Below are 113323 nucleotides of genomic sequence, written 5' to 3'. Positions count from 1 at the left end.
CGCCGAGCGCTGGGCGGCGCCCGTCGACGAGCTGTACGCGATGGCGCTGCACGACGAGCGCGGGCCGATGGTCGTGGACGACGTACGGGCCCTGCCGCCGCGGCCCCGCACGATCGCCGAGGGCACGGTGGTCACCCCGCGCGTGGCCCGGGCGCTCCCCGGCCGGGCCGCCCTGTGGCTGCTGCCGGCGCCTGACCTGCTGGAGCGGCGGCTGGCGGAGCGGGGACTCGCCCCGGGGCCGCTGTCCCTCTACCGGCGGCTCGCGGCGGTGATCGAGGCCGAGGTGCGCGCGTCGGGAGCGCCCCACCTCGTGCTCGACGACGGGGTGGACGCCGTGCGGGCCGTCGAGGAGCACTGGGCGCGGCACCTGGCCGAGGGGCCGCGCGCGGCGGGCCCCGCGGAACGGCGCGCCCTGCTGCGCGAGGCGAACGAGGCGGTCGTCGCCCAGTACACCGGCTTCTTCGCCCGCCCCTGGGCACCGGACGGCCGGGACACGGCGGTCGCCGTCTTCTCCTGCGAGTGCGGGGACCCCGCGTGCGCGGAGCGGGTGGCGCACCGGGTCGCCGCGTTCCCCCGGGCGCCGCTGACGGCGCCGGGGCACACCGTGCGGCCCCCGGGCAGCGGGTCCCGCCGCCGGTCCGGGCCCTCCTAGACTGCGAACGGCACGCCGGACGGTGGCGGCAGGCAGGCAGGAGAGGCGCACGTGACGGATGAGCTGTGGCCGGTGGCGGACGTGCGGGCGTTCCTCGCCGGGAGCTGGCACGTGGAGCGGACGGTGCGGGATCTCGCCGACGACGTCACCGGTGTGTTCACCGGCACGGCCGACTTCACCGCGGACCCCGCGACGGCGGGCGCGCTGCGGCACCTGGAGTCGGGGAGCTTCACCTGGCGAGGTATCGCACGGCCCGCCCGGCGGACGCTGCTCTACCTGCCGGGCGAGCCGCCGGGCACGGCCGAGGTGCGCTTCGCGGACGGCCGCTTCTTCCACGGCCTCGACCTGCGCACCGGCCGTCACGTCGCGGACCACCCGTGCTCGGCGGACCTCTACCGGGGCGAGTTCACGGTGTACGACGCCGGGCGCTGGCGGACCGTGTGGCGGGTGCGGGGCCCGGCGAAGGACCTGGTGCTCACCACCGACCACCGGCGCGGCTGAACCCCGGCGGCCCGGCGCCCCGGCGCCCGTCGGGCGGTGCGGTCAGGAGCGTACGGCCGGGTCGTAGTAGTGCACCATCCACTGGTCCGGGACCGGCAGCGGCTGGAAGCCGGCCTGTGCGTACACGCCGTGCGCGTCGCTGGTGGCGAGCAGGATGCGGCGCACGCCGAGCGGCCGCAGGTGCTCGCGGGCTGCGCTGACGAGGGCGGCACCGAGTCCCCTGCCGCGGGCCGGCCGGTCCACGTAGACGTCGCAGAGCCAGGCGAAGGTGGCGTGGTCCGTCACGACGCGCGCGTAGGCGGCCTGCTGCCCCGTGGCGCTGTCGTACGCACCGAAGTTGAGCGAGCCGGAGATCGCGCCGTCCTGCGTCCGGCGCGTGCGGCCCAGGGCCCAGTACGCGTCGGTGGACAGCCAGTGGTGGACGCGGGCGGCGTCGATGCGCGCGGGATCGCTGGAGATCTCGTACCCGTCGGGAGTCGGTGCCGTCGGTGGGGAAGTCGTGGACATGGGCGGGATCGTCGCACGTCATGCGGGTGCCGGTCGATCGGATTCGTACGCCTCCCAGGCGGTCGCGAGCCGCCGCACCCCTTCCGTGATCTCGGCGGTGCCCGCCACGGCCACGAAGCCGAACCGCAGGTGGGGGGCGGGTGGTTCGGCCGCGAAATAGGGCCGCCCCGGCGCGACGGCGACGCCCGCCCGCAGCGCGGCCGCGACCAGCCCGCGCTCGTCGGTGCCGTCGGGCAGCCGCGCCCACAGGTGGTAGCCGCCGGCCGGGACGTGCGGCAGCGCGAACCGGGGCAGCCGCTCGGCGACGGCGGCGGCCATCAGGTCGCGGCGGCGCCGCAACGCGACGGCCACCGTGCGCAGATGGCGGGGCCAGGCCGGCGAGCCGACGAGTTCGAGGGTGGCCTCCTGGAGCGGGCGCGGCACGAAGAGGTGGTCGACGATCTGGATGGCGCGCAGCCGCTCCAGGACCGGGCCGCGCGCGGCGAGCGCCCCGACGCGCAGGCTCGGGGACGTCGCCTTGGTGAGGGAGGAGACGTGCACGACGACCCCGTCCGCGTCGTCGGCGGCGAGCGGCCCCGGCAGCGGTCCGGCGTCCTCGTGGGCGAGGCGGCGCACGAAGTCGTCCTCGACGACGAAGGCCCCGGCCGCGCGGGCGATCCGCAGCACCTCGGGGCGGCGGTCCGGGGCGAGCACGGCGCCGGTCGGGTTCTGGAAGAGCGGCTGGCAGACGAAGAGCCGGGCGCCGGACGCCGCGAACGCCTGCGCCAGGAGGTCCGGGCGGACCCCGTCGCGATCGACCGGGACCGGCACCGGCCGCAGCCCCGCCGCCCGGGCGATCGCCAGCATGCCGGGGTACGTGGGCGATTCCACCAGCACCGGCGCGCCGGGCGGGGCCAGCGCGCGCAACGCGGTGACCAGGGCCGCCTGCCCGCCGGACGTGATCAGGACCTCGGCGTCGGTGACGGCTCCGCCGATGCCGCGCGCGAACCACTCGCGCAGTTCGGGCAGTCCGTCGACGGGCGGGCGGGACCAGGCGCCGGGGCGGCGGCCCGCGCGGGCGAGCGCGGCGGACAGCGCGGCGCCCGGTTGCAGCACCTCGTGCAGGTAGCCGCCGTTGAACTCGATCACGCCGGGCGGTGGCGCGGCCAGCGTGACCAGGACGCCGGACGCGTCGACGGTGCGCGGGACGCCCTCGGCGGCGCCCTCGGCGCTGAGCGCGACCTCCTGCCAGGAGGTGTCCCCGGCGGGCGCGGCGGCGCGGGCGGCGGCCTTGAAGGCGCCGGCGCCGGGCCGGGTCACGACGAGCCCTTCGGCGGCGAGCTGGGCGAGGGCCCGGGACACCGTCACCGGACTGACCCGGAACCGCTCCACGAGGGCCCTGCTCGACGGCAGCTTCTCGCCCTGCGAGTAGCGGTTCAGCTCGCTCCGCAACCGTTTCGCCAACTCTTCGACACTGCTACCGTGTTGCATGAGAGCTGAGAATAGCGCTACTGACCAGAGGGCGATAGCGGTCGGCGCCCCGCAGGACTCCGCCGCCGCAAATCCCCCGACCCCGTCGCCCGCCGGTCCGGGCCGGGCGCGGGGCACGCTCCTCGCCGTGCTCGGCGTCGTCACGTTCTCGCTCACCTTCCCCTCCACCGCGTGGGGCCTCGAAGGCTTCGGCCCGTGGTCGCTGGTGGCCCTGCGCAGTGTGCTCGCGGCCGCGATCGCGGGCGCGGGGCTGCTCGCGCTGCGCGTGCGGATGCCCGAGCGCCGCCACCGGGCCGGGCTCGCGGTCGTCGCGGGCGGTGTCGTGCTCGGCTTCCCGCTGCTCACGACGCTCGCCCTGCGCACGGCGACGACCGCGCACTCCGCCGTGGTGGTCGGCCTGCTGCCGCTGACCACGGCCGTGTACGCGGCGCTGCGCACCGGGGCCCGGCCGCCGCGCGCCTTCTGGGTGGCGGCCTGCGCGGGCGCGGCGGCGGTGGTCGCGTTCACCGTGCAGCAGAGCGGCGGCGCCCTGACCCGGGCGGACGGCTATCTGTTCGCCGCCCTGCTGGTCTGCGCGGCCGGGTACACCGAGGGCGGCCGGCTCGCCGCGGTGATGCCGGGCTGGCAGGTCATCGCCTGGGCGCTGGTGCTCTGCCTGCCGGTCACCGCGGCCGGGGCGGGGATCGCCCTGGCGGCCGAGCCGGTGCGCCTCACCGCGCACTCCGTCACCGGCCTGGTCTGGGTGGCGGCCGTCTCGACCTTCCTCGGCCTGCTTCTCTGGTACCGGGGCATGAGCCTCATCGGCATCCCCCGGGCCAGTCAGCTCCAGCTCGCCCAGCCGCTGCTGACGCTCGTGTGGTCGGTGCTGCTGCTCGGCGAGACGCTGCCGGTCGCGGCGCCGGTCACCGCCGCGGCGGTCCTGGTGTGCATCGCCGTCACCCAGCGGGCGCGCTCCCGGTGACCACGCTCCGCGGCGGGGCCGACTCCCGTGCCCCGCCGTAGACTTGCCTCCACTCACGGGCGTCGAGGGGGGCACTTCCGATGTACGCATCCGCAGGCGACCAGCTCCTGGTGCACGGCCGGGTCGTCGGACAGCGCGACCGGGTCGCCCGGATCGTGGAGGTGCTCGGGGCGGACGGCTCGCCGCCCTTCCGGGTCCGCTTCGAGGACGGCCACGAGGCCGTCCTGTCGCCGGGCCCGGACGCGGTGGTGCGGCGCGCGCTCACGAATCCGGACTGACCCGGCGGGGGTAGTGGTCGGCGACGACCCGGGCCATCGCCCCGATCCGGTCCTCCCGGACCTCCGTGGCGGAGAAGAAGACGTGCCCGCGCACCTCGCGGTGGGCGTCGGCGAAGGTGAGGTGGCGGGACAGCTCGGCCGGGTCCTGCCAGGCGGCGGGCTGGGCGGGATCGCCCGCCTTGTACAGCGCCTCGCCGATGTAGAGGCGCACGTCGCTCCCGCGCACCACGTCGGCCCACCACGGCACGACCTTCGCGTAGTCCGCGGCGGCGAAGCCGATGTTCCAGTACACCTGCGGCACCACGTAGTCGATCCACCCCTCGCGCACCCATCTGCGGGTGTCGGCGTGCAGGTCGTCGTAGGTCTGCACGCCCGCCGTGGTGTCCGAGCCGCGCGGGTCCGTCGACCGGTTGCGCCACACCGCGAACGGGCTGATCCCGAAGCGCACCCCGGGCCGCGCCCGCGCGACGCGGCGCGCCGTCTCCCGGACGAGCCGGTCGATGTTGTCGCGGCGCCAGGCCGCCCGGTCGGCGAAGCCGCCGCCGTGCGCGGCGAACGCGGCGTCGTCGTCGAAGGTCTGCCCGGCCACCGGATAGGGGTAGAAGTAGTCGTCGAAGTGCACGGCGTCGACGGCGTACTTCTCGACCGCGTCGATCATCGCGTCCTGCACGAACCGGCGGACCTCGGGCAGCCCGGGGTTGTAGTAGAGCTTCCCGCCGTACGCCACGGTCCAGTCCGGGTGGCGCCGCGCCGGGTGCGTGGGCACCAGTCGGGACGGGTCGGTGTGGTTGGCGACGCGGTACGGGTTGAACCAGGCGTGCAGCTCCAGGCCGCGCCGGTGCGCCTCCGTCACGGCGGTGCCCAGCGGGTCCCAGCCCGGATCCTCGCCCTGGGTGCCGGTGAGCACCTCCGACCACGGCTCGTACGGGGACGGCCACAGCGCGTCGGCGGCCGGGCGCACCTGGAAGATCACCGCGTTCAGCCGGCGGGCGACGGCGGTGTCGAGGTGGGCGAGGAGCTCGGCCCGCTGGTCGGCGGCGGAGAGGCCCGGCTTCGAGGGCCAGTCCCGGCCCGCGACGGTGGCCAGCCACATCCCCCGCAGGGCGGGCCCGCGGCGCGGCACGGGGACCCCGCCCACGGGGTCCCCGGCCACCGCGTCCCCGGCCGTCGTGCCCGCCAGCGCGAGGGCGGCGCCCAGCGTGAAGACTCGGCGTGACATACGTCCCATGGATCCCCCCGAATTCCCGTGCAACTGTGAGTCCCTATATAAACAGCCGTTAACTCGGACTCCACCCCTCACGTGACCACGGGGTAACGTGCGGAGCCGGAATCCCGGGAACGGGTCCGGATCACTGCCCCGGCAACCCCGGGCGAACCCGGACGAATCATCGAAAGGCACGAGGTGACGGACGCCTTGACTGACATCACACGCGTCGGAGTGGTGGGCTGTGGCCAGATGGGCGCCGGCATCGCTGAGGTCTGCGCCCGCAGCGGCCTCGACGTGATGGTCGCGGAGACCACCGGCGAGGCCCTGGAGATCGGCCGCACCCGGCTGCTCAACTCCCTCGCGAAGGCGGCCGAGCGCGGCAAGATCACCGAGACGGAGCTGGCGGAGACGCAGGCCCGGCTGACCTTCACCACGGATCTGGGCGAGTTCGCCGACCGCGACCTCACCATCGAGGCCGTCGTGGAGAACGAGCAGGTCAAGACGGAGATCTTCCAGGTCCTCGACCAGGTCGTGACGCGCCCCGACGCGATCCTCGCCTCGAACACCTCCTCCATCCCGCTGGTGAAGCTGGCCGTCGCGACGTCCCGTCCGGACCACGTCATCGGCATCCACTTCTTCAACCCGGCCCCGGTGCAGAAGCTCGTCGAGCTGATCCCGGCGCTGACCACCTCCGAGGGCACGATCAGCCGCGCCCAGTCGCTGGTCGAGAAGATCCTCGGCAAGCACGCGATCCGCGCCCAGGACCGCTCGGGCTTCGTGGTGAACGCGCTGCTCGTGCCGTACCTGCTCTCCTCCATCCGGATGTTCGAGTCCGGCATCGCCAGCCGCGAGGACATCGACAACGGCATGGAGCTGGGCTGCGCCCACCCGATGGGCCCGCTCAAGCTGTCGGACCTGATCGGCCTCGACACCATCGCCTCGATCGCGGACTCGATGTACGCCGAGTACAAGGAGCCGCTGTACGCCGCTCCCCCGCTGCTCCAGCGGATGGTCGACGCGGGCCGGCTGGGCCGCAAGTCCGGCTCCGGCTTCTACACCTACGTGTAGCTCCGCCGCGCCGGAATCACTCAGCGTATTCGAACAGCGGGCCCGGTGTTCTTCGGAACACCGGGCCCGTTGGTTTCGCACGGGGTGTGTGCGCCCTACTCGCATATGCCCATCGCACACGCTCCCGCCGCGTCCACCAGGCGAGTTGACTTCCGTTGCGCACAAAAAGGGATGTGACGACTACGGAAAGGAGTGGACCCGTGACCACCGACCCGGAGCATCCCGTGGTCTCCGAAGAATTCGCAGAGTTACGCCGCGTCTTCGAAGTCGGACTGACCCGCGTCGACGGTGAACTGGCCCTGCTGGCCCACCGCGACGATCAGAACGTCAAGGATCAGGACGACCTCAACGCGCGGATCACCGCGTTGGAGCACACACGCTGGCCCCTGCCCACGGTCGCCGCGCTGACGGCGGTCGGAGCCCTCGCCATCGCGGTGTGGCAGGCGCTCGGGCATTAAGGCCTGCCGTAGTAGCGGGAGATCTCAGCCGAGCCTGAGTTGATGGAGGAACAACAGGGCGGCCGCCATGTTGGCGGCCGGGACCTCTCCTCGGGCGAGCATGTCGGGGACGAGTTTGAGCGGGACCCATTCCCTGCGGTCCGACTCGAAGTCGTCCTGGGGGTGGCCGATGTACGTAGCCTCGTCGGTCCAGTAGATGTGGTGCCGGGCGTCCGTCAGACCGTTGCACGGTTCGACGCTCATCAGGTGCCGCAGCGGTCCCGGCCGCCAGCCGGTCTCCTCCTCCAGTTCCCGGGCGGCCGCGTACGCGATGTCCTCGCCGTCCTCCACGACGCCCGCGGCCAGTTCCCAGCCCCAGCTGTCGGTGATGAAGCGGTGCCTCCAGAGCAGGAGGACCTCGTCCGCGTCGTTGACCACCGTCGCCACCGCCACCGGGCGCAGCCGGATCAGGAAGTGGTCGAGGTGCGCGCCGTTCGGTAGTTCGACATCCGCCAGGTTGACGCTGAACCACCGGTTTTCATACACAGTTTGTTCGTTCTGTTTCGTCCACTGCACGGTTCTGCCACCTTCCGTCGAGTTGATGGCAATATCGCAGCAGTGGCGTGGTCGAGCGCCCCGCGAAAGGGGCTCAGAGCGGCACGCGCAGCGCGCCGTCGATGAGTTCGGCGGCCTCCGCCGTGCCGGCGCAGCCGCTGCGCACCAGGTGTTCGCGGACCGCCCGGAGCCTGTCGCGCAGCCGCTGGGACTCCATGCCCCGGGCGGCCTCGGCCATCTGCACGGCGGTCTCGACGGCCTGTTCCGTGTTCCCCTGCCGGAGCTGGATCTGGCTGAGGACGGCGAGCCGGTGGACCCGGCCGCGGTCGTGCGCGGGCGTGTGCACGGCCTCGGTGGCGTGCTCCTTCGCGCCGGCGTAGTCACCGAGGCTCAACAGTGCTTCCGCCACCTGCACGTTGACGAACCCCGGCTGGACGTACCCCGTCTCGTCCGGTTCGTGGCCGCGCCGGATCCGGTCGGCGGCGGACTCGGCACGCCGGATGCATTCCAGGGCGCTGGTGCCGTCTCCGAGGTGGGCGTACGCCTTGGCCTGCATCGCGTAGAGGTCCGAGGCGAGGGCGGGGGTGATGTGCCGCCCCGCCGCGCGCAGCGCGGCCTCCGCGAAGGCGACCGCCTGCCGGTACTCGCGCATGTGCAGCGACTGGTTGACCAGCAGCGCTATCACGTACGCGCCGAGCCCGCGGTCGCCGCTGGCCTTGGCGAGCCGCAGGGCCTGGTGGAAGTAGCGCTGGGCGAGGCCGTGCGCGTCGGAGTCGTACGCGCAGATGCCGGCGATGGCCACCAGGCCGCCGGTGGCCCGGTGCAGGTCGCGCCCCGTCTCGTCGCCGTAGCCGCCGCGCAGCAGCGGGGCCGCCTCGGTGTTGAGGAAGCCGACGATGCGGATGCGCGTCGCGACGCCGCCCGCCTTGCGGTACATCTGCTCGTAGTGCGTGCGGGCCGAGCGCATCAGCTCCAGGTCGGCGGGGCTGACCTGGTGGCGGCCGCCGCGCGAGACGTCGGTGTCCTCCGGCGGGTTCTCCCACTCCCACACCGGCATCACGGCCGGGGTGCCGGTGACGGCGGGGGCGTCCAGGATGTGCCGTCGCTGCTGCTGGTCCGAGCGCCACAGCGCCGTGGCCCGCTCCACGAACCCGGAGAGGGTGCCGTTGTGCGGGACCGACGGGCGGCCCGGGATGCCGAGGCCGATGTCGTCGAGGGTGACGTGCCGCTGGAGGCGGGCGGCCAGCACCTCGCAGATCAGATCGGGCACCTGACCGCGCGGCCGCTGCCCCTTCAACCACCGTGCCACGGCGGTGTGTTCGTACCTCAGGGCGAGCCCGCGGGCCTTGCCCGCCTGGTTCACATGGGCGGCGAGTCCCGCGTGGGAGACCCCGGCCTCGTCGAGGATCGCGTCGAGCAGGGTGTTGGGCTGCATGGATGCCCTCCGTTGGCTCGGTACCTCCAGATTAAGGCAGTCCGCTTCACACGGGGTGTGATCGGAACGCCCAACTCCGGCCCCGATGCACTCTGTTGCGACCGTTTTCCGCCCGCTTGACTGAACTGCCTCGCAAGAGGCCGGCCGGGCCGCCGGCTCCCCCTCGTACAGCGCGGTGGCCCGAATCCGTGCCGGCCGCCCGCCGTCTGCCCGACCGTCCACGGCGGGCGGCCGGCGTGCCCGGGAGGCGGTGGTGTCACAGGACCGTGTGCACGGTGCGCCCCAGGGGGTCCCCGTGCTGGACCGGCACGCGCCCGCGGTCGTTGCGCAGCACCAGCAGCGCCGCGTCGTCGCCGGGCGGGCCCCCGATGTGCCGCAGCAGGCGGGCGTACACGGCCCGCACCACGGCGGCCGGCGCGACGGTGCGGTCCCGCAGCGCCGCGGTGAGCGCCTCCTGGAACGGGAAGAACCGGCCCCGCGCGTCGCGGGCGTCCTCGATGCCGTCGGTGTACAGCAGCAGGCCCTCCCCCGGCAGCATCCGCCCGCACCGCACCGGCACCGGCTCGGACGGCAGCGGCAGGACCCCGAGCGGCGGCAGCGGATCGCCGCCGGCCAGCTGCTCGGCCCGGCGCACCGCGCCCGGGCGCAGCAGGTACGGCCACGGGTGGCCGCAGTTGAGCGCGTGCACGGCGCCGTCCCGCGCGATCTCCAGGAGCAGGACGGTCACGAACTCCTCGGCGACCGGGTGCTCGGGCGCGACGCCCCCGGCGGCCGGATGCTCCGCGCGCGAGCGCAGCCGCAGGTGCCGGGCGTGGGCGCGCTCCAGCCTGCGCAGCACGCCGCCGAGTGCGGCCTCGTCGTGGGCGGCCTCGCGGAAGCTGCCGAGGACGGCGGCGACGGTGGCGAGCGCGGCGAGCCCGTGCCCGCGGACGTCGCCCATGACGATCCGCACGCCGTGGTCGGTGGCCACGACGTCGTACAGGTCACCGCCGACGGTGGCCCCCCGGTCCGCGGAGAGCCGGCCGGCGGCGAGTGCGAGCCCGTCGATCCGCGGCGGCAGCGGGGGCAGCAGCACGGACTGGGCGGCGCCGGCGACCGCCCGGGTCCGGCGCAGCTCGCGCAGCAGGCCGTGGCGGGCGTGGAGTATCAGCCCGGTGCCCACGGCGAAGAAGACCGCGCTGGTCACGATCCGGGCGCCGAGGCCGGGCTGCTGGGCGAGCGGGCAGGTGAGCTTGTACGTGACGGCGACGGCGCCCCAGACGGTGGGCAGCCCGAGACGCAGGACGCGGCGGAACCGTCGGGGCTGGTCGGTGGCGGGGAAGACTCGGACGGGCGCTCTGGTCTCGGAACGGATCATGCCGACGGCCCCTTAGGTCGTGTCCGCGAAGTCCCGTCTGCCGAGTGACGCCCGGCCCGCCCTCCGGGTGGACGACGGGACTTTGTGGACACGACCCCGGCCCTGTGCAGCGGGCTCACCGGTCGGACCGGCGGCCGCAACGATTCTTGCGACCCGCCGCCGCGCCCGGGCGGGATCGCCGCGAATCCTCACCCGAACGAGTGAGGGGCCCACCCGGTGTCCCGGGTGGGCCCCTCGCGCGTACCGCCGGTCCGGCCTAGGCGCCGCGCAGCACCGCGCCCGTGTTCTCGGCGGCCCGGGCGACCGCGGCGTCGCGGGCGGCGCTGGCCTCCTCGACCGTCAGGGTGCGGTCGCCGGCGCGGAAGCGCAGCGCGTACGCGAGGGACTTCTTGCCCTCGCCGAGCTGCTCCGCGTTCTCGTACACGTCGAACAGGCGGATGCCCTCCAGGAGGTCACCGGCGCCGCCGCGCAGGTGGTGCTCCACGGCGGCGGCCGGGACGTCCTTGTCGACGACGAGCGCGACGTCCTGGGTGGCCACCGGGAAGGTGGAGATGCGCGGCGCCTCGACGGCTCCGTCGCTCGCCCGCTCCAGCAGGTCCAGGTCCAGCTCCATCGCGCTGGTGCGGGCCGGCAGGCCGAGCGCCTTCACGGCGCGCGGGTGCAGCTCACCGGCGTGGCCCACGAGGGTCTTCACCCCGTCGATGACCACGTAAAGCCCGGCGCAGCGGCCCGGGTGCCACGGCTCGTGCTGGTCCTGGTCGACGGCGAGCGCGACGTTCGCCTCCCGCGCGACGATCCGGGCGGCCTCGACGGCGTCGGCCCAGGTCGACGGGTGGCCCTTGCCCCACCAGCCGGCCTGCTCGCGGGCGCCCGCGAGGACGACGGCGACGCGGCGCGGCTGGGCCGGCAGGGCGCTGGTCAGCTCGGCGACCTCCGCGGCCGTGGGACGGCGGTCGACGGGCAGCCGGTCGGCCTTGTGCTCGTCGCCGGTCGGCCGGAAGACCAGGCCGGTCTCGAAGAGCGCCAGGTCGTGGCTGCCGCGGCCGTCGTTGCGGCGCAGCGCGCCGAGCAGGCCCGGCAGCAGCGTCGTCCGGAGCGAGGGCTCCTCGTCGGAGAGCGGGTTGACCAGCTCGACGGTGGTGCGGCGCGGGTCGTCGGCGGCCAGGCCCAGCTGGTCGAGGACGGCCTGCCCGATGAACGGGTAGTTCAGGGCCTCGACATAGCCGGCGCCGGCGAGCGCGCGGCCGACGCGGCGGTGCACCCGCTGGCGCTCGGTCAGGCCCTGGCCGGCCGGGGGCTTGGGCAGGGTCGAGGGCAGGTTCTCGTAGCCCTCGAGCCGGATGACCTCCTCGGCGAGGTCGTTGGGGTCGGTCAGGTCGGGGCGCCAGGACGGCACCGACACGACCAGCTCGTCCTGCCCGTAGACGTCGCAGCCGACCTGCTGGAGGCGGCGCACGACGGTCTCCCGGCCGTAGGCCACCCCCGCGACCTTGTCCGGGTGGTCGGCCGGGATCGTGAGGGTGTGCGGGGCGCCCGGGGAGATGACCTCGGTGACGCCCTCCTCGGCCGTGCCGCCGGCGAGCAGCACCAGCAGGTCGACGACGCGCTGGGCCGCGGCCGAGGCCGCCTGCGGGTCGACGCCGCGCTCGAAGCGCTTGGCCGCCTCGGAGGACAGCCGGTGCCGGCGCGCGGCGCGGGCGATGGTGATGGCGTCGAAGTGCGCGGCCTCGATGACGACGTCGGTGGTCCCGGCGCTCTCGGCGTGGTCGGCGATCTCCGTGTTGGCGCCGCCCATGACACCGGCGAGGCCGATGGGGCCGCGGTCGTCGGTGATGACCAGGTCCTCGGCGTCCAGCGTGCGCTTGACGCCGTCGAGGGTGGTGAGCTTCTCGCCCTGCTCCGCGCGGCGCACGCCGATCGCGCCCTGGACGAGGGAACGGTCGTACGCGTGCAGCGGCTGGCCGAGCTCCAGCATCACGTAGTTCGTGACGTCGACGGCGAGCGAGATCGGGCGCATGCCGGCCTTCTGGAGGCGGCGCTGGAGCCAGATCGGCGAGCGGGCCTCGGGGCTCAGGCCGGTCACGGTGCGCGCGGTGAAGCGGTCGCAGGCGATCGGGTCGGCGACCTGGACGGGGTAGCCGTGCGCGTTGGGCGCGGGCACGTCGAGGAGGGCCGGGTCGCGCAGCGGCAGGCCGTACGCGGTGGCGACCTCGCGGGCGATGCCGCGCATCGACAGGCAGTAGCCGCGGTCGGGCGTGACGGCGATGTCCAGGACCTCGTCCACCAGCTCCAGGAGCTGGACGGCGTCGGTGCCGGCCTCGTGCTCCGGCGGCAGCACGATGATGCCGTGCGTGCCGTCGTCGCCCATGCCCAGCTCGTCGGTGGAGCAGATCATGCCGTGCGAGGTCTTGCCGTACGTCTTGCGCGCGGCGATCGCGAAGCCGCCGGGCAGCTCGGCGCCGGGCAGCACGACGACGACCTTGTCGCCGACCGCGAAGTTCCGGGCGCCGCAGACGATCTCCTGCGGCTCGCCCGTGCCGTTGGCCGTGCCGACGTCGACGGTGCAGAACCGGATCGGCTTCTTGAAGCCCTCCAACTCCTCGATGGTCAGCACCCGGCCGACGACGAGGGGGCCCTTGAGGTCGGCGCCGAGCTGCTCGACGGTCTCGACCTCGAGCCCGACGCCGACCAGCTTGGCCTGCACGTCACGGCCGGTCTCGGTGGCGGGGAGATCGACGTACTCCCGCAGCCAGGAAAGCGGGACCCGCATCAGATCTCCATCCCGAACGGCCGGGTGAACCGGATGTCACCCTCGACCATGTCTCGCATGTCTTCGACGTTGTGGCGGAACATCAGCATTCGCTCGATGCCGAACCCGAAGGCGAATCCGCTGTACTTCTCGGGGTCGACGCCGCACGCGGTCAGCACGCGCGGGTTGACCATGCCGCAGCCGCCCAGCTCGATCCAGCCCTCGCTGCCGCAGGTGCGGCACGGCCGGTCCGGGTTGCCGACGGACTCACCGCGGCACACGTAGCAGACCATGTCCATCTCGGCGGACGGCTCGGTGAACGGGAAGTAGTTCGGCCGCAGCCGGGTCTTCATGCCGTCACCGAAGAGCGCCTGGACCATGTGGTCCAGGGTGCCCTTGAGGTCGGCCATGGTGAGGCCCTCGTCCACGGCGAGCAGCTCGATCTGGTGGAAGACCGGGGTGTGCGTGGCGTCCAGCTCGTCGGTGCGGTAGACGCGGCCGGGGCAGACGACGTAGACGGGCGGCTCCCGGTCGAGCAGCGAGCGGGCCTGCACCGGGGAGGTGTGGGTGCGCAGCACGACGCCGGACTCGTCGCCGACGGTCGCCTCGCGGCCCTCGGGCCCGGCGACGAAGAAGGTGTCCTGCATCTGCCGCGCCGGGTGGTCCGGCGTGAAGTTCAGGGCGTCGAAGTTGAACCACTCGGCCTCGACCTCGGGGCCCTCGGCGATCTCGTACCCCATGGAGACGAAGACGTCCGCGACGCGCTCCATCATGGTCGTCAGCGGGTGGCGGGCACCGGCGGGCGTGCGGTCGTAGGGCAGCGTGACGTCCACGGCCTCCTCGACCAGGACGCGCGCGTCGCGCTCGGCCTCCAGCTCCTCCTGACGGGCGGCGAGGCCCCGGCCGACGGCGGCGCGGGCCTGGCCGACGAGCTTTCCGGCCGCGGCCTTGGCCTGCGGGGGCAGCGCGCCGATCTCCCGGTTCGCGAGCGACAGCGGCGACGTGCCGCCGGCGTGCGCGACCTTGGCCTCCTGGAGCGCTTCGAGCGAGTCCGCGGCGGCGAAGGCGGCGAGCGCCTCGTCGCGGACGCGCTCGATCTCCTCCGGTTTCAGTGCCTCTACCTCGACAGGGTCGTACGACTTGTTCGGTGCCGACATCTCTTCCCGTGCTTCCGATCGGATGGCTGATGGGTCCCGCAGACGCGTTCGACGGCCGTCTCGTGGCAGGGACGCAAACGTGCCAAAGGACGAGTCTAACGGGGGTGAGGTGCACGCATGCGCCCGTGGTGGCCCGGTGCTCAGCTGGTGAGATACGCGGGGGTCGCCACGGGCAGCGTAAATCGGAACCGGGCGCCGCCACCGGGCGCCCGGCCCACGGTGATGGTCCCGCCGTGGACCTCGACGATGCCCTTGACGATGTAGAGCCCGAGGCCGGTGCCGCCGCGCTTGCTGCCCCGCCAGAAGCGGGTGAAGACGCGGTTCATGGATTCCTCCGGGATGCCGGGGCCCTCGTCGCTCACGGTGACCGAGGTGCCCGCGGGGGCGGGCTCGATGTCGATGGTGACGGTTCCCTCGCCGTGCCGCACCGCATTTTCCAGCAGGTTGCTCAGCACCTGGTCGACCTTGTCCGGGTCCGCCCACAGGGCGGGCAGCGGCTGGGTGACCCGCAGCAGGAACCGGTCGGCCGCCTGACCGGCGGCGACGTGGGCCTGGATGTGCCGGGAGACGGCGGCGGCGATGTCGACGGGCTGGCGGCGCACCTCCAGCCGCCCGGAGTCGATGCGGGAGATGTCGAGGAGTTCGGCGATCAGCCGCGTCACCCGGTTCGCGTCGGCGTCGACGGTCTCCAGCATCAGCCGCTTCTGCTCGTCGGTGAACCGCTCCCACTTCGCGAGGAGGGTGGCGGTGAATCCCTTGACGGAGGTCAGCGGCGAGCGCAGCTCGTGCGCGACGGTGGCGATCAGCTCGGCGTGGCTGCGCTCGGTGCGGCGCCGGGCCTCGGTGTCCCGGAGGGAGACGACGACGCGGCGCACGGGTCCGGTGGGCGCGCTGCGTACGTAGCGCGCGGTGACCAGGACCTCCCGGCCGCCGGGGAGCAGCAGATTGCGCTCGGGCTGGCCGATCCGGGTGGCGAGGCCGCCGTAGGGGTCGGTCAGCTGCCACCAGCGCCGGCCCTCCAGGTCCTCCAGGGGCAGCGCGCGCTCCAGCGGGACGCCGATCGCCTGGTCCCGGGAGACGGCGGTGATCCGCTCCGCCGCGGCGTTGAAGCAGACGACGTGGCCGCTCTCGTCGGCGACGACGAGTCCGTCGGGCAGGTCGTCGGGGTGCGCGCCGAGTCCGCCGGGACCGGCGGAGTCGTCCGGGCCGCTCCGGGGCGCGGCCGGACCCCACCGTCCCCGTGCTGCTGGCGAGCCGCTCGTGCCGACGACGCTCATCTCCCCGTATCCCACCTCTCGGCCCGTGGACCCGAGGTGGTCACCCTACTAGCTGACCGTGACGGAACGGCACCCTCCGGAGGCGCGCTGTGCACGGGCGGAGGCGTACAGGCACACGGCGGCGGCCGTCGCGAGGTTGAGGCTCTCGGCCTTGCCGTGGATGGGGACGCGCACGACGGCGTCGGCGAGCGCCCGGGTCTCCTCGGGCAGCCCCCACGCCTCGTTGCCGAAGACCCACGCGGTCGGGGTGCCCATGGTGCCCCGGTCCAGCTCGTCGTCGAGGTCGTCCCCGCCCGCGCCGTCGGCGGCGAGGATGCGCACGCCGGCGGCCTTGAGCCCGGCGACGGCCTGCTCGACGGGGACGCCCACGGCGACCGGCAGATGGAACAGGGAGCCCACGGAGGCCCGGACGGCCTTGGGGTTGTACAGGTCGACGGAGGCGTCGGTGAGGACGACGGCCTCGGCGCCCGCCGCGTCGGCGCAGCGCAGCACGGTGCCGGCGTTGCCGGGGTCGCGCACGTGGGCCAGTACGGCGACCAGCCGGGGCCGGGCCGCGAGGATCTCCTCGAAGGGGGTGTCCAGGAAGCGGCAGACGCCGACGAGGCCCTGGGGGGTGACGGTCGTCGAGATGTCGGCGATGACGCTCTCGTCGGCGAGGTGCACCCGGGCGCCGGTCCGCCGGGCCTCCCCCACGAGGTCGGCGTAGCGCTCCGCGGCCTCGACGGTCGCGAACATCTCCACGAGTCCGCCGTGCGCGGCCGCCTCCCGTACGGCCTGCGGCCCCTCGGCGAGGAACAGCCGCTCCTTGCCCCGGAAGTTGCGCCTGCCGAGCCGTCGCGCGGCGACGACCCGGGACGACTTGGGGGAGATCAGCTCGGGGGCAGCAACCATGGGACTCACCTGGGGAGGAGGCGCCCCTTCAGGGGCGCGGGGAACTGCGCGACCAGCCACAGCCGACTCGCACACGGCACACGGGGGACGACGGTGAACGCAAGCGGACCCGCAGGCCGACCGGCCTGCGGGTCCGAAGCACGGCTCGACCCGGACGTCAGGCAGCAGCCTTGGGCGCGTTGACGTCGGCCGGGAGGGCCTTCTGCGCGACCTCGACCAGCGCGGCGAACGCGTTGCTGTCGTTGACGGCCAGCTCGGCGAGGATCTTGCGGTCCACCTCGATGTTGGCGGCCTTCAGACCCTGGATGAGGCGGTTGTACGTCATGCCGTTCTGGCGGGCAGCGGCGTTGATGCGCTGGATCCACAGCTGACGGAAGTCGCCCTTGCGCTTCTTGCGGTCGTTGTAGTTGTAGACCAGGGAGTGGGTGACCTGCTCCTTGGCCTTGCGGTACAGACGCGAACGCTGACCGCGGTAGCCGCTGGCCTGCTCGAGGATCGCCCGACGCTTCTTGTGCGCGTTTACCGCGCGCTTGACGCGTGCCACTTTGTAACTCCTTGTAGCGGGGCCGGGGTTGTCGTCACCCGGCCCGAATTCGAATAGGTCCCGGTCGGTCGATGCTCAGGGTGCGGGGCACCCCGGCATCACTTGCCGAGAAGCTTCTTGATCTTCTTGGCGTCGCCCGGGGCCATCTCGGCGTTGCCGGTGAGGCGGCGCGTCAGGCGCGACGACTTGTGCTCGAGCAGGTGGCGCTTGCCGGCACGCTCACGGAGCACCTTGCCGGAGCCGGTGATCTTGAAGCGCTTGCTGGCACCGCTGTGCGACTTGTTCTTCGGCATAGCGCCGTTCTCTCCTCGTCAGTGGCGTTCCCGGCCGGTCCGTGCCATGGGCGCGGACCGGCCGCGAGGGAACGTCAGTTGTGTCGGTTCGGTATCCACGGCACACAGGCTGTGTGCCGGCGGATCATGCCTCGGCCGGAGCCTCGGCGGGGGCCTCGGCCTCGGCCTCGACCACGTCCACTTCCTCGGAAGCCTGGTCCTCGGCAGCGTTCTGCGACTTGCCGGGGTTGGCCTTCGCGTCGGCCTTGCGGGCGGCCTGCGCCTCGCGGGCCTCGGCCATGGCCTCGGTCTTCTTCTTGTGCGGACCGAGAACCATGATCATGTTCCGGCCGTCCTGCTTCGGGTTCGACTCGACGAAACCGAGGTCCTCGACGTCGTTCGCAAGGCGCTGGAGCAGTCGGTAGCCGAGCTCCGGCCGGGACTGCTCACGACCACGGAACATGATCGTGATCTTGACCTTGTCACCCTGCTTGAGGAACCGGACGACGTGACCCTTCTTGGTGTCATAGTCGTGCGGGTCGATCTTCGGCCGGAGCTTCATCTCCTTGATGACCGTGTGCGCCTGGTTCTTGCGCGCCTCACGGGCCTTCATGGCCGACTCGTACTTGAACTTCCCGTAGTCCATGAGCTTGCAGACGGGCGGACGGGCTGTCGCCGCCACCTCGACCAGGTCGAGGTCGTACTCCTGAGCAAGCTCAAGGGCCTTGGCAAGCGGAACAATCCCGACCTGCTCGCCGCTGGGACCGACAAGTCGCACTTCGGGAACGCGAATCCGGTCGTTGATGCGGGGCTCGGCGCTGATGGATCCTCCTCGGTAGCACCACACGACGGCCTGGCGGACCGCCGCGTAACGTCTGTTACGTAGTACCAACCGCGCCGAAGCACAAAAAATGCCCCGGACGGTACACACGGGGGGCTCCAAGAACTACCGGAGCACCGCCACGGTGAACCGCGGGGCGCGCTGTCCGACGGTTCCATCGTCCGTACGGAACGATGGGGACCGCCTGACCGGTGACCCGCCGCCCTGTACGGGCAGCCAGGTGGGAGATCGGAGCCTCCACTTGTGGGCCGGAGCACGCAGGTGTCCGGCCGGTCGTTACACAAGGTTAGCAGCTCTTGGGGGGTGCGCCCAACCGAGTGGGCGGCGGCTTATCGTGGGGCCCATGAGTGACGCCATCCCCGCGGCCCTTCCGGCCGATTCCCCCGAGACCCCCGACTACGACGCGCTGACCCGCGACATCGCCGAGGTGCCCGCCGTCGAGGTCATCGTGACGGTGGCGGTCAACCTGATGAGCGCCGCGGCGGTGAAGCTGGGCCTCACCGAGGAGGGCGACGCCCACAAGGACCTGGACGAGGCGCGCAAGCTGATCCACGCCCTCGCCGGGCTCCTCGACGGCAGCGCGACCGAGATCTCGTCCTTCCACGCGGCACCGCTGCGGGACGGCCTGAAGTCGCTCCAGCTGGCGTTCCGCGAGGCGTCGATCGTGCCGGACGAGCCCGGTCAGGGCCCCGGCGAGAAGTACACGGGCGCCGTCTACGGCTAGGGCCCGGCTCCGTCACGCACGTACGTACAAGGGCTCGCCCGCGAGGGACGCCCCGGCCGGCAGCAGTGCCAGGTCGAGGCCCTTCGTGAGGCGGGCCCGCAGCGTCTCGTCGGCGGCGAGCGCGCCGGCCACCGCCCGCGCCGCGTCCTGCACGTCGACGTCCGGGTCCAGGACCAGGGCCAGCGTGCCGTCCGCCGGCCCGGGGCCGAGGTGGGCGCGGGCCACCTCCGGCCGCGCTGCGACCACCGCGCGCACCGCGTCCCGGACGGCCGGGTCGGCCAGCGGATCCACGCTCGTGCGGCCCTCGGCGAGCGCGTACAGGGCGGCGCCGGTCAGCTCGTAGGGCACCGGGCCCGCGAGGTCGAGGACGACCGTGTCGGCCTTCTCGTGGGCGGCGGCCTGGAGCGCCTGGTGCAGGGGCACGGCGACCGGCCGGGCCGCGGGGTCCCACAGCGCGAGGGACGCGGTGGAGGTGAAGGCGGGGAGCGCGGTGCGGGCGCCCGCCCTCAGGGTCGGCACCGCCATGTCGCTGGTCTTCTCGCGGCGCAGGCCGTTCTCGTCCTCCTCGACCTCGCCGAGGACCGCGACCACCGGCACCAGGAGCCGGGCGCCCCGCAGGGCCGCGAGAACCGGGCCGTGGGCGGTCCTGTCCTGCGCCCAGGCGGCCAGCGCCTCGGTCAGGCGGGGGTCCGCCGAGCCGTCGTCGTCGGAGAAGCCGGGGTCGGGAATGTTCTTGTTCGCCACGTCGACCGACCCTACCGAGGCCCCGGCCCGGGGTGCGCACAGGGCACTCCCGAGCGGCCTCGCCGCCACTACCGTCCACGGGACGGCGCGGACGCACGACGCGGGCGCGCCGGTCGCGCAGCCGTCCGCCGCCGAAAGGGGTTCCTCCGTGTCGTCGTCCTCCGCCGTGCCCGCCGTGCCCGCAGTGCCCGCCGTCGACCGGGACGCCCGGCTCGCCGACGCCGTGCGCGGCCTGGCCGGGTCCTTCTCCGTCGCCGCCCTCGACGTGTCGGCGGGGACCGGTGCCGCGTACGCCACCGACGACGGCGCGGCCTACGACACCGCGAGCATCGTGAAGGTCGACGTGCTGGCCGCGCTGCTGCTCCGGGCGCAGGACGGCGGGCGGGCGCTGACGGACCGGGAGCGGACGCGCGCGGCCGCGATGATCCGGCGCAGCGACAACCCGGCGGCCAGCGCGCTGTGGGACACGATCGGCGGGGCGGACGGACTCGACGCCGCCAACGAACGGTTCGGCCTGACCCGGACCCGCGGCGGCGACGGGCCGCTGTGGGGGCTGACCCGGACCACGGCGGCCGATCAGCTCGTGCTGCTCCGGCAGGTGTTCGGCACCGACGACGACCCGGTGCTGGACGCGGACGCGCGCGCGTACGTCCAGCGCCTGATGGCGGGCGTCGAGGCCGGCCAGCGCTGGGGGGTCTCGGCGGCGGGCGGCGCCGGGCCCGCGCTGAAGAACGGCTGGCTGCGGCGGAGCACCACCGGGCTGTGGGTCGTCAACAGCGTCGGGCGGGTCGGCGTCGGCGGGAAGCGGTACCTGATCGCCGTGGTCTCCGCCGGGAGCGCCACCATGGACGCCGGGATCGCGCTCGTGGAGGCGGCGGCGCGGGCCGCCGTGGCCGCGCTCAGCGACGCCGCGTGAGCCGGTGGCCGCGCCACAGGTAGACGGCGACGCCCAGCAGGACGACGCCGAGTCCGCCCGCGACGAGACCGACCCAGGTGGCCTGGCCGGTGTCGGCGGGGGCGGTGGGGCCGGCCCCGAAGTACCGCTTGCCGTAGGCGGCCGGCTTTAGCCCCTCAGGCCGCAGGGAGCGCGCCGCGGTGATCGCCGCCGCGGGGTCGATCATGCCGAAGCCGCGGGAGTCGTCGCGGCCGCCGGCGGGCGGGTCCTGGGCGGTGTCCTCGACGAGCTGCTTGATCTGGGCGGGGCTCAGGCCGGGGTGCGCGGCGCGGATCAGCGCGACGGCGCCGGAGACGAAGGCCGACGCGGCGCTGGTGCCCCAGGCCGCGTAGTACTTGCGGTCGGGGTCGGCGGTGACGATGTTGCGGCCGGGCGCGGCGACGGTGGCGTACCAGCGGCGGGTGGAGAACGAGGCGCGGGAGCCGGTCGCGTCGACGGCCGTGGCGCTGATGACGCCCGGGTAGGCGGCCGGGTAGGAGATGTGGTCGCCCTTCTCGCCGCCGTTGCCCGCCGAGGCGACGACGGAGACGCCCTTCTTCAGCGCGTACTGGATGGCGTCGTCCTCTCTCGCCTCGGCGTGCGCGGTGGACGAGTCGTCGCCGAGCGAGAGGTTGATGACGTCGGCGCCGTGGTCGGCGGCCCAGCGGATGCCGTCGGCCAGGGCGTCGCCGCGGCTCTCGCGGGCCTTGGCGCGGTCCGGGTCGCCGTCCTCCAGGATCACCCGGACCGGCAGGATGGTGGCCTCGGGCGCCACGCCCATGACGCCGTCGCCGTGGTCCTTGCCGTGGCCGTGCCCCGCGATGACGCCCGCGATGGCGGTGCCGTGGCGGGCCCAGGGGCGGTCGCCGCGCCGCGCGCCGAAGCCGATGAGGTCCTTGCCGGTGGTGACGTTGCCCTTGAGGTCGGGGTGCCGGTCGTCGACGCCGGTGTCCAGGACGGCGACGGTGATGCCCTTGCCGCGGGTGGTGCGCCACACCTCCTGGGTGTGCAGGGCGCTCAGGCCCCACTGCTGGGCGCGGACCGAGTCGGCGTGCGCGGCGGCGGGGACCAGCGCGAGGGCCGCCGCCGTCGTGAGGGCGGCGAGGGTGCGGGCGCGGTTCATGACGGCTGCTCCGTGGACTGCTTGCGGACCGCTTTGCGCAGGCCGCGTTCTATCCGGTCGGCGATGCCCTGTGCCTCGTTGCCCAGGCCCGCCTGGGCGGGGGCGGTGGTGGCGCCCGTCTTCATGGCGTCGGCGGCGGGCTGCGGGTCGGAGACGGCGCGGCCGTCGGCGAAACCGGAGACCGCGTAGACCACGACCGGGGCGTCGGTCAGCACGTTGAGGGTCCAGGACGCGCGCTGGGCGTCGCCGAAGTCCGCTGCGACGGTGCCGGGGGCCGCGTACGGGCGCGGCATGAGGTCGGCGCGGCGGTCGAGGCCCTGGTCGGTGAAGCGGGTGCGCAGCGCCTGGGTGGCCTCCTCGTCGGCCCGGGTGAAGAGCAGGCCGACCGTGGTGACGTTGCTCTGGGTGGCGTCGGTGTAGGTGGCGCGCAGCAGGCGCAGGCAGCCGACGGAGCCGAGGGCCTTGTGCAGGAGCGGGTCGAAGGCCGTGGCGCAGCCGCTGTCGGGGGCCACGGCGATCCGGGTCCAGGTGCGGCCGGCGCCGCCGGGGCCCGCTCCCCCGCCCTGGAGGGTGCGCGGGAAGAGCTGGTCGACGGGGATGCTGTGCCACAGCTCCCCGGCCCGGTTGTAGACGCTGTGCGCGGAGACGGCGCCCTCGCCGTCGTCGCCGGTGAGCAGGGAGCCGGTGGCGGCGCCGCCGAGGAGGCCGAGGCCGAGCACGAGGCAGGCGGCGGCCGCGGCGAGGCGCGGGGCGAGCCGGGCCCCGATGGGGCGCAGGCGCGTGGTGCGGTCGTCGTAGTGCTCGGGCGGCGCGAACCGGACGAAGGGCCGGCCGGCGGTGCCCGGGACGGGGGTGAGGTCGACGGCGCCGACGGGCCGGCGCGGCGGGGGCGGGGCGACGGGGGGCCGTGGGGGCGCGGGCGGGACGCGGCGCAGGCGGGTGGTCGTCTCGGTGGTGAGGGCGGCCGGGATCTCCGGTGGCAGGGGGCCCGGGTGCACGGGGGCGCCCTGGGGGACGTGGACGCCCTGGGGGACGGTGGTGCCGGTGGTGCCGGTGGCCCGGGCGGGGCCCGGGGGGTACGGCTGCGGGCCGGGCGGCGGGGTGTCGGGGAAGCGGGCCGACGGGGCCGGGGGTGGCGGGGTCGGCGGCAACGGGGGTACCTCGGGCGGGAGTCGGGGGCCGGTGGCCTGCGCGGGGCGCGGCGGTACCGGGGGGCGCGGGGGCTCTGACGGGCGCGGCGGGACGCGTCGGGCTTCCGTACTCATGCCTCCCCGTTTCCTCAGCCTGCGTGCGCGTCACTCTAACGGGCGCGGCCGGGCGGCACGGAGCGCAGCCCGCACACCCGGCCGATCTGCCCGGAACATCCCCCTACCCTGCGGTAATCGAGTCTGGCAGGCTTCGGACATGACACCCCGTGCAGCCGACCGCGCCCGCTTCGACCGGGCCACCGCTCATCTCGACGCCCCCGTGGCGATCGTCGACCTGGACGCCTTCGACGCGAACGCCGCCGATCTCGTGCGGCGCGCCGCGGGCAAGCCGATCCGGGTGGCCAGCAAGTCCGTGCGCTGCCGCGCCCTGCTCGAACGGGTGCTGGCGCGCGAGGGGTTCGCCGGCCTCATGTCGTTCACGCTCGCCGAGTCGGTGTGGCTGGCGCGGTCGGGCTTCGAGGACGTGCTGCTCGCGTATCCGTCGGCGGACCGCGCCGGGTTCGCGGAGCTGGCGCACGACCCGAAGCTGGCCGCCGCGGTGACGGTGATGGTCGACGACCCGGCGCAGCTGCGGCTGATCGACGAGGCCCGGGACGGCGGCACCGAGGAGATCCGGGTCTGCCTCGAACTCGACACCTCGCTGCGGATGCTGGGCGGGCGGGTGCGGGTCGGCGCGCTGCGCTCCCCACTGCGCACCCCGGCCCAACTGGCCGATCTGGCACGGGTCGTGGCCCGGCGGCCGGGGTTCCGGCTGGTGGGAATCATGGCGTACGAGGGGCATGTGGCCGGGGTCGGCGACGCGGTGGCGGGGCGGCCGGTGCGGTCCCGGGCGATCCGGCTGATGCAGTCGGCCGCGCGCCGGGAGCTGGCGGCGCGCCGCGCCGAGGTGGTGCGGGCGGTGCGGGCGGTGGCGCCGGACCTGGAGTTCGTGAACGGGGGCGGCACGGGCAGCGTGCAGCACACGGCGGCCGAGGACGCGGTGACCGAGATCGCGGCCGGGTCGGGGCTGTACGTGCCGCGGCTCTTCGACAACTACACGTCGTTCAGCGGGCGTCCGGCGGCCCTGTTCGCCCAGCCGGTGGTGCGCAGGCCCGGGGTCGGTGTGGTCACCGTGCTCGGCGGCGGCTATCCGGCGTCGGGCGCGGCGGGCCCGGACCGGCTGCCGGTGCCGTATCTGCCGGAGGGGCTGCGCTACGACGGTCAGGAGGGACCGGGCGAGGTGCAGACGCCGCTGCTCGGCGCCGCCGCCGACGATCTGCTGATCGGCGACAAGGTGTGGTTCCGGCACGCGAAGGCCGGGGAGCTGTGCGAGCGGTTCGAGGTGCTGCACCTGGTGTCCGGGGACGCGGTGACCGAGACGGTGCCGACCTATCGCGGTGAGGGCTACACGTTCCTGTGAGCGGCCGGGGCCGCGGCGGGTGCGCCGCGGCCCCGGTGCTCCGGGCTAGTGGACGGTGTCCGCCTGGTCGGGCACGACGGAGCCGTCGGCGCGCAGGAGCGGGCCGAGGCCGCCCCGGGGCCTGTTGTACGCGGCGGTCGAGCACGGGTACGTGCCGGTCCTCGGCGGCAGCGGCTCGATGAACATGGGGTTGGCGACCCAGCGTCCGTCGGCGTCGTCGTAGGCCCGGCACATGATCTCGGTCTTGTTCCGGTTGAGCACGAGGTGGGCGCCGGTGGCGTCGCCGACGAAGGTCACGTCGGTGTCGGCGTCCCCGCCGCCGAGGGCGATGCGCCGCTCCGGGCGCTGCTTCTCCCAGGCGGCCCTGCCGTGGATCCCGTAGATGTCCTGGTTGATCCAGCAGCGCTTGCCGTCGATGTAGGGGATGGCCGCGCCCCGGGTGCGGCCGGTGCCGCCGCAGCCCTCGTTGTACGTCGTGATGCGGCCCCGGCGGTCGAGCACCGAGCGGATGGCGATGGTGTGGGCGCGGTCGATGCCGACGCCCCGTGACCAGACCTCGGTGACGGGCTCGGAGCCGGCGGAGACGATGTAGACGTCGAACCCGGCCCGGCGGAGCGTGCGGATGAGGTCGCGCTGCTGCTCGTAGTAGCGGACGTAGGCGGGGAGGGTGTGGGTGCCGAGGGTCAGGGTCGCGCCGACGGGGGCGGCGAGCGCCTGCCTGCGGGCGGCGGCCGCATAGGACTCCAGCTCGGGGACGGTGTGGCCGGCGAACAGCTGGGGCACCCAGGCGTACTGGGGCACGGTGCGGCGGTGGTTCCAGTCGCCCGCGAAGGCGGCGGCGCCGCTCATCGTCGTCCCGGACTCGCGGATGTTGAAGATCTCGTCCGTGCAGTCGGTGTCGGTGGACGTGGGCAGCGGGGTCCCGGCGGGGACGGCGGTGCCGCAGGCGGCGGTGAGCGCCCTGTCGGCGTCGTCGGTCAGCCAGGCGCTGGTGCTCTTCCAGCTCGCGGGGCGCAGGATCCTGTCGTGGGTGAGGGCCCAGGCGAGGGTGGCGTCGGTGACGTCGTTCTTGACGACGGTGTTGTCCCAGTCGAACGCGGCGACCGGGCGGGGGCCGCGGTGGCCTCCGCAGGTGCCGCGTTCGTCGATCGTTCTCTGGAGCCGGGCCCGGTTGTCGCCGTACCACGGCAGCTTCGCGGAGAGCCGGGGGCAGGACCGGGCGGAGGTGGGGGGAGCGGACGTGGCGGCGGCCGCAGGAGAGACGAGAGCCGTGGCCACCAGAGCGGCGACCACGGCCGAGGTCCACGCGGCAACATTCCTGTTACGCATGGCTCGGGACGGTACACCTCCCGCCCGGCTCCCCTACAGAGGCGTGACGTAGGCCCCCGAGATCCCGCCGTCCACCAGGAAGTCGGTGGCGTTGACGAACGAGGCGTCGTCGCTGGCCAGGAAGGCGACGGCGGCGGCGATCTCGTCGGCGGCGGCGAACCGGCCGACCGGAATGTGCACCAGGCGGCGGGCGGCGCGCTCGGGGTCCTTGGCGAACAGCTCCCGCAGCAGCGGGGTGTCGACCGGCCCCGGGCACAGGGCGTTGACCCGGATGCCCTCGCGGGCGAACTGCACGCCGAGTTCGCGGGACATGGCGAGGACCCCGCCCTTGGACGCGGTGTAGGAGATCTGCGAGGTGGCCGCGCCCATCCGGGCCACGAACGACGCGGTGTTGATGATGGAGCCCCTGCCCTGGCGCCGCATGTAGGGGATGGCGGCCTTGCAGCACAGGTACACGGAGGTGAGGTTGACGTCCTGGACGCGCTTCCACGCCTCCAGGCCGGTGTCGAGGATGGAGTCGTCGTCGGGCGGGGAGATGCCCGCGTTGTTGAAGGCGACGTCGACCGAGCCGTAGGTGTCGAACGCGGTCCGGAAGAGGGCGTCGACCTGTCCGGCGTCGGTCACGTCGACGCGTACGAAGGTGCCGTCGACGGCTTCGGCCGCCTTCTTCCCGGCGCTCTCGTCGATGTCGCCGCAGACGACGTGCGCGCCCTCGGAGGCGAGCCGGCGGGCGGTGGCGAGGCCGATGCCGCTGCCCGCGCCGGTGATGACGGCGGTGCGGCCGACGAGGCGGCGGCAGATGGTGTCTTCGCTCATGGGTGTGTTCAGACCTCCGTGCTGATGAAGACGTTCTTGGTCTCGGTGAACGCGGCCAGCGCGTCGGGGCCGAGTTCGCGGCCGAGCCCGGACTGCCGGTAGCCGCCGAAGGGGGTGCAGTAGCGCACGCTGGAGTGCGAGTTGACCGACAGGTTCCCGGCCCGCACGCCCTGGGAGACGCGCAGCGCGCGGCCGACGTCGCGGGTCCACAGGGAGCCGGCGAGGCCGTACTCGGTGGCGTTCGCGAGGCGTACGGCGTCGGCCTCGTCGTCGAAGGGGAGCACGACCGCGACCGGCCCGAAGACCTCCTCGACGGCGACGGGCGCGTCGGCGGCGGTGTCGGTGAGGACGGTCGGCGGGAACCAGAAGCCCGCGCCCCCGGGGGCGCTGCCGCGCAGGGCGGCGGCGTCCTCGTCGACGTAGGAGCGGACCCGCTCCAGCTGGGTCCGGGAGATCAGCGGGCCCATCTGGGTCTTCTCGTCGGCGGGGTCGCCGACGACGACGGCCTCGATGGCCGGGGCGAGCAGTTCCAGGTAGCGCTCGTACACGGGGCGCTGGACGAGGATGCGGGTGCGGGCGCAGCAGTCCTGGCCGGCGTTGTCGAGGAAGGACAGGGGGGTGGCCCGGGCCGCCGCCTCCAGGTCCGCGTCGGCGAAGACGATGTTGGGGCTCTTGCCGCCGAGTTCGAGGGTGAGGCGCTTCACGCGGTCGGCGCAGGCGGCCATGATCTGCTTGCCGACCCGGGTGGAGCCGGTGAAGACGATCTTCGCGACGCCGGGGTGCTCGACGAGGGCGGCCCCGGCGACCGGTCCCGCGCCGGGCAGCACCTGGAAGAGGCCCTCGGGCAGTCCCGCCGCCAGGGCGAGTTCGGCCAGCCGCAGCGCGGTGAGCGGGGTGGTCTCGGCGGGCTTGAGGAGCACCGCGTTGCCCGCGGCGAGGGCGGGGGCGGTGCCCCAGGCCGCGATCGGCATGGGGAAGTTCCAGGGGGCGATGACGCCGACCACGCCGAGCGGTTCGAGGAGGGTGATGTCGAGGCCGCCGGCGACCGGGATCTGGCGGCCGGTCAGGCGTTCGACGCCGCCGGCGGCGTAGTCGAGGAGGTCGCGGACGTTACCCGCCTCCCAGCGGGCGTTGCCGAGGACGTGGCCGGCTTCCCGCACCTCCAGCCGGGCGAGTTCTTCGAGGTGGTCGTCGACGGCGGCGGCGAAGCGGCGCAGCAGCCGGGCGCGGTCGGCGGGCGCGGCGGCGGCCCAGCCGCGCTGGGCGGTGTGCGCGCGCCGGACCGCCGCGTCGACGTCCGCGGGGCCGGCGGCGGGGACGGTGGCGACGACGTCCTCGGTCGCCGGGTTCAGTACCTGGAGCACTGCGGGTTCCTGGGGCACTGCGGGTTCCTGGGGCACAGGGGGTTCCTCACATGCGTTCGAAGGAGCGGCGCAGCTCCCAGTCGGTCACCGCGGCGTCGAACGCGTCGAGTTCGACCCGCGCCATGTTGCGGTAGTGGGCGACGACCTCGTCGCCGAACGCGGCCCGGGCGACGGGGCTGTCCGCCCAGAGGCCGGCGGCCTCGCGCAGGGTGGTGGGGACGTGCCCGTAGCCCGCCGTGTAGGCGTTGCCCGCGCAGGCGTCGGGGAGGGCGAGCTCGTTCTCGACGCCGTGCAGGCCGGCGGCGACGAGGCCCGCGACGGCGAGGTAGGGGTTGACGTCGCCGCCGGGCAGCCGGTTCTCGAACCGCAGGGAGCGGCCGTGGCCGACGACGCGCAGCGCGCAGGTGCGGTTGTCGTGGCCCCAGGCGACGGCGGTGGGGGCGAAGGAGCCCGGCTGGAAGCGCTTGTAGGAGTTGATGTGCGGCGCGTAGAGGAGGGAGAAGTCGCGCAGCGCGGCGAGCTGCCCGGCGAGGAAGTGCCGCATCAGCTCGGACATGCCGGAGCCGTCCGCCATCGCGTTGGCCCCGTCCGCGTCGGTGAGGGAGAGGTGGATGTGGCAGGAGTTGCCCTCGCGCTCGTTGTACTTCGCCATGAAGGTGAGCGAGACGCCCTCCTGGGCGGCGATCTCCTTGGCGCCCGTCTTGTAGATCGCGTGCTGGTCGCAGGTGACCAGGGCCTCGTCGTAGCGGAAGGCGATCTCGTGCTGGCCGGGGTTGCACTCGCCCTTGGCGGATTCGACGGTGAGGCCCGCGCCCGCCATCTCGTTGCGGATCCGGCGCAGCAGGGGTTCGACGCGGCCGGTGCCGAGGACGGAGTAGTCGATGTTGTACTGGTTGGCCGGGGTGAGGCCGCGGTAGTTGGCGTCCCAGGCCTGTTCGTAGGTGTCCTTGAAGACGATGAACTCCAGCTCGGTGCCGACCTGGGCGGTGAGTCCGAGGGCGGCGAGCCGGTCGAGCTGGCGGCGCAGGATCTGGCGGGGCGCGGCGACGACGGGGGTGCCGTCGTCCCAGGCGAGGTCGGCGACGAGCATCGCCGTGCCGGCGTTCCAGGGGACGCGGCGCAGGGTGGCGAGGTCGGGGCGCATGGCGAAGTCGCCGTAGCCGCGCTCCCAGGACGACATCGCGTAGCCGTCGACGGTGTTCATCTCGGCGTCCACCGCGAGCAGGTAGTTGCAGCCCTCGGTGCCGTGCTCCAGGACCTCGTCGAGGAAGAAGGGGGCGGCGAACCGCTTGCCCTGGAGCCGGCCCTGCATGTCGGGGAAGGCCAGGACGACGGTGTCGATCTCGCCGCCCGCGACGAGGGACCGCAGTCCCTCGACGGAGAGCGGGGGTGTGCGGTCTGCCACGGGATGGTCCTCCTCGATTGCACCATGAGGTCGTGCGAGGTGATACGGCATAAGGTATGGGCCGCAACCATTGGTTGGGAAGGGGATCAGGGCTCATGTCGCGCACGGATGCGGACGGCGGGCTCGCGACCGTGCTGCGGCCGGTGCGGGCGGGCAACGGCTTCGAGGAGGCGCTGGAGCAGATCCTCCAGGTGGTCCGGCTCGGTCTGGTGCCGGAGGGCGAACGGCTGCCGTCGGAGCGGGAGTTGGCGCGCCGGCTCGGGATCAGCCGGGTGACGCTGCGCGAGGTCCTGAAGGTCCTCCAGGACCAGGGGCTCGTCGAGGCGCGGCGCGGCCGTTACGGCGGGACGTTCGTGCTGCCGCGCCCCGGGGCGGGCGGCGAGGACGAGCTGCGGCGCCGGATCGCGGGGGTCGACATCGAGGACGTGCTGCGCTTCCGCGAGGTCCTGGAGGTCGGGGCGGCCGGTCTGTGCGCGGCCGACGGGCTCGACGGCGCCCGGGCCCGGCGGCTGCGGGACGCGCTCGCGCGCACCCGTGACGCGCGGCTCGCGGACTACCGGCGCCAGGACACGCTGTTCCACCTCACCCTCGCCGAGCTGTCCGGTTCGCCGACGCTGGCGGGCGGGTACGCGGCGGTGCGGGCGAGCGTGAACGACCTGCTCGACTGCATCCCGCTGCTGGTGCGGAACCTGGAGCACTCCCAGCGCCAGCACACGGCCCTAGTGGAGGCCGTGCTGGCCGGGGACGCCGACGGCGCGCGGGCGGTGACGCGCGAGCACTGCGCGGGGACGGCGGCGCTGCTGCGCGGTTTCCTGGCCTAAGGTCGCGATCCGTGCCATGGAATCGGACGCGGATCCCGCATGCTGAACGTCCCGGTGTGCGGCGCGACGATCTCGTAGCCTCTGGTGTCCCTGTCGCACAACAGAGGTCGGGAGCACAGCGCCATGGTGAGCAGGCCGTTGATCGGCATCAGCACCTACCTGGAGAAGAAGGCCAGTTGGGGGGTGTGGGAACTGCCCGCGACGCTGCTGCCCGCCGGTTACCCGCAGCTGGTGCAGTCCTCGGGCGGGCTCGTCGCGACGGTGCCGCCGGACGACGCCAGGCACGCGCCGTCCGTGGTGGCCCGGCTGGACGGACTGATCATCGCGGGCGGTCCCGATGTGGCGCCCGAGCGGTACAGGGCGGAGCGCGACCCGCGCACCGGCCCGTCCGCCGAGGAGCGCGACACCTGGGAACTGGCCCTGATCCGGGCCGCGCTGACGTCCGGCACGCCGCTGCTCGGCGTCTGCCGCGGGATGCAGCTGCTGAACGTCGCGCTCGGCGGCACCCTCACCCAGCACCTCGACGGTCATGTCGTGGCGACCGGGGTCTTCGGCCGGCACACGGTGACGCCGGTGCCGGGCACGCGGTACGGGGATCTGGTCCCGGAGCCGTCCGAGGTGCCGACCTATCACCATCAGGCGGTGGACCGGCTCGGCAGGGGCCTGGTCGCCTCCGCCCACGCGGACGACGGCACCGTCGAGGCCGTCGAGCTGCCCGGCATGTCCTGGGTGATCGGGGTGCAGTGGCACCCCGAGATGGGCGAGGACAAGCGCGTCACGCAGGGGCTGGTGCGCGCCGCGGGCACCCCGCACGGGTTCTAGGGGCCTGGCTCAGCCGGTCCGGGTCAGTCCCAGCAGGTCGCGTGCCGGGCCCGTCGGCCGGTGGCCCGCGGGCCACACGGCGCGCAGGGCGCGGGTCAGCGGGGTCGCGTCCAGCGGGATCTCGACCAGGCGGCGGGCGGTCAGCTCCTCGCCGACGGCCAGCTCGCTCAGGACCGAGGGGCCCGCGCCGCTCACCGCGGCGGCCTTCACCGCCGTCGTGGAGGACAGTTCGATCAGCGGGCGGGCGAGGCCGCCCAGCGCCGCGTCCAGGACCTGCCGGGTGCCCGAGCCCTCCTCGCGCAGGATGAGCGCGGTCGCCGCCAGCTCGTCCGGCGCCAGCGGCCTACGCCGCCGGGACCAGGGGTGGCTGGGCGCCGTCACCACGACCAGCCGGTCGTGCGCGATGACCGTCGAGTCCAGGCCCGGCGGGACGGTCAGGCCCTCGACGAACCCGAGGTCCGCCTCGCCGGCCAGCAGCCGCTCGGCGACCACCGCCGAGTTCCCGGCCAGCAGCGAGACGGCGGTGTCGGGGCGCGCGGCCCGCAGCGCGAGGAGCCAGCGCGGCAGCAGATACTCGGCGATCGTCATGCTCGCCGCCACCGTGAGCCGTGAGTCGCGGCGGTCGCGCAGCGCCTGCGCGCCCGCGTCGAACTCCTCCGCCGCCGCGACGATCCGGCGCGCCCAGTCGGTGACCAGGGCGCCGGTGCCGGTGAGCCGGGAGCCGCGCGGCGAGCGGTCCACCAGGGCCAGGCCGAGCGTCCGCTCCATGGAGCGGATCCGGCTGCTGGCCGCCGGCTGGGTGATGCCGAGTTCGCGCGCGGCGGCGCCGAGGCTGCCGAGCCGCGCCACGGCGAGGAGCAGTTCGAGCGCGCCGAGGTCGGGGACGCGATGGGCGAGCAGCCCGGGCGGCGGGGCCTCCCGGCCCGGCTGCCGCCCCGCCCCCGCGTCCGGTCCCTGCCGCTCCGCCGGTTGCTGCCGCCCGTCACTCATAAGGCCAGGTTATGCCCTGATACAGGGAACGCCCCTGGTGGGGGGTGGTCCCCCGGCGCATCGTGAAGTCATGGTCACCGCTGTCCAGCCCCGCTCCGTCCCCGCCTCCCGCGTCCGCTTCGCCGCCGTCCGCCACCTGGGCCCCCACTGGTACGCCTCCGTCATGGGCACCGCGATCGTCGCCAACGCGGGTGCGACCCTGCCCGTCGGATTCCCGGGGCTGCGCACGGGCCGCACGGTGGTCTGGGCGCTGTCGTGCGTGCTGCTGCTGGCGCTGCTGACCGCGCGGGCGCTGCACTGGGCCCACCACCGCGACCGGGCGCGGGCCCATCTCCTCGATCCGGCGGTGGCGCCCTTCTACGGCTGCCTGTCGATGGCGCTGCTGGCCGTCGGGGCCGGGACGCTGCTCGTCGGGCGGGACTGGATCGGCCCGGGCGCCGCCCTGGCCGTCGACACCGTGCTGTTCGTCGCGGGCACGGCCGTGGGGCTCGCCGCCGCCGTCGCGATCCCGTACCTGATGGTCGTGCGGCACCGGATCGGGCCGGGGCAGGCGTCACCGGTGTGGCTGCTGCCCGTGGTCGCGCCGATGGTGTCGGCGGCGGTCGGCCCGCTGCTGGTGCCGCACCTGCCGGCCGGGCAGGTCCGGGAGTCCTTCCTCCTCGCCTGCTACGCCATGTTCGGGCTGAGCCTGCTGGCGACGCTGACGATGCTGCCGGTGATCTTCGCGCGGCTGGTCACGGCGGGCCCGCTCCCGCTGGCCCTCACCCCGGCCCTCTTCCTCGTCCTCGGTCCGCTGGGCCAGTCGACGACGGCCGCCACCAAGTTCGCGGACGTCGCGGGCGGCGTGCTCCCCGTCCCGTACGCGCACGGCCTCTCGGTGTTCGCGGTGCTCTACGGGGTGCCGGTGACGGGGTTCGCGCTGCTGTGGCTGGCGCTCTCCGTGGCGCTGGTGGTGCGGGCGCGGCGGGCCGGGATGGGGTTCGCGATGACGTGGTGGGCGTTCACGTTCCCCGTCGGGACCTGTGTCACCGGCGCGGAGGGCCTGGGCAGGCACACGGGCCTCGCCGTGTTCGACGGGCTGGCGCTCGTGCTGTACGCGGCCCTGGTCGCGGCCTGGGCGGTCGCGTCGGTTTGTACGGTGCGGGGGCTGTTCGACGGGCGGCTGCTCGCGCCGCCCGCCCGTACGTGACAGCGGCCGTCAGCGCGCGCGGGCACGGTGCCGCCGGAGCGGGGCGGGGCGGCGCGGTACGGTGCGGGGCGGCGCGGCGCGGCGCGGTGCGCGGGGCGGCGCGGTGCGGGGCTGCGCGGGGCGGCGCGGTGCCGCTCCGGCCGGCCCGGATGCGGCAGCCGCACGGCGCGCCCCGGCGCGCCTCCGCGCCGCTCGCTCAGCCGTCCCCCCGCCGTACCGGTTCCCGCAGCGCCCTGCCCAGCACCTCGGGCGCCCGGCCCAACGACGGCCCGTACCAGGTGAGATGCCGGCCGCTGACCAGCGCCGACGGCGCGGTGAACGCCTCCGGCCCGTCGGCCGCGGTGAACCGGTACGGCTCGTCGGGCAGCACCACCACGTCCTTGTCCACGGCGTCCAGTTCACCGAGCGGGACGCGGGGGTAGCGCTCGGCGTGGTCCGCGTACACGTTGTCGACGCCGAGGCGGGCGAGCAGGTCACCGGCGAAGGTGTCGCGGCCGACGACCATCCACGGGCGCCGCCAGACGGGGACGACGGCGCGGACGCGGCGGGCGGGCGCGGCGAGCGCGGTCCAGGCCGCCTCCGCCTCGTCGAGCCAGCGCGGCCGGGACGGCGCCCCGCACGCGCGCAGCACCCGGTCCAGCTCCGTCACGGCCTGCGGCAGGGTGCGCACCTCCGTGAGGAGGACCTCGGTCCCGGCGGCGCGCAGGGCGGCGAGGTCGGGCGCGCGGTTCTCCTCCTCGTTGGCGACGACGAGGTCGGGGCGGAGGGCGACGATCGCCGGGACGTCGGGGTTCTTGGTGCCGCCGATCCGGGGCACGTCGAGGTCCGTGGGACGGGTGCACCAGTCGGTGGCGCCGGCGAGGACGCCGGGCAGCGTGCGGGCGACGGCCTCGGTCAGGGACGGCACGAGGGAGACGACGCGCACCCCGGCCTACTTGGGTCCCGGCTCGTCGACCGCGTCGATGTGCTCCGCGACGGCCACCACGAGCACCCGCGCGTCCGGCACGGTCGCCCGCCACCGGTGCCGGACGCCACCGGTCAGGTACAGGGTGTCGCCGCGCACGAGCCGGTAGGCGCGGCCCTCCGCCTCCACCTCGACGGCGCCCTCGGTGACGTGCATCAGCACGTCGTTGCGGAGCTGGAACTCGCGGCCCGGGTCGTGGTCCCCCACGAACTCCTGGGCGTGCATCTGGTGGTGCCCGCGCACCAGGGACCGCACGACGCCGCCCGCCGAGGCGTCCTCCACGGAGGTGTCGTCGATGCGGACCAGGTCGACGGTGCGGGCCGGGTCGGCGGCGGCGAGCAGTTCGACGGCGGTGGTGCCGAGGGCGTCGGCGACCTTCTCCAGGGAGCGGCGGCTCGGCCGGGCCCGCTCGTTCTCCACCTGGCTGAGGAAGGGCACCGACAGGCCGCTGCGCTCGGCGACGACGGACAGCGTCAGTTCGAGCGTCCGGCGCCGGCGCCGGACGGCAGCGCCCACACGGAGTGACTCCTTGTGTTCATCCATGACGCCCCGCTCCCTCCCACCCCGGCCATGTCCGTTTGGTTGCACCCTACGCATGTTCGTCGCGCCGTTTCATACGAGCGGCACAAGCCGGGGTCCCGGTTCGGGCCGTGTGCTACAGCTCGCGCCAGTAGACGAGCTGTCCGGACTCGCCCGGCGCGGCCCCCTCCGCCGGGATGAACAGGCTTGTCAGGAGGGCCCGGCGACCGTCGGGGTCGGTGATCCGGGTGGCCGACGGATTGGCGAAGGAGGTGGAGCCGCCGCCGGTGCGCACCGGTACCCGGTCGGCTCGGCCGGACGCGGGATCGTAGGCGTACGCCGACCAGCTGCCGAAGTCGCCGCGGCGGCGCTGCCCCTCGACGAGGACCATCGGCGCTCCGGCGAGGCGCACCCGGTCGCGGTCGCCGATGTTGCCACGGGTGCCGTACGCCCGCACGGCCCGGTCGAGGCGGTGGTCGGGGGCGGCGTACCAGGTGGTGAAGTCCTCCAGGGTGGCCGTGAGCTGGCGGTCGGTGTCGCAGTCGGCGCGGTAGTGGCCGGTGAGCGCGATGGTGCCGCCGTGCACGGCGGTGATCGCCGGGGTGCCCTCGGCGCAGCCGGAGAGGGTGCGGGGCGCGTCGAAGCGGTGGGCGGCGCGGCCGGTGAGGAGTGCGTCCAGATCGGCGTAGCCGCGGACGGCGATGTGGTTGCGGGGGTCCTTCTCGTACGCCAGGACGTAGCCGCCGTGCCCGTCGGCGGCGAGCGCCGGCTGGCTGGAGCCCGGACCGAAGTCGTGGCGGCGGTGCCAGTGCAGCAGGTCGGCGGAGGTGGCGACGGCGGAGTGGAAGCGGCCGTCGGCGCGCATCGAGTGGTAGACGGCGAGGTAGGTCCCGGCGCCGGGGGCCTGCACGATCTGTGCGGCGTCCATGGTGGCGCCGGTGTCGTCGCGCAGTCCGTACCGGTGGCCGTCCGCCGCGGTGACATCAGCGGCAAGGGCGACAAAACGGGCGGTGGCCACCGAGGCGGGCCGGGCACTGGCGGCGGGCAACTGGATCAGCAGCAGAACGGCGGCCAGCGCGGCGGCGGCGAGGGCGCTCGGCCGGGCGGCGGTCACGGTGCTGTCGAGCGTACGAGCCCCCGGCGCCCGGACGGCCCGGACGGCGGCGTGGGCTCCGCCACAGCCCGCGGGGGGCCGCGGCGGAGCCCGGTGCGGTCCGGTGTCAGGACGCCTTGGAGCTCAGCGGCGAACCCGCGTCACCGTTGAGCAGGGGGGTGCTCCCCTCGAACTCCATGCCGCGGAAGGTGATGGTCGCCGACTCCGGGATGGTGTCGGCCCAGCCGCAGTACGTCCAGCCGCCCGCCTTGCCCGCGTAGTCGTGGCACTCGTAGTCCCAGACGTCGCTGTCGCCGTTGGCGAAGCCCCAGCCGCCGACGGCGTGGTGGCCGTCCTCCTGCTTGTCGAGGACCCAGATCCTGTCCCCGTCCTTCTGGAAGCAGACGGTGACACCCTTGCCGACGGAGCACTGGGCGCCGCTGGGCGGCCCCGACCCCTTCTTCGCCGTCTGCTTGACCGATTCGGTGGCCGACGCCGGGGCGGCGGCGAGCGCGAGACCGGTGACGAGCGCACCCGTCACCAGCGCGATCCTGCGGATCATGTTCTCTCCTCCGTGCGACGTCAGGACGTGGGCGTGATGACCTGCGGGCTGGCCCCTCCGGGGACGATGTGGTCGCCCTCCATGGTCATCGGCCAGAAGGTGAGCGTGGAGTGCTCCGGAATGACGTCGGCCAGGTCCTTGCAGACGGTCCAGCCGGCCGCCGTGCCGTGGTGGTCGTGGCAGCTCAGCTCCGGCTTGGAGGCCTGACCGCTCCACCAGAAGACGACCGCGGCGTGGTGGCCGTCCTCCTTCGCGTCCTTGACCCAGATCTGGTCGCCGCTCGCGACGTAACACCCGTGGGCCCAGCCCTCGGTGGAACACGCGGCGCCGGCCGGCGGCCCCCCGGACACGTTCACCGCCTGGTGTCCCGCTTCGGCCGAGGCCGTCCCGACCCCGACGGCCGCGAACAGCAGCGCGCCGCCCAGGACGGTACCGATGCGTTTCAGCATGAATCCCCCTTCATGAATGAAAAAAGTGCGCGATAAAGCCCGGAATTGGTCGGTCCCGGGCTCGCGAACGTCTTGATCTTTTCATTTGCCGTCACTATCGATCAACTACTCGACACAATCTCCACATTCGTTTCAAGGCATCCAGAGAACGCCCGCGACAGAAATGCGGACATGCGGGAAAAGGGGCCCCGCCGGTGTGCACCGGCGGGGCCCCTTTTCGCGGATGTCTCCGCTGGATCCGCTTCTCAGCTCTCCCGTGCGTCCAGGTCAGGACACCGGGGCCAGCTTGTCCTCCAGGCCGGGCTGGGAGTCCAGCCACTTGCGGGCCGAGGCCTTCTCATTCCCGGCCCCGCCCTTCTGGATCTCGACCTCGAGCGACGCGAGCTGCTTGTCGCTGAGCTTGAAGTCCTTCAGCCACTTGTTGAACTCCGGGAAGTCCGAGGCGAAGTCCTTCTTGCCGACGATGTGGATCCGCTCGCCCTTGCCCCAGGCGCCCTTCGGGTCCTTGAGCTTCTTCAGGTCGTACTTGCCGTAGGCCCAGTGCGGCGACCACAGGGTCACCACGACCGGCTCCTTCTTCTTGATGGAGCGGTTCAGCTCGGCCAGCATCGACGAGGTGCTGGAGGAGACGACCTTGTACTCGCCCTCGAGCCCGTACGCCTTCAGGACCTTCTTGTTCAGCGTTCCCATCATTCCGGCACTCGCCTCGATGCCGATGATCTTGCCGTTGAACTTCTTGCCCTGGCCCTTGAGGTCGGCGAGCGAGTCGATGCCCTTCACGTACGAGGGGACCGTCAGCTCCAGCGACGTGGGCCCGTACCAGGAGCCGATGTCGGACAGCTTGTCCTTGTACCGGTCCACGTACTGCTTGTGCGTCTGGGGCAGCCAGCTGTCGAGCTGGACGTCCATCTGCCCCTGCGCGAGCGAGGTGTAGAGCGGTCCCGGGTCGAGCTGCTTCAGGTTCGCCTTGTAGCCGCGGTCCTCCAGGATGTTCTGCCACAGGTAGGAGGAGGCGATGGCCTCGTCCCACGGGAAGTAGCCCATGTCGACCGACTTGCCGGCGTCCTTGCCCTGCTTCTGCGCACCGCCGCCGGGCACCGGCGCCAGCTTGTCGACCAGGCCCGGGTTCTTCTTCAGCCAGCCGCGCACGCCGTCCTGCTCGTGGCCCTCGCCGGCGGCCTTGATGTCGTTCTCCAGGCTCGTGAGCTGCTTCTCGGTGAGCTTGAAGTCCTTCAGCCACTTGCCGACCGTCGGGTTCTTCCGCGCGAAGCCCTTGTGGGCGACGGTGTGGATCTCCTCGCCCTTGCCCCAGGCGCCCTTCGGGTCCTTGAGCTTCTTCAGGTCGTACTTGCCGTACGCCCAGTGCGGCGACCACAGGGTCACCACGACCGGCTCCTTCTTCTTGATGGAGCGCTCCAGCTGGGCGAGCATCGTCGACGTGCTGGAGGAGACGACCTTGTACTCGCCGTCCAGCCCGTACGCCTTGAGGACCTTCTTGTTGAGGGTCCCCATCATTCCGGCGCTGGCCTCGATGCCGATGATCTTGCCGTCGAACTTCTTGCCCTGGCCCTTGAGGTCGGCGAGCGAGTCGACGCCCTTCACGTACGAGGGGACCGTCAGCTCCAGCGAGGTCGGGCCGTACCACGACCCCATGTCGTCGAGCTTGCTCTTGTACTTGTCCCAGTACGCCTTGTGCGTCGTGGGCAGCCAGGAGTCGGTCTGGAAGTCGACGTCGCCGCGCGCCACGCCGGAGTACAGCGGGCCGGGGTCGAGCTGCTTGACGTCCGTGGTGTAGCCGCGCTGCTCCAGCAGCTCCTTCCACAGGTACGTGGAGGCGGTGCCCTCGTCCCAGGGGATGTAGCCGATGCTGACCTTGTCGCCCTTGCCGACGTCCGTGCTGTTCGCGGTGGCGGAGTCGTCCGAGCCCGTGAGGTTCATCCCGCCGGCGACCAGCGCCAGGGCGACCACACCGACGACGGCGACGACACCGGCCGGCTTGTAGTGCGCGAAGGAGAACCCGCTGCGGGTCGCGGCCAGCTTCGCGGCGGCGCGGCGGCCCAGCGGGGACACCCGCTCGTTGAGCGCGCCCGTCATCCGGTCCAGGTACATGGCCAGGACCACGACCGCGACACCGCTCTCGGCGGCCAGGCCGACCTTCAGCTGGGTGATCGCCGAGTAGACCTGCTCACCGAGGCCGCCCGCACCGGCCATACCGCCGATGACGACCATCGACAGGGCCAGCATGATGACCTGGTTGACACCGGCCATGATGGTCGGCAGCGCCAGCGGCAGCTGGACGCGGGTCAGGGTGGAGCGCGGGCTGGTGCCGAACGCGTCGGCGGCCTCGATCAGCTCGCCGTCGACCTGCCGGATGCCCAGCTCGGTCATGCGCACGCCGGGGGGCATCGCGAAGATGACCGTCGCGAGCAGGCCCGGGGTGGTGCCGACGCCGAAGAACATGACGCCGGGGATCAGGTAGATGAACGCCGGCATCGTCTGCATGACGTCGAGCACCGGGCGGATGGCGCCGCTGACGCGGTTGCTGCGCGCGGCCCAGATGCCGACCGGGACGGCGATGACGATGGTGATGACGGCCGCGACGAGCACGAGGGACAGGGTGTCCATCGCGTCGTCCCACAGGCCGAGCGAGTCGATCAGCGCCATGCCGACGAAGGCGAGCACGCCGGGGAGCAGACCGCGCAGCCAGCACGCGATGACGGCGAGGATGCCCGCCATCAGCAGCGGCTCACCGCCGCCGAGCACGGCGTCCACCCCGTCGTACATGCCGCCCAGGACGGTCTGGATGAAGTCGAACAGCCAGGTCAGATGGGATTGCAGCCAGTCGACCGCGTCCTCGACCCAGTCACCGAAATGAAGCCTAGGCACCGGCGTTCACCTTCTCCACCGGGCCGTCGCCCTCGCCGCGCGGCGAGGTGTCGGCGTCGTCCGCTTCCTCGGTGGAGCCGGCGGCGGCGCCGCCCTCCACGGTCTTCATCGGCTCGCCGAGCACGGCGAGCAGCCGCTGCCGCGGGACGACACCGAGCAGCGTGCCCGCGTCGTCGGTCACGGCCACGGGTATCTCGCTGGTCGCGCAGGGCGTGAACAGCTCGATGATGGGGGTGTCCTCGGTGACCGTCGCCGGGGCCTCGGACGCCCGGTACCCCGGCTCGGGGGTGGCCATGATCGCGCCCGCGCTCAGCACCCGGGAGCGGTCGACGTCCTGGGTGAAGGACGCGACGTAGTCGTTGGCCGGCGTGACGAGGATGTCCTCGGCGGAGCCGATCTGGACGATGCGGCCGTCGCGCATGACGGCGATGCGGTCGCCCAGGCGCATGGCCTCGTTCAGGTCGTGGGTGATGAAGACGATGGTCTTCTTCAGGGTCTTCTGGAGTTCGAGCAGCTGGTCCTGCATGTCGCGCCGGATCAGCGGGTCGAGCGCGCTGAACGACTCGTCCATGAGGAGCATGTCGGCGTCGGTGGCGAGCGCGCGGGCCAGGCCCACGCGCTGCTGCATGCCGCCGGACAGCTCGTCGGGGAAGGACTTCTCCCACCCCTTGAGACCGGCCAGCTCCAGCGCCTCGTGGGCGCGCTTCTCGCGCTCGGCGCGGGGCACGCCCTGCACCTCGAGACCGTAGGCCGCGTTCTCCTGGACGGAGCGGTGCGGGAACAGCGCGAAGTGCTGGAAGACCATGCTGATCTTCTTGGAGCGCACCTCGCGCAGGTCGCGTGCGGACAGCTGCGTCAGGTCCTGGCCGTCGAAGCGGACGTGCCCCGCCGTGGGCTCCAGGAGTCCGTTGAGCATGCGCAGCAGCGTGGACTTGCCGGAGCCGGACAGACCCATCACGACAAAGATCTGGCCCGGCTCGACGGTGAAGGACGCCTCGATGACGGCGGCCGTGGTGCCGTCGGCGCGCAGCTCTTCACGGTCTGCTCCGCGGCGGAGTTTCTCCACCGCCTCGGCGGGTCGTCTGCCGAACACCTTGTACAGGTCTTCGGCTTCAAGCCTGGACACATACACCTCTCGGGTCGAAACAGGACGGCCCGCCTCCCCCGCCGGCGGGCCGAGGAGCGACACGGGGTCGGCCCGTCCGGTCGGCCTCGTCCAACCGTTCAATAGTTGAACGTGAGACCGGCTTCGCTCCGGCTCGGCGCCTGCCCGCCCTTATGCGGACCAAACACGGAGTGGTCCAGTTCACATTCCGTTCACCGTGCGTCCGGCTGCGTCCGGCTCCGTCCGGCGCCTGTCGGTGGCGTACGGCATGATGCGCAAGGTGACCCAAGGACCCGCCGCCCCCTCCGCGGACCAGCGCCTGATGCTGCTCGACACCGCGTCCCTGTACTTCCGGGCCTACTTCGGAGTGCCGGACTCCGTGAAGGCCCCGGACGGCACCCCGGTGAACGCGGTGCGCGGACTGCTCGAATTCATCACCCGCCTCGTCCACGACCACCACCCCACGCACCTGGTGGCGTGCATGGACGCGGACTGGCGCCCCCAGTGGCGCGTCGACCTGATCCCCTCCTACAAGGCGCACCGCGTCGCCGAGGAGACGCCGGCGGGCACCCCGGACGAGGAGGAGGTGCCCGACACCCTCTCGCCGCAGGTCCCGATCATCGAGGCGGTGCTGGACGCGGTGGGCATCGCGCGGGTCGGCGTCGCCGGGTACGAGGCGGACGACGTGATCGGCACGTTCACCGGGCGGGCGCGCGGCCCGGTCGACATCGTCACCGGCGACCGCGACCTGTTCCAGCTCGTCGACGACGGGCGGGAGCGGCGCGTGCTGTACCCGGTGAAGGGCGTCGGCACGTTGCAGATCACCGACGAGGACCTGCTGCGCGAGAAGTACGGGGTCGACGGCTCCGGGTATGCGGACATGGCGCTGCTGCGCGGCGACCCGAGCGACGGCCTGCCGGGCGTGCCCGGCATCGGCGAGAAGACGGCCGCGAAGCTGCTCGCGCAGTTCGGGGACCTGGCCGGGATCCTGGCCGCGGTCGACGACCCGAAGGCGAAGCTGACGCCGACGCAGCGCACGCGGCTCGACGCGTCGCGCCCCTACCTCGCGGTGGCGCCCACCGTGGTGCGGGTCGCGGGCGACGTGCCGCTGCCCGACGTGGACACCGCGCTGCCCCGGACGCCCCGCGACCCGGCCGCGGTCGAGCGGTTGGGGGCCCGCTGGGGCTTGGGGGGTTCTTTGCAGCGGCTCCTGGCCACACTCTCCGGGTGAGGTGCTAACTTAGGTTTACCTAAGTAGCCGTGGATCGAGGGAGACCGTACATGGCCGAGCGTCCCGCAGCGCGCAAGCCCCGCAAGGCCCGTTCCGCACAGGTCGTGCGCACGGAGCGGCTCACCCCGCACATGCAGCGGGTGGTGCTCGGCGGGGACGGTCTCGCGGACTTCCCCACCGAGCTGGAGTACACCGACCACTACCTGAAGCTGCTGTTCGCGCCGCCCGGCGTCGCGTACGAGGAGCCCTTCGACGTGGAGCGGATCCGGGAGGAGCTGCCGCGCGAGCAGTGGCCCGTCACGCGGACGTACACGGTGCGCGCCTGGGACCCGGCCGCGCGCGAGCTGACCGTCGACTTCGTGGTCCACGGCGACGAGGGCCTGGCCGGCCCCTGGTCGGCCGCCGCGCGGCCCGGCGACACGATCCACTTCATGGGACCGGGCGGCGCCTACCGCCCGGACCCCGCCGCCGACTGGCACCTGTTCGCCGGTGACGAGAGCGCCCTGCCGGCGATCGCCGCCGCGCTGGAGGCGCTGCCGGAGGGGACGCGGGCGCACGCCTTCATCGAGGTCGAGGGCCCCGAGGAGGAGCAGAAGATCGACACCCCGGTCGCGGTCACCTGGCTGCACCGGGCGGACCGTCCGGTCGGCCGGGCGCTGTGCGCGGCGGTCACCGGACTCGACTTCCCCGAGGGCCGGCTGCACGCCTTCGTGCACGGCGAGGCCGGGTTCGTGAAGGAACTGCGCCGCTATCTGCGCGTCGAGCGGCAGATCCCCCGCGAGGACCTGTCCATCTCCGGCTACTGGCGCCTCGGCCACAACGAGGACGGCTGGCAGGCGTCGAAGCGCGACTGGAACGCCCAGGTCGAGGCCGAACAGGAGAGCTGACGCCGACCCGCGCGTCCCGCCCGCCCCGGAGCGGGCCCGCGCCACCGCGGCCGGTCGCGCGGGCCCGCCCCCGTACCCTTGGCCCGGTGACCCGCCGAAGGCCCAGCACGCCCTCCCCGCTCCCCCAGCGCGCCGGAATCGACGCGGTCCGGGTGCGCCTGCCGGTGGCGGGCGCCGACGCCTGGGCCACCCTCCGCGACCACCTCGTGGGGCGGCTCGGCGCGGGCGACGGCGTGCTCGACGCGATGATCGCCGAGGGCCGGATCGTGCGGGCCGACGGCAGCGCGATCACCGCCGCGTCGGCCTACGAGCCGGGCGGCAGCGTCTGGTTCCACCGCGACCTGGCACCCGAGACACCGGTGCCGTTCACCATCGGCATCGTGTACCGCGACGAGCACATCGTCGTCGCCGACAAGCCGCACTTCCTCGCCACGACCCCGCGCGGCAGCCATGTCACCGAGACGGCGCTCGCCCGGCTGCGCCGCGATCTCGGCCTCACCACGCTCGGCCCCGCCCACCGGCTCGACCGGCTGACGGCGGGGCTGGTGCTGTTCGTCGTACGGCCGGCGGAGCGGGGGAAGTACCAGACGCTGTTCCGGGACCGGCTCGTGCGCAAGGAGTACGAGGCGGTGGCCGCGTACGATCCGGCGGTGCCGCTGCCCGTGACCCTGCGCAGCCGGATCGAGAAGGAGCGCGGGGTGCTCGCCGCCCGGGAGGTCCCGGGCGGCGAGCCCAACGCCGAGACCGACGTCCGGCTCGCCGCGCACGCGGGGCGGCTCGGCCGGTACCGGCTGACCCCGCACACCGGGCGCACCCACCAGCTTCGGGTCCACATGAACCGCCTGGGCCTGCCGATCCTCGGCGACCCGCTGTACCCGGTCGTCGCCGACCCGGTCGCGCCCGGCGACTTCCACCGGCCGCTGCAACTCCTGGCACGCTCACTGGAGTTCCGGGACCCGGTGACCGGGCGCGAGCACCGGTTCGTCAGCGCCCGCACCCTGCGCGCCTGGACGTCGTACGCGTCCTGGGCCGACGGGCCCGCCGATCAGTAGCCGCGCCACCAGCGCAGGAACCGCTGCCAGGCACCGGCCGGCGGTTCCGGCTCGCTCCCCTGCGCGGGGAGCACCGCGGACGGCATCGCGGGCGGCGCCGGCTCGGCGGGCGACGGGGGCACGGCCGGCGCGGGCGCCGACGAGACCTGCCAGTCCGGCCGGCGCGGCGGCGTGATGCTGGGCTTGCCGCTGACGTCCTGCTGCGCGCGCGGTGTGAACGTCACCGGCAGCGTCACGAGGTGCCGGGACAGGATCGACGAACGCCACCGCAACTCGCTCTCGTCGACCGAGAGTTCGGTGTCGGGCAGCCGCATCAGGAACGCGTCGACACCGATCTCGGCGATGGCGCGGCCGATGTCCTGGCCGGGGCACTCGTGCGGCCCGCCGCCGAACGCGAGGTGCGAGCGGTTGCCCATCATGTGCGCGGTCGGATCGGGGCGGACGACCGGGCACACGTTGCCCGGCTGGATCCCGAAGAGCAGGCCGTCGCCCGCGCGGATGTGCTGTCCGCCCAGCTCGGTGTCCACCTTGGCGAAGTAGCCGATCATGGCGCTGAACGGCGGCTCGTCCCACAGCGACTGCTCGACGGCCTCGGGCACCGTCATCTGCCCGCCGTTGAGCTGGGCCCGGAAGCGCGGGTCGGTGAGCACGACGCGCAGCACGTTCGCGATGAGGTTGGCCGTCGCCTCGTACCCGGCGATGAGGACCAGGCGCAGGTGGTGCGCGACCTCCTCGTCGGTGAGCCCGGCCGGATCGCTGATCAGCCCGCTGGTGAAGTCGCCGTCGACCGGCTGGGCCCGGCGCCGGGCCACGAGGTCGAACAGGACGCCCATGATGAACTCGTTGCTGGCGATGGCGGTCTCGGTGCCCTTGAGGAAGTCGCGGGCGTTCTGCACGATCCGCTCGCTGTAGGCCTCGGGGGCGCCGATCACGTCGAGCATCACCATCATCGGCAGGTGCTCGGCGAACTCGCTGACGATGTCGCAGGTGCCGCGCTCGGAGAACCGGTTGATGATCTCCTGGGTGCCCTTGTTGATGGACCGGCGCAGGCTGCGGTGCTCGATGGTCGACATGGCGGCGGTGACCGCGCCGCGCAGCCGGGCGTGCTCGGCGCCCTCGACGAAGGATGCCATGGGCTGCCAGCTGACGACGGGGGCCAGCGGGTGCGTGGGCTTGAACGTGCCGTTCTTCATCTGCGTCCAGATGCGGGCGTCCCGGGTGTACTGGGACGTGCTGCGCACCATGTGCAGGTTCTCGGTGTGCCCGAGCACGGCCCACATCCGGACGTCCTCGTGGATCAGCACGGGGGCCACCGGGCCGTGTTCGGCGCGCAGCTTCTCGTAGAGGGCGGGGATGTCGGCGTCGGCCTCGGGCCCGTAGAGCCGGCGCAGCCCGCCCGGGCCGAGGGCGTGCGCGGGACAGCCCGGCGGCGGGGTCGCGCCGTAGCCGTCGAGGTCGTCGTACCCGGCGGGCGACCGGGAGGGGTCGGGGGGAGGTGGCGTCACGGAATCGCTCCGGTCGATGGGTGAACTGATGGGGCGGGCGCGGCGGTTCGGGGTCAGGCGTGGTGCAGGGCCATCTCGTGGAGATAGCGCATCAGGGTCAGCAGGACGTCGCGGCTGGAGGCCCGGCGGCGCGCGTCGCACTCGATGATCGGGACCCGCGGGTCCAGGTCGAGGGCGTCGCGCAGCTCCTCGGCGGGGTAGCGCGGGCCGTCCGGGAAGGCGTTGTTGGCGATGACGAACGGGACGCCGCGCTCCTCCAGCCGCCCGATCACGTCGAAGCTGACCTCCAGGCGACGGGTGTCGATGAGGACGACGGCGCCGAGCGCGCCCTCGAACAGCCCGTTCCACAGGAACCAGAAGCGTTCCTGGCCCGGCGTCCCGAACAGGTACAGGACGAGTTCGTCGGTGATCCTGATGCGGCCGAAGTCCATGGCCACGGTGGTGGCCGTCTTGGTGTCGGAGCCGTAGTCGTCGTCGACGCCGATCCCGGCCTGCGTCATGGTCTCCTCGGTGGTGAGCGGGCGGATCTCGCTGACCGACCCGACCATCGTGGTCTTGCCCACCCCGAAGCCGCCGACGATCACGATCTTCACCGCCGAGCTGACCGTCTCGGGCAGCCGGTCCTCGGCCCGCGGCCCCGGGAGGTGCGTGCCGCCGGTGGTGACGTCGGTGGCGGCCGCGTGGTCAGAGCTTCTGTAGTCCATGCATCACCGCTTCGAGGAGGGAACGGTCCGCGACCGCGCCCCGGATGACCGGAGCGCGGGCCTGGACCTGTTCGGCCGCGAGGAGTTCGCCGAGCAGCACGGTGACCACGCTGAACGGCAGATTGAGATAGGCCGAGATCTCGGCCGTGGACAGGGGCGTGCGGCACATCCGCAGGACGGCGGCCTGTTCGGGCGGCGCCGACGGCTTCGGCCCGGCGCGGGCCACGATCAGGGTGACCAGGTCGAGCGGCGCGCGCTCGGAGCCGTCGGTCCCGCCGGTGATCACGTACAGCCGTTCCAGGTCCTTGGGGTCCTGGGGCGTCTCGGGCGAGCGCCGCTCGCGCCGCGGCGGCTCCCGGTAGGGGGGCTGGGAGGACCGCGTCATACGGTCTGCCCGTTGCGGCGGGGCGGGCTGGTGAGGTGGGTGCCGATCCGGATGACGAGGTCGCGCATCTGGTGGCTGATCATGCCGGCGTCGACGAACTGGTTGGCGAGGACGGCGAGATACGCGCCCTTGCCCGCGGCCATCAGATAGAAGAACCCGGCGTCGACCTCGATGATGACCATGTTCATCCTGCCGCTGGAGTCGGGGATCTCCGTGGCGACCGCGGAGGCGAGGGACTGGAGTCCCGCGCAGGCGGCGGCGAGCCGGTCGGCGGCGTCGGGGTCGCCGCCGTAGCGGGCGATGCGCAGACCGTCGGCGGAGAGCACGACCACCTGCTGCACGTTCGCCACACTGTCGGCGAGCTCCTTGAGCATCCAGTCGAAGTTGGCGCGTTGCTGGATCACTGACGGTCTCCCTCGTCGACCTGCTGGTTGTACGCGTCGTCGTGCGGCTTCTCGGCGGCGGCACCGGGACCGTCGGCCTCGGCGCTCCCGCCGGGCTTCAGCCCGTTCATGAACGCCTCGACCCACAGGCCGGGTTCGGGCTGGTCGGGCTGGTCGGGCTTGTCGTGCTCCGGCTCCACGGACGGGGTGGGGGGGTACCCGCTCCCGTACCCCTGCGCCTCGGGCGGCGGCAGGGAGAGGTCGGGGTTGCGGGGCGTCACGATGATCTGGTTCTCGATGATCTTCGTGTCGACCTTCCTGCGGCGTTGCGGAAGCCCGTTGGCCCGCCATTCGGTGACCACCGGGACGTCGTCCTCCATCGCGAGGAGCGGGGCGGAGGGGCGCGGGCCCGTGGTGGGGCGGCGGGTCTTCTTCAGCCGCGGCTCCTCCTGGATCGGCACGCCGTTGTGGTCGACGCGCGGCACGGCGGTGGCGCCGATGCCGTGGGCGAGGCCGGGCGCGGGCTCGCTGCTCATCATGTCGCGCGGGACGACGAGCACGGCGCGCACGCCGCCGTACGCGGACTGGCGCAGCGAGATCTGCATGTCGTACATGGAGCAGAGGCGGCCGACGATCGACAGGCCGAGGCGCGGGTTCTCGCCGAGGTCGTTGAGGTCGACGCCGGCCTGGGCGCGGTCCAGCATCCGCTCGACCCGGGCCCGCTGCTCCTCGCCGAGGCTGACGCCGCCGTCCTCGATCTCGATGGCGACCCCGGTCTGCACCTCGACGGCGGTGACGTGCACGCGGGTCTGCGGCGGCGAGTAGCGGGTGGCGTTGTCGAGCAGTTCGGCGACGGCGTGGATCAGCGGCTCCACGGAGATGCCCTTGATGGCGATGTCGCAGATGGCGTGCAGGTCGATGCGCGGGTATTCCAGGATGCGCGACATGGCGCCGCGCAGCACGCTGTAGAGCTTGACCGGCTTGGGCCACTGGCGGCCGGGCCGGGCGCCGCCGAGGACGGTGACGGAGTCGGCGAGGCGGCCGATCAGGGCGGTGCCGTGGTCGATGCGCAGGAGGTCGTCGAAGACCTCGGGGTTGCGGCCGTGGTCCTCCTCCATCTCGCGGAGTTCCTGGGCCTGCTTGTGCACGATGGCCTGGACGCGGCGGGCGATGGAGACGAAGGCGCGCTGGGCCGCGTCGTTGGCGGCGGCCTCCCGGTCGATCTCCTTGAGGCAGGCGCTGATCAGCGCGCGCTCGCCGCGGGTGACCTCGCGGAAGGCGGGTTCGGCGTCGCAGGTGTTGCGGACGGCGTCCACGGGGTTGTCGCCGGTGCGCAGCCGGTACAGGGCGTGCGGCAGGACGTCCTTGGCGACCCGCATCGTGCGCTGTTCCTGGTCGGCGATGCGGTGTTCCAACTCGGCCACGTGGTGGGCGTATTGGGTGCGCTGCCCCCTGAGGACCCGGCCGCGGCGCACGGCCTCCGCCGCGACGGCGACGACCAGGAGCGTGCCGAGGGCGCCGCACAGGGTGACGGCGAGCCGCGCGGGCTCGGCGACCAGGGCGACGGCCGCCCCGGTGGCGGCGGCCATGACCATCGCGGGCAGCAACAGCACGCGTGTGTAGGGGACTTCTCGGCCACCGGGAGGCGATTGAACACTCACCATGTATGCCCTCTGAACGGTCGTATGGGGGAAGTGTGCGACGGTTCGTCGTGTTGTGTCGGCTGGACGTTCCCCGGATCAATGCGTCCCATCGACCCATAGGGGAACAAGCGGCCGAATTGCTCCCAACCCGGCGCGCTGCGGGCGAGCTTAGTCCCGCCGGATCATCGCCGGGTCATATTCCGCAAGGGCCTGAAATCGGTTCGCCAAGGGGCATACACTCCCCCCATTTACACGCTCAGCGCCCGTTCGCACACATGGAGTGAAGGCGTCCGCCCGTCCGGACCGCCGGCCCCGCGTCAACCGGCGCGGGCCCGGGGCCTGTTGACGCGGGGGCGGCCCTCCTGTTCCACTGCTCCCATGCGTCCACAGCTGCGGCTGGTCACCCGCGATCACATCGACTTCGGTCGCGTGTGGTCGGCGTCGTGTTGCGCCTGAAGCACCTCCAGGCCCTCACCGACCCGCTCTCCCAGCTGAAAAGGCGTCCCACCATGCCCGTAGAGTTCCTCGGCATCGCCGCGACCAACGAAGGCTCCGAAGTCACCGCCCGCTCGGGCCCGTCCTTCGACAAGGACTACACGCTCCGACTCGCCCGCGCCCACGAGGAGAACGGCTGGGACCGGGTCCTCTTCGCGTACGGCTCCGGCTCCCCCGACCCGTCCCCCGCGGCCGCCTACATCGCGGCCCGCACGGAGACCCTCCAGATCCTCGTGGCGCACCGGCCGAACGTGTCGTACCCGACCTTCGCCGCCAAGACCTTCGCGACGCTCGACCGGATCAGCGACGGCCGCCTGGCCGTCCACTTCATCACCGGCGGCAACGACCACGAGCAGCAGCGGGAGGGCGACTTCCTGACGAAGGACGAGCGGTACGCCCGGACGCGTGAGGCCATCCAGATCATCAAGAAGGCGTGGACCTCGCACGACCCCTTCGACCACGAGGGCGCGCACTACCGCTTCGCCGACTTCGTCAGCGACACCTTCCCGGTCCAGCAGCCGCATCCGCCGGTCTCGTTCGGCGGCTCCTCCCCCGCGGCGTACGCGGCCGGGGGCGCGGAGGCGGACATCTACTGCCTGTGGGGCGAGCCGCTGGCCCGCACAGCGGAGCAGATCGCGTCGGTGCACGCGGCGGCCAGGGCGGCGGGCCGCACGGACCTGCCGCGCATCCAGGTCGCGTTCCGGCCCATCATCGCGCCGACGGAGGAGCTGGCCTGGGAGAAGGCCCATGCCACGCTCGGCCGCATCAGGGCGCGCAAGGCCGGCGCCCCGCTCTCGCGCCGCCACCCGCTCACGAACCCGGAGAACTCCGGCTCCCAGCGGCTGCTCGCGGTGGCCGCCGAGGGCGAGCGCCACGACCGCGCGCTGTGGACCCCGACGGCGGCGGAGACCGGTGGCGCGGGCAACTCCACGGCCCTCGTCGGCACCCCGGAGACCGTGGCCCGGGCCCTCCTCGACTACTACGACCTGGGGGTGACCGTCCTCTCCGCGCGCGGCTACGACCTGCTCGACGACGCGGTCGACTTCGGCCGCGAGGTGATCCCGATCGTCCGCGAAGAGGTCGCGAAGCGGGACGCCGCGCAGGCGGCGTGAGCGCCGCCGCCACCGGCCCAGAGTGAAGGGCGCCGCCCCCGCGTCGGGGGCGGCGCCCTTCACCGTGCTGCCGGGGCCGTCACCCCACCGACGAGTAGGCGACCACGCCGCGCAGCACCGCGTCCACGGCCTTGCGGGCGTTGCGCGAGACGGTGGAGTCCGCCGTGGGGGCGGCCGCGGCGATCTGCCCCAGCACGTCGATCACCTGCTTGCACCAGCGCACGAAGTCGCCGGCCGGCATCTCCGCCTCCCGCAGCACCTCGTCGAGCCCCTTGCCCGAGGCCCACTGGTAGACGGCCCAGGCGAACCCGAGGTCGGGCTCGCGCTGGCCGACGCCCTCCGTCTGGTTGATCCGGAAGTCCTCCTCCAGGGCGTCGAGCCGGCCCCAGATCCGCACCATCTCGGCGAGCGCGGACTTCGCCCGGCCCGTGGGCACCTTGGGCGCGAGGGCGTCGTCGCCGACCCGCGCCTCGAAGACCAGCGCGGAGACGCACGCGGCCAGCTCGGCCGGGTCGAGACCCTCCCACACCCGGTCGCGCAGGCACTCGCTGGCGAGCAGATCGAGCTCCCCGTACAGCCGGGCGAGGCGCTTGCCGTGCTCGGTGACCTCGTCGCCGCGCAGGTAGTCCATCTCGGTCAGCAGCTTCACGATGCGGTCGAAGGTCCGCGCGATCGTGTTCGTCCGCCCCTCGATGCGCCGCTCCAGCTGCACGGTGTCCCGGCGCAGCCGGTGATAGCGCTCGGCCCAGCGCGCGTGGTCCTCCCGCTCGTCGCAGCCGTGGCAGGGGTGGGCCCGCAGCTCGGTGCGGAGCCGGGCGATCTCCCGGTCGTCGGCGGCGGGCGCGCGCCCCTTGCGGTGCCGGTCGGGCACGATGTGCCCGGCCTTGGTGCGCAGCGCCGAGGCGAGGTCCCGGCGCGACTGCGGCGAGCGCGCGTTGAACGACTTCGGGATCCGCATCCGCTCCAGCGCCTCCACCGGCACCGGGAAGTCGATCGAGGCGAGCCGCTTGACCTGGCGCTCGGCGGTCAGCACCAGGGGGCGCGGACCGTCGTGCTGCTCGAAGCCGCGGTGCCCGTTGGACCGGCCGGCCGGCAGCCCCGGGTCGAGCACCAGCGCGAGGCCCGCGAACTTGCCGGTCGGCACGTGGATCACGTCGCCCGGCTTGAGCTTCTCCAGCGCGGCGGCGGCCTGGGAGCGGCGCTGCGCGGCGCCCTGCTTGGCCAGCTCGGTCTCGCGGTCCTTGAGCTCGCGGCGCAGCCGCGCGTACTCGTCGAAGTCGCCGAGGTGGCAGGTCATGGAGGCCTTGTAGCCCTCCAGGCCCTCCTCGTTCTTCTGCACCTGCCGGGAGATCCCGACCACCGACTTGTCGGCCTGGAACTGGGCGAACGAGGTCTCGAGGAGTTCGCGCGAGCGGTGCCGCCCGAACTGCTCGACCAGATTGACCGCCATGTTGTACGAGGGCTTGAAGCTGGAGCGCAGCGGATAGGTGCGGGTGCCGGCGAGGCCCGCCAGGTGCTCGGGGCTGAAGCCGCGCTGCCACAGCACGACGGCGTGGCCCTCGACGTCGATGCCGCGCCGCCCGGCCCGCCCGGTCAGCTGGGTGTACTCGCCCGGGGTGATGTCCGCGTGCTGCTCGCCGTTCCACTTCACGAGCTTCTCCAGGACCACGGAGCGGGCCGGCATGTTGATGCCGAGCGCCAGGGTCTCGGTGGCGAAGACCGCCTTGACCAGGCCGCGGACGAAGAGCACTTCCACGACCTCCTTGAAGGTCGGCAGCATGCCCGCGTGGTGCGCGGCGATCCCGCGCTCCAGGCCTTCGAGCCATTCGTAGTAGCCCAGGACGTGCAGGTCCTCGTCGGGGATGGAGGCGGTGCGCTCCTCGACGATCTCCCGGACCCTGGCCCGCGCCTCCTCGTCGTTCAGCCGCAGGCCCGCGTACAGGCACTGCTGGACGGCGGCCTCGCAGGCCGCGCGGCTGAAGATGAAGGTGATCGCGGGCAGCAGGCCCGCCGCGTCGAGCCGCTCGATGACCTCGGGGCGGCCCGGGGTCCAGATCCGGGAGCGCTGCCGTCGCTCGCGCTCGCGGTCGGCCTCCCGCATGTTCCGCCCGCGCTTGCGGTCCTGGTAGGAGGGGCGGCTGGCCTCCATCCGCGCCATGCGCGTGAGGTCGGGGTTGACGGCCTTCTTGCCGCCCTCGCCCTCCTCGAAGAGGTCGTGCATGCGGCGGCCGGCGAGCACGTGCTGGAACAGCGGTACGGGCCGGTGCTCGGAGACGATCACCTCGGTGTCGCCGCGCACGGTGTCGAGCCAGTCGCCGAACTCCTCCGCGTTCGACACCGTGGCCGACAGGGAGACCAGCGTGACCGACTCCTGGAGGTGGATGATCACCTCTTCCCACACGGCGCCCCGGAAGCGGTCGGAGAGGTAGTGCACCTCGTCCATGACCACATAGCCGAGATTGAGCAGCGCCTGGGAGCCCGCGTACAGCATGTTCCGCAGCACTTCGGTGGTCATCACGACCACCGGCGCGTCGCTGTTCACGCTGTTGTCGCCGGTCAGCAGGCCGACCTTGTCCGCGCCGTAGCGCTTCGCGAGGTCCTGGTACTTCTGGTTCGACAGCGCCTTGATGGGTGTCGTGTAGAAGCACTTCTTGCCCTGCTGGAGGGCGAGGTGGACGGCGAACTCGCCGACGATCGTCTTGCCTGAGCCGGTGGGCGCGGCCACCAGCACGCCCTTGCCCGCCTCCAGTGCCTGACACGCCTCGATCTGGAAGGGGTCGAGACCGAAGTCGTACATCTCGCGGAAGGAAGCTAGCGCGGTGGCCTGCTCGGCGGCCCGCTTACGGGCTGCCGCGTACCGCTCGGCCGGTGAGAGGTCCTCTGTCATCGTGCATTCGAGCCTACCGGCCACCACCGACAACGGACGATCATTATCGGGTAAGGACCCGCACGGCCCCGGGCACGCACCGCGCGACCAGCGGCAACGCCCCCACCGGCTCGCCGTCCGCGTACCCCGTGATGGCGTCCGCGGCCAGCTCCACCCGGGCCGCCCGGAAGACGCTGACCACCGGGTGGGTGAGATGCGTCCCCCGGTAGACGCGCGGGAAGACCCGCAGCAGGGTCGCGCGGGAGCAGTCGCCGACGACCGTCACGTCGAAGAGCCCGTCGTCCATCGCCGCGTCGGCGCAGATCCGCATGCCGCCGCCGTACGAGGTTCCGTTGCCGACGGCCACCAGGGTCGCGTCGATCTCGCGGACGGCGCCGTCGTCGAGCGTCAGGCGGAACCGCGTCGGCCGGAAGGCGGCCAGTTCGAGGGCGATGGCCAGGTCGTACTTGAAGCGGCCGAGCGGCAGCCGCATCCGGTTGCCGCGGTCGTTGACCCGGGAGTCGAAGCCGGAGGCGAGGACGGTGCCGAACCAGTGGTCGCCGATCCGGCCGAGGTCGATGGCGCGGAGCCGCTCCTCCTTGAGCGCGTCCGCGACGAGCGCGCCCGCCGCCGCCGGCTCGCGGATCGGCAGTCCGAGCGAGCGGGCGAAGTCGTTGCCGGTGCCGACCGCGACGACCCCGAGCGGGGTGCCGGTCCCGGCGACGGCCTGCAACGCGAGATTCACCAGGCCGTCCCCGCCGACGGCCACCAGCGCGCCGGTCCCCTCCCGCACGGCGGCCCGCGCGCGGTCCAGGGCGTCGGGGGCGTCCTCACCGATGACGCTCCGTACGGAGAACCCGGCGGCCCGCAACGCGGAAGCGGCCGGCTGCGCAGCACCTGCGCCCCGGCCGCGTCCCGCGGTGGGATTGACGAAGAGGGTGATCTCACTGCTCACGGCCGGACCTTAACAACCGTCCCGTCGCGAACAGGAGTTGCCTCAGGTCACATCGTCGTAACCGTTGATCCGGTCCGTCGTCGTCTGCTCGGGCAGCGGGGTCCGGCTCGCGCTCACGCTCTCGATCTCGCCGACCCGCTCGGGGGTCAGATCCAGCTCGGAGGCCTCGTCGTCGGCGAGGCCGGCGTCCGGGTCGTTGCGCCGCTTGCGCCGGTCGTTGAGCAGCGAGAAGAGCGTCGCCGCGAAGTACAGCACCCAGATCGGAGCGGCCAGCGCCAGCATCGACACCGGGTCCGTGCTCGGCGTGGCGACCGCCGCGAAGACCGTGATGCCCATGATCATCGCCCGCCACCAGCCCAGCATCCGCTTGCCGGTGATGGCCCCGATGAGGTTCAGGAACACCAGCAGCAGCGGCAGCTCGAAGGAGAGGCCGAAGACGATCACCATGCGCGTCACGAGGTCGAGCAGGTCGTCCAGCGGCAGCAGGTTCGACGCGTTGCCCGGGGTGAAGCCGATCAGCACCTTCGCCGTGGTGGGCAGCACCGCGTACGCGAAGTAGGCGCCGGCCAGGAAGAGCGGGACACCGGTGCCCACGAACCCGTAGGCGTACTTCTTCTCGTGCCGGTGCAGTCCGGGCGCGATGAAGCCCCACAGCTGGTAGAGCCAGACCGGCGAGGCGAACACGATGCCCGCCATCAGCGAGATCTTCAGGGCCAGCGTGAAGGGGGCCAGCAGGCCGTTGATGGTGATGGAGGCGCAGGGCTCTTTCTTCACCTGCGCCAGCTGCGAGAACGTCTGCTCACAACCGACCGAGTCGAGGATCGGCTTGGTGATCAGATCGATGATGTCGTTGTAGAAGAACGCGGCGACGATCGTGATGGCGACCACGGCGAGCAGCGCCTTCGCCAGCCGATTGCGAAGCTCACGCAGGTGATCCGCGAGCGGCATCCGCCCCTCGGGGTCCTTCTCCTGCTTGCGGGCAGTCTTGAGCAACCCACGTCCTCATCTCGTGCGGCAGGCCGCCGAGACGGGGCGGCCTTGGGTCAGCTCTTGATCAGCTCTTCGTCGTGTTGGTCGGCTCGGTCACCGGGCGCGAGCTGGTGACGTCGCCGGGCGCGGCCTGGATGGTCCGCGCGGGCTGGCCGTCCTCGTGGGCCGGCGGGTCGGACGGGGCGGCGGCGTGGGTGTTGCCCTCGCTCTTCATCGCCTTGGCCTCGCTCTTGAGGATGCGGGCGGACTTGCCCAGCGAGCGCGCCATGTCCGGAAGCTTCTTCGCGCCGAACAGCAGGATGATGACGACAAGGATCAGGATGATCTCAGGTGCGCCGAGCTTTCCGAACATATCCGTTTACCTTCTCACTGAGGCGGCAGGGTCGGGACTGCCGGTACCGGTCGAACTAGGACTGGTGTCCGACCACCGTGCTGGCAGCGATCGTATCCCGTGGGGGTGAACAGGGGGCAATCCCTCTGCGTACTCCCCGTTGCGGCCCGCGCCTCGGTCCAGGGTCGCGTTAAGGAGCGTACCCGGCGGACCCGGGCGCCCGACAGGCCGCAGCGGTAAAGCGGTTTCCCCCGGCGGCCCCACGGGTGCCGCGCCGTCAGACCGCGTCGCCGCCCGCGCGAGCGGCGCTGGCCGCGGCCCGCTCCAGTTCCTCGGCGGCCCGGTTGATCCGGCGTGTGGTGGCGGCGACCTGACTGCCCAGCCGCTCCGCCTCGACGAACACCTTCACCGCGAAGAAGGCGAGGACAGCAAGCCCCACGAAACCCACGGCCACCGACAGCATCGCCCAGAACATGCGCCGAGCCTAGACGGTCTGGTGGAGGCGCAGGGTGCGCACCCCGCCACCCGTGAGGAGTTCGACGATCCGTTCACCGGCGGGCTTGCGCACCGCGGCCCCGCACTCGGGGCAGGTGAAGGAGTAGAAGGTGGTGCGGCGGCTGCCGCCGATCGCCAACCGGATGGCCGCCGCGTCGAGTTCGAAGCGGGCCCGGCAGTCCGGGCAGGCGGCCCGGAAGACGACGGCGGCCGGGTCGCCGCCCACGGCGGACATCCGGGTGATTCCGACCACATCTGTCGTTCCGGTCATTTCCCCCACCTCGTACCTTGCCTCCCGTGCGGACCGTTCCCGCGGCTCACGCCGCCCCGTCGTACGCGGCCAGCGCCTCCCGCGCCGCGTCCCGCGCGCTGTCGGCCAGCTCGGCGGGGGCCACGATGTGCCCGTCCCGGCCGAGCCGCAGCGCGAGCCGGCGCAGCGACGACGGTTCCGGGGTGCGCAGCGTGATCCGCAGACCACCGTCCGTCAGCTCCTCGGCGCTGTCGTGCGGGTAGTACTCGGCGACCCAGCGCCCGCCGGGCCCGACCTCGATGACGACCTCGGGGTCCTCGGCGGCCGGCTGCACCAGGCCCTCGGACAGGTCCCGCAGTTCGATCTCCGGCGGCGCCGACGCCTCGTCCAGGATCCTGATCTCGGCGACCCGGTCGAGCCGGAAGGTGCGCCGCGCCTCGGACCTGCGGCACCACGCCTCCACATAGGTGTGGCCGACGGAGACGAGCCGGATCGGGTCGATCTCGCGCTCGGTGACCTCGTCGCGCGCGGGCGAGTAGTAGCGGATCCACAGCCGGCGCCGCTCGGAGATCGCCCGGTCGACGTCGGCGAAGACACCGCCCTCGGACTCGAAGGTGACGCTGAGCCGCGCGCTGGCACCGGCCACCTCGCCGGCCGCCGCCTCCAGCTTCGCGGTGGCCCGCAGCAGGGCGAGCCGGTCGCCCTCGCGCAGTCCCGGCAGGGTGGCCACCGCGCGGGCGGCCACCAGCAGGGCCGTCGCCTCGTCGGCGGAGATCCGCAGCGCGGCGGCGACGTCGTCCGGGTTGTGCCACCAGATGCGGTCGCCGTCGGTGTCGATGTCGAGGAGGTCCCCGCCGCGGAAGCTCGTCCCGCACAGCGGCAGCACGTCCAGGTCGGAGATCAGCTCGTCCTGGGTGATGCCGAAGGCCCGGGCGACGTCCTCCACGCGCGCGCCGGGGCGCTCGCGCAGATACGTCACCAGGGACAGCATCCGCCGGGTCTGGTCGATGGCGTTGGCAGCCATGTGTGTCCGTGCTCCCCTCGGTCCCGCGCTCAGTCCTTGGCCACGGCGCGCAGCCGGTCGACGACGTCCGCCCGCAGCTCGGCCGGTTCGAGCACGACGACGTCGGGCCCGAACTCCACGAGCCAGGCGTCGAGCCCGTGCCCGTACGGAATCTCCAGCTCGTCCCAGCCGTCGCCCAGCTCGCGCACGGACGCCGCCTTGGCGCGCAGCGGATAGCCCGCGCCCGCGCGCAGCCTGATCAGCGCGGAGCGGTCGGCGGTCTCGCCCGCCCAGCCCGCGACGGTCTCGCGGACGGTGACGACGTCCGGCACCGGCGCCGTGAACCGGCCGGTCCGCGAGCGCACCTTCCCGGTGATCCGCGACAGCCGGAAGACCCGCTCGGCCTGCCGGTCGCGGTCCCAGCCCGCGAGGTACCAGTGGCCGCGCCAGCATTCGAGCGCCCAGGGCTCGACGTGCCGCTGCTCGGGCCGGGCCGCGGTCGCCTTGCGGTAGTCGAAGACGACGGGGCGCCGGTCGCGGCACGCCAGCATCAGCGGCTCGAAGGACGCCTCGTGCGCGGGGATGCGGGGCTCCAGCGCGCCATGGCTCTCGTAGGGGTCGACGTCCTCGGGCATCCCGGCGGCGCGCAGCTTGTGCAGGGCGCCGCTGGCGGCACCGGCCAGGCGGGCCTGCTGCCACACCTTGGCGGCGAGGCCGAGGGCGGCGGCCTCCTCGGCGTCCAGGGTGAGCGGCGGCAGGTGGTTGCTGTCGCGGCGGGCCAGGTAGCCGACCTCGCCGTCCAGGTTCTCCACGGTCTCGATGACCAGGCCCAGCTCGCGCAGGTCGTCCTTGTCCCGCTCGAACATCCGGTTGAAGGAGTCGTCGTTGCCGGCCTCCAGGTAGGCCTCGATGGAGCCGCGCAGCTCGCGCTTGCTGAGCGGGCGGCGCGTGCCGAGCAGGCACAGTGCCAGATTCATCAGCCGCTCGGCCTTGGCAATCGCCATCGACGCCCTTTCCCCTGGTGTCTTCCCCGTGGTCCCCGTAAAGCTCCCGACGGACGACCGTACCGCCCCGGGGTGTCGTGACAAAAGCCAGGGGCAGCGCAAGAGCCCGCGCCATCAGGCACGGGCTCTTGTGCGACCGTTCGTGGTCGTCGGGTGACCGACTCAGACGGCGACGAGGTCGCAGACGAAGATCAGCGTCTCGCCGGGGGCGATCCGCCCGCCGCCGGCGCCACGGTCGCCGTAGGCGAGGTGGGCCGGGATGGTCAGCTCGCGCCGGCCGCCGACCTTCATGCCCTGCACGCCCTGGTCCCAGCCGGCGATGACCTGGCCGGCGCCGAGCTGGAACTGGAGCGGGGTGCCGCGGTTCCAGGAGGCGTCGAACTCCTCACCGGAGGAGAAGGCCACGCCCACGTAGTGGACGGAGACGGTGTCGCCCGCCTTCGCCTCGGTGCCCTCGCCCTCCCAGAGGTCCTTGATCTGGAGGTCCGCCGGCGGCTCGCCTACGGGGAAGTCGACCTCGGGCTTGTCGATGCTCACGTGAATTGCTCCTGCTTGTTGGCTGTCGGGCAACCGGGTCAGTCTGCCATCCGAGGACGGGTCAGTGCGCCGAGAGGATGTCGACGACGAAGACCAGCGTCGAGTTGGCGGGCAGCGTCTTGCCCTGGTCCTTGCTTCCGTAGGCCTGCTCGGCCGGGATCACCAGGAGCACCCGGTCACCGACGTGCTTGCCGACGATGCCGGTGTCCCAGCCCTTGATGACCTGGCCCTGGCCGATGGTGGTCGTGAACGGCTGGCCGCCGCGGTTCCAGGAGGAGTCGAACAGGGCGGCCTTCGCCTTGCCCTCGTTCTGCTTCCACACCGCACCGCTGTACTGCATGTTGACGCTCTGGCCGCTCTTGACCTCGGCGCCCTTGCCCTTGATCAGGACCTGGTCGACGAGCTTCTTCGGCGGGTCGTTCTTCGGCACCGAGATCGTGGCCGGCTCCTCCTTGTCGGCCTTGATCTGCGGGAGGTCCGACGGGATGGCGGCCTGCGTGCCCTCGACCTTCTTGGGCTCCACCTTCTTGACGTCCACGGCGAACACCAGCGTGTCGGTGGCGGAGACCCCGAACTGCGGGTTGCCCTGGCTGCCGAAGCCCGCGGCCGGCGGGGCCACGACGAGGACGCGGCTGCCCTCCTTCTGGCCCACGACGGCGTCCGCGAACGCCGGGAACTGGCCGTCGGCACCCGCGGTGACGAGCTGGTCACCGCCGCCCTTCTGGCTGTAGGTGGAGCCGAGGTCCTTGGCGCCCTTCCAGATCTTGCCGGTGTAGTTGAACGACACCAGGTCGTTCTTCCTGACCGTGGCGCCGCTGCCCTCGGACACCGTGTGCACGACGAACTTGTCGCTCGGGTCGTTCTTGGGCAGGGAGATCGTCGCGGTCTTGCCGTACGCGCCCGAGACCTTCGGCATCGGGTTCGCGGTGTCGACCGGCTTGGGCACGCCGGAGGGCTGCGAGGACGAGTCCGCCTTGTCCGTCGCGTCCTTCTTGCCGTCGTCGCCACCGCAGGCGGTCGCGGTCAGCGCCAGTGCCGGCACGATGAGTAGAGCTGCAAGTCGGCGTCGCACAGGGATCCTCAGGTCGCTCGGATACGGTCCGGCCACTGTAGGCCCTCACGCACCGTTTCCGAGGGCGCGGAAGGGCCCCGTACGAATGATTCGCACGGGGCCCTCGACCGGATCGACCGGGTGCGCGGCCGGTGGCTACATTCCCGCGATCAGCTTCTCCACCCGGTCGTCCACGCTGCGGAACGGGTCCTTGCACAGCACCGTGCGCTGCGCCTGGTCGTTCAGCTTCAGGTGCACCCAGTCGACCGTGAAGTCACGGCGCTGCTCCTGGGCCCTGCGGATGAAGTCGCCGCGCAGCCGCGCGCGCGTGGTCTGCGGCGGCACCGATTTGCCCTCGAAGATCTTCAGGTCGTTGCAGATCCTCGTCGCCTGGCCCTTCTTCTCCAGGAGGTAGTAGAGCCCGCGGCGGCGGTGGATGTCGTGGTAGGCGAGGTCGATCTGGGCGACCCTCGGGTGCGACATGGTCATGTTGTGCTTGGCCCGGTACCGCTCGATGAGCTTGTACTTCATGACCCAGTCGATCTCGGTGCCGATGCGGTCGAGGTCCTCCGCCTCGATGGCGTCGAGCGTGCGGCCCCACAGCTCCAGGACCTGGTCGACGGTGCCGGTGCGGATGCCCCGGCGCTCCACGAAGTCGACGGCCTTCTCGTAGTACTCGCGCTGGACCTCCAGGGCGGAGGCCTCGCGACCGCTGGCCAGGCGGACCTTGCGGCGGCCCGTGATGTCGTGGCTGACCTCGCGGATGGCCCGGATCGGGTTCTCCAGGGTCAGGTCGCGCATCACCGTGCCCGCCTCGATCATGCGCAGCACGAGGTCGGTGGCGCCGACCTTGAGCAGCATGGTCGTCTCGGACATGTTCGAGTCGCCGACGATGACGTGCAGCCGGCGGTAGCGCTCGGCGTCCGCGTGCGGCTCGTCGCGGGTGTTGATGATCGGCCGGGAGCGGGTCGTCGCGGAGCTGACGCCCTCCCAGATGTGCTCGGCGCGCTGGCTCACGCAGTACACGGCACCGCGCGGAGTCTGCAACACCTTGCCCGCGCCGCACAGCAACTGACGCGTGACCAGGAACGGGATGAGAATGTCCGCGAGTCGGGAGAACTCCCCGTGCCGCGCCACCAGGTAATTCTCGTGGCAGCCGTAGGAGTTGCCGGCCGAGTCGGTGTTGTTCTTGAACAGGTATACGTCGCCTGCGATGCCCTCCTCGTGCAGACGGCGTTCTGCGTCGACGAGCAAGCCTTCGAGAATGCGCTCGCCTGCTTTGTCGTGGGTGACCAGCTCGGTCACGTTGTCACATTCGGGAGTTGCGTATTCCGGATGCGATCCCACGTCCAGATAGAGGCGGGCGCCGTTCCGCAGAAAGACATTGCTGCTGCGGCCCCATGACACGACACGGCGGAAGAGGTACCGCGCCACCTCGTCAGGAGACAGGCGGCGCTGTCCCCTGAACGTACATGTGACGCCGTACTCGTTCTCCAGCCCGAAAATGCGGCGGTCCATGACTGAACATTACGCCCGATCCCCCGTGCTGAAACGGGGTTCGACGGCACGGTTTGGATCATTTTCCGATGAGACCGCGACACGCCCGGACGCGCGCGGCGCCGTGAGCACCCGGCGCATGGCCAGCAGGACGAGCAGGGCCACGGCTCCGGTCGCCCCCGGCACGGCGAAGCCCCACCGGGTGCCGCCCCACTCGACGACGGGGCCCGCGACGGCCGTTCCGACGCTGGCCCCGACGGTGAACGTCGTCACGAGCCAGGAGAACGCCTCCGTCACCGTCCCGCGCGGGGCGTGCCGGTCCACGACGATGAACGCGCAGGCGATGCACGGCGCGAGGAAGACGCCGGCCACCGCGCTCAGGCCCACCATCGCCACCGGTCCTGGCATCAGCACCAGCGGCACGTAGAACAGGGCGAGCAGGGCCACCAGCCGGCGCAGCCGGGCCTCCGGCGCGCCGGCCCACCGCCGGGCGCCGTAGACGGTGCCGCCGACGAGCGCGCCGAGTCCGAGCGCCGCCATCATCCAGCCGTACGTGGCGTCCCCGCCGTTGCCGTCCGCGTAGGCGACCCCGGCGACGGTGATGGACCCGAGCGCGAGCCCGACGAACAGGAACGCGGCGAGCAGCACGAGCAGGCCGGGCGAGCGCAGCGCGCCCAGCCAGTGCGCCTCGCGCGGCGCCGAGCGCCAGGCGCGGGAGGGCGCGGAGAGGACGACCGACAGGGCGCCGACCACGCCGATCACGTTCAAGACGACGAGCGCCGCCTGGGCGGACCACAGCGACACGCACACCGTCACCAGCAACGGGCCGACGGTGAACATGACTTCCTGGGCGATGGCGTCCATCGCGTACGCCGTGTGCACCTGCTCCTCGCGCGGCAGCACGCTCGGCCACAGCGCCCGCAGTCCGCCCTCCAGGGGCGGGGTGAACAGTCCGGCGGCGGCGACGGCGGTGTAGGCGAGCGGCAGCGAACCGGTCCCGGCGCACGCGAACACGGTCATGGCGAGCGCCGACAGCACCGCCGCGGGCAGCTGCACCCTCGGCTGTCCGCGCAGGTCCACGAGGCGGCCGAGCAGCGGCTGGCCGATCGCGTTCGCCACCCCGTACACCGCCGCGAGCGCGCCCGCGAGGCTGTACGTGCCGCCCTCGTCCCGGATGAACAGCACCAGGGCGATCGCCGCCGTGGCGTTGGGCAGCCTGCCCACCAGCGTCCCCGTGAGCAGCCGCATCGCGTACCGCGCCCTGAGGATCTCCGCATAACCCGCGGCCATCGCCCCACCCTGTCCTCGCCGGCCCGCTCCAGCGGGCCGACAGCGTCGAAGTCGCCGACGTCATACGTATAACGTCGCGTCGTCATACGTACCACGTACGCTGCGACCAGGGCCAGCCGATACCGTCGACGGCCCCGGGACCACGGCACGAGACGCACGGAGGCAGCAGTGACCAGCGGCACCGACACGACGGCGGCCGGGGCGGGCGGCGCCCGTCCCACCAGCCGGGACGTGGCGCGGGCGGCGGGCGTCTCGCAGGCCGCCGTCTCCCTCGTCATGGGCGACAAGTGGCGCGGCCGGGTCGCCGAGACCACCGCCGAGCGGGTCCGCGCCGCCGCGCACCGGCTCGGCTACCGGCCCAACCTCGCGGCCCGCAACCTCCGCCTGGGCCGCACCCGCACCGCGCTCCTCGTCGTCCCCGCGCTCACCAACGAGTTCTTCGCGGGCGTCTACACCGGTGCGGCCCGCGTGGCCGCCCGGCACGACTTCGGGGTGGTCCTCTACCCCTCCCCCGACGGCGTCGGCCCGGCCCGCGACCCCTTCCCCAGCGCCCGCGCCGCCCTGGACGGCATCCTCGCCTCGTCCATGGCGGCCGGCGCCGTCGCCGCCCTGCGCGGCGACGACCTCCCGCTCGTCATGCTCGACAGCGATCCGGCCGGCGACCCGGGCGCGACGACCGTCAACCTCGACCTCGCCGACGGCATGCGCCGGATCACCGACCATCTGCTGGCCCACGGCCACCGGCACTTCCTGCACCTGGCCTCGGCGGTCGACTCCTGGACCTTCGACGTGCGCGCCGCCGAACTGGCCGCCCGCACCGCGCGGGTGCCCGGCGCGACCGTCCGCACGGTCCGCTCCGCGCTCACGGTGGAGGCAGCCGTCGCCGCCCTGGAGCAGGCCCTGCGCACGCCGGGCCCGGTCCGCCCCACCGCCGTGGTCTGCGACGACGACAAGCTCGCCGCGGGGGCCTACAAGGCCGCGCGCCGCACCGGGCTGCGCGTCCCCGACGACCTCTCCGTCACCGGGTTCGACGACCTGTCGCTCGCGACCGCGATCGAACCCGAACTCACCACCGTGCGGCTGCCCGCCGAGGAGTTCGGCGAGCGGGGCATGACGGCGCTGCTCGCCGTCCTCGACGGCCGCGCGCCGGAGACCGCCCCGCTCCCCGTGGAGCTGATCGTGCGCGGGTCGACCGGACCGGCGCCGACCGGCGTCCGGCAGACGTGTGCCCCGGCCGGTTCGGCGACCGGCCGGGGCACGCGCCCGCGACAAGATCCGTCGGACAGGCCCTAGTCGTCGGACGAGCTCTCGTCCGAGACGGCGTCCGACTCCGCTTCCGTGGTGGCGGCGGCGCCCTCCGCGGTGAGCAGCCGCGAGAGCTGGCGCCCCGCGATCCGCTTGAACTTCCGCTGCTGCGGCCGGGTGCGGTCCAGGACCGCCACCTCCAGGCGCTCGGCGGGGATCTCCCGCTCGCTGCCGTTGGTGTCCCGCGACAGTCCCTGCACGGCCAGCTTCAGCGCCTCGGACAGCGTCATGCCGTCCCGGTGCTGCTGGTCGAGGAAGGTGCTGATCTGCTCCGCGTTGCCCCCGACCGCGACCGAGCCGTGCTCGTCGACGATCGAGCCGTCGTGCGGGAGCCGGTAGATCTGGTCGCCCTCGGGGGTGTCCCCCACCTCGGCGACGACCAGCTCCACCTCGTAGGGCTTCTCGCCGGCGCTGGAGAAGATGGTGCCCAGCGTCTGCGCGTACACGTTCGCCAGGCCGCGTGCGGTCACGTCGTCCCGGTCGTAGGTGTATCCGCGCAGGTCCGCGTAGCGCACACCGCCGATCCGCAGGTTCTCGTACTCGTTGTACTTGCCGGCGGCCGCGAAGCCGATCCGGTCGTAGATCTCGCTGAACTTGTGCAGCGCACGGGACGGGTTCTCGCCGACGAACACGATGCCGTCGGCGTATTGCAGCACGACCAGGCTGCGACCGCGTGCGATGCCCTTGCGGGCGTACTCCGCGCGGTCGGCCATCGCCTGCTGGGGTGAGACATAGAACGGGGTCGACACCGGCTGTCCGTCCCTTTCTGTCAGTGACTCGGTGAGTGGGCGGCGAAGGGGTGACGGCTCACAGCAGGGCGGCGCGCGGGCCGTCCGGCTGTTCGAGGCGCCGCTCCAGGATCGCCCGGGCGATCTCCGACGACTCGCCGTCGGTGAGCCGGCGGAACCCGTCGTCCGTGATCACCGTGACGATCGGGAAGATGCGCCGCGCCATGTCGGGGCCGCCCGTCGCCGAGTCGTCGTCGGCGGCGTCGTAGAGCGCCTGCACGACCAGCGTCGTCGCCTGCTCCTCCGTCAGGTCCTCGCGGTAGAGCTTCTTCATCGCTCCGCGCGCGAACACCGATCCGGAACCGGTCGCGGCGAACCCGTGCTCCTCGCTGCGTCCGCCCGTGACGTCGTACGAGAAGATGCGGCCCTTCTCGCGGTCCACGTCGTACCCGGCGAACAGCGGGACGACGGCGAGCCCCTGCATGGCCATGCCCAGGTTCGACCGGATCATCGTCGACAGCCGGTTGGCCTTGCCCTCCAGCGACAGCTGGGCGCCCTCGACCTTCTCGAAGTGCTCCAGCTCCAGCTGGAAGAGCTTGACCATCTCGACGGCCAGACCGGCGGTGCCGGCGATGCCGACGGCCGAGTACTCGTCCGCCGGGAAGACCTTCTCGATGTCGCGCTGCGCGATGACATTGCCCATCGTCGCGCGCCGGTCACCGGCGAGCACCACGCCGCCGGGGAAGGCGACGGACACGATGGTCGTGCCGTGGGGAGCTTCGATGACACCCTGCATCGGCGGCAACTGCCGGTTGCCCGGCAGCATTTCGGGCTGATGCTCGGACAGGAAGTCCATGAAGGACGACGACCCGGGCGTCAGGAAGGCAGCTGGTAGACGCCCGGTGCTACGAGGGTTGGCTTCCACGCGTTTCCTTCCAAGTAAGCGGCGAGCCTCCGTGCAGGTTCGGGAGCGTCCCCCGACGTGCCGATGGCCGAATTGCGGTTGAAGCACATTACGCCACGGACCCTACCCACCTCGGGGGCGGTGATCCACATGGTCTTCGAGCGGGCGCAGGACGCACGAGAGTCCTGCCGCCCGTCACACCCACTCGGGTGCCGTCATCCGTGCAACAGAAAGAAGCCGTTCACATCCGTGGACTACTGTCCACCCTTTTGAACGAAGGAACGCACGAAGTCCTCGGCGTTCTCCTCCAGGACGTCGTCGATCTCGTCCAGGACCGAGTCGACGTCGTCGCTCAGCTTCTCCTGGCGCTCCTTGAGGTCCTCGGAAGCCTGCGCGTCAGTCGCCTGCTCCTCGACCTCCTCGGTGGAACGCGTCGCCTTCTGCTGCCCGCCGCCGGTGTCCTTGGTCGCCATCTCAGCTCACCCCGCTCGGTTCGAGATACAGGTCGTTCGTGATCAGAACCCTACTGGTCGGCTCTGACATCGGCCCCGCACTTCGTCCAATGCGGGGCCCACCCCAGTGATTCCCCTTCGCCCGGGATTTCAGCCGCGGATCAGCCGCCGGACAGCACCCGGACCAGATCTTCCGCCGTACGGCACCGGTCCAGCAGCTCCTTCACGTGATTACGCGTCCCGCGAAGGGGCTCGAGGGTTGGGACGCGCTGGAGGGAGTCCCGGCCCGGCAGGTCGAAGATGACCGAGTCCCAGGAGGCCGCGGCGACGTCGTCCGCGTACTGCTCCAGGCAGCGGCCGCGGAAGTACGCCCGGGTGTCCTCCGGGGGCTGCGTACGGGCCCGCTCGACCTCCGCCTCGTCCAGGAGGCGCTTCATCCGGCCCCGGGCCACCAGACGGTTGTACAGGCCCTTCTCGGCCCGTACGTCGGCGTACTGGAGGTCCAGGAGGTGCAGCTTGGCCGCGTCCCAGTCGAGGTCGTCGCGGCGGCGGTAGCCCTCCATCAGCTCCCGCTTGGTGACCCAGTCCAGCTCGCCGGACAGGCTCATCGGGTCGCTCTCCAGCCGGCCGAGCACGTCCTCCCAGCGCGCCAGGACGTCCTTGGTCTGCTCGTCGGCGTCGGCGCCGAACCGCTCCTCAACGTACTTCCTGGCCAGCTCGAAGTACTCCATCTGGAGCTGGACCGCGGTGAGCGTGCGGCCGCTGCGCAGGGTGATCAGGTGCTGGAGGGTGGGGTCGTGCGAGACCTGGTGGAGGGTGCGGACCGGCTGGTCGACCGCCAGGTCCACCGCGATGAACCCGTCCTCGATCATGGACAGGACCAGAGCCGTCGTGCCGAGCTTGAGGTAGGTCGAGATCTCGGAGAGGTTCGCGTCGCCGATGATCACGTGCAGCCTGCGGTACTTCTCGGCGTCGGAGTGCGGCTCGTCGCGCGTGTTGATGATCGGCCGCTTGAGCGTGGTCTCCAGGCCGACCTCGACCTCGAAGTAGTCGGAGCGCTGGCTGAGCTGGAACCCGTGCTCGTGGCCGTCCTGGCCGATGCCGACCCGGCCGGCGCCGGTGACCACCTGGCGGGAGACGAAGAAGGGCGTCAGGTGGCGCACGATGTCCGAGAAGGGGGTCTCCCGCTTCATCAGGTAGTTCTCGTGCGTCCCGTAGGAGGCGCCCTTGTTGTCGGTGTTGTTCTTGTAGAGGTGGATCGGCTGGGCGCCGGGCAGCTGGGCGGCGCGCTCGGCGGCCTCGGCCATGATCCGCTCGCCCGCCTTGTCCCAGAGGACGGCGTCCCGCGGGTTGGTGATCTCCGGGGAGCTGTACTCGGGGTGCGCGTGGTCGACGTAGAGGCGCGCGCCGTTGGTCAGGATGACGTTGGCCAGGCCGATGTCCTCGTCGGTCAGCTGGCTGGAGTCGGCGGCCTCCCGCGCGAGGTCGAAGCCTCGGGCGTCGCGCAGCGGGTTCTCCTCCTCGAAGTCCCAGCGGGCCCGGCGGGCCCGGTGCATCGCCGCGGCGTAGGCGTTGACGATCTGGGACGAGGTGAGCATGGCATTGGCGTTGGGGTGGCCGGGGACGGAGATCCCGTACTCGGTCTCGATGCCCATTACTCGCCGTACGGTCATGCGGCCCTCCTTGCCCGGCGGCGCCCTCGGTCGGGGGCGGCGCTCAAGTACCGCTGGTTCTCCGGTGCGTGTGCGGTGCCCGTCCCCGCACGGCGCGACTCGGCGGCAGGGAAGAGCCTAGAACGCCTCTGCGCTGGTGGGGAGATCATTTGCGTCATTGCTTCGCTCCGGCGTGGGGCGGGCGGTCGCGTACTGGAGGCCCGATGGTTTCCTGGAAAAACAGTGGGCTGCGGGTACCCGGATCGGGCACCCGCAGCCGTCCTGCCTTTTACAGGTACTGACCGGTGTTCGCCACCGTGTCGATGGAGCGTCCGGTGTCCGCGCCCTGCTTTCCGGTGACGAGCGTGCGGATGTAGACGATCCGCTCGCCCTTCTTGCCGGAGATGCGGGCCCAGTCGTCGGGGTTGGTGGTGTTGGGAAGGTCCTCGTTCTCCTTGAACTCGTCGATGCAAGCCTGGAGGAGATGGGAGACCCGGAGGCCCTTCTGCTTCTGGTCGAGGAAGGCCTTGATGGCCATCTTCTTGGCGCGGCCCACGATGTTCTCGATCATCGCGCCGGAGTTGAAGTCCTTGAAGTACAGGACTTCCTTGTCGCCATTGGCGTACGTGACTTCCAGGAAGCGGTTCTCCTCGGATTCCGCGTACATGTGCTCCACGGCCGTCTGGATCATGGCGTGGACCGTGGCCGCCTTGTCGCTGCCGTGCTCCCCGAGGTCCTCGGTGTGCAGCGGCAGGCGCTCGGTGAGGTACTTGCCGAAGATGTCCTTGGCCGCCTCGGCGTCCGGACGCTCGATCTTGATCTTCACATCGAGGCGTCCGGGGCGCAGGATGGCGGGGTCGATCATGTCCTCGCGGTTCGAGGCGCCGATCACCACGACGTTCTGAAGGCCCTCCACACCGTCGATCTCGGCGAGCAGCTGCGGGACGATGGTGTTCTCCACGTCCGAGCTGACACCGGAGCCACGGGTGCGGAACAGGGACTCCATCTCGTCGAAGAAGACGATGACGGGCGTGCCCTCGCTGGCCTTCTCGCGGGCCCGCTGGAAGACGAGCCGGATCTGCCGCTCGGTCTCACCGACGTACTTGTTGAGCAGCTCGGGACCCTTGATGTTCAGGAAGAAGCTCTTGCCCTGGCCCTGTCCGGTCACTTCCGCGACCTTCTTGGCGAGGGAGTTCGCCACCGCCTTCGCGATGAGGGTCTTGCCGCATCCGGGGGGCCCGTAGAGGAGGACGCCCTTGGGCGGCCGCAGCTCGTGCTCCCGGTAGAGGTCCGGGTAGAGGTACGGCAGCTCGACCGCGTCGCGGATCAGTTCGATCTGGTTGCCCAGGCCGCCGATCTGCTCGTAGCCGATGTCCGGGACCTCTTCGAGGACCAGCTCCTCCACTTCGCTCTTCGGTACGACCTCGTAGACATAGCCGGAACGGGGTTCGAGAAGCAGGGCGTCGCCGGGGCGGATGGTGACGTCCAGCAGAGGCTCGGCGAGCCTCACCACCCGCTCCTCGTCGGTGTGCCCGGTGACGAGGGCGCGCTCGCCGTCCTCAAGGATCTCCTTGAGGGTGACGATGTCGCCCACGCTCTCGTACTCCATGGCCTCGACCACGTTGAGCGCTTCGTTGAGCATTACTTCCTGGCCGCGCCGAAGCTCTTCGAGAGCGACGCTCGGGCTCACGTTCACGCGGAGTTTGCGGCCGCCGGTGAAGATGTCGGCCGTGCCGTCCTCGTTCGCCGTGAGGAACACTCCGAAGCCGGCCGGCGGCTGCGCGAGCCGGTCGACCTCCTCCTTGAGGGCCACGATCTGGTCGCGGGCCTCGCGGAGCGTATTCGCGAGCCGTTCGTTCTGGGCGGACACGCCGGCCAGGTTGGTCTGCAACTCGACGATCCGCTCTTCGAGAATCCTCGTATGACGCGGAGAGTCGGCGAGCTTGCGCCGCAGGACGGCGATTTCCTGCTCGAGATAGGCAATCTGTCCGGCGGGGTCGTCGGACCCTCGTCCCGGGCGGATGCCGCGGTTGATGTCGTCGTCGTGGGCTGCCACGGTCCTCACCTCCTCCAAGGGGAGCTGGACGCTTCCAGACCCTACCTGGGCGGGTGTCGATTGAAACCCCTAGATCACAAAGACGGTCGGGGTGTGTCCGATCTTCACCCTTGCGCTCTCCCTCACGCCAGGGGAATACCCACCCAACAACATCGGAAAGCGGCCGGTTGTAGGGTCGAAGTGTTCAACACCCGTCAGGGGTGGCCCGACTTGCGTCTGTGAAGTCGGTTTCCGGACAGCACGACCGAGCGGGACACAGGGAACGGCAGGAGATCATGACCGTGCAGCAAGAGGCCGGATCCGGCACCGACACCGGTGCGGCGCTGGAGGTCTGGATCGACCAGGACCTGTGCACGGGCGACGGGATCTGCGCCCAGTACGCGCCCGAGGTCTTCGAGTTGGACATCGACGGGCTCGCCTATGTGAAGGACGCGGCGGACGAGCTGCTCCAGCAGCCGGGGGCGTCGGCGCCCGTACCGCTGCCGCTCCTCACCGACGTCGTGGCGTCCGCCAAGGAGTGCCCGGGTGACTGCATCCATGTACGGCGCGTTTCGGACAGGGTCGAGGTCTACGGGCCGGACGCGGAATGAGCGCGGGGCGGCCCGGCGGCCGCCCGCGACCGTGACGAGGGCCCCGCACCCCGGACGACCGGGGGTGCGGGGCCCTCGTGCGCGTGCGGTCAGGCGCTCTGCGCGGCCGCCGGGGTGGAGCGCACGAACCTCCCGCCGCGCCACTGCCACTTGGCCTTCTCGTGCACGTCGGGGCGGTAGCGGGGCACGTCGGGCGACGAATAGCCGTCCAGCGTGGCCGTGACCGCTCCGGCGCGCACCGCGAGGTCGGTGACGGTGAAGGCGTCCTTCGGGTCGACGAGGGTGGCGACGACGCGCGGCCTGCCGTCGCCGCCGCGGGTCAGCACGTACACGCCGTTCGGCGGGGTGCCGGAGCCGGCGTCGCAGCGGACCACGGCGACCGTCTCGGGCCTGCCGTCGCCGTCGAGGTCGCCGGTGGCCTTCTTCTGGACGAGGACCTCGGCGGGGCCGCAGTCCAGCGGGAAGTGCGCCTTCGCCGGGTCGGGCGGGGCGACGGCCGCACCGTGGGCCGCGGGTGACGCCGGGCCGGCCTGGGCCGCGGTGGCGGAGCCCGGCTGAAGGAGGCCGGAGAGGCCGACGACGGCGGCGAGGGCCGCCGCGGTGGCGAGCCAGTGGATGGGTCGGGTGGTGGTGTGCGCCAGTTCCGGGACGGCGGGGTGCTGCACGAGGAGCGTCTCCTGTGAGGGCTGTGCCGGTGGGGGTGGCCAGCATCGTGTCATAGGTCACAGGGCAGGGGAACGGCGGGGTCGCCCGATTTCCCGGTGGTCCGCGAGCCGCGTGCTGCCGGTGGGTCACCTGGGTCAACGTGCGAGCGCCGCCGCGCAGTTCCCGTACGGGACGGGGAACTGCGCGGCGGCGCCGGTGCGTTGTGCGGGGTGCGGCCGGGGGCTCAGCGGCCCCGGCCGCCGCCGTCCGCGTTCGGGCCGTCGTAGTCCTCGCCGTAGGCGCCCTTGGCGGGGCGGCGGCGGCGCATGGGCGGCTCGACGCCGTCCGCGAGGCGGCGGGCGGTGAGCAGGAAGCCGGTGTGGCCGATCATCCGGTGGTCGGGACGGACGGCGAGGCCCTCCACGTGCCAGTTGCGGATCATCGACTCCCACGACGTCGGCTCGTTGAAGCAGCCGATCTCGCGGATGGACTCGACGGTGCGGGCCAGCTGGGTGGTGGTCGCCACGTAGCAGCACAGGATGCCGCCGGGGACGAGCGCCTTCTTGACGACGTCCAGGCACTCCCAGGGGGCGAGCATGTCGAGGATCACGCGGTCGACGTCGCCGTCGGACAGGTTGTCCTGGAGGTCGCCGACGGTGAGCCGCCAGGCGGGGTGCGGACCGCCGAAGTAGCGCTCGACGTTCCCCTTGGCGATCTCGGCGAAGTCCTCGCGGCGCTCGTACGAGTGCAGCATGCCCTCGTCACCGATGGCGCGCAGCAGGAAGCTGCTGAGCGAGCCGGAGCCCACGCCCGCCTCCACGACGCGCGCGCCGGGGAAGATGTCGGCGAAGGCCAGGATCTGCCCCGCGTCCTTGGGGTAGACCACGGCGGCGCCGCGGGGCATGGACAGGACGTAGTCGGGGAGCAGGGGGCGCAGCGCCAGATAGGCGACGTTTCCGGTGGTGCGGACAACGCTGCCCTCGGGAGCGCCGATCAGCTCGTCGTGCGGGAAGGAACCCTTGTGGGTGTGGAAGTTCTTTCCCTCTTCGAGCGTGAACGTGTAGTGGCGGCCCTTGGGGTCGGTCAGCTGAACCTGGTCCCCGACCTTGAAGGGCCCGCGTCGGCGGGCGGCACCGGTCGGTTCGGACATGTGACCAGCCTACCGGGCCCCGGGCGGGGCGCCGACCACCGTGGGGCCGCCGGGAAGCGGGGCGCTCACTGGGGGCGGGCCATCGCCTTCACGAATGCGCGTTCGACATCGCCCGCGGAGAGGACGCCGTAGATCGCGCCGTTCTCCTCGACCACGAGGTATTCGGTCGCCGGGGTGGCGCGCAGGGTGTCGAGCAGGTCCTCGCCGGCCAGTTCGGCGGAGACGCGCATGCCGTCCGTGAGGTCCTGGGCCAGTCCGCTGACCGGGACCCACGGGCGGCGGTGCTCGGGGACGCCGACGATGGCGGCCTCGCGGACGATCGAGCGGGGTTCGCCGTCGGGGTCGACGACGACCAGGGCGCGGGCCCCCGCCTCGTTCGCCCGGCGCAGCGCCTCGGAGAGCGGGGTGGTGTGCTCGACGGGCACGGCGCGCCGGGTCAGGCTGCGGGCGCGCAGCTCCGGCAGGTGTTCGCGCAGCCGGGCCATGCGCAGGCTGTTGCCCGCGCCGGTCCAGATGATCGCGGCGAGGATGGCGGCCAGGAGCGCGTCGGTGACGGTGTCCATGCTGCCGGTGTCCTGGGTCCGGGAACCCAGGGCGTCGGTCTGGGTGAGCAGCGGCAGGCCGATGAGGACGGCGATGGCCAGGGCGCGGCCGACCCAGGCCGCGGCGACGGTGCCGCTCATGGGCCTGCCGGTGATCTTCCAGACGACGGCGCGCAGCATCCGGCCGCCGTCCAGGGGCAGGCCGGGCAGCAGGTTGAACGCGGCGACGATCAGGTTCGAGATCATCAGCCCGGCGAGCAGCACGCCCGGCACGGTGCCCGGCGCGACGGCCCGCATGCCGAGGTAGAAGACGCCGGAGAGGACCAGGGAGAGGAGCGGTCCGACGAAGGCGAGGACGAACTCGCGGCCCGGCGTCTCGGACTCCTTCTCGATCTCCGACACCCCGCCGAAGAACTGCAACCGGATCCGGCGGACCGGGAGCTTGAAGCGCAGGGCCGCGACGGTGTGGGCCAGTTCGTGGACGAGCACGGAGGCGTAGAAGGCGACCGCGAAGAAGAGGGAGACCAGGTAGCGTGCGGCGCCCAGCTCCGGCAGCACCCGGTCGAGCTGGCCGCCGAACACCCAGGTGATGAGCGCGGCGACGAGGAACCAGCTGGGCGCGACGTAGACGGGGACGCCGAACGGGCGGCCCATCAGCAGTCCGCCGCGCGGCTCGGGGGTCTTGGTGGGCCCCTTGCGCCGTCCCGAGGTGGCGGCGGCGCGCTCGGGGTGCTGGTCGTGGGGGCCGCCGGTGCCCGGCCCGGGTGCGGGCGGCTGGTCGTCGGGGGTCCGCGGCGCCTCGGGGGCGGGCGTGGGCCGCGCCCGAGGTTCCTCGCGGGGCCGGTCGGGGTGGTCCCCGGCCGGGGCGGCGGCGCCGGTGTCCGCCGGGCCCGCCGGGCCCGCGGGGTCGCGCCGTGCGTCGTCCGGGCCGGGGCCCGTGCGCCCGGCCGTGGTGTCGGTCCGGTCCGTCGCGGGACGCGGCCCGGTGTGCTCCGGGGGCGGTGTCGCCTCGCCGGTGCCGGACTGCGGCTGCCCGCTCTCGTCCACGGTGATCCCTCGGTCCCCTCGTTCGAGCGTCTCCCGCCGCAGGGCGGGACGTTCTGGCGTCGATGGTATGCGGACGGTGTCCGTACGCCCCCGGCGACTCCCCCGGGCCACGCTACGCAAGACGCCGTGGAACGCGAAGGTGCCTGACTGTCGGTGGCGGGCCGTAACGTGGTGGGGCATGGAGACCAGTACCTCGACGGACCCCGGGCCCGGCCCCGCCACCGGCCCGCGCAAGCCCGCCGCGCGGCCGGTGTCGCTGTCGCCCTCGCGCGCGAGCGATTTCATGCAGTGCCCGTTGCTGTACCGGTTCCGGGTGATCGACAAGCTGCCGGAGAAGCCGAGCGAGGCGGCGACCCGGGGCACGCTGGTGCACGCCGTGCTGGAGCGGCTCTTCGACGCCCCGGCGCCGGAGCGGACCGCGCCGCGCGCGACCGCGCTGATCCCGGGGCAGTGGGAGCGGCTGCGGGAGGCGCGGCCCGAGCTGGCCGAGCTGTTCGCGGACGACCCCGGGGGCGAGCGGATGGCGCGCTGGCTGGCGGACGCCGAGCGGCTGGTCGAGCGCTGGTTCACGCTGGAGGACCCCACGCGCCTGGAGCCCGCCGAGCGCGAGCTGTTCGTCGAGGCCGAGCTGGAGTCGGGGCTCCGGCTGCGCGGGATCATCGACCGGGTCGACGTGGCGCCGACCGGCGAGGTCCGGATCGTCGACTACAAGACGGGCAAGGCGCCCCGCCCCGAGTACGCGGAGGGCGCCCTGTTCCAGATGAAGTTCTACGCGCTGGTGGTGTGGCGCCTGAAGGGGGTCGTGCCGCGCCGGCTCCAGCTGGTGTATCTCGGCAGCGGGGACGTGATCACGTACGACCCGGTCGTCGCGGACCTGGAGCGGGTGGAGCGCAAGCTGCACGCGCTGTGGGACGCGATCCGGCTCGCGACGGAGAGCGGCGAGTGGCGGCCGCGGCCCACGAAGCTGTGCGGCTGGTGCGATCACCAGGCCGTCTGTCCGGAGTTCGGGGGTACCCCGCCGCCCTATCCGCTGGAGATCCGGCCGACGGTCCCGGCCCCGGCGCGGGGGTCGGTCGGGGCGGCCGAGTCGGACGGGGTCTAGCAGGGCAGAATGGGCCCGGACTACCGAAGGAGTGTTTCGTGGCGATCCGTGTCCTACTGGTCGATGACCAGCCCCTGCTGCGTACGGGTTTCCGGATGATTCTGGAGGCCGAGCAGGACATCGCGGTCGTCGGCGAGGCCGGGGACGGCCTCCAGGCACTCGACCAGGTCCGCGCGCTCCAGCCCGACGTGGTGCTGATGGACATCCGGATGCCGCGGATGGACGGGGTCGAGGCGACCCGGCAGATCACGGGTCCGGGGCGGGACGGCCCGGCGAAGGTGCTGGTGCTGACGACCTTCGACCTGGACGAGTACGTCGTGGAGGCGCTGCGCGCGGGGGCCAGCGGCTTCCTGCTCAAGGACGCCCCGGCCGATGAGCTGGTGCAGGCGATCCGGGTGGTGGCCGCCGGTGAGGCGATGCTGGCGCCGAGCATCACGCGCCGGCTGCTCGACAAGTACGCCGACCACCTGCCGTCGGGCGACGAGCCGGTGCCGGACACGCTGCACACGCTGACCGAGCGCGAGGTCGAGGTGCTCAAGCTGGTGGCCCGCGGCCTGTCGAACGCGGAGATCGCGGCCGATCTGTTCGTGAGCGAGACGACGGTGAAGACCCATGTCGGCCATGTGCTGACGAAGCTGGGGCTGCGCGACCGGGTGCAGGCGGCGGTGTACGCGTACGAGAGCGGTCTGGTCCGGCCCGGCGCCCAGTAGCGGGTCCGGCACGTGTGAGGGCGGCGGCCACCGAAAGGTGGCCGCCGCCCTCACACGTGTCCGGGGACGGGGTCAGCTGCTGACGCCGCGGCCCAGCTCCCACAGCTGGAGCAGGGAGGTGGTGGACAGCGCCCACTCGGCGCCGGTGATGTCGTCGCCCGCGGCGATGTACTGCTTGCTCTGGGTCAGCGGCAGCATCGGGACGTCGTCGGCGACCGTGTCCTGGATCCGCTTGAGCGTCTTGGACGCGGCGGCGCGGTCGGACTCGCGGCGGGAGGCCGGGATGAGCTCACGGGTGATGGTCGAGTTGGTGTACGTCGACCCGAGGAAGTTGTCCTTGTCGAGGAACGGCGCCAGGAAGTTGTCGGCGTCGGGGAAGTCGGCGACCCAGCCCATGCCGTAGACCTGGTACTTGCCGGCCAGTTCGTCGGCGCGGAACTTGCTCCACTTCTTGGTCTCGTGGATGTCCGCCTTGAACAGGCCGCTGTCGTCGAGCTGCTGGGCGAGCAGCTCGAACTGCTTCTTCATGACCGGGCCGTAGTGGTCCTGCGTGTAGTGCAGCGACAGCTTGACGGGGGTGGTGACGCCCGCCCGGTGCAGGATGTCGGCGGCCTTGGCGCGGTCCGGGTCGCTGTACTCGTTGAAGAACGAGTTGGCGTGGCCCACGACGCCGGCCGGGACGAGCGAGTACAGCGACTCGGAGGTCGACTTGTAGGCCTCGGAGGCTATCTGGCCGCGGTCGACGATCTGGGCCATGGCCTGGCGGACGGCCTTGTCGCCGATCTGGCCCTTGCCGAGGGCGAAGCCGAGGAAGTTGGTCTCCAGGCCCGGCGTCGCGACGAAGTTGATGCCGTCGGGCACCTTCGCCGAGTATTTGGCGATCTGGTCCGGCGTCAGCGTCCGGCCCATGACGTCGATGTCGCCCTTCTCCAAGGCGGTCTCCATGCCTTCGGCGCTGGACATCGAGCGCATCTCGACCGTGTTGCTCTTGGCCTTGAACTGGCCCTTGTAGTGCGGGTTCTTGCTGAAGACCGCCTTGACGACCTTCTTGCCCTCGACCTCGGCCTTCAGCGTGTAGACGCCCGAGCCGCTGATCTCGAAGCCGTCGCGCAGCTTGTTCTTCGCGTAGTCGTCGGGGTTGACGAGGGCGGCGGCCGGGGTGGTCAGCTTGTACGGGAAGGTCGCGTCCGGCGTGTTGAGGTGGAAGACGACCTCGCGCTTGCCGACGGCCTCGATCGTGTCGATGGTGGAGAGCAGGCCCGCGATACCGCTGTCGCTGTCGATGCCGCGGACGCGGTCGATCGAGTACTTGACGTCGGCGGCCGTGACCGGCGAGCCGTCGGAGAACTGGAGCCCGGAGCGCAGCTTGCACGCGTAGCGCTCGCTGCCGCTGTCGGTGAACCCGCAGCTCTCGGCCGCCTCCGGAGCCGGCTCGCCGCCGCCCTTGGGGACCGCCACGAGGGTCTGAAGGGTCTGCTGCAACACGTTCCACACGCCCGCGTCGTAGGAGTACGCCGGGTCGAACGGGGCCGGGGTGTCCGAGGTCAGCTCGAACTGGTCGGTCGTGCCCACCACGATGGCGTCGCCACCGCCACCGCTGTCCGAGCCGCCGCACGCGGCCAGCGTGGGGGCGAGCAGGCCGACGACGGCCGACAGCACCAGAGTCTTGCGGTTCATGCTCGACGTTCTCCAGAGCTTGACCCGCTCGCGTCCGGCGCGGAGTGGGCGACTGGAGCACGAGGGGTGGGGCGATGTTCTCGCGATGAGATTAATGCGCGCGCCACGCAGCCTCGCGGGCGCCGCTTGCGGGCACCCATCACGCTGCGGAACCGGGTGTGGACGCACCGAAAACACCTCAGGAGGAAGGTTCGTCGCAGGGGGCGACCAATCAGGACACATGGGCCTGCCCGAGCGGGCGTAAAGCGGACACACAGCACGCCCGGGCGGGCCCTGTCGAGCCACGGGAAGGTGGGAAAGGTCACACAACCAACTCATGTGGTACGTGCGGTACTTCAGTCGCTTTCCGACCGCGCCCCCGGCGCGGCGCCGGCGGCTGTCAGGGCGTCATGAGGCCGTGCAGGAACGGCAGGTCGACGTGTTCGAGGGAGGTCACGACGGTGCGGCGGTGGGCCGGCTCGATGGGGGCGACGGACGGGACGGCGACGACGTGGCAGCCGGCGGCCTCGGCGGCGGCGACCCCGGTGGCGGTGTCCTCGATGACGGCGCAGCGCTCCGGCGCGGCGCCGAGTCCGGCGGCGGCGATCAGGTACGGGTCGGGGTGCGGCTTGGTGCGGGCCACCTCGTCACCGGCCACGGTGAGATGGAAGTTGGCGGGGCCGAGCGAGTGCAGGACGCGGTCGATGATGCGCCGGTGGGAGGCGGAGACGAGCGCGGTGGGCACCCGCTGCGCGGCGAGCTCGGCGAGGAGTCGCGCCGCGCCCGGCATGAGCGGCAGGTGCTGTCCGATGCGCCGCTCGAAGGCGTCGTTGAGGAGCACCGTCACCTCGGGGACGGTGATGTCGGCGCCGGTCGCCTCGATGAGGAAGCCCGCGCTGCGGGTCATCGGGCCGCCGACGACGACCTGCTTCCAGGAGGGGTCGAGCGTGTGGCCGAGGTCGGCGAAGACCGCGGACTCGGCGTCCCACCAGAAGCCCTCCGTGTCGACGAGGGTTCCGTCCATGTCGAGGAGTACGGCCTGAAGGGCGGACCCTTCGGCCGTTCGGGTACCGAGTGCGGGGACCGTACTGGTCATCCGGGCACACCTCCATGAGGGACGAAGAGGCCGGTCCCCCGAGGGGACCGGCCTGCGCTGGACGGACCAGTGTACGACTGCCGCCGGCTACCGCGCGTTGAAGTACTTCGCCTCGGGGTGGTGGATGACGATGGCGTCGGTGGACTGCTCGGGGTGGAGCTGGAACTCCTCGCTGAGGTGGACCCCGATCCGCTCCGGCCGGAGCAGCTCGGCGATCTTGGCCCGGTCCTCCAGGTTGGGGCAGGCGCCGTAGCCGAGGGAGAAGCGGGCGCCCCGGTACTTCAGGGCGAACATGTCCTCCATCTCGGCCGGGTCCTCGCCGGAGAAGCCCAGCTCGGAGCGGACCCGGGCGTGCCAGTACTCGGCGAGCGCCTCGGCCAGCTGCACGGACAGGCCGTGCAGTTCGAGGTAGTCGCGGTAGGAGTTCGCGGCGAACAGCTCGGCGGTGGCCTCGCCGATCTTCGAGCCGACGGTGACGACCTGGAGGCCGACGACGTCGGTCTCGCCGGACTCCTGCGGGCGGAAGAAGTCGGCCAGGCACAGGCGGCGGCCGCGGCGCTGGCGCGGGAAGGAGAAGCGGGTGCGCTCGGTGCCGTCGTCGTCCAGGATGATCAGGTCGTCGCCCTTGGACACGCAGGGGAAGTAGCCGTGGACGACGGCCGCTTCGAGCATGTTCTTGGTGTGCAGCTCGTCGAGCCAGCCGCGCAGCCGCGGGCGGCCCTCGCTCTCCACCAGCTCCTCGTAGGTCGGTCCGTCACCGGTACGCGCCTGCTTCAGGCCCCACTGGCCCTTGAACAGCGCGCCCTCGTCCAGCCAGGAGGCGTACTCCTTGAGCTGGATGCCCTTGATGACGCGGGTGCCCCAGAAGGGCGGCTCCGGCACCGGGTTGTCGGTGCTGGTGTCGGAGCGCACCGGCCCCTCGTCGACCGGCTCCTCGATCTGCACGCTGCTCGCCCTGACCCGGCGCTGCTTCAGCTCGGGCAGGGTGGCGCCGGGGACGCCGCGCTTGACCGCGATGAGGGCGTCCATCAGGCGCAGGCCCTCGAACGCGTCGCGGGCGTAGCGGACTTCGCCCTCGTAGACCTCGTGCAGGTCCTGTTCGACGTAGGCGCGGGTGAGGGCGGCGCCGCCGAGGATGACCGGGTAGTCGGCGGCCATCTTGCGCTGGTTCAGCTCCTCCAGGTTCTCCTTCATGATCACCGTGGACTTGACGAGGAGTCCGGACATGCCGATCACGTCGGCCTTGTGCTCCTCGGCCGCGTCGAGGATCGCGGAGACCGGCTGCTTGATGCCGAGGTTGACGACGTTGTAGCCGTTGTTGGAGAGGATGATGTCGACGAGGTTCTTGCCGATGTCGTGGACGTCGCCGCGCACGGTGGCCAGGACGATGGTGCCCTTGCCCTCGGAGTCGGACTTCTCCATGTGCGGCTCCAGGTAGGCCACCGCGTTCTTCATGACCTCGGCGGACTGGAGCACGAACGGCAGCTGCATCTGGCCGGAGCCGAACAGCTCGCCGACCACCTTCATGCCTTCGAGCAGGGTGTCGTTGACGATCTCCAGCGCGGGACGGGTCTTCAGCGCCTCGTGGAGGTCGTCGTCCAGGCCGTTCTTCTCGCCGTCGATGATGCGGCGGCGCAGCCGCTCCTCCAGGGGCAGCGCGGCCAGCTCCTCGGCCTTGCCGGCCTTGAGGGACTTGGCGGTGGCGCCCTCGAACAGCTCCATCAGCTTCTGGAGCGGGTCGTAGCCCTCGGCGCGGCGGTCGTAGACCAGGTCGAGCGCGGTCCTGACCTGCTCCTCGTCGAACCGGGCGATGGGCAGGATCTTGGAGGCGTGCACGATCGCCGAGTCCAGGCCGGCCTTCACGCACTCGTCGAGGAAGACCGAGTTGAGCACGATGCGGGCGGCCGGGTTCAGGCCGAAGGAGATGTTCGACAGGCCCAGCGTGGTCTGCACGTCCGGGTGGCGCTTCTTCAGCTCGCGGATCGCCTCGATGGTGGCGATGCCGTCGCCGCGGGACTCCTCCTGGCCGGTGCAGATGGTGAAGGTCAGGGTGTCGATGAGGATGTCCGACTCGCGGATGCCCCAGTTCCCGGTGAGGTCGTCGATCAGCCGCTCGGCGATGGCGACCTTGTGCTCGACGGTACGGGCCTGGCCCTCCTCGTCGATGGTGAGCGCGATCAGCGCCGCGCCGTGCTCCTGGGCCAGCCGGGTGACCTTCGCGAACCGCGAGTCGGGGCCGTCCCCGTCCTCGTAGTTGACGGAGTTGATGACGGCGCGTCCGCCCAGCATCTCCAGGCCGGCCCGCAGGACGGGGACCTCGGTGGAGTCGAGGACGATCGGCAGGGTGGAGGCGGTGGCGAAGCGGCCCGCCAGCTCCTTCATGTCGGCGACGCCGTCGCGGCCCACGTAGTCGACGCAGAGGTCGAGCATGTGGGCGCCCTCGCGGATCTGGTCGCGGGCCATCTCGACGCAGTCGTCCCAGCGGGCCTCCAGCATGGCCTCGCGGAACTTCTTCGAGCCGTTGGCGTTCGTCCGCTCGCCGATCGCCATATAGGCGGTGTCCTGGCGGAACGGGACGGTCTGGTAGAGCGAGGCGGCGCCCGGCTCGGGGCGCGGGGCGCGGGCGGGCGGGGTCATCTCGCGGACCCGCTCCACGACCTGGCGCAGGTGTTCGGGGGTGGAGCCGCAGCAGCCGCCGACCAGCTGGAGGCCGTAGCTGTTGATGAAGTTCTCCTGCGCGTCCGCCATCTCCGGCGGGGTGAGCGGGAAGTGCGCGCCGTCCTTGCCCAGGATCGGCAGACCGGCGTTCGGCATGCACATCAGGGGCGTGGTGGAGTGCTGCGCGAGGTAGCGCAGGTGTTCGCTCATCTCGGCGGGGCCGGTGGAGCAGTTCAGGCCGATCAGGTCGATGCCGAGCGGCTCCAGGGCGGTCAGGGCCGCGCCGATCTCGGAGCCGAGCAGCATCACGCCGGTGGTCTCGAAGGCCAGGGAGCAGACCAGCGGCACGGAGACGCCGAGGGCGTCCATGGCGCGGCGGGCGCCGATCAGGCTGGACTTGGTCTGGAGCAGGTCCTGGCTGGTCTCGACGATCAGCGCGTCCGCGCCGCCGGCGAGCAGGCCCTCGGCGTTCTGCTGGTAGCCGTCGCGGATCGTGGCGTAGTCGATGTGGCCGAGCGAGGGCAGCTTGGTGCCGGGGCCGATGGAGCCGAGCACCCAGCGCTGCTGTCCGGTGCTCGCGGTGAACTCGTCGGCGACCTCGCGGGCGATGCGCGCGCCGGCCTCGGACAGTTCGACGATGCGGTCGCCGATCTCGTACTCGCTCGCCGCGGTGTGGTTGGAGCCGAAGGTGTTGGTCTCGACGCAGTCGACACCGACGGCGTAGTAGGCCTCGTGGACGGAGCGGACGATGTCCGGGCGCGTGACGTTCAGGATCTCGTTGCAGCCTTCGAGGTCCTGGAAGTCCTCGAGCGTGGGATCCTGCGCCTGGAGCATGGTGCCCATGGCACCGTCGGCGACCACGACCCGGGAGGCGAGGGCCTGCCGTAGGGCGTCCACGCGGGTGCGGGAATCAGAGGCGGCGGATGCGGGCGTCGGCAACGAGGCCATGAAAGAGCTCCCTGAGGTGCGACGGCTGTCGGCTTTACGGCTCCACTGCTGGAGGCGCACCCGGCCAGGGTAGCGGGGACCCCGGTCCTTCGATACGGACGTCCACGAGCCGGACCCCGGTGGATGCCGTGACGCGGTGGTTCCGGGCGGGCGGCCGGGAAAAAGCCGGGCACGCCGCACGAGCAGAGGTCGGCGTCGACCGATACTGTTCAGCATTGCCGAACATTGGGTGGATCGAGGGAGGAAGGGTCGGATGGCACGCAACATCCAGTCGCTGGAACGGGCCGCGGCGATGCTCCGGCTCCTCGCGGGCGGCGAGCGGCGTCTGGGCCTCTCGGACATCGCCTCGGCGCTGGGCCTGGCGAAGGGCACCGCGCACGGCATCCTGCGCACCCTCCAGGCCGAGGGCTTCGTGGAGCAGGACTCCGCCTCGGGGCGCTACCAGCTGGGCGCGGAGCTGCTCCGCCTGGGCAACAGCTATCTGGACGTCCACGAGCTGCGGGCCCGCGCCCTGGTGTGGACCGACGACCTGGCCCGGTCCAGCGGCGAGGCCGTCTATCTGGGGGTCCTGCACCAGCAGGGCGTCCTGATCGTGCACCACGTCTTCCGGCCCGACGACAGCCGGCAGGTGCTGGAGGTGGGGGCGATGCAGCCGCTGCACTCCTCCGCCCTGGGCAAGGTCGTCTCGGCCTACGACCCGGTGGCGCACAGCGAGGTCGTCGAGGCCGAGCGGCGGGAGTTCACGGCCCGCACGGTGACCGGGCTCACCGAGTTCGAGTCGGTGCTCGACCTGACCCGCGCGCGCGGGTACGCCGAGGACGTCGAGGAGACCTGGGAGGGCGTGGCCTCGGTCGCGGCGCCGATCCACGACCGGCACCGGATGCCGGTGGGCGCCATCGGCATCACCGGCGCGGTGGAGCGGGTGTGCAGGCCGGACGACCAGGGCGCCCTGCGGCCCGAGCTGATCGCCGCGGTGCGGGACTGCGCCCGCGCCGTCTCCCGCGATCTGGGCGCGAGCCGCTTCTGACGCCTCCGTGGGCGCCCGCCCGCACCCGCCCCGCACCCTCCCTCGGCCCCGTCCCCGCGGACGGGGCCGAGGCATGTCCGAGGCATGTCCGGGGCGTGTCCGGGGGCCGTCCGGGTGCAGAGCACACCGATCCGCGCGACGATCGAGGGACGTCCGGTGAGCGTGTGGGCGGCGATAGGCGGGAACGATCAATAACGATCGTGGTTTCGATAACAGAACCCTTGACGATTCAGTGAACCCGGGGCGAGACTCGCGTCCATCGGTCGGCATTGTCGAACACCTACCGGCAATACGCGTTAGAGTGTGGACAGGCCGGGCCGCAACCCGCCCCGTACGGGGCCCGGACCACCGGAAGGGACCCGGAGGTCCGTCACTCGGGTTTCCACCTGGACGAAGGACAAAGGAGTCGCGGGTGTCCAGCTCCGACATCTTCATCGGCGAGACCATAGGTACCGCCGTGCTCATCCTGCTGGGCGGTGGCGTCTGCGCCGCCGTCACTTTCAAGCGCTCGAAGGCGTTCGGCGCCGGCTGGGTCGCCATCGCCTTCGGTTGGGGCTTCGCGGTCCTGACCGGCGCCTATCTCGCCGGCGGCGTCTCGGGCGCCCACCTGAACCCCGCGGTCACCATCGGCCTCGCCATCGAGGGCGGCACCAAGTGGAGCGACGTACCGCTCTACCTCGGCTCCCAGCTCCTCGGCGCGATGATCGGCGCCGTGCTGGTCTGGGCGACGTACTACGGGCAGTTCCGCGCGCACCTGACGGACCCGGAGGTCATCGCGGCGCAGCCCGCCGACGACGGCCTGGTCGACCAGAAGGCCGCGCCCAAGGCCGGCCCCGTGCTCGGCGTCTTCTCCACGGGCCCGGAGATCCGCAACGCCGCGCAGAACCTGATCACGGAGATCATCGCGACGGTCGTGCTGGTCCTCGCCATCCTCACGCAGGGCCTGAACGACGGCGGCAACGGCCTGGGCACCCTCGGCGCCCTGATCACCGCGCTGGTGGTCGTCGGCATCGGCCTCTCGCTCGGCGGCCCCACGGGCTACGCGATCAACCCGGTCCGCGACCTCGGCCCGCGCATCGTGCACGCCCTCCTCCCGCTGCCCAACAAGGGCGGCTCCGACTGGACGTACGCCTGGATCCCGGTCGCGGGTCCGCTGATCGGCGGTGCCCTCGCCGGCGGCCTCTACAACCTCGCGTTCAAGTAGGCCGCCCCGCCGCCAGCCCGCCGCCCGAGCCGCACCGAGAACTTCAGGAGCACACCGTGACCGACGCACACACCGCAGGGCCCTTCATCGCCGCGATCGACCAGGGCACCACCTCCAGCCGCTGCATCGTCTTCGACCGCGACGGACGCATCGTCTCCGTCGACCAGAAGGAGCACGAGCAGATCTTCCCCAAGCCGGGCTGGGTCGAGCACGACGCGAACGAGATCTGGGCGAACGTCCAGGAGGTCGTCGCCGGCGCCGTCGACAAGGCCGGCATCACCCGCGACGACATCAAGGCCATCGGCATCACCAACCAGCGCGAGACGACGCTGCTCTGGGACAAGAACACCGGTGAGCCCGTCCACAACGCCATCGTCTGGCAGGACACCCGCACCGACGCCCTCTGCCGCGAGCTGGGCCGCAACGTCGGACAGGACCGCTTCCGCCGCGAGACCGGCCTGCCGCTGGCCTCCTACTTCGCCGGCCCCAAGGCCCGCTGGCTGCTCGACAACGTCGAGGGGCTGCGCGAGCGCGCCGAGCGCGGCGACATCCTCTTCGGCACCATGGACAGCTGGGTCATCTGGAACCTGACCGGCGGGGTCGACGGCGGCAGGCACGTCACCGACGTCACCAACGCCTCGCGCACCATGCTGATGAACCTGCACCGGCTGGAGTGGGACGACAAGATCTGCTCCTCCATCGGCGTGCCGATGGAGATGCTGCCCGAGATCCGCTCCTCCGCCGAGGTCTACGGCGAGGTCACCGGCGGCCGGCTCGGCGACGTGCTCGGCGGGATCCCCGTCGCGTCGGCGCTCGGCGACCAGCAGGCGGCCCTGTTCGGCCAGACCTGTTTCGCCGAGGGCGAGGCCAAGTCCACGTACGGCACCGGCACCTTCATGCTGATCAACACCGGTGACAAGGCCATCAACTCCTACTCGGGCCTGCTGACCACGGTCGGCTACCAGATCGGCGACCAGAAGCCGGTCTACGCCCTGGAGGGGTCCATCGCCGTCACCGGTTCGCTGGTGCAGTGGATGCGCGACCAGATGGGCCTGATCAAGTCGGCCGCCGAGATCGAGACGCTGGCCTCCTCGGTGGAGGACAACGGCGGCGCCTACTTCGTGCCCGCCTTCTCCGGCCTGTTCGCCCCGTACTGGCGCCCCGACGCGCGTGGCGTGATCACCGGCCTGACCCGGTACGTCACCAAGGCGCACATCGCGCGCGCCGTCCTGGAGGCCACGGCCTGGCAGACCCGCGAGATCAGCGACGCCATGACGAAGGACTCCGGCGTCGAGCTGACCGCGCTGAAGGTCGACGGCGGCATGACCTCCAACAACCTGCTGATGCAGACCCTCTCCGACGTCCTGGACGCGCCCGTGGTGCGCCCGATGGTCGCCGAGACGACCTGCCTCGGCGCCGCCTACGCCGCCGGTCTCGCCGTCGGCTTCTGGTCCAGCACCGACGACCTGCGTGCCAACTGGCGCCGGGCCGCCGAGTGGACCCCCCGCATGGACGCGGACACCCGCGACCGTGAGTACAAGAACTGGCTCAAGGCCGTGCAGCGGTCCATGAGCTGGCTCGAGGACGAGGAGTAAGACCCCACCATGACTACCCAGCCCACCCTGAAGACCGTGCCTGCCCTCGGAACGCACCCCGTCGCCGGCTCCAACCCGAGCCGCGCCGAGACCCGCGAGCAGCTTTCCAAGGCGACGTACGACCTCCTGGTCATCGGCGGCGGCATCCTGGGCATCTCCACCGCCTGGCATGCGGCGCAGTCCGGTCTCAGGGTGGCCCTGGTCGACGCCGGCGACTTCGCCGGCGCCACCTCCTCCGCCTCCTCGAAGCTGCTCCACGGCGGCCTGCGCTACCTCCAGACCGGCGCGGTCAAGCTCGTCGCGGAGAACCACTTCGAGCGGCGCGCGGTGTCGCGCAACGTGGCCCCGCACCTGGCCAACCCGCTCACCTTCTACCTGCCGGTGTACAAGGGCGGCCCGCACGGCGCCGCGAAGCTGGGCGCGGGCGTCTTCGCGTACAGCGCGCTGTCCGCGTTCGGCGACGGCGTCGGGCACCTGCTCTCCCCCGCCAAGGCCCAGCAGGACGTGCCGGAGCTGCGGACCGAGAACCTGAAGGCCGTGGCCGTGTACGGCGACGACCAGATGAACGACGCGCGGATGGCCCTGATGACCGTGCGGGCGGCCGTCGACGCGGGCGCAGTGGTCCTCAACCACGCCGAGGTCACCGGGCTGCGGTTCACCGGGGGCCGGGTCACCGGCGCCGAGCTGAAGGACCGCCTCGACGGCGAGGAGTTCGGCGTGAGCGCCCGGCTCGTGCTGAACGCGACCGGCCCGTGGGTCGACCACCTGCGCAGGCTGGAGGACCCGGCCGCGGCGCCGTCCATCCGGCTCTCCAAGGGCGCGCACCTGGTCATGAAGCGGTCGTCGCCGTGGAAGGCCGCGCTCGCCACCCCCATCGACAAGTACCGCATCACCTTCGCCCTCCCCTGGGAGGACATGCTGCTGCTCGGCACCACCGACGAGGAGTACGAGGGCGACCCGGCGGACGTCTCGGTCACCGAGAAGGACATCGAGCAGATCCTCGACGAGGCCGCGTTCTCCGTGCGCGACCAGCAGCTCGAGCGGGAGCTGATGACGTACGCGTTCGCCGGTCTGCGGGTGCTTCCCGGCGGTCCCGGCGACACCTCGAAGGCCAAGCGCGAGACGGTCGTCACCGAGGGCAGGGGCGGCATGCTGTCCGTCGCGGGCGGCAAGTGGACGACGTTCCGGCACATCGGCCGTACGGTCATGAAGAAGCTGGAGTCGCTGCCCGGCCACCCGCTCGGCGACGACTTCGAGCCGATCGACGAGCTGCCGAAGCGGATGCCGCTGCCGGGCGTCGCCAACCCGCGCGCCGTCGCGCACCGCCTCCTGGTCGACAGCCCGGCGCCCGGCCCGCGGATGGCCGCCGACACCGCCAAGCACCTGGCGACGCACTACGGTTCGCTCGCCTTCGACATCGCCCGCCTCGCGAACGAGAACCCGGAGCTGGCCGCGCGCGTCCACCCGGACGCCCCGGAGATCTGGGCGCAGGTCGCCTACGCGCGGGACCACGAGTGGGCCGAGACGGCGGACGACGTGCTGCGCCGCCGGACGACGCTGACGATCCGCGGGCTCGCGACCGACGAGATCCGCGGCAAGGTGGAGGACCTGCTCGGCAAGAAGTGACGCCGGGCCGAGGCCACGCCGAGGGGCGGCTCCCACGGGGGGAGCCGCCCCTCGGCGCTGCCATGCCGCGTACACACGTGCGCAATGTGCGGGGGTGAGAGTGAGGGCATGAAGTTCCAGGTCCTCTCCATCATCGGGCACGCCCCGCACCCGCTCACCGGCGAACTCCCGTCCGCCGCCGACCGGTTGGCGCAGGTCGTCGACGTCGGCGCGGCGGCCGAGGAGCTGGGCTACGACGCGTACGCGGTCGGCGAGCGGCACGCGGGGGCGTTCCTGTCGTCGAGCCCGACGGTCGTGCTCGGCGCGCTCGCGGCGCGCACCACGCGGATCAGGCTGCTGACCGGGGTGACGGTCGTCGCGATCCTCGACCCCGTGCGGGTCGCGGAGGACTACGCGACGCTCGACCAGCTCTCGCGCGGACGCGTCGAGCTGGTCGTCGGCAAGGGCGCCGAGGCCGGCCACTTCGATCTGTTCGGGCTCGACGAGGCCCGCCAGTGGGACCTCCAGAAGGAGAAGTACGAGCTGCTGCGCCGGCTGTGGACCGAGGAGGGCGTCGACTGGGAGGGCGAGTTCCGGCCCGCCCTGAAGGGCGTGACGACGGTGCCGCGGCCGTACGCGGGGCCGCCCCGGATCTGGCACGGCTCGGCGACCTCCCTCAACTCCCCCGAGCTGGCGGCCAAGCACGGCGATCCGCTGTTCACGGCGAACGCGATCCAGCCGCGGGCCGCGTACGCGAAGCTGATCGACCACTACCGGGAGCGGTTCGAGGCGTACGGGCACGACCCGGCCGACGCGCACGTGGCGGCGGGCTCGGGCGGGCTGCTCATCGCGGACACCCACGAACAGGCGGTGGCCCGCCACCGGGACCTGTACGAGGCGAAGGTCGCGCAGACCTTCAAGCCGCACCTGGCCGGGAAGGCGGGCTACAACACGCCGTTCCGGACCATCGAGGACGCCATCGCGGACGGACCGCAGCTCATCGGCTCGCCGCAGCAGATCATCGACAAGATCCTCGGCTACCACGAGGTGTACCGGCACGACCTCCAGTCCGTCACGGTCGACGGGTTCGGGCAGGGCACCGACGAACAGATCGAGACGTTGCAGCGGTTCGCCGAGGAGATCGCGCCCGTCGTGCGGGCCGAGGCCCCCAGCACCCTGTGGGAGTGAGCGCGCACCGCCCGCACCACCGGGCCACGCGCCCCCGGGTGTCCCCCGTACGCCCATAATGGTCGGGGACATCGGAGGACGCGGCTCTCCGGGGGACGAGCGGAGGGGGCTGCCATGGCCGTCACGGACGAGGCCATCGAGAAGATCAAGGGCATGATCGTCTCGGGTGCGCTGCGCCCCGGCGACCGGCTCCCCAAGGAGAGCGAACTCGCCGCGGAGCTGGGGCTCTCGCGCAACTCGCTGCGCGAGGCGGTGCGCGCCCTGTCCCTCATCCGCATCCTGGACGTCCGGCAGGGCGACGGCACCTACGTCACCAGCCTGGACCCGCAGGTGCTCCTGGAGGCGCTGAGCTTCGTCGTCGACTTCCACCGCGACGACACGGTCCTGGAGTTCCTGGCCGTGCGCCGCATCCTGGAACCGGCCGCCACCGCGATGGCGGCGGCCGTCATCGACGGCGACCAGCTGGACCGGCTCACCGCCCAGCTGGACGCGCTGGGGCCCGAGCCGTCCGTGGAGGAACTGGTCGCGGCGGACCTGGAGTTCCACCGCGCGATCGTGCGGGCCTGCGGCAACACGGTCCTGTGTTCCCTCCTCGACGGCCTGTCCGGGCCGACCACCCGGGCCCGCGTCTGGCGCGGCCTCACCCAGGAGGACGCGGTCGGGCGCACCCTGCGCGAGCACCGGGCCATCCTGGCGGCGCTGCGCGACGGCGATCCGGAGGCGGCCCGCTCCTGGGCGACCGTGCACATCGCGAGCGTCGAGCAGTGGCTGCGCGCCTCCCTGTGAGAAACCCCGACATTCAGGTGGAGTGCACTCCCGTGCCGCGGGGCAGTGTTCCGGGCAGCCTCCGGGTTTCGGGGGACTGCGGAGGGCCCGCGCGGACGCCGTAAGGTGGGCAGGTACGCGAGGGCACGTCGGAAGGAGGCGCTGGGTGATCGAGCTCGAGGGGGTTCCCGAGCTGGTCGACCCGGTCATGGTGGCCGCGTTCGAGGGCTGGAACGATGCGGGCGACGCCGCCTCCGCCGCGGTCGCGCACCTCGACACGGAGTGGAAGGGCGAGGTCTTCGCCGCGCTGGACGCCGAGGACTACTACGACTTCCAGGTCAACCGGCCGACGGTCTTCCTGGACGGCGGCGTGCGCAAGATCACCTGGCCGACGACCCGGCTGTCCGTGGTGCGCGTCGGCGGCGAGAAGCCGCGTGACCTGGTCCTGGTCCGCGGCATCGAGCCGTCGATGCGCTGGCGCTCGTTCTGCAACGAGCTGCTGGGGTTCGCGCACGAGCTGGGCGTGGAGCTGGTGGTGATCCTGGGCGCGCTGCTCGGCGACACCCCGCACACCCGGCCGGTGCCGGTCAGCGGCGTCACCTCCGACCCGGATCTCGCCACGCGCATGGAGCTGGAGGAGACCAAGTACGAGGGCCCGACGGGCATCGTGGGGATCCTCCAGGAGGCGTGCACGCACGCGGGCGTCCCGGCCGTGTCGCTGTGGGCGGCGGTCCCGCACTACGTGTCGCAGCCGCCGAACCCGAAGGCGACGCTGGCGCTGCTCAACCGCCTGGAGGACCTGATCGACCTGCGCATCCCGCTGGGCGAGCTGGCCGAGGACGCGCGCGCCTGGCAGCTGGGCGTGGACCAGCTGGCGGCGGAGGACAGCGAGGTCGCCGAGTACGTGCAGTCGCTGGAGGAGGCGCGGGACACCGCGGAGCTGCCGGAGGCGTCGGGCGAGGCGATCGCCCGCGAGTTCGAGCGGTATCTGCGGCGGCGCGATCCGGGCGCACCGCCCGGCGCCGGCGGCCGTGCCACGGACGGCGGTGACGGTTCGTCGTACCTGCGGGACAACCCGGGCGGCAAGGGCCGGCCGCCGAAGCCGCCGCGCCCCGACGCCGAGGACGGCGACGAGTAGACCGCGGCCCCACGACCGTGACAGCGCCCCCGGCGCCGGGTGACCCGGCGCCGGGGGCGCTGTCGTCGGGCTCGGGCCGGGGTCAGCTCCCGCCCGCGCAGGTGAACGCGGCGGCGGCCCAGTCCCCGTGGTCGCCGCTCTTGGACCCGTTGGTGTCGGTCACCTTCAGGCGCAGGTGCCGGGCGCCGGTGACGTCCACGTCGACGGGGACGGTGGCGGAGGCGCCGGTGACCTCGGGCGAGGTCCACAGCACCTTCCCGTCGGCCTCGACGGAGAAGGCGACCCCGCCGTATCCGTCGATCTCGTCGTCGATCCCGACGTCCGCGGTCAGGCGGGTGCACCGCCCGCCGAGATAGACCTCGATGTCGGAGTCGGCGTGCGCGCCGATGCCCTTGTCGTACGTCTTCCCGGCGAGGGTGAGGGGGTGGCCGTCGGTGGCGCCGGACTCGCCGTTGCTGCGGTCGCGTTCGGCGGGCCCGTAGCCGTTGGCCGACGACAGCCACTCCAGGTCGCTCGCCCAGGCGTGCCCGGCGGGCGGCTTCGGCAGCACGGAGACCGCGAAGCGGCCCTGCGTGGTGTGCTGTCGGCCCGCGGCGCGGTGGCGGGCGGTGGCGGTGAGGGTCTGTTCGCCGTGCCGCGCGTCGGCGCCGGGGGTGACGGCGATGTCGACGCGCCGGGTGGTCCCGGCCGGGATCCGGGGGACGGTGACGGGCCGGCCCGCGGTCCATCCGTCGGGTGCGTCGACGCGCACGGCGACGTCGGTGGCGTCCCGCTCGCCCGCGGTGACGTCGACGGCGACGGTGCCGGTGACGCCCGCGCCCAGTTCCTGGGCCGGCGCGGCGGACACGCCCGCCTCGGCGCCCGGCACGGCGCCGCCCACGGCGGCGGTGTCGCGCAGGTCCAGGGTGAAGGCCCGCGCGGTGGACCGGGTCCCGGTCTTCACCAGGACGACTCCGCCCCGGTCGCCTGCGTCGTAGAACCAGCCGCGCCCGGCCCTGTCGAACGCGCTCTTGGAGGCGGCGCGGGCCAGCTTCGTGCCGTCGAGGTCGATCCGGCTGGGCGCGTCCCCGGTGTGCACGGTGAAGGAGTAGGGCCGGGCGGTCTGCTTGCCCCGGTAGTCGCCCTCGCTCGCGCCGATCCGCACCCGCACGTCGCCGGGTCCGGAGCGGGGCGCGGTGACGGTGGCGCGCTGGGTGGCGTGGGCGCCGTCGCGGTGGTCGCGGGTGACGCCGTCGTCCTCGTACAGCTCGAAGGACGAACTGCCCTGCGGGTACACGTCCCAGGCGAGCTGGGAGTCCTTGTCCCGGTCGGTGTAGGAGCGGATCCCCGGCCACATCGGGACGGCGGCGCCACCCTTCACGAACAGCGGCAGGGTGTCGAGCGGCGCGCTGTAGCCGTCGATCGTGGTCGGGCCCCGGTAGACGCGCCCGGTCCAGTAGTCGGTCCAGGTGCCGCGGGGCAGGTAGATGCCGTCGCGCCGGGTCGAGTCCTGGTAGACGGGGGCGACGAGGAAGTCCTCGCCGGTCAGGAACTCGTACTTGGCGGCGTCGGTGGCGGCCTTCGGGTCGTCCGGGTACTCCAGCGCGAGCGGCCGCACGGCCCCCACCCCGGTCTTCGTGGCCTGGTAGGCGTACGAGTAGAGGTAGGGCAGCAGCGACTCGTGCAGCTTCAGGTACTTGCGGTTGACGGCCGTGTACGGCTCGCCCTGCCGGAACGGCTGCTTGTCGCTGGCCGCCCAGCCGTCCATGGTCATGGTGACGGGCAGCAGGGACTTCCATTGCAGGTCGCGTACGTACGTCTTGGGGCTGCCGCCGAAGATGCCGTCCACGTCACCGGTGGTGTAGGCGAGCCCGGACAGGGTGGCGCCCGCGTAGGTGGGGATCTGCCAGCGGATGTAGTCCCAGGAGCCGGACTGGTCGCCGGACCACTGCACGCCGCAGCGCTGGGCGCCGGACCAGCTCTCGGGGGCCCAGGTGAAGCCGCGGGCGTCGGAGTTGTCCTCGATCCCCCGGTAGGCGCCCTTGCAGCCGTCGAGGGCCTTCTTGTAGCCGTCGCCGACCCAGGCGACGTCGAGTTTGGCGACGCGCTGGCCGGCCTTGACCTGGTCGGCGATCCGGTCGATGCCGTCCTCGGTCCACAGGCCGAGCTGCGCCTTGTCCGCCCGGAGCCCCTCGGCGGTCTCGGCCAGGTCCTCGTACCCGCAGCCGTAGCCGTCGTTGACGAGCATCCAGCCGAGCGGCATGTCCTGCTCGACGTACGTCCGCGAGATGTCGAGGGCGTCGAGGGTGTGCCGTTCGCCGCGGTTGGCGTTGTGCAGATAGCAGTCGGCGTCGCCCACTTCGAGCCCGTAGACCGGCGGCAGGAACGGCTTGCCGGTCAGTCGCGTGTACTGGCCGATGACGTCCTTGGCGCTGTCGCGGCCGCTGCCCGCGAAGTAGTAGGCGTCGAAGCGCCGTTCGGCGGCGGCCGCGGTGACGGGCGCGCCGAAGCCGTAGGTGTTGGGCGCGTAGGTGTTGCGGAAGACGCCGTACCCGGCCGAGGAGAGGTAGAAGGGGACGGAGTTGGGGTGTCCGCCGTCGTCCCAGTCGTAGGAGACCTCGGCCTTCGCGGTCTGGCCGCGCAGGCTGGTGTTGCCGCGGCCGTTCTGCATGCCGACGCCGTAGAACTGCTCGTCGGCGCCGCGGTCGAGGCGCTGGGTGGTGGTGTCGGCGCTCCAGCTGATGGGCGCGTTCTCGGACCACAGTGCGGTGCCGTCGTTGCGGAACAGGGCGAAGCGCAGGGGGGACTTGTAGGCGCGCAGGGTGACCGCGCTGCTGCTCAGCTCGTAGCGGTCGCCGCGGTCCTTCCAGCGGGTGGCGGGCGGCGCGCCCTGCGGCAGGACGATGTCGTCGCCCGCGGGGTCGGTGAAGGTGCCGTCCGGGGCGACCTCGATCCGGAAGCTCTCGGTGGACACGAAGCTGACCCGGGCCCGCGCCGGGCCGGCGTCGAAGGTGTAGCGGGCCGCGGCCGGGTGGAACCCGGTGACGTCGCCGAGGGCCCCGGGGGCTTCGGCGGCGACGGCCGGCCGGCCGGGTCCGGCGAGGGCGGCCGCGAGCCCGATCAGGGCCACGGCGACGAGGGATCTGAGGCGTCCAGAACGCCCGAGCGTGCTCGATGCTGTTCGCATGCCCATGGTTTAGCGCATAAACGAGCATGACGCTAGGGCGCGGAAAAGCCCCACCGGTGCGCGGGAGCGGGGGCCGGGAGCGCTTCCCCTGGTCGGCGGGGGACGGGGCCGGGCCCCGTCGGCCGTCGACGGCGCCGCCCGTGATCAGGGCCTCGGCGTCGGGCCGGCGGCGCGGACGCGGCAGACCCGGCGACTGTCGCAAAGAGGGCGGACCGGGGTCAGCGGGCGCCCCGGATGCCGGGCCCGGCGGCGCTCAACCGATGCCGGGCCCGACGGTCACGGAGCGATCGACCACCTCGAAGATCGACGACCGTTCCGCGAGGGGTTCTCAGAGCGCGACCCCGAGCAGGGCGTCGACGGCGCGCGAGACGACACCCGGCGCGCCCTCGTCGGAGCCGCCCTCGGTGTCCTGTCGCCCGGCCCACCGGTCGACGGCGGCGAGCGCGGCGGGCGCGTCGAGGTCGTCGGCGAGGGCCGCCCGGATCTCCTCGACCAGCGCCTGCGCGGGCGGGCCGTCGGGCCGCGACACCGCGGCGCGCCAGCGGCCGAGCCGGGCCACGGCGTCGGCGAGCACCTGGTCGGTCCACTCCCAGTCGGAGCGGTAGTGGTGCGCGAGCAGCGCGAGCCGGATGGCGGCCGGGTCGACCCCGTCGTGCCGCAGCCGCGACACGAAGACGAGGTTGCCCTTGGACTTGGACATCTTCTCGCCGTCGAGCCCGACCATCCCGGCGTGCACGTACGCTTTGGCCATCGGGAACTCGCCGGTCAGCGCCTGCGCGTGCGAGGCGCCCATCTCGTGGTGCGGGAAGGCCAGGTCGGAGCCGCCGCCCTGCACGTCGAAGCCCATGCCGAGGTGGTCGAGGGCGATGGCGACGCACTCGATGTGCCAGCCGGGACGCCCCTGTCCCAGGGAACCGCCGTCCCAGCTCGGCTCGCCCTCGCGGGCGGCCATCCAGAGCATCGGGTCGAGCGGGTTCTTCTTGCCCGCGCGGTCCGGGTCGCCCCCGCGCTCGGCGGAGAGCAGCCGCATCGCGGCGGCGTCCAGGTTCGAGACGGACCCGAAGTGCGGGTCGGCCTCGACGGAGAAGTAGATGTCGCCGTCGAGCTCGTAGGCGGCGCCGGCGTCCCGCAGCCGCTCGACGAGCGGCACGATGCCGGGTATCGCCTCGACGGCGCCGATGTAGTGCCGCGGCGGCAGCATCCGCAGCGCGGTCATGTCCTCGCGGAACAGGGCGGTCTCGCGCTCGGCGAGGCCCTCCCAGTCGACGCCGTCGCGCACGGCCCGTTCCAGCAGCGGGTCGTCGACGTCCGTCACGTTCTGGACATAGTGAACCTGCCGCTTGGTGTCGAGCCACACGCGCTGCACGAGGTCGAACGCGTTGTAGGTCGCCGCGTGACCCATATGGGTCGCGTCGTACGGCGTGATGCCGCAGACGTAGATACGGGCGACGGGACCGGGGTCCAGGGTGACGAGCCCCTCGGTCGCGGTGTCGTGGATCCTCAGGTCGCGGCCCTTGCCAGGCAGGACGGGGACCTCAGAAGCGGGCCAGGCATGCATGACATGAGCGTAACCGGACGGTGCTTCCGGATACGAACCGGACCAGGTCCGATGGCCGACGAGGCCCTCTTGCGCCGCCCCGCGGAATGCGCCGCACGGCCGCCCGGGCGCCGCTACTCCACCAGAGTGGCCCGAATGCCGTCCGAGAGCCCGAAGTGGCGCAGGCCGTGCAGCAGGTAGGCGCGCAGGGTGCACACGAAGTACGTCCAGCCCTGCGTCTGCCCGACCGCGCGGGCCGCGCCCTCGCTCCCGGGCCCCGTCGGCCGCTCCGTGATGGTGAGGGCGGTGACCCCGGGCCCGGTCTCGCGCAGCTCGACGGCGACCCGCCCGCCCGGCCAGGTCCACGAGACGAGCCGATCGGTCTCGATCTCGCCCACCTCGACGTCGAACGCGACGTCCGCGTGGGGGAAGCTCCAGGTCACGGTGGTGCCGGGCACCATCGGCGCGGAGGTGCGCTCGACGAAGAAGCCCGACAGGCCCTCGACCGTGACGATGGCCTCGAAGACGTCCTTCGCCGGACGCGCGATGCGGTCCTCGACGATCAGCTGGGTCATGTGGTCGACCGTAGCGCGGGCCCGCGCCCACCGCCCCGGGGAGGGACGGGACCGCCGGCCGGGGGCCGCCTCAGATGGGCGGCCACGGGATCGCCGGCCACTCGCCGCTCGGCTCCCGATGCCGGCCGGACGCCAGCAGCGCGGCCACCCGCTCCCGTACGGCGGCCAGCTCGGCCCGGGTGATCAGCGCGGCCAGCCGGTCCGCGAGCGGCTCGCCCTCGGCCAGCCGGCCGCGCAGCGCCGCCAGCGCCCCGGCCGCCTCCTCGGTCAGCGGCTCGCCGGCCCAGCCCCACAGCAGGGTGCGCAGCTTGTCCTCGGTGTTGAAGGTGACGCCGTGGTCGATGCCGTACAGCCGGTCCCCGTCGACGAGCAGGTGGCCGCCCTTGCGGTCGCCGTTGTTGATCACCGCGTCGAGCACCGCGAGCCGCCGCAGCCGGGCGTCGTCGGCGTGCACGAGGAGCGCGGTGCGGCCCTCGCCGACCTCGGCGAGGCCGACGGCCCGCCAGCCCTCGCCCGGCTCCTCGGCGTCCACGAGCGCGAGCAGCCGGCTGTCGTCGGCCGGTTCGTCGGGGGTGTCGATCCACAGCTGGCACATGCCCTCGCCGTAGGGCCCGTCGCGCAGCACGGTCGGCGGGACCAGTCCCCAGCCGAGCGCCTCGGAGACCTCGAAGGCGGCCACCTCGCGCTGCGCGAGCGTGCCGTCGGGGAAGTCCCACAGGGGCCGCTCCCCGCGCACGGGCTTGTAGACGCAGGCCGCCTCCCGGTCCCCCTCGGTGACCCGGCACAGCAGGACGGCGTTCGACGCGTCCCTGATCTGCCCCTCGACGTGCAGCTCCCCGCGGGTGAGGAGGTCCAGGGCGTCGCGGCCGCTCACGCGTCGCGCCGGTACCCGTTCTGGCGCGGGCATACGTGTCCCTCCGGGTCGAGCGGCAGACTGCACAGCGGGCACGGCGGCCGGCCCGCGTTGACGACCTCCAGGGCCCGCTTGGCGAAGGCGCGCGCCTGGTTGCCGGTGAGGCGGACGCGGAGCATCGGCGGGCCGTTCTCCTCGTCCTGGAGAAGCCTTTCCTCGGCCTCCGCCAGATCCTCGTCGGACTCGGCGTCCATCTCGACGAGCGCCTGCGCCTCGACGATCATGCGCTGCTCGTCGCCGTCCCAGGCCAGGGCCATGGTGCCGACGCGGAACTCCTCCTCGACGGGGGCGTCGAGCGGGGCCGTGTCGGCGATCTCGGTGGGTGCCATGGCGGGCACCGGCGCGTTCCCGCCGGTGCGCCGCACCACCTCGTCGAGCAGCTCGTCCATGCGCTCGGCGAGCGCGGCCACCTGGGTCTTCTCCAGCGCCACGCTGGTGACCCGGGCTCCTTCGGAGGCTTGCAGGAAGAAGGTGCGGCGCCCGGGGAGCCCGACCGTACCGGCCACGAAACGCTCCGGGGGGTCGTAGAGGAACACCTGACGGGACACGTCCTGTCTCCATGGTCTGAGGATCGACGGGGGCGGGCCCGGCCGGGCGGCCGGATCCGAGTGTGCTTACGGCTGCTTCACCCTACTGCGGCGGACGATCACGGTGCGCCGGCGCCGCCGCCGACGGGCGCGTCCGGGCCCTGCGGCTGCTCGCGCGGGGCGAGCGGTGCGAGGTCGCCGGTGTCGCCGAGGCGGACGAGAAACGGGCGCAGCCGGGTGTAACGGATCGCGGTGATGGAACACGGTTCCACAGAGATCCGCTGAAAGAGGTCCAGATGCAGTCCGAGAGCGTCCGCCACGAGCGACTTGATGATGTCGCCGTGCGAACACATGACGTACACGGCGTCGGGTCCGTGGTCGCGCTCCACGCGCGCGTTCCACTCCCGCACCGCCTCCGCCGCCCGGTGCTGCATCTGGCGCATGGACTCGCCGCCGGGGAAGGCGGCGGCCGTCGGGTGCTGCTGGACGACCTGCATGAGCGGTTCGTCGGCGAGTTCGGCGAGCTTGCGGCCCGACCAGTCGCCGTAGTCGCACTCCCCGATCCGGTCGTCGGTGTGCGCGGTCAGGCCGGGCCGGGCCGCGAGCAGCGGGGCGACGGTCTCCCGGCAGCGCTGGAGGGGGCTGCTGACGATCTCCGCGAGCGGCAGGTCCGCCAGCCGCCCGGGCAGGCCGGCGGCCTGGGCGGCGCCCCGCTCGTCGAGGGCCACGCCGGGCGTCCACCCGGCGAGCAGACCGGCGGTGTTGGCGGTGGAACGTCCGTGGCGGACGAGGATCAGCGTGGGCATGCCCGCCAGCCTAGAGGCACGCGAAGGTGCAGCAGGCGAACCCCCTGGGAAGAATGGCCGTCATGATCGTCGACTGTGCCGTCTACCGGGAGGGGCGCCGCGTCGAGGGCCCGGAGGATCCCAAGGACCTGTCCGACGCGCTCGAAGCGGCGCGGGCGTCGGACGACGCCTTCATGTGGATCGGGCTGCACGACGCCACGGAGGCGGAGTTCGCCACGGTGACCGAGGAGTTCGCGCTGCACCCGCTGGCCGTGGAGGACGCCCTGAAGGCGCACCAGCGGCCGAAGCTGGAGGTCTACGACGACTCGCTGTTCGTGGTCCTCAAGCCGGTCGTGTACGAGCCGGAGAGCGACAAGGTGTCGTCGGGCGAGGTGATGCTCTTCCTGGGCGACTCGTTCGTGGTGACCGTGCGGCACGGCGAGGGGCCCGCCCTGACGACCGTGCGGCACCGTCTGGAGTCCGATCCCGGCTTCCTGCGGCACGGGCCGACGGCGGTGCTGTACGCGGTCGCGGACGCCACGGTCGACCACTACCTGGACGTCGCGACCGAGTTGCAGACCGACCTGGAGGAGCTGGAGGCCGAGGTCTTCTCGCCGGACGGCGGCGGCTCGCGCGACACGGCGTCGCGGATCTACGCGTTCAAGCGGCAGATCCTGGAGTTCCGGCGGGCCACCGGGCCGCTGGCGCTGCCGATGGCCCGGCTCGCCGGCATCGGTCCGTTCCCCGCGGCCGTGCCGTTCGTGGCGGAGGACGCCCGGCCGTTCTTCCGTGACGTGCACGACCACCTGACCCGGGTCAACGAGTCCGTGGACGGCCTGGACCGCCTGGTGACGGACATCCTGTCCGCGCATCTGGCGCAGATGAGCGTGCGGCAGAACGACGACATGCGGAAGATCTCCGCCTGGGCGGCGATGGCCGCGGTGCCCACGATGATCGCGGGCATCTACGGCATGAACTTCGACCACATGCCCGAGCTGCACTGGGCCTGGTCGTACCCGGCGGTCGTCGTGCTGATGGCCGCCCTGGAATGGATGCTGTACCGGATGTTCAAACGGCGCGGCTGGCTGTAGCGGGCGCGGCGCTCACGCGAACTCGACGGAGGTGGTCGCGGGGCCGCCGAGGGCGTCGCGCCGCGCCGGCATCGACAGGGAGACCATCCGCCGCCAGCCGCCGAGGCGTTCGTACGCGTACACGGCCCGAATGCCGGCGGCGAGCAGCGCGGACCTCGGCGCGGACCAGCCGAGGATCCGGCCCATGCGGTCCATGACGGCGAGGCTCACGTCCCGGTGGACGGCGATCTCGGCGAGGGCGCACTCGCGCAGGACGCGCTGGATGGTGCGGCCGTGGCCCGCGCGGGCGAGGCGCAGCAGTTCCTCGTGGCAGTAGGCGAGGTGGTCGTCCTCGTCGCGGGAGATCATCTTGACCGCGCGGCCGATGTCGGGGTGCCCGGAGAAGTGCTTGCGCAGCAGCTCCATCTGTTCCGAGGCGCGCTGTTCGGTGACCCGGCTGTGGGCGAGGTAGGTGACGATGTCCCGCACGGACAGCGGCTCGTCGCGCTCCAGCCGCTCGTGCGGGAGGCCGATGCCGCGCCGCTCCAGGAGCATCGTGTAGTCGGCCTCGTCGGGGACCGGCACCGGGGTCAGGCCGCGCTTTTTCAGCAGGGCGTTGAAGATGCGCCCGTGCTTGTCCTCGTCGGCGCCGTGCCGGGCGATCCTGGGCGCGAGGTCCCGCTCGCTCTCGGGGGCGAGGGCGGCGATCCGGCCGTTCTCCCAGCCGCCCTGCGCCTCGCCGCCGGCCGCGATGGAACAGAACAGCCGGAACGAGTCGTCGTGGTCGAGAATCTCCTGGAACAGGCTCTTGGCCGACAGCATCCGGGTACCTCCGTGCCTCCGTGCGCGGTCCGCGGCCCCATGGCTCGCAAAGAACGAGTCAAATGCGCGGCGCGGTGCCCGGCAACAGGTGCGGCCGGCGACTCGGCCGAAAGGAGGAGCCGTACCGGGGGGGCGAGGCGTAACCACGGGCCCGATGGCGCGTTGTTACCCGTGACGGCCGTGGCGGGGAAGACCCCCGAGCCCCCACCACGGCCGCGGAAATCTCCCCGCTCCCCCGGCCCCCGCTCCCCCGGCCCCGGTGTCCTGGGCGGGACTAGGCCAGTCCGGCCCGCTCCACCGCCTCGACGCCCGCGCGCAGTGAGGCGAGCCGCTCGTCCAGCGTGAAACCGGCCGGGGACAGCGTCAGGGTGGTGACACCGGCCTCGGCGTATTCCCGCATCCGGTCCGCGATCCGGTCCACCGAGCCGAGCAGCGTGGTGGAGTCGATGAGCTTCTGCGGGATGGCCGCGGCGGCGCCGTCCTTGTCGCCGGACAGGTACTTCTCCTGGATCTCGGCGGCCTCCTTCTCGTACCCCATGCGCTGCGCGAGCTGGTTGTAGAAGTTCTGCTTGGCGCTGCCCATGCCGCCCACGTAGAGCGCGGTGTAGGGGCGGAACGAGTCGGCGAGCGCGGAGATGTCCCGGTCGCCGCCCTCCGGGCCGACCGCGATCGGCACGGTCGGGCAGACGTCGAAGCCGTCCATCGTCCGGCCGGCCTTCTCGCGGCCCGCGCGCAGGTACGAGATCGCGGTGTCCTCCAGGTGCTCGGCGGAGGGGAAGATCAGCAGGGCGCCGTCGGCGATCTCGCCGGTCTGCTCCAGGTTCTTCGGGCCGATCGCGGCGATGTAGAGCGGGATGTGCTCGCGCTGGGGGTGCACGGTCAGCTTCAGGGACTTGCCGGGGCCGTCGGGCAGCGGCAGGGTCCAGTGCGCGCCCTCGTAGGAGACCCGCTCGCGGCTCATGGCCTTGCGTACGATGTCGACATACTCGCGCGTGCGGGCGAGCGGCTTGTCGAACTTCACGCCGTACCAGCCCTCGGAGACCTGCGGTCCGGAGACGCCGAGGCCGAGCCGGAAGCGGCCGCCGGAGAGCGTGTCGAGGGTCGAGGCGGTCATCGCCGTCATGGTGGGCTGGCGGGCCGGGATCTGCATGATGGCCGAGCCGACGTCGATGCGCTCGGTCTGCGCGGCGACGTAGCTGAGCACCGTCACGGTGTCGGAGCCGTACGCCTCGGCGGCCCAGCAGACCGCGTAGCCGAGCCGGTCGGCCTCCTTGGCGACGGCGAGGTTGTCGGTGTCCATCCCCAGGCCCCAGTACCCGAGATTGATGCCGAGCTTCATTGACCACATCCCCTTAACCGCGTGCGGGAACCGCTGGATTACCCATCGGTAATGTCTCTTGTCCGGCACCCTAACGCCACGGGCGGCGCGAGAGTCATCCACAGGTCGCCACTTCCTGACCTTCGGCCAGTACTCTCAGCGCCCATGGAGCAGAGGCATCTCGGCCGTACCGGCCTGCGCGTGTCCCGGATCGGGCTCGGCACCCTGACGTGGGGCCGCGACACGGACGAGCACGACGCCGCCGACCTGTTGAAGGTCTTCTGGGAGGCGGGCGGCTCGCTCGTCGACACGGCCGACGTGTACGGGGACGGCGAGTCGGAGTACCTGCTCGGCCGGCTGGTCGAGGGCCTGGTCCCCCGCCGCGACCTGGTGATCTCCACGAAGGCGGGCAGCGTGCCCGACCCGGACCGGCGCTTCGACGGCTCGCGCGGCCATCTGCTCTCCGCGCTCGACGCCTCGCTCGCCCGGCTCGGCACCGACTACGTCGACCTCTGGCAGATCCACGCCTACGACACCGGGACCCCGCTGGACGAGACGCTCCAGGCCCTCGACATCGCGGTCAGCAGCGGGCGGGCGCGCTATGCGGGGGTGTCCAACTTCTGCGGGTGGCAGCTGGCCAAGGCGGGCACCTGGCAGCTCGCGGCGCCGGGCACCCGCACCCGGATCGCCAGCACGCAGATGGAGTACTCGCTGTTGCAGCGCGGGGTGGAGCGGGAGGTGCTGCCGGCCGCCGTGGACCTGGGCATCGGGCTGCTGCCGTCGTCGCCGCTCGGGCGCGGGGTGCTGACCGGGAAGTACCGGAGCGGCACCCCGGCGGACTCGCGCGGCGGCTCCGACCACATGGCGCCGTTCGTCGCGCCCTACCTGGACGAGGCCGCGCGGCACATCGTGGACGCCGTCGCCATAGCCGCCGACGGCCTCGCCGTGACGCCGCTCCAGGTCGCCCTGGCCTGGGTCAGGGACCGGCCCGGCGTCACCGCGCCGATCGTCGGCGCGCGCAACGCCCAGCAGCTCACGGCCGCATTGTCAGTGGAGGCCCTTAGTCTTCCTGACGAGATCTGCCAGGCGCTCGACGACGTGTCGGCGCCCGTGCACCGCTATCCCGATCAGGACTGGAGCACGTTGTGAGTACGGAGTCCGCTGCCGCGGAGAACGAGTCGGGGCCGGGCCCCGACGCCGGGCCGGACCCGGAGACGTCCGGCGCGGCTCCCGAGGCCGCGGGGGGCGGCGACGGAGCCGAAGCGGGCGCGGACGGGGTGAACGGGGTGGCCGGGGCGACCGGGGCCGACGCGGCGGGACAGCCGGCCGAGGCCGGCGCCGAGCAGGCGGCGAAGCCGTCCGAGGCCGAGGCGGAGTTGGCCGCGCAGCGGGAGTTGCGGGAGCGGATCGCGCAGCGCAAGGCCGCCAAGGAGGGGCCGATCGCCGCGGGCACGAAGCTGAGCGGCACCGCCGCCGACCTGCTCGCCGCCGTCCGCGCGGTGGAGAGCGGCGAGAAGCCGGCCGCCGCCGTGTTCGCGCAGCCCGAGCCCGCGCCGCGCCCGGCCGCCGCGCCCGCGCCGCCCCGCCCCCGTACCCCCGCCGCGCCGGTCGTGGACGCCGGACCCGACGCGGACACGGTGGCCGCGGTGCGGGCCGTGCTCGTCGAGGGCGGGGCGCCCGACGCGCTCGCACCGGCCGCCGCCGCGGAGCTGGGCGAGGGCGCCGAGGAGCTGCTGCGCGAGGACCCCTGGCAGTTGCTGCGGGTGACCGGGGTGCGCCCGGAGCAGGCCGACGGGTTCGCGCGGGCCCTGCTCGGCGACGCGTGCGGCCCCGACGACGAGCGGCGCGGCCGCGCGGTCACCGTGTGGCTGCTCGAACAGGCGGCGGTCGCCGGGCACACCGCCCTCGACCTGTCGGTGCTGTCCGAGGCGCTCGGCAGGCGTGCGGTGCCCGATCCGGACGAGGCCGTGCAGAGCGCCGCCGCGGGGGGCGACGCCATCCTGTTCCAGGACCCCGTGGCGGACGCGCCGGAGCCCGAGCCCGTCGCGGAGGGCGAGGAGGAGCCCGAGCGGCCGGTGCGGATCCTCGTCGGCCTGGAGCGGTACGCGCTCGCCGAGGAGAGCCTCGCGGACGGCGTCGCCCGCCTCATCAACTCCGCGGCCAAGGACGGCGGCTCCTCCGCGGCCGATTGGGAGGCGGCTGCCGCCGCCGCTTCCGGTACGACGGCCGAGCTGATCCGGGCCGCCGCCGCGCACCGGCTGGTGCTGCACACCGGCGGCGAGGCCGCCCGCGCCGAGCCGCTCGCGCTGGCCTCCGCCGCGGCCGGGCTGGGCCTGCGGGTCTGTGTGGCCGTCCACAGCGCCGACGGGCGCCGCCGGGCCGCCGCGCTGCTCGGCGCCGACGCGCCGGAGACCGCCCCGGCGACCGTGGAGGGCCTGCTCACCCAGGCCCAGGGCCCCGGCCGGGACGCCGACGGCGCGCTCGCCGTCGATCTCCTGGTGGTCCTGGACGCGCCGCAGCTGGACGTGGACGCGGCCGCGATGCTCGTGGAGCTGCTCTCCGACGGCACCGGTCTGGTGCTCAGCGGCGATCCGGGCGTGCTGGGGTCGGCGGGGCCCGGCCGGGTCTTCGGCGATCTGCTGGCCGCCGGGATCTGCCCGCGCCTCGCCTCGCGCACCCCGGACTTCGGGCCGATCGGCGAGCTGGTGTCGGGCATCGGCATCGGCGAGCTGAACCAGGTGGCGGCGCCCGGCAAGGAGGTCGTGATCGTGCCGGTGCGGGACGGCGCCGAGGCCGTCCACCGCACGGTGCAGCTCGTCGCCGACTCGGTGCCGCGGGCCATCGGGGTGCCCGCCGAGGACACCCAGGTGATCACTCCGGGGCATGCGGGCGCGGCGGGCACCCGGGCGCTGAACGCGGCACTGAAGGAACGGCTGAATCCGGGGCCCGGGCGGTTCGGGGGCTTCGACCCCGGGGACCGGGTGGTGCACGTCGCGGGTCCCGGGCGGATCAGGCCCGGGCGGGTCGTCGGGGCCGACGCCGAGGGGCTGCGCCTGGAGTGCGACGGGGAGCCCGTGCTCGTACCGAAGGAGCAGGTGGAGCGGGCCGTGCGGCACGGGTGGGCGGTGACCGGGCACCAGGCGGCCGGGCTGCGGTGGCCCGCCGCGGTGGTGGTGCTGCCCGGGGACGCGGCGGCGGCGCTGAGCCGGCCCTGGGTGTACACGGCGTTCGGGCGCGGGGAGCGGCACCTGTCCGTGGTGCACGGGGTGGAGGCGGCGTTGCCCCGGGCCGTCGCGGAGGTCGCGGCCAAGCCGCGGACGACCCGGTTGCAGCGCCTGGTCCGGGCCCAGGTGCCCGGGGCCTAGGGCCTGTTTGGGCGGGGAGCGCACGGAGACGGCAGGCTGCCCCCGGCGGCGCCGGTGGGCGCGGGCGGGGGCAGCCTGCCGTCGGGGTGGGGCGGGGGCCGTCCGGTCAGTGGTCGGCGTCCTCCAGGTGCTCCGTGGCGACGCTGTCGTCGTCGGGGTCCAGGTCGTCGTCGAAGACGGCGCTGACGTCGAAGCGGCAGACCACCCGCTGCGGATCGGCCTGGTCGAACGGGGCCTCCAGCCACTCCCCCGGCTCGGCCGGCTCGTCGGCGGCCGCGACCCAGAGCGTCGAGTCGCCCTCCTCCAGGCCGAACTCCTTGTGCCGGGAGGCGATCTCGTCCGGCTCGAACTCGCCGAAGAGGACCCCCAGCGCGGCATGGACGCCGCGGCCGGCCGAGTCGGGGTCGGTGTCCGGCCCGGCCTCGATGTCGGCGATCCGGCCCGCCTGGGCGAGCAGACGCTGCGGCTCGACCACGGCGTAGTCGCGTCGGATCAGCACGCTCAGCGCGTTCGGCTCCTCCGGTCCGGTGTACGGCGGCAGCGAGTCGTCGCCGCCGGGGATCTCGAAGGGGGTGACCTCGTCGTAGCGGTCGTAGAGGAGCTCGTCGTACTCCTCGGCCGCCGCGGCCAGCTCGTTGAACGCTTCGTAGACGGCCGGGTCGTCCTCTCCCGACCTGCGCTCGACAGCCGCCAGGTGACGGTCGAGCGCAGCCTTGACCGCCTCTGCGGCGGTGCGTACCTCGGCAGCGGTGGGCTGCGCAGCATCAGACATAGTGCAGACGCTATCCGTACCGGGCCCGTGCCCGCACAATAGATGCGATGCCGGAATACGAATTTGTCGACGTGTACGTGCCGCGCGGGGTCTCCCGCAAGGACGCGACGCGCCTGCTGACGGACCATGCAGAGTACGGACACTGGGAGTTGGACCGATTGAGCCTGCGCCGCGACGGCAGTCGCCGGGTGCGCCTGCGGAGGCGGATCATCCGCCAGGTGCGGGCCACATGGTGACCTGAACCCGACGGGCCCGGCCGAAAAACGGAGCGGGCCCCGCCGAGGCGGGGCCCGCTCCGTGCCGTCGCCTGCCCGCGCGTCAGGCGCCGGTCCGCGAGCGGCGGTACAGCACCGCGCCGCCGAGCAGCGCGCCCGCGGCCAGTGCGCCCGTCGCGCCGACGGGCAGCGAGCTGCCGGTCATGGCGAGATGCGACTCGCCCTGGGGTCGGGCCACGCTCCGCGTCTGCGGCGCGTGCGGGCTGTCCGGGGTGGAGTGGATCGCCCGCGTCGCGGGCTTGACGGCCTCGCCCGGCTTGCCCGGCGTACCCGGCTGGTGCGGCTTTCCGGGGGTGTGCGGCGTGGCCGGCGGGGTCACGTGCTCGCTTCCCGGGTTGGCGCAGTCGTTGCCCGTGACGAGGTTGCCGAGGGAGCCGACTCCGACCGAGTTGCCGCAGACGTTGACCGGGACCTCGATGGGCACCTGGACGTGGTTGCCGGAGCCGACGCCCGGCGAGCCCCCGGTGTGCCCGCCCGCGTGCGCGCCGCCGCCGGAGGGCTGGTGGCCGTGGTGGCCGCCGCCGCTCTCGTCGCCGTAGCCGCCGTCGTGGGGGGTGGTGTTGCCGCAGTCGTTGCCGATCGCCGGGTTCAGCAGCCCGATGACGTTCACGGTGTTGCCGCAGACGTTGACCGGAACCTCGACCGGAACCTGCACGTTGTTGCCGGAGGCGACGCCGGGCGAGCCCGACGCGCTTCCGTTCGCACCCGAGTCGGCGTGCGCGTAGCCGCCGGTGACGGCGAGCACGCCGGTCGCGGCCGCCACGGTGATCAGGCCCTTGCGCGTGACCTGTCGCATAGCTTTCCCTGCCTTAGCACTCTCAGCGCGTGAAGCACTGCACTTCGCTGGGTAATGCCCGTCGGCCCCGGAGCGCATGGCGCGCACTCCGGGGCCGACGGACTCAGACCCTCAAGGGGTGAGGCTCAACAGCGTCAGCTGTTGACGCAGGTGTTGCCGAAGGCGGGGTTCAGCAGCCCGATCACGGAGACCGTGTTGCCACAGACGTTCACCGGGATGTGGATGGGCGCCTGGACGACGTTGCCCGAGAGCACGCCGGGAGAATGCACGGCAGCACCCTGGGCACCGGAGTCCGCGACGGCCATGCCCGCACCCGCGAGAACCAGACCACCAGTGGCAGCCGCAGCGGCGACGACCTTCTTGATCATTATTCCTCCTTGTTGGCAATGCAGTCCCAGCCGCGGACTGCACTCCCTGTAACGAGGAGGAACTGATGGGGCTACGAGCCTATGGTTCCTTTCACTCTTTTCAGCCCAGTACGCACGGACGGCCGAATTACCGGAGGGGCGTCGGGTTGACGCCCGCCGGACGCGTCAGGACGCGTCGATGCAGCGGTCGAGCACCCGGACGCCGAACTTGAGTCCGTCCACCGGGACCCGCTCGTCGACGCCGTGGAACATGCCGGCGAAGTCCAGCTCGGGCGGCAGCTGGAGCGGGGCGAAGCCGAAGTTGCGGATGCCCAGCTCGACGAAGGACTTGGCGTCGGTGCCGCCGGAGAGCATGTACGGGATGGCCTTGCCGATCGGGTCCTCGGCGGCGATCGAGGTCTGCATGGCCTCGACGAGCGCGCCGTCGAAGGTGGTCTCGACGGCCTTGTCGGCGTGCACGTCCTCGCGCTTCACGTGCGGGCCGAGGAGCCGGTCGAGGTCGGTGAGGAACTCGTCCTCGTGCCCGGGCAGGAAGCGTCCGTCGACGTGGGCGGTGGCCTCGCCGGGGATGACGTTGACCTTGTACCCGGCGCCGAGCTGCGTCGGGTTCGCGGTGTTGCTCAGGGTGGCGCCGATCAGCTTGGCGATGCCGCCCAGCTTGGCGATCGTCTCCTGCATGTCCTCGGGGTCCAGCTCGGTGCCGAGCGCGTCGCCGAGTTCGTCGAGGAAGTGGCGCAGAGTCTTGGTGACGCGGACCGGGAACTGGTGGCGGCCGAGCCGGGCGACGGCCTCGGACAGCTCGGTGATGGCGTTGTCCCGGTGGATCATGGAGCCGTGCCCGGCGGTGCCGGCCACGCTCAGCTTCATCCAGTGCATGCCCTTCTCGGCGGTCTGGACGAGATAGAGCCGGCGCTGCTCGTTCACCGTGAAGGAGAAGCCGCCGACCTCGCTGATCGCCTCGGTGACCCCGTCGAAGAGCTCCCGGTGGTTGTCGACGAGGTGGCGCGCGCCCCAGGTGCCGCCGGCCTCCTCGTCGGCGAGGAAGGCCAGGACGATGTCGCGCGGGGGCTTGCGGCCGGTGCGCAGCCGGTCGCGGACGACCGCGAGGGTCATCGCGTCCATGTCCTTCATGTCGACGGCGCCGCGGCCCCAGAGGCATCCGTCGGCGATCTCGCCGGAGAAGGGGTGGTGGGTCCAGTCCGCCGCGTTGGCCGGGACGACGTCGGTGTGGCCGTGGATGAGGAGCGCGGGCCGCGACGGGTCCTCGCCCTCGATGCGGGCGACCGTGGAGGCGCGGCCGGGGTGCGACTCGAAGATCTTCGGTTCGAGACCCACCTCGGCGAGCTTCTCGGCGACCCACTCGGCGGCCTTGCGCTCGCCGGGTCCCGAGTGGTCGCCGTAGTTGCTGGTGTCGATCTGGATCAGTTCGCGGCAGAGGTCGACGACCTCGTCCTGTCCGGAGACGGCCCTGCCCGTGCTCGGCTCACTCACGTGTGTTCCTCTCTCCCTGTGGATCCCCCTCATCCTCTCTCCCCCGACGTCAGGACCCAAGGGCGGGCACCGCTCGTCACGTGCCGTTCACAGGGGAAGCGCCGAGGTGGGGGTGTGATCGGAGCACTCCGAAACCCTGGTAATGTTCTCTGTGTCGCCGCGGGGCAGCGCCCCGCACGCAAGGCGGCAGACACCTTGTCCGGGTGGCGGAATGGCAGACGCGCTAGCTTGAGGTGCTAGTGTCCTTTATCGGACGTGGGGGTTCAAGTCCCCCCTCGGACACCAGCGGAACCCCCAGTCGATCTGGGGGTTTTCTGTTTTTCCGGGCGTCTTTCGACGTCCGGCAGGCGGACCGGCCGCGTGCCGGTCCGCCTGCCGGTCAGGTCAGCCGGTGAAGCCCGCCGTGATCTTCGTGAACTGCCAGTTGTCCTGGCTGATGCCGGAGCAGTTCTCGGCGACGCCGCCGCCCGCGCACGGGCGGTCGCGGTTGACCGACCAGAAGGCGAGGCGGGCGATGTGCTTGCTGTTCGCCCAGTCCTTGATCTGGGTCCAGATCGCCGGAGTCGTGGTCTCCTGCTGGTCGCTGAGGCCGTTCATCCCGGAGATGCCGAGGTGGGCGTAGGCGGTCGCGTCGTCCCAGCCGAAGACCGACTTGAGCTTGGTCTTCAGGCCCTCGGCGGCGTTCACGGTGTTGCCGTACATGTCGTTGCCGCCGCCGAAGTCGAACGGCATGATCGTGAAGACGTCGATGTCGGCGCCGAGCGCCTTGGCCTGCTCGATGAGCCGGTTGCCGTACGAGGTCGGGCCGGTCGTGGAGGTGCCGAAGGTGAGGATCGTCCGCAGGCCGGGGTTGTTGGTCTTGACGATCTTCAGGGCGTTCAGGATGCGGTCCTGCACGACCGTGTTCTCGAACTCGTCGGTGTTCTCGATGTCGACGTCGATCGCCTTGAGGCCGTAGGCGTCGATCACCTTCTGGTAGGCGCCCGCGAGGGCCTGCGGCGTCGAGCAGTTCGGGCCGAGCTTGTTGCCGCTCCAGCCGCCGATCGAGGGGACGATGTCGCCGCCGGCCGCCCGGATGGCGTTGATCGCGGTCTGGTCCTGCCCGCCGGTGAGGGGGCGTGAGCCGTCCCAGGCCGGGTTGCAGCCGCCGGAGGCGAGGACGAACGCCATGGTGAACCACTTGACGCCGGTGGCGCTCATGACCGTGGCGGGGCTGGGCGGGTTGCCCCAGCCGGTGTAGAAGTACGGCGCGGCCTGCTTGAAGCCGGGGGTGCCGCCGGAACCGGCGCTCGTCGTCACGGAGACGGCGTTCGAGGCGGCCGAGCTGTTGCCCGCCGCGTCGTGCGCCTTGACGGTGAAGCTGTACGCGGTGGAGGGCGAGAGCCCGGAGACGGTGGCCGACGTACCGCCGACGGTGAGCAGTTTGGTGCCGCCGCCGCTGTAGACGTCGTAACCGGTGACGCCGACGTTGTCGCTCGCCGCGCCCCAGGACAGCGACACGCTGGAGGAGGTCCTGCCGGTGGAGGTCAGGCCGGTGGGCGCGGTCGGCGCCTGGGTGTCGGTGCTGCCGCCGGGGCCGTCGAGGCTGATGTCGTCGGCGTTGTAGGTGCCCTGCCCGTACCAGCCGTGGGTGTAGATCGTGGCGCTGGTCTGCGCGGCGCCGGTGGTGAACTTCACCGTGAGCTGGGAGTACGCGGTCGGGGACTGGGTCCAGGTGGAGCCGCCGCCGTCGACGCCGAGGTAGGTGTAGTTGCCGCGCACCCAGCCGGAGAGGGTGTACGTGGTGTTGGGCTGGACGGCGACCGTCTGGCTGCACTTGGCGATGTCGCTCGCGCTCGCGGCGCCCGCGAGGGCCTTGGTGCCGCCGTGCACGGGGGCGGCGACCACGGACCCGAGGCCGCCGGTGCAGGACCACGGGCCGAGCGCGCCGGACTCGAAGCCGGCGTTGCCCAGGATGTTGGCCGCCTGCGCGGTGCCGGGCAGGGCGACCGCGCCGCCGACGGCGAGGGCGGCGGTGCCGACGAGCGCGAGAATGCGGGATCTTCCGGAGCGCCGCGAAGGACGCCCTCTTCCGGTGGGGGACACACGAACTCCCGGTGCGTAAGGGGGTGTTGGGGACGTACGCGAACCTGTGGGGCCGTACTGCTGCCGTGCCGCAACCAAGTTGGTATGGACCAATGCCGTTGTCAAGACGGTCCGCGCGGTCCGCGTCCCGCACCGCCCCGCCCGCCGACACCGGGCGAGGGGCGTCGGCGGACGGGTCGGGGCGCACCGGTCAGTTCGCGGCGGTCGCCCGGCGCACGTGCAGCACGCTGCCGTCGAGCGGCAGCCGCTCCTGGCCGACCAGGGTGAGACCCGCGCCCGCGAAGAGGCGGGCGTAGTGGTCGGCGCGGCGCTCCCGGCCGCCGACGTTGCACATCATGTGCAGGTCCCAGGCGGCGGCGAGGGACGGCGAGCCGTCGGCGGGCAGCACGCGTTCGACGACGAGCAGATCGGCGTGGTCGGGCATCGCGCGGGCGATGTGGTCCAGGATCTCCCGGCAGCGGTCGTCGTCCCAGTCGTGCAGGATCCGCGACAGGAGATAGACGTCGCCGCCCGCGGGGACGTCCGCGAAGTCCCCGGTCCGGTACGTGCAGCGCTCACCGTACCCGGCGGCCTCCAGCGCGTCGCGGGCGGCCTCGACGGCGTGCGGGCGCTCCAGGAGGACCCCGCGCAGCCTGCGGTGGACGCCGAGGATCCGGCCGAGCAGCGCGCCGTTGCCGCCCGCGACGTCGACCACGGTCGCCGGGTTCGCGCGGCGGCCCGCGGCCAGCAGGACCGGGTGGGTGGGCAGCGGGCCGAACATGGCGGCGCCCGCGGCCATGGACCGGTCGAAGAGGTCGGCCAGCTCGGGATCGGCGGCGAAGTGGTCGAAGTGGTGGGCGCCGAAGAGGTGCTCGAAGCCGGTCTCCCCGGTGCGCACGGTGTGGGCGAGCGCGCCGAAGGAGCGGTAGAACGGGCCGCCGTAGAGCAGGGCGAGGGGGCGCATGGACTCCGGTGCGTCCGCGCGCAGCAGGGCGCCGAGCGCGGTGAGCCGGTAGCCGTCGGCGAGGCCCGGGTCGGCGCTCACCGCGCCCAGGGTCGCCAGGTAGCGCAGGAGGGTGGCGAGGGTGCGCGGGGTGGCGCCGATACGTTCCGCCAGGTCGTCGACGGTGGTCCCGCGGCCGGTGTCCAGGGCGTCGGCGACGCCCAGTTCGGCGCAGGCGGCGAGCGCCTGGGTGGTCCAGGCGCCGGTGAGCAGGCGGAGCAGGGCCTCGGCGGGCTGCCGTTCGCGGTGGGCCGCGAGGTGGGCGGCGAGGACGTCGCGGTGGTCGCCGGGGGCGTACAGCTCCACGCGGCGGTACTCGGTCTTCGCGTTGTCGGGGGCGGCGAAGTAGAAGACCGTGCCGTTCTCGTGCGGGTTGTAGCCGCCGCCGTCGGGCACCGCGCCGTGCCGGGCGAGCGTGGCGCACAGGCCGCGCAGCACCAGCGGGTCCGGGCCGTCGACCTCGAAGGCCAGGTGGGCCTCGTGCTGCCGCTCGCGCTCGTGGGCGACGAGGGGGTCGAGGCCGGAGCCGGGCGGCACGGTCAGGGCGAACACCTCGACGGTGCGGCGGGCCCCGTCGAGGCCGGTCACGGCGGGGCGCAGGATGGCGACGTCGAGGTCGGCCGGGTCGCGGCGGTGGCGGACGGCGAGCCGTTCGCGGACCACGACGCTGGGCCGCGGCGGGCCGTCGGGGTCGAGGCCGCAGTCGGCGAGGGTGGTGCGCAGGTCCTGCGCGTCGCGGGGGAAGAGCAGCAGGGCCGCGTGGGCGAAGCGGCAGCGGTCCGCCAGGGAGCGCAGTTCCGGGCCGTCGAGGCCGGGAAGGAGCAGCGGGAGCAGGGTGGCGGTGTCCTGCTCGCGGACGAAGTCGACCGTCGCGCGCAGACGGGACGTTTCGCCTGCCATCGTGGTGACCATCGGGTGGGATGCCTCGATTTCAGGGTGCGGAAAGCGGAGAGGGGACGGGAGAGCGGGAGGAGAGGGGGAGGAACGGTTCTGTCAGGGGGCGCCGACGCCGACGTAGTGCTCGGCGAACCAGTCCTGCTGGGCGCGGGAGTCGCGCAGGGCGGAGATCCGGGACCGGCGCAGGGAGTCGCGGAACCGCGCCTCGCCGTCCGCGCCGGGGCTGCCGTGCAGCAGCGCGATCATCCAGTGGGAGAACTCCTGGGCGCGCCAGATGTGGTCGAGGGCGCGCGCGGAGTAGGTGTCGAGGCCGGCCGGGTCGCCGTGCGCGAGGTCGTCGAGCAGGGCCTCGGCGAGGAGTTCGGCCTCCAGGACGGCCAGGTTGGCGCCCTTGGCGGCGGACGGGCTGATCAGGCTCGCCGCGTCGCCCGCGAGGAACAGCGAGCCCTGCCGCAGGGGTTCGATGACGTCGGACTCCAGGTGGACGACGCCGCGGTGGCTGATCGCGCCCCGGTGCAGCGGGCCGTAGGCGTCGGCGCGCAGCCGCAGGGACAGCTCGTCCCAGATCCGGTCGTCGGGCCAGTCGGTGGCGCGGGTGGCGCGCTCGCACTGGAGGTAGTAGCGGGTGACGGTCGCGGTGCGGGCCATGTGTCCGGCGAAGCCGCGGTGGTGCACGGCGTAGCCGACGGCGTCGAGGCTGGGCGGGGCGTCGGCGAGCAGGCCGAGCCAGCTCACGCCGTGGTCGAGGTGGTGGCGCACGGCGTCGGCGGGGAGGGCGCGGCGGGCGGCGCCGTGCCGGCCGTCGCAGCCCGCCACGTACCGGGCCCGCCAGTGTCCGGGGCGTCCGTCGGCCGTGCGGACGGTGACCGTGGGCCGGTCGGTGCCGGTGCCGTGCACGTCGAGGGCCTCGGTGCCGAAGCGGACGCGTCCCCCGGCGTCGAGGTAGTGCGCGAGCAGGTCGCTCACCAGGTCCTGCTGGGGGTAGACGGTGTGCCGCTCGCCCCGGCCGAGGCGGCCGTAGTCGAGGCGGAAGCGTCCGTCGTCGGAGCGGAACTCGCAGGTGCTGTGGTCCTGGCCGTGCCGGTCGAGGCCGTCGGCCAGGCCGTGCCGGCGCAGGATCCGCACGGTGTGGGCGGCGAGGAATCCGGCGCGTGCCCGGGTCCGGACGTGTTCCCGGCTGCCGCGCTCCAGGACGACGCAGTCGACGCCGCCGCGCTGGAGGAGGTTGCCGAGGAGGAGGCCGGCGGGTCCGGCCCCGAGGATGACAACGTCGGCCGTGTCACCGGCTGTTGTCACGGAGGGGGGTTCTGTCACAGCGGGTGATCGTAAGTGGCCCCCGGTGTCCGGCCGTGCGAGATTCCCCCGTATGCACGCACGGTGGTGTGTGCACGCGGGTTGACGGCCGTGCGCGCCGGGGTCCGGGTACGGCGCCGGCCGGGGGGGGCGGGGGCGACTTGGTGTGGACCGCGGCGGCCCCGCCCGGGGTGCGCCGCGCGGGGCGGATGGTAATATGGGGGGCGGCGGGGGGGGGCGGCCAGGATAGGG

General features: G+C 72.7%; 102 protein-coding genes, 1 tRNA gene and 1 pseudogene (1 of these 104 cut by a window edge). 32 read left to right on the top strand and 72 right to left on the bottom strand.

Annotated features, from left to right (window positions below; all coding sequences use genetic code 11):
* A protein-coding gene (locus tag ACIP5K_RS20960; protein ID WP_401411535.1) for a hypothetical protein crosses the window boundary here: on the top strand, positions 1-652 show its 3' portion. 179 nt of this gene lie to the left of the window's left edge; 652 of the gene's 831 nt are visible here — the last part of the coding sequence; the start codon falls outside the window, past its left edge; its stop codon occupies positions 650-652.
* A gap of 51 nt (positions 653-703) precedes the next feature.
* Complete coding sequence (locus ACIP5K_RS20955) at positions 704-1153, top strand: DUF6314 family protein (RefSeq protein WP_401411533.1); 450 nt, start codon at positions 704-706, stop codon at positions 1151-1153.
* A 42-nt stretch (positions 1154-1195) separates the two neighbouring features.
* On the opposite strand, the gene ACIP5K_RS20950 is transcribed toward ACIP5K_RS20955, so the two are convergent.
* Entirely contained in the window at positions 1196-1660 is a 465-nt protein-coding gene (locus ACIP5K_RS20950) for a GNAT family N-acetyltransferase (RefSeq protein ID WP_401411531.1), read from the bottom strand.
* An 18-nt stretch (positions 1661-1678) separates the two neighbouring features.
* Positions 1679-3130, bottom strand: a complete 1452-nt coding sequence (locus tag ACIP5K_RS20945; RefSeq protein ID WP_401411529.1) for a PLP-dependent aminotransferase family protein — start codon at positions 3128-3130, stop codon at positions 1679-1681.
* On the opposite strand from ACIP5K_RS20945, the gene ACIP5K_RS20940 reads away from it, so the two are divergent.
* Both ACIP5K_RS20940 and ACIP5K_RS20935 read left to right on the top strand, forming a co-directional pair.
* Positions 3129-4091: a DMT family transporter gene (locus tag ACIP5K_RS20940; RefSeq protein WP_401411527.1), complete on the top strand. Its 963-nt coding sequence runs from the start codon at positions 3129-3131 to the stop codon at positions 4089-4091. The two genes, ACIP5K_RS20945 and ACIP5K_RS20940, sit on opposite strands and share 2 nt — an antisense overlap.
* An 80-nt stretch (positions 4092-4171) precedes the next feature.
* Complete coding sequence (locus ACIP5K_RS20935) at positions 4172-4369, top strand: DUF1918 domain-containing protein (RefSeq protein WP_401411525.1); 198 nt, start codon at positions 4172-4174, stop codon at positions 4367-4369.
* Here ACIP5K_RS20935 and ACIP5K_RS20930 read toward each other — a convergent pair.
* The gene (locus tag ACIP5K_RS20930; protein WP_401411523.1) at positions 4353-5597 is read right to left on the bottom strand and encodes a glycoside hydrolase family 10 protein; all 1245 of its coding nucleotides are present in this window, start codon (positions 5595-5597) and stop codon (positions 4353-4355) included. The genes ACIP5K_RS20935 and ACIP5K_RS20930 overlap by 17 nt on opposite strands.
* Positions 5598-5783: 186 nt before the next feature.
* On the opposite strand from ACIP5K_RS20930, the gene ACIP5K_RS20925 reads away from it, so the two are divergent.
* Positions 5784-6644, top strand: a complete 861-nt coding sequence (locus ACIP5K_RS20925) for a 3-hydroxybutyryl-CoA dehydrogenase (RefSeq protein WP_401411521.1) — start codon at positions 5784-5786, stop codon at positions 6642-6644.
* 200 nt (positions 6645-6844) lie between these two features.
* Positions 6845-7102 (top strand): hypothetical protein, encoded by a 258-nt coding sequence (locus tag ACIP5K_RS20920; protein WP_401411519.1) that lies wholly within the window; start codon positions 6845-6847, stop codon positions 7100-7102.
* A 24-nt stretch (positions 7103-7126) separates the two neighbouring features.
* On the opposite strand, the gene ACIP5K_RS20915 is transcribed toward ACIP5K_RS20920, so the two are convergent.
* The 10 genes from ACIP5K_RS20915 to infC form a co-directional block, all read right to left on the bottom strand.
* Positions 7127-7657 (bottom strand): NUDIX hydrolase, encoded by a 531-nt coding sequence (locus ACIP5K_RS20915; protein WP_401411517.1) that lies wholly within the window; start codon positions 7655-7657, stop codon positions 7127-7129.
* Between the two features lie 73 nt (positions 7658-7730).
* The gene (locus tag ACIP5K_RS20910) at positions 7731-9071 is read right to left on the bottom strand and encodes a transcriptional regulator (protein ID WP_401411516.1); all 1341 of its coding nucleotides are present in this window, start codon (positions 9069-9071) and stop codon (positions 7731-7733) included.
* A 256-nt stretch (positions 9072-9327) separates the two neighbouring features.
* Positions 9328-10428 (bottom strand): PP2C family protein-serine/threonine phosphatase, encoded by a 1101-nt coding sequence (locus tag ACIP5K_RS20905; protein WP_401411514.1) that lies wholly within the window; start codon positions 10426-10428, stop codon positions 9328-9330.
* Between the two features lie 256 nt (positions 10429-10684).
* The gene (gene pheT / locus ACIP5K_RS20900; protein ID WP_401411512.1) at positions 10685-13198 is read right to left on the bottom strand and encodes a phenylalanine--tRNA ligase subunit beta; all 2514 of its coding nucleotides are present in this window, start codon (positions 13196-13198) and stop codon (positions 10685-10687) included.
* Positions 13198-14334, bottom strand: coding sequence for a phenylalanine--tRNA ligase subunit alpha (gene pheS, locus ACIP5K_RS20895; protein ID WP_401411510.1), 1137 nt, complete (start codon positions 14332-14334; stop codon positions 13198-13200). Before pheS ends, pheT begins: the two co-directional genes overlap by 1 nt.
* A gap of 140 nt (positions 14335-14474) precedes the next feature.
* Positions 14475-15611: an ATP-binding protein gene (locus ACIP5K_RS20890; protein WP_401411508.1), complete on the bottom strand. Its 1137-nt coding sequence runs from the start codon at positions 15609-15611 to the stop codon at positions 14475-14477.
* Between the two features lie 48 nt (positions 15612-15659).
* Positions 15660-16502, bottom strand: coding sequence for a TrmH family RNA methyltransferase (locus tag ACIP5K_RS20885; protein ID WP_401411506.1), 843 nt, complete (start codon positions 16500-16502; stop codon positions 15660-15662).
* Between the two features lie 157 nt (positions 16503-16659).
* On the bottom strand, positions 16660-17046 hold the full coding sequence (rplT, locus tag ACIP5K_RS20880) for a 50S ribosomal protein L20 (RefSeq protein ID WP_189976603.1): 387 nt from the start codon (positions 17044-17046) through the stop codon (positions 16660-16662).
* 98 nt (positions 17047-17144) lie between these two features.
* Positions 17145-17339, bottom strand: coding sequence for a 50S ribosomal protein L35 (gene rpmI / locus ACIP5K_RS20875; protein ID WP_003947156.1), 195 nt, complete (start codon positions 17337-17339; stop codon positions 17145-17147).
* Positions 17340-17463: 124 nt separating this feature from the next.
* Positions 17464-18165, bottom strand: a complete 702-nt coding sequence (gene infC / locus ACIP5K_RS20870) for a translation initiation factor IF-3 (protein ID WP_401411855.1) — start codon at positions 18163-18165, stop codon at positions 17464-17466.
* Between the two features lie 337 nt (positions 18166-18502).
* Here infC and ACIP5K_RS20865 point away from each other — a divergent pair, with 337 nt between their 5' ends.
* The gene (locus ACIP5K_RS20865; protein WP_401411504.1) at positions 18503-18883 is read left to right on the top strand and encodes a DUF1844 domain-containing protein; all 381 of its coding nucleotides are present in this window, start codon (positions 18503-18505) and stop codon (positions 18881-18883) included.
* A 12-nt stretch (positions 18884-18895) separates the two neighbouring features.
* On the opposite strand, the gene ACIP5K_RS20860 is transcribed toward ACIP5K_RS20865, so the two are convergent.
* Entirely contained in the window at positions 18896-19627 is a 732-nt protein-coding gene (locus ACIP5K_RS20860; RefSeq protein WP_401411503.1) for an SseB family protein, read from the bottom strand.
* Positions 19628-19775: 148 nt separating this feature from the next.
* Here ACIP5K_RS20860 and ACIP5K_RS20855 point away from each other — a divergent pair, with 148 nt between their 5' ends.
* Positions 19776-20543 carry a serine hydrolase gene (locus tag ACIP5K_RS20855; protein WP_401411502.1) on the top strand — a complete coding sequence of 256 codons (768 nt, stop codon included), beginning with the start codon at positions 19776-19778 and terminating at the stop codon, positions 20541-20543.
* Here ACIP5K_RS20855 and mycP read toward each other — a convergent pair.
* Both mycP and ACIP5K_RS20845 read right to left on the bottom strand, forming a co-directional pair.
* Positions 20527-21684 carry a type VII secretion-associated serine protease mycosin gene (mycP, locus tag ACIP5K_RS20850; RefSeq protein ID WP_401411500.1) on the bottom strand — a complete coding sequence of 386 codons (1158 nt, stop codon included), beginning with the start codon at positions 21682-21684 and terminating at the stop codon, positions 20527-20529. The two genes, ACIP5K_RS20855 and mycP, sit on opposite strands and share 17 nt — an antisense overlap.
* Positions 21681-22835, bottom strand: coding sequence for a hypothetical protein (locus ACIP5K_RS20845; RefSeq protein ID WP_401411499.1), 1155 nt, complete (start codon positions 22833-22835; stop codon positions 21681-21683). The genes mycP and ACIP5K_RS20845 overlap by 4 nt, the downstream gene beginning before the upstream one ends.
* A gap of 253 nt (positions 22836-23088) precedes the next feature.
* On the opposite strand from ACIP5K_RS20845, the gene ACIP5K_RS20840 reads away from it, so the two are divergent.
* Complete coding sequence (locus ACIP5K_RS20840) at positions 23089-24291, top strand: amino acid deaminase/aldolase (RefSeq protein WP_401411497.1); 1203 nt, start codon at positions 23089-23091, stop codon at positions 24289-24291.
* A gap of 45 nt (positions 24292-24336) precedes the next feature.
* Here ACIP5K_RS20840 and ACIP5K_RS20835 read toward each other — a convergent pair whose 3' ends face one another.
* From ACIP5K_RS20835 to ACIP5K_RS20820, 4 genes are read right to left on the bottom strand one after another with little or no spacing between them, the layout of a single operon-like run.
* A complete protein-coding gene (locus ACIP5K_RS20835) occupies positions 24337-25620 on the bottom strand; it encodes a haloacid dehalogenase-like hydrolase (protein WP_401411495.1) in 1284 nt (427 codons plus the stop codon).
* Positions 25621-25653: 33 nt separating this feature from the next.
* Entirely contained in the window at positions 25654-26436 is a 783-nt protein-coding gene (locus ACIP5K_RS20830) for a 3-oxoacyl-ACP reductase (RefSeq protein ID WP_401411494.1), read from the bottom strand.
* A gap of 8 nt (positions 26437-26444) precedes the next feature.
* Positions 26445-27800, bottom strand: a complete 1356-nt coding sequence (locus tag ACIP5K_RS20825) for an aldehyde dehydrogenase family protein (RefSeq protein ID WP_401411492.1) — start codon at positions 27798-27800, stop codon at positions 26445-26447.
* A gap of 46 nt (positions 27801-27846) precedes the next feature.
* Positions 27847-29205 carry a glutamine synthetase family protein gene (locus tag ACIP5K_RS20820; protein WP_401411491.1) on the bottom strand — a complete coding sequence of 453 codons (1359 nt, stop codon included), beginning with the start codon at positions 29203-29205 and terminating at the stop codon, positions 27847-27849.
* 95 nt (positions 29206-29300) lie between these two features.
* Here ACIP5K_RS20820 and ACIP5K_RS20815 point away from each other — a divergent pair, with 95 nt between their 5' ends.
* Together ACIP5K_RS20815 and ACIP5K_RS20810 are read left to right on the top strand one after the other, a co-directional pair.
* Positions 29301-30026 (top strand): FadR/GntR family transcriptional regulator, encoded by a 726-nt coding sequence (locus ACIP5K_RS20815; protein ID WP_401411489.1) that lies wholly within the window; start codon positions 29301-29303, stop codon positions 30024-30026.
* Positions 30027-30149: 123 nt separating this feature from the next.
* The gene (locus ACIP5K_RS20810; RefSeq protein ID WP_401411487.1) at positions 30150-30848 is read left to right on the top strand and encodes a gamma-glutamyl-gamma-aminobutyrate hydrolase family protein; all 699 of its coding nucleotides are present in this window, start codon (positions 30150-30152) and stop codon (positions 30846-30848) included.
* Between the two features lie 9 nt (positions 30849-30857).
* Here ACIP5K_RS20810 and ACIP5K_RS20805 read toward each other — a convergent pair whose 3' ends face one another.
* On the bottom strand, positions 30858-31838 hold the full coding sequence (locus tag ACIP5K_RS20805; RefSeq protein WP_401411486.1) for a LysR family transcriptional regulator: 981 nt from the start codon (positions 31836-31838) through the stop codon (positions 30858-30860).
* Between the two features lie 70 nt (positions 31839-31908).
* Here ACIP5K_RS20805 and ACIP5K_RS20800 point away from each other — a divergent pair, with 70 nt between their 5' ends.
* Positions 31909-33027, top strand: coding sequence for a TDT family transporter (locus ACIP5K_RS20800; protein ID WP_401411484.1), 1119 nt, complete (start codon positions 31909-31911; stop codon positions 33025-33027).
* A gap of 196 nt (positions 33028-33223) precedes the next feature.
* Here ACIP5K_RS20800 and ACIP5K_RS20795 read toward each other — a convergent pair whose 3' ends face one another.
* The 7 genes from ACIP5K_RS20795 to ACIP5K_RS20765 all read right to left on the bottom strand — a co-directional run bounded on the left by ACIP5K_RS20795 (position 33224) and on the right by ACIP5K_RS20765 (position 40632).
* Positions 33224-33952: a helical backbone metal receptor gene (locus ACIP5K_RS20795; RefSeq protein ID WP_401411483.1), complete on the bottom strand. Its 729-nt coding sequence runs from the start codon at positions 33950-33952 to the stop codon at positions 33224-33226.
* Between the two features lie 6 nt (positions 33953-33958).
* Complete coding sequence (locus tag ACIP5K_RS20790; RefSeq protein WP_401411481.1) at positions 33959-34534, bottom strand: helix-turn-helix domain-containing protein; 576 nt, start codon at positions 34532-34534, stop codon at positions 33959-33961.
* A 112-nt stretch (positions 34535-34646) separates the two neighbouring features.
* Positions 34647-35624: a hypothetical protein gene (locus ACIP5K_RS20785; protein WP_401411480.1), complete on the bottom strand. Its 978-nt coding sequence runs from the start codon at positions 35622-35624 to the stop codon at positions 34647-34649.
* Between the two features lie 106 nt (positions 35625-35730).
* Positions 35731-36165: a hypothetical protein gene (locus ACIP5K_RS20780; RefSeq protein ID WP_401411478.1), complete on the bottom strand. Its 435-nt coding sequence runs from the start codon at positions 36163-36165 to the stop codon at positions 35731-35733.
* Between the two features lie 20 nt (positions 36166-36185).
* On the bottom strand, positions 36186-36614 hold the full coding sequence (locus ACIP5K_RS20775) for a hypothetical protein (protein ID WP_401411477.1): 429 nt from the start codon (positions 36612-36614) through the stop codon (positions 36186-36188).
* Between the two features lie 267 nt (positions 36615-36881).
* Positions 36882-39500, bottom strand: coding sequence for an ABC transporter permease/substrate binding protein (locus tag ACIP5K_RS20770; protein WP_401411475.1), 2619 nt, complete (start codon positions 39498-39500; stop codon positions 36882-36884).
* Positions 39493-40632: a glycine betaine/L-proline ABC transporter ATP-binding protein gene (locus tag ACIP5K_RS20765; RefSeq protein WP_401411473.1), complete on the bottom strand. Its 1140-nt coding sequence runs from the start codon at positions 40630-40632 to the stop codon at positions 39493-39495. The genes ACIP5K_RS20770 and ACIP5K_RS20765 overlap by 8 nt, the downstream gene beginning before the upstream one ends.
* A gap of 244 nt (positions 40633-40876) precedes the next feature.
* Here ACIP5K_RS20765 and ACIP5K_RS20760 point away from each other — a divergent pair, with 244 nt between their 5' ends.
* From ACIP5K_RS20760 to ACIP5K_RS20750, 3 genes are all read left to right on the top strand, one after another.
* Entirely contained in the window at positions 40877-41836 is a 960-nt protein-coding gene (locus ACIP5K_RS20760; protein ID WP_401411854.1) for a 5'-3' exonuclease H3TH domain-containing protein, read from the top strand.
* A gap of 50 nt (positions 41837-41886) precedes the next feature.
* Entirely contained in the window at positions 41887-42723 is an 837-nt protein-coding gene (locus ACIP5K_RS20755; protein ID WP_401411471.1) for a siderophore-interacting protein, read from the top strand.
* Between the two features lie 86 nt (positions 42724-42809).
* The gene (locus ACIP5K_RS20750; protein WP_401411470.1) at positions 42810-43775 is read left to right on the top strand and encodes an RluA family pseudouridine synthase; all 966 of its coding nucleotides are present in this window, start codon (positions 42810-42812) and stop codon (positions 43773-43775) included.
* Here the strand turns inward: ACIP5K_RS20750 and ACIP5K_RS20745 are convergent.
* Genes ACIP5K_RS20745 through ACIP5K_RS20725 form a run of 5 tightly spaced genes read right to left on the bottom strand, consistent with a single transcriptional unit; the run spans position 43769 to position 48416 of the window.
* Positions 43769-45280 (bottom strand): cytochrome P450, encoded by a 1512-nt coding sequence (locus ACIP5K_RS20745; RefSeq protein ID WP_401411468.1) that lies wholly within the window; start codon positions 45278-45280, stop codon positions 43769-43771. The two genes, ACIP5K_RS20750 and ACIP5K_RS20745, sit on opposite strands and share 7 nt — an antisense overlap.
* Positions 45281-45333: 53 nt before the next feature.
* Entirely contained in the window at positions 45334-45984 is a 651-nt protein-coding gene (locus tag ACIP5K_RS20740) for a GTP-binding protein (RefSeq protein WP_401411466.1), read from the bottom strand.
* Complete coding sequence (locus ACIP5K_RS20735; RefSeq protein ID WP_401411465.1) at positions 45965-46369, bottom strand: DUF742 domain-containing protein; 405 nt, start codon at positions 46367-46369, stop codon at positions 45965-45967. The genes ACIP5K_RS20740 and ACIP5K_RS20735 overlap by 20 nt, the downstream gene beginning before the upstream one ends.
* Positions 46366-46773 carry a roadblock/LC7 domain-containing protein gene (locus tag ACIP5K_RS20730; protein WP_401411463.1) on the bottom strand — a complete coding sequence of 136 codons (408 nt, stop codon included), beginning with the start codon at positions 46771-46773 and terminating at the stop codon, positions 46366-46368. The genes ACIP5K_RS20735 and ACIP5K_RS20730 overlap by 4 nt, the downstream gene beginning before the upstream one ends.
* On the bottom strand, positions 46770-48416 hold the full coding sequence (locus ACIP5K_RS20725; protein WP_401411462.1) for a sensor histidine kinase: 1647 nt from the start codon (positions 48414-48416) through the stop codon (positions 46770-46772). The genes ACIP5K_RS20730 and ACIP5K_RS20725 overlap by 4 nt, the downstream gene beginning before the upstream one ends.
* 488 nt (positions 48417-48904) lie before the next feature.
* Here ACIP5K_RS20725 and ACIP5K_RS20720 point away from each other — a divergent pair, with 488 nt between their 5' ends.
* Positions 48905-50002 (top strand): LLM class flavin-dependent oxidoreductase, encoded by a 1098-nt coding sequence (locus ACIP5K_RS20720; protein WP_401411853.1) that lies wholly within the window; start codon positions 48905-48907, stop codon positions 50000-50002.
* Between the two features lie 79 nt (positions 50003-50081).
* Here ACIP5K_RS20720 and ACIP5K_RS20715 read toward each other — a convergent pair whose 3' ends face one another.
* The 12 genes from ACIP5K_RS20715 to ACIP5K_RS20660 all read right to left on the bottom strand — a co-directional run bounded on the left by ACIP5K_RS20715 (position 50082) and on the right by ACIP5K_RS20660 (position 62271).
* Complete coding sequence (locus ACIP5K_RS20715; protein ID WP_401411460.1) at positions 50082-52889, bottom strand: DEAD/DEAH box helicase; 2808 nt, start codon at positions 52887-52889, stop codon at positions 50082-50084.
* A 43-nt stretch (positions 52890-52932) separates the two neighbouring features.
* Positions 52933-53823, bottom strand: a complete 891-nt coding sequence (locus ACIP5K_RS20710; protein WP_401411458.1) for a diacylglycerol kinase — start codon at positions 53821-53823, stop codon at positions 52933-52935.
* 42 nt (positions 53824-53865) lie between these two features.
* Positions 53866-54816 carry a twin-arginine translocase subunit TatC gene (tatC, locus tag ACIP5K_RS20705; RefSeq protein WP_401411456.1) on the bottom strand — a complete coding sequence of 317 codons (951 nt, stop codon included), beginning with the start codon at positions 54814-54816 and terminating at the stop codon, positions 53866-53868.
* A gap of 61 nt (positions 54817-54877) precedes the next feature.
* On the bottom strand, positions 54878-55165 hold the full coding sequence (gene tatA / locus ACIP5K_RS20700; RefSeq protein WP_401411455.1) for a Sec-independent protein translocase subunit TatA: 288 nt from the start codon (positions 55163-55165) through the stop codon (positions 54878-54880).
* 256 nt (positions 55166-55421) lie between these two features.
* Positions 55422-55619 carry a hypothetical protein gene (locus tag ACIP5K_RS20695; RefSeq protein ID WP_401411454.1) on the bottom strand — a complete coding sequence of 66 codons (198 nt, stop codon included), beginning with the start codon at positions 55617-55619 and terminating at the stop codon, positions 55422-55424.
* A gap of 9 nt (positions 55620-55628) precedes the next feature.
* Positions 55629-55874, bottom strand: coding sequence for a hypothetical protein (locus ACIP5K_RS20690; RefSeq protein ID WP_401411851.1), 246 nt, complete (start codon positions 55872-55874; stop codon positions 55629-55631).
* Between the two features lie 82 nt (positions 55875-55956).
* Positions 55957-56913, bottom strand: coding sequence for a helix-turn-helix transcriptional regulator (locus tag ACIP5K_RS20685; RefSeq protein ID WP_401411453.1), 957 nt, complete (start codon positions 56911-56913; stop codon positions 55957-55959).
* A gap of 29 nt (positions 56914-56942) precedes the next feature.
* The gene (locus ACIP5K_RS20680) at positions 56943-57896 is read right to left on the bottom strand and encodes a helix-turn-helix transcriptional regulator (RefSeq protein ID WP_401411451.1); all 954 of its coding nucleotides are present in this window, start codon (positions 57894-57896) and stop codon (positions 56943-56945) included.
* A gap of 162 nt (positions 57897-58058) precedes the next feature.
* Positions 58059-58433: an FKBP-type peptidyl-prolyl cis-trans isomerase gene (locus tag ACIP5K_RS20675; protein ID WP_111665797.1), complete on the bottom strand. Its 375-nt coding sequence runs from the start codon at positions 58431-58433 to the stop codon at positions 58059-58061.
* A 61-nt stretch (positions 58434-58494) separates the two neighbouring features.
* Positions 58495-59505: an FKBP-type peptidyl-prolyl cis-trans isomerase gene (locus tag ACIP5K_RS20670; RefSeq protein ID WP_401411449.1), complete on the bottom strand. Its 1011-nt coding sequence runs from the start codon at positions 59503-59505 to the stop codon at positions 58495-58497.
* Between the two features lie 135 nt (positions 59506-59640).
* Positions 59641-61002, bottom strand: a complete 1362-nt coding sequence (gene pafA / locus ACIP5K_RS20665) for a Pup--protein ligase (protein ID WP_026246688.1) — start codon at positions 61000-61002, stop codon at positions 59641-59643.
* Between the two features lie 9 nt (positions 61003-61011).
* On the bottom strand, positions 61012-62271 hold the full coding sequence (locus tag ACIP5K_RS20660) for an MFS transporter (RefSeq protein ID WP_401411447.1): 1260 nt from the start codon (positions 62269-62271) through the stop codon (positions 61012-61014).
* Between the two features lie 168 nt (positions 62272-62439).
* On the opposite strand from ACIP5K_RS20660, the gene ACIP5K_RS20655 reads away from it, so the two are divergent.
* On the top strand, positions 62440-63564 hold the full coding sequence (locus ACIP5K_RS20655) for a LacI family DNA-binding transcriptional regulator (RefSeq protein WP_401411445.1): 1125 nt from the start codon (positions 62440-62442) through the stop codon (positions 63562-63564).
* Here the strand turns inward: ACIP5K_RS20655 and prcA are convergent.
* The 6 genes and pseudogenes from prcA to arc all read right to left on the bottom strand — a co-directional run bounded on the left by prcA (position 63561) and on the right by arc (position 69368).
* The gene (prcA, locus tag ACIP5K_RS20650) at positions 63561-64325 is read right to left on the bottom strand and encodes a proteasome subunit alpha (RefSeq protein WP_401411443.1); all 765 of its coding nucleotides are present in this window, start codon (positions 64323-64325) and stop codon (positions 63561-63563) included. The genes ACIP5K_RS20655 and prcA overlap by 4 nt on opposite strands.
* Positions 64326-64383: 58 nt before the next feature.
* Entirely contained in the window at positions 64384-65229 is an 846-nt protein-coding gene (prcB, locus tag ACIP5K_RS20645; protein ID WP_401411441.1) for a proteasome subunit beta, read from the bottom strand.
* A pseudogene (locus tag ACIP5K_RS20640) lies at positions 65181-65361 on the bottom strand (endonuclease domain-containing protein); the annotation flags it as partial. The pseudogene ACIP5K_RS20640 and the gene prcB, both read right to left, overlap by 49 nt.
* 101 nt (positions 65362-65462) lie before the next feature.
* A complete protein-coding gene (locus ACIP5K_RS20635) occupies positions 65463-65681 on the bottom strand; it encodes a ubiquitin-like protein Pup (protein ID WP_111665804.1) in 219 nt (72 codons plus the stop codon).
* Positions 65682-65821: 140 nt separating this feature from the next.
* Positions 65822-67333: a depupylase/deamidase Dop gene (gene dop / locus ACIP5K_RS20630; RefSeq protein WP_401411439.1), complete on the bottom strand. Its 1512-nt coding sequence runs from the start codon at positions 67331-67333 to the stop codon at positions 65822-65824.
* A 268-nt stretch (positions 67334-67601) separates the two neighbouring features.
* Positions 67602-69368: a proteasome ATPase gene (gene arc, locus ACIP5K_RS20625; protein ID WP_401411438.1), complete on the bottom strand. Its 1767-nt coding sequence runs from the start codon at positions 69366-69368 to the stop codon at positions 67602-67604.
* Positions 69369-69643: 275 nt separating this feature from the next.
* Between arc and ACIP5K_RS20620 the strand changes: the two genes are divergently transcribed.
* Positions 69644-69958 (top strand): ferredoxin, encoded by a 315-nt coding sequence (locus ACIP5K_RS20620; protein WP_401411436.1) that lies wholly within the window; start codon positions 69644-69646, stop codon positions 69956-69958.
* An 89-nt stretch (positions 69959-70047) separates the two neighbouring features.
* On the opposite strand, the gene ACIP5K_RS20615 is transcribed toward ACIP5K_RS20620, so the two are convergent.
* The 3 genes from ACIP5K_RS20615 to ACIP5K_RS20605 form a co-directional block, all read right to left on the bottom strand.
* Positions 70048-70623, bottom strand: a complete 576-nt coding sequence (locus ACIP5K_RS20615) for a hypothetical protein (RefSeq protein ID WP_401411435.1) — start codon at positions 70621-70623, stop codon at positions 70048-70050.
* A gap of 224 nt (positions 70624-70847) precedes the next feature.
* On the bottom strand, positions 70848-71753 hold the full coding sequence (locus ACIP5K_RS20610; RefSeq protein ID WP_401411434.1) for a tRNA (adenine-N1)-methyltransferase: 906 nt from the start codon (positions 71751-71753) through the stop codon (positions 70848-70850).
* Positions 71754-71818: 65 nt separating this feature from the next.
* Positions 71819-73342, bottom strand: coding sequence for a site-2 protease family protein (locus ACIP5K_RS20605; protein ID WP_401411432.1), 1524 nt, complete (start codon positions 73340-73342; stop codon positions 71819-71821).
* A 178-nt stretch (positions 73343-73520) separates the two neighbouring features.
* Here ACIP5K_RS20605 and ACIP5K_RS20600 point away from each other — a divergent pair, with 178 nt between their 5' ends.
* Both ACIP5K_RS20600 and ACIP5K_RS20595 read left to right on the top strand, forming a co-directional pair.
* Complete coding sequence (locus ACIP5K_RS20600; protein ID WP_401411430.1) at positions 73521-74444, top strand: RecB family exonuclease; 924 nt, start codon at positions 73521-73523, stop codon at positions 74442-74444.
* Between the two features lie 38 nt (positions 74445-74482).
* On the top strand, positions 74483-75154 hold the full coding sequence (locus tag ACIP5K_RS20595) for a response regulator (RefSeq protein WP_401411428.1): 672 nt from the start codon (positions 74483-74485) through the stop codon (positions 75152-75154).
* A 72-nt stretch (positions 75155-75226) separates the two neighbouring features.
* Here the strand turns inward: ACIP5K_RS20595 and ACIP5K_RS20590 are convergent, their stop codons facing one another.
* The 3 genes from ACIP5K_RS20590 to metH all read right to left on the bottom strand — a co-directional run bounded on the left by ACIP5K_RS20590 (position 75227) and on the right by metH (position 81512).
* Positions 75227-76831, bottom strand: coding sequence for an ABC transporter substrate-binding protein (locus tag ACIP5K_RS20590; RefSeq protein ID WP_401411427.1), 1605 nt, complete (start codon positions 76829-76831; stop codon positions 75227-75229).
* A gap of 379 nt (positions 76832-77210) precedes the next feature.
* Complete coding sequence (locus tag ACIP5K_RS20585; RefSeq protein ID WP_401411425.1) at positions 77211-77906, bottom strand: HAD family hydrolase; 696 nt, start codon at positions 77904-77906, stop codon at positions 77211-77213.
* A gap of 87 nt (positions 77907-77993) precedes the next feature.
* Positions 77994-81512, bottom strand: coding sequence for a methionine synthase (gene metH / locus ACIP5K_RS20580; protein ID WP_401411424.1), 3519 nt, complete (start codon positions 81510-81512; stop codon positions 77994-77996).
* A 253-nt stretch (positions 81513-81765) separates the two neighbouring features.
* On the opposite strand from metH, the gene ACIP5K_RS20575 reads away from it, so the two are divergent.
* The 7 genes from ACIP5K_RS20575 (at position 81766) to ACIP5K_RS20545 (ending at position 90034) form a co-directional block, all read left to right on the top strand.
* A complete protein-coding gene (locus ACIP5K_RS20575; RefSeq protein WP_401411422.1) occupies positions 81766-82539 on the top strand; it encodes an IclR family transcriptional regulator in 774 nt (257 codons plus the stop codon).
* Positions 82540-82951: 412 nt separating this feature from the next.
* Positions 82952-83743, top strand: a complete 792-nt coding sequence (locus tag ACIP5K_RS20570) for an MIP/aquaporin family protein (protein WP_401411420.1) — start codon at positions 82952-82954, stop codon at positions 83741-83743.
* Positions 83744-83799: 56 nt separating this feature from the next.
* Complete coding sequence (glpK, locus tag ACIP5K_RS20565; protein WP_401411419.1) at positions 83800-85338, top strand: glycerol kinase GlpK; 1539 nt, start codon at positions 83800-83802, stop codon at positions 85336-85338.
* Positions 85339-85347: 9 nt separating this feature from the next.
* Positions 85348-86964, top strand: a complete 1617-nt coding sequence (locus tag ACIP5K_RS20560; RefSeq protein WP_401411417.1) for an FAD-dependent oxidoreductase — start codon at positions 85348-85350, stop codon at positions 86962-86964.
* A 108-nt stretch (positions 86965-87072) separates the two neighbouring features.
* Positions 87073-88131 (top strand): LLM class flavin-dependent oxidoreductase, encoded by a 1059-nt coding sequence (locus tag ACIP5K_RS20555; RefSeq protein WP_401411416.1) that lies wholly within the window; start codon positions 87073-87075, stop codon positions 88129-88131.
* Between the two features lie 114 nt (positions 88132-88245).
* Entirely contained in the window at positions 88246-88917 is a 672-nt protein-coding gene (locus ACIP5K_RS20550) for a FadR/GntR family transcriptional regulator (RefSeq protein WP_401411415.1), read from the top strand.
* A gap of 145 nt (positions 88918-89062) precedes the next feature.
* A complete protein-coding gene (locus tag ACIP5K_RS20545) occupies positions 89063-90034 on the top strand; it encodes a PAC2 family protein (RefSeq protein ID WP_401411413.1) in 972 nt (323 codons plus the stop codon).
* An 82-nt stretch (positions 90035-90116) separates the two neighbouring features.
* On the opposite strand, the gene ACIP5K_RS20540 is transcribed toward ACIP5K_RS20545, so the two are convergent.
* From ACIP5K_RS20540 to ACIP5K_RS20515, 6 genes are all read right to left on the bottom strand, one after another.
* Entirely contained in the window at positions 90117-93200 is a 3084-nt protein-coding gene (locus ACIP5K_RS20540; protein ID WP_401411411.1) for an NPCBM/NEW2 domain-containing protein, read from the bottom strand.
* Positions 93201-93528: 328 nt separating this feature from the next.
* Positions 93529-94758: a cysteine--1-D-myo-inosityl 2-amino-2-deoxy-alpha-D-glucopyranoside ligase gene (gene mshC / locus ACIP5K_RS20535; RefSeq protein ID WP_401411410.1), complete on the bottom strand. Its 1230-nt coding sequence runs from the start codon at positions 94756-94758 to the stop codon at positions 93529-93531.
* A gap of 113 nt (positions 94759-94871) precedes the next feature.
* Entirely contained in the window at positions 94872-95312 is a 441-nt protein-coding gene (locus tag ACIP5K_RS20530) for an SRPBCC domain-containing protein (RefSeq protein WP_401411408.1), read from the bottom strand.
* Positions 95313-95382: 70 nt separating this feature from the next.
* Positions 95383-96219 (bottom strand): SCO1664 family protein, encoded by an 837-nt coding sequence (locus ACIP5K_RS20525; RefSeq protein ID WP_401411406.1) that lies wholly within the window; start codon positions 96217-96219, stop codon positions 95383-95385.
* On the bottom strand, positions 96183-96773 hold the full coding sequence (locus tag ACIP5K_RS20520) for a DUF3090 domain-containing protein (protein ID WP_401411405.1): 591 nt from the start codon (positions 96771-96773) through the stop codon (positions 96183-96185). The genes ACIP5K_RS20525 and ACIP5K_RS20520 overlap by 37 nt, the downstream gene beginning before the upstream one ends.
* A 98-nt stretch (positions 96774-96871) precedes the next feature.
* Positions 96872-97558 carry a histidine phosphatase family protein gene (locus tag ACIP5K_RS20515; RefSeq protein ID WP_401411404.1) on the bottom strand — a complete coding sequence of 229 codons (687 nt, stop codon included), beginning with the start codon at positions 97556-97558 and terminating at the stop codon, positions 96872-96874.
* Positions 97559-97620: 62 nt separating this feature from the next.
* Between ACIP5K_RS20515 and corA the strand changes: the two genes are divergently transcribed.
* A complete protein-coding gene (gene corA, locus ACIP5K_RS20510) occupies positions 97621-98628 on the top strand; it encodes a magnesium/cobalt transporter CorA (protein WP_401411402.1) in 1008 nt (335 codons plus the stop codon).
* A gap of 12 nt (positions 98629-98640) precedes the next feature.
* On the opposite strand, the gene ACIP5K_RS20505 is transcribed toward corA, so the two are convergent.
* The gene (locus tag ACIP5K_RS20505) at positions 98641-99429 is read right to left on the bottom strand and encodes a ferritin-like domain-containing protein (RefSeq protein ID WP_401411400.1); all 789 of its coding nucleotides are present in this window, start codon (positions 99427-99429) and stop codon (positions 98641-98643) included.
* A gap of 274 nt (positions 99430-99703) precedes the next feature.
* Entirely contained in the window at positions 99704-100768 is a 1065-nt protein-coding gene (locus ACIP5K_RS20500; RefSeq protein ID WP_401411397.1) for an LLM class F420-dependent oxidoreductase, read from the bottom strand.
* Between the two features lie 144 nt (positions 100769-100912).
* On the opposite strand from ACIP5K_RS20500, the gene ACIP5K_RS20495 reads away from it, so the two are divergent.
* Together ACIP5K_RS20495 and ACIP5K_RS20490 are read left to right on the top strand one after the other, a co-directional pair.
* Positions 100913-101896 carry an aldo/keto reductase gene (locus ACIP5K_RS20495; RefSeq protein WP_401411395.1) on the top strand — a complete coding sequence of 328 codons (984 nt, stop codon included), beginning with the start codon at positions 100913-100915 and terminating at the stop codon, positions 101894-101896.
* Positions 101893-104112 (top strand): helix-hairpin-helix domain-containing protein, encoded by a 2220-nt coding sequence (locus ACIP5K_RS20490; RefSeq protein WP_401411393.1) that lies wholly within the window; start codon positions 101893-101895, stop codon positions 104110-104112. Before ACIP5K_RS20495 ends, ACIP5K_RS20490 begins: the two co-directional genes overlap by 4 nt.
* A gap of 106 nt (positions 104113-104218) precedes the next feature.
* Here ACIP5K_RS20490 and ACIP5K_RS20485 read toward each other — a convergent pair whose 3' ends face one another.
* Positions 104219-104884, bottom strand: coding sequence for a hypothetical protein (locus tag ACIP5K_RS20485; protein WP_401411391.1), 666 nt, complete (start codon positions 104882-104884; stop codon positions 104219-104221).
* Positions 104885-104931: 47 nt separating this feature from the next.
* Here ACIP5K_RS20485 and ACIP5K_RS20480 point away from each other — a divergent pair, with 47 nt between their 5' ends.
* Entirely contained in the window at positions 104932-105120 is a 189-nt protein-coding gene (locus ACIP5K_RS20480) for a DUF5703 family protein (RefSeq protein WP_111666225.1), read from the top strand.
* 82 nt (positions 105121-105202) lie between these two features.
* Here the strand turns inward: ACIP5K_RS20480 and ACIP5K_RS20475 are convergent, their stop codons facing one another.
* The 3 genes from ACIP5K_RS20475 to ACIP5K_RS20465 form a co-directional block, all read right to left on the bottom strand.
* Complete coding sequence (locus ACIP5K_RS20475) at positions 105203-105955, bottom strand: chaplin family protein (protein WP_401411389.1); 753 nt, start codon at positions 105953-105955, stop codon at positions 105203-105205.
* Between the two features lie 134 nt (positions 105956-106089).
* Positions 106090-106323 (bottom strand): chaplin ChpH, encoded by a 234-nt coding sequence (gene chpH, locus ACIP5K_RS20470; protein WP_361544317.1) that lies wholly within the window; start codon positions 106321-106323, stop codon positions 106090-106092.
* Positions 106324-106488: 165 nt separating this feature from the next.
* Positions 106489-107814 (bottom strand): M20/M25/M40 family metallo-hydrolase, encoded by a 1326-nt coding sequence (locus tag ACIP5K_RS20465; RefSeq protein WP_401411387.1) that lies wholly within the window; start codon positions 107812-107814, stop codon positions 106489-106491.
* A gap of 197 nt (positions 107815-108011) precedes the next feature.
* Here ACIP5K_RS20465 and ACIP5K_RS20460 point away from each other — a divergent pair.
* Positions 108012-108099: transfer RNA gene (locus ACIP5K_RS20460), tRNA-Leu, on the top strand.
* A gap of 99 nt (positions 108100-108198) precedes the next feature.
* Here the strand turns inward: ACIP5K_RS20460 and ACIP5K_RS20455 are convergent.
* The 3 genes from ACIP5K_RS20455 to ACIP5K_RS20445 all read right to left on the bottom strand — a co-directional run bounded on the left by ACIP5K_RS20455 (position 108199) and on the right by ACIP5K_RS20445 (position 113092).
* Positions 108199-109899, bottom strand: a complete 1701-nt coding sequence (locus ACIP5K_RS20455; RefSeq protein ID WP_401411385.1) for a carbohydrate binding domain-containing protein — start codon at positions 109897-109899, stop codon at positions 108199-108201.
* A gap of 190 nt (positions 109900-110089) precedes the next feature.
* Positions 110090-111781, bottom strand: coding sequence for a methyltransferase (locus ACIP5K_RS20450; protein WP_401411383.1), 1692 nt, complete (start codon positions 111779-111781; stop codon positions 110090-110092).
* 93 nt (positions 111782-111874) lie between these two features.
* Positions 111875-113092, bottom strand: coding sequence for a 4-hydroxybenzoate 3-monooxygenase (locus ACIP5K_RS20445; RefSeq protein ID WP_401411381.1), 1218 nt, complete (start codon positions 113090-113092; stop codon positions 111875-111877).
* Positions 113093-113323: the final 231 nt, after the last annotated feature.

The sequence above is a fragment of the Streptomyces sp. NPDC088785 genome, from assembly GCF_044750685.1.
Lineage (GTDB): Bacteria > Actinomycetota > Actinomycetes > Streptomycetales > Streptomycetaceae > Streptomyces.
Note: the sequence above shows the minus strand (reverse complement) of the source record. Positions and strands in the feature narration are given on the sequence as shown.

Excerpts from the sequence above, each read along its gene's own strand:
- ACIP5K_RS20495 (WP_401411395.1), top strand. The coding sequence starts at position 100,913 with ATGGAGCAGAGGCATCTCGGCCGTACCGGCCTGCGCGTGTCCCGGATC.
- pheT (WP_401411512.1), bottom strand. The coding sequence starts at position 13,198 with ATGCGGGTCCCGCTTTCCTGGCTGCGGGAGTACGTCGATCTCCCCGCC.
- ACIP5K_RS20865 (WP_401411504.1), top strand. The coding sequence starts at position 18,503 with ATGAGTGACGCCATCCCCGCGGCCCTTCCGGCCGATTCCCCCGAGACC.
- ACIP5K_RS20450 (WP_401411383.1), bottom strand. The coding sequence starts at position 111,781 with ATGGCAGGCGAAACGTCCCGTCTGCGCGCGACGGTCGACTTCGTCCGC.
- ACIP5K_RS20575 (WP_401411422.1), top strand. The coding sequence starts at position 81,766 with ATGGCACGCAACATCCAGTCGCTGGAACGGGCCGCGGCGATGCTCCGG.
- ACIP5K_RS20685 (WP_401411453.1), bottom strand. The coding sequence starts at position 56,913 with ATGGCTGCCAACGCCATCGACCAGACCCGGCGGATGCTGTCCCTGGTG.
- ACIP5K_RS20725 (WP_401411462.1), bottom strand. The coding sequence starts at position 48,416 with ATGGTGAGTGTTCAATCGCCTCCCGGTGGCCGAGAAGTCCCCTACACA.
- ACIP5K_RS20560 (WP_401411417.1), top strand. The coding sequence starts at position 85,348 with ATGACTACCCAGCCCACCCTGAAGACCGTGCCTGCCCTCGGAACGCAC.
- ACIP5K_RS20555 (WP_401411416.1), top strand. The coding sequence starts at position 87,073 with ATGAAGTTCCAGGTCCTCTCCATCATCGGGCACGCCCCGCACCCGCTC.
- ACIP5K_RS20805 (WP_401411486.1), bottom strand. The coding sequence starts at position 31,838 with ATGAGTGACGGGCGGCAGCAACCGGCGGAGCGGCAGGGACCGGACGCG.
- ACIP5K_RS20620 (WP_401411436.1), top strand. The coding sequence starts at position 69,644 with ATGACCGTGCAGCAAGAGGCCGGATCCGGCACCGACACCGGTGCGGCG.
- ACIP5K_RS20755 (WP_401411471.1), top strand. The coding sequence starts at position 41,887 with ATGGCCGAGCGTCCCGCAGCGCGCAAGCCCCGCAAGGCCCGTTCCGCA.
- ACIP5K_RS20830 (WP_401411494.1), bottom strand. The coding sequence starts at position 26,436 with ATGAGCGAAGACACCATCTGCCGCCGCCTCGTCGGCCGCACCGCCGTC.
- ACIP5K_RS20945 (WP_401411529.1), bottom strand. The coding sequence starts at position 3,130 with ATGCAACACGGTAGCAGTGTCGAAGAGTTGGCGAAACGGTTGCGGAGC.
- ACIP5K_RS20885 (WP_401411506.1), bottom strand. The coding sequence starts at position 16,502 with ATGGTTGCTGCCCCCGAGCTGATCTCCCCCAAGTCGTCCCGGGTCGTC.
- corA (WP_401411402.1), top strand. The coding sequence starts at position 97,621 with ATGATCGTCGACTGTGCCGTCTACCGGGAGGGGCGCCGCGTCGAGGGC.
- ACIP5K_RS20810 (WP_401411487.1), top strand. The coding sequence starts at position 30,150 with ATGGTGAGCAGGCCGTTGATCGGCATCAGCACCTACCTGGAGAAGAAG.
- ACIP5K_RS20910 (WP_401411516.1), bottom strand. The coding sequence starts at position 9,071 with ATGCAGCCCAACACCCTGCTCGACGCGATCCTCGACGAGGCCGGGGTC.
- ACIP5K_RS20530 (WP_401411408.1), bottom strand. The coding sequence starts at position 95,312 with ATGACCCAGCTGATCGTCGAGGACCGCATCGCGCGTCCGGCGAAGGAC.
- ACIP5K_RS20660 (WP_401411447.1), bottom strand. The coding sequence starts at position 62,271 with ATGGCCGCGGGTTATGCGGAGATCCTCAGGGCGCGGTACGCGATGCGG.
- mycP (WP_401411500.1), bottom strand. The coding sequence starts at position 21,684 with ATGAACCGCGCCCGCACCCTCGCCGCCCTCACGACGGCGGCGGCCCTC.
- ACIP5K_RS20740 (WP_401411466.1), bottom strand. The coding sequence starts at position 45,984 with ATGGACTACAGAAGCTCTGACCACGCGGCCGCCACCGACGTCACCACC.
- ACIP5K_RS20815 (WP_401411489.1), top strand. The coding sequence starts at position 29,301 with ATGTCGCGCACGGATGCGGACGGCGGGCTCGCGACCGTGCTGCGGCCG.
- ACIP5K_RS20790 (WP_401411481.1), bottom strand. The coding sequence starts at position 34,534 with ATGGATGAACACAAGGAGTCACTCCGTGTGGGCGCTGCCGTCCGGCGC.
- ACIP5K_RS20715 (WP_401411460.1), bottom strand. The coding sequence starts at position 52,889 with ATGACAGAGGACCTCTCACCGGCCGAGCGGTACGCGGCAGCCCGTAAG.
- pheS (WP_401411510.1), bottom strand. The coding sequence starts at position 14,334 with ATGTCGGCACCGAACAAGTCGTACGACCCTGTCGAGGTAGAGGCACTG.
- dop (WP_401411439.1), bottom strand. The coding sequence starts at position 67,333 with ATGACCGTACGGCGAGTAATGGGCATCGAGACCGAGTACGGGATCTCC.
- ACIP5K_RS20525 (WP_401411406.1), bottom strand. The coding sequence starts at position 96,219 with ATGCCCGCGCCAGAACGGGTACCGGCGCGACGCGTGAGCGGCCGCGAC.
- ACIP5K_RS20485 (WP_401411391.1), bottom strand. The coding sequence starts at position 104,884 with ATGTCTGATGCTGCGCAGCCCACCGCTGCCGAGGTACGCACCGCCGCA.
- ACIP5K_RS20775 (WP_401411477.1), bottom strand. The coding sequence starts at position 36,614 with ATGCTGAAACGCATCGGTACCGTCCTGGGCGGCGCGCTGCTGTTCGCG.
- ACIP5K_RS20500 (WP_401411397.1), bottom strand. The coding sequence starts at position 100,768 with ATGAAGCTCGGCATCAATCTCGGGTACTGGGGCCTGGGGATGGACACC.
- ACIP5K_RS20590 (WP_401411427.1), bottom strand. The coding sequence starts at position 76,831 with ATGAACCGCAAGACTCTGGTGCTGTCGGCCGTCGTCGGCCTGCTCGCC.
- pafA (WP_026246688.1), bottom strand. The coding sequence starts at position 61,002 with ATGGACCGCCGCATTTTCGGGCTGGAGAACGAGTACGGCGTCACATGT.
- ACIP5K_RS20840 (WP_401411497.1), top strand. The coding sequence starts at position 23,089 with ATGACACCCCGTGCAGCCGACCGCGCCCGCTTCGACCGGGCCACCGCT.
- ACIP5K_RS20515 (WP_401411404.1), bottom strand. The coding sequence starts at position 97,558 with ATGCCCACGCTGATCCTCGTCCGCCACGGACGTTCCACCGCCAACACC.
- ACIP5K_RS20780 (WP_401411478.1), bottom strand. The coding sequence starts at position 36,165 with ATGATCCGCAGGATCGCGCTGGTGACGGGTGCGCTCGTCACCGGTCTC.
- ACIP5K_RS20480 (WP_111666225.1), top strand. The coding sequence starts at position 104,932 with ATGCCGGAATACGAATTTGTCGACGTGTACGTGCCGCGCGGGGTCTCC.
- ACIP5K_RS20905 (WP_401411514.1), bottom strand. The coding sequence starts at position 10,428 with ATGATCCGTTCCGAGACCAGAGCGCCCGTCCGAGTCTTCCCCGCCACC.
- rpmI (WP_003947156.1), bottom strand. The coding sequence starts at position 17,339 with ATGCCGAAGAACAAGTCGCACAGCGGTGCCAGCAAGCGCTTCAAGATC.
- ACIP5K_RS20890 (WP_401411508.1), bottom strand. The coding sequence starts at position 15,611 with ATGAGCGTCGTCGGCACGAGCGGCTCGCCAGCAGCACGGGGACGGTGG.
- ACIP5K_RS20760 (WP_401411854.1), top strand. The coding sequence starts at position 40,877 with ATGCGCAAGGTGACCCAAGGACCCGCCGCCCCCTCCGCGGACCAGCGC.
- ACIP5K_RS20835 (WP_401411495.1), bottom strand. The coding sequence starts at position 25,620 with ATGCGTAACAGGAATGTTGCCGCGTGGACCTCGGCCGTGGTCGCCGCT.
- ACIP5K_RS20800 (WP_401411484.1), top strand. The coding sequence starts at position 31,909 with ATGGTCACCGCTGTCCAGCCCCGCTCCGTCCCCGCCTCCCGCGTCCGC.
- ACIP5K_RS20540 (WP_401411411.1), bottom strand. The coding sequence starts at position 93,200 with ATGCGAACAGCATCGAGCACGCTCGGGCGTTCTGGACGCCTCAGATCC.
- mshC (WP_401411410.1), bottom strand. The coding sequence starts at position 94,758 with ATGCATGCCTGGCCCGCTTCTGAGGTCCCCGTCCTGCCTGGCAAGGGC.
- ACIP5K_RS20720 (WP_401411853.1), top strand. The coding sequence starts at position 48,905 with ATGCCCGTAGAGTTCCTCGGCATCGCCGCGACCAACGAAGGCTCCGAA.
- ACIP5K_RS20610 (WP_401411434.1), bottom strand. The coding sequence starts at position 71,753 with ATGTCCGAACCGACCGGTGCCGCCCGCCGACGCGGGCCCTTCAAGGTC.
- ACIP5K_RS20735 (WP_401411465.1), bottom strand. The coding sequence starts at position 46,369 with ATGACGCGGTCCTCCCAGCCCCCCTACCGGGAGCCGCCGCGGCGCGAG.
- ACIP5K_RS20695 (WP_401411454.1), bottom strand. The coding sequence starts at position 55,619 with ATGTTCTGGGCGATGCTGTCGGTGGCCGTGGGTTTCGTGGGGCTTGCT.
- ACIP5K_RS20585 (WP_401411425.1), bottom strand. The coding sequence starts at position 77,906 with ATGACCAGTACGGTCCCCGCACTCGGTACCCGAACGGCCGAAGGGTCC.
- ACIP5K_RS20690 (WP_401411851.1), bottom strand. The coding sequence starts at position 55,874 with ATGTCCGCCGTGGGCGGCGACCCGGCCGCCGTCGTCTTCCGGGCCGCC.
- ACIP5K_RS20940 (WP_401411527.1), top strand. The coding sequence starts at position 3,129 with ATGAGAGCTGAGAATAGCGCTACTGACCAGAGGGCGATAGCGGTCGGC.
- ACIP5K_RS20935 (WP_401411525.1), top strand. The coding sequence starts at position 4,172 with ATGTACGCATCCGCAGGCGACCAGCTCCTGGTGCACGGCCGGGTCGTC.
- ACIP5K_RS20680 (WP_401411451.1), bottom strand. The coding sequence starts at position 57,896 with ATGGCGATTGCCAAGGCCGAGCGGCTGATGAATCTGGCACTGTGCCTG.
- ACIP5K_RS20930 (WP_401411523.1), bottom strand. The coding sequence starts at position 5,597 with ATGGGACGTATGTCACGCCGAGTCTTCACGCTGGGCGCCGCCCTCGCG.
- ACIP5K_RS20635 (WP_111665804.1), bottom strand. The coding sequence starts at position 65,681 with ATGGCGACCAAGGACACCGGCGGCGGGCAGCAGAAGGCGACGCGTTCC.
- chpH (WP_361544317.1), bottom strand. The coding sequence starts at position 106,323 with ATGATCAAGAAGGTCGTCGCCGCTGCGGCTGCCACTGGTGGTCTGGTT.
- ACIP5K_RS20505 (WP_401411400.1), bottom strand. The coding sequence starts at position 99,429 with ATGCTGTCGGCCAAGAGCCTGTTCCAGGAGATTCTCGACCACGACGAC.
- ACIP5K_RS20600 (WP_401411430.1), top strand. The coding sequence starts at position 73,521 with ATGGAGACCAGTACCTCGACGGACCCCGGGCCCGGCCCCGCCACCGGC.
- ACIP5K_RS20550 (WP_401411415.1), top strand. The coding sequence starts at position 88,246 with ATGGCCGTCACGGACGAGGCCATCGAGAAGATCAAGGGCATGATCGTC.
- ACIP5K_RS20475 (WP_401411389.1), bottom strand. The coding sequence starts at position 105,955 with ATGCGACAGGTCACGCGCAAGGGCCTGATCACCGTGGCGGCCGCGACC.
- ACIP5K_RS20950 (WP_401411531.1), bottom strand. The coding sequence starts at position 1,660 with ATGTCCACGACTTCCCCACCGACGGCACCGACTCCCGACGGGTACGAG.
- tatA (WP_401411455.1), bottom strand. The coding sequence starts at position 55,165 with ATGTTCGGAAAGCTCGGCGCACCTGAGATCATCCTGATCCTTGTCGTC.
- metH (WP_401411424.1), bottom strand. The coding sequence starts at position 81,512 with ATGGCCTCGTTGCCGACGCCCGCATCCGCCGCCTCTGATTCCCGCACC.